This window comes from Klebsiella sp. CN_Kp088 (genome assembly GCF_040064335.1).
Taxonomy (GTDB): Bacteria; Pseudomonadota; Gammaproteobacteria; order Enterobacterales; family Enterobacteriaceae; genus Klebsiella; species Klebsiella aerogenes.
On sequence record NZ_JBEAIQ010000020.1, the window covers coordinates 1 to 98,711 of the forward strand.

The 98,711-nt window shown below is 55.8% G+C and carries 89 protein-coding genes, 3 tRNA genes and 1 pseudogene; 29 read left to right on the forward strand and 64 right to left on the reverse strand.

What is annotated here, in order from left to right; translation table 11 throughout:
- Nucleotides 1-85 precede the first annotated feature (85 nt).
- Genes betA through betI form a run of 3 tightly spaced genes read right to left on the reverse strand, consistent with a single transcriptional unit; the run spans nt 86 to nt 3,842 of the window.
- Nucleotides 86-1,750 (reverse strand): choline dehydrogenase, encoded by a 1,665-nt coding sequence (betA, locus tag ABLV08_RS10160; protein WP_015367798.1) that lies wholly within the window; start codon nt 1,748-1,750, stop codon nt 86-88.
- A 14-nt stretch (nt 1,751-1,764) separates the two neighbouring features.
- Entirely contained in the window at nt 1,765-3,237 is a 1,473-nt protein-coding gene (gene betB / locus ABLV08_RS10165; protein ID WP_348855808.1) for a betaine-aldehyde dehydrogenase, read from the reverse strand.
- Nucleotides 3,238-3,248: 11 nt separating this feature from the next.
- Nucleotides 3,249-3,842 (reverse strand): transcriptional regulator BetI, encoded by a 594-nt coding sequence (gene betI / locus ABLV08_RS10170; RefSeq protein WP_015367796.1) that lies wholly within the window; start codon nt 3,840-3,842, stop codon nt 3,249-3,251.
- 128 nt (nt 3,843-3,970) lie between these two features.
- Between betI and ABLV08_RS10175 the strand changes: the two genes are divergently transcribed.
- Both ABLV08_RS10175 and ABLV08_RS10180 read left to right on the forward strand, forming a co-directional pair.
- Nucleotides 3,971-6,004 carry a choline transporter gene (locus tag ABLV08_RS10175; RefSeq protein WP_348855809.1) on the forward strand — a complete coding sequence of 678 codons (2,034 nt, stop codon included), beginning with the start codon at nt 3,971-3,973 and terminating at the stop codon, nt 6,002-6,004.
- A 313-nt stretch (nt 6,005-6,317) separates the two neighbouring features.
- Nucleotides 6,318-6,683 carry a hypothetical protein gene (locus tag ABLV08_RS10180; RefSeq protein ID WP_348855810.1) on the forward strand — a complete coding sequence of 122 codons (366 nt, stop codon included), beginning with the start codon at nt 6,318-6,320 and terminating at the stop codon, nt 6,681-6,683.
- 79 nt (nt 6,684-6,762) lie between these two features.
- Here the strand turns inward: ABLV08_RS10180 and ABLV08_RS10185 are convergent, their stop codons facing one another.
- The 10 genes from ABLV08_RS10185 to ABLV08_RS10230 form a co-directional block, all read right to left on the reverse strand.
- Nucleotides 6,763-7,794 carry a methionine synthase gene (locus ABLV08_RS10185; protein ID WP_348855811.1) on the reverse strand — a complete coding sequence of 344 codons (1,032 nt, stop codon included), beginning with the start codon at nt 7,792-7,794 and terminating at the stop codon, nt 6,763-6,765.
- Nucleotides 7,795-7,820: 26 nt separating this feature from the next.
- The gene (locus ABLV08_RS10190; protein WP_348855812.1) at nt 7,821-8,801 is read right to left on the reverse strand and encodes a DUF1852 domain-containing protein; all 981 of its coding nucleotides are present in this window, start codon (nt 8,799-8,801) and stop codon (nt 7,821-7,823) included.
- A 307-nt stretch (nt 8,802-9,108) separates the two neighbouring features.
- A complete protein-coding gene (locus ABLV08_RS10195; RefSeq protein WP_015704697.1) occupies nt 9,109-9,894 on the reverse strand; it encodes an SDR family oxidoreductase in 786 nt (261 codons plus the stop codon).
- A gap of 88 nt (nt 9,895-9,982) precedes the next feature.
- A complete protein-coding gene (locus ABLV08_RS10200) occupies nt 9,983-10,780 on the reverse strand; it encodes an SDR family oxidoreductase (RefSeq protein WP_045361948.1) in 798 nt (265 codons plus the stop codon).
- A 62-nt stretch (nt 10,781-10,842) separates the two neighbouring features.
- The gene (locus tag ABLV08_RS10205) at nt 10,843-11,910 is read right to left on the reverse strand and encodes an ABC transporter permease (protein ID WP_015367789.1); all 1,068 of its coding nucleotides are present in this window, start codon (nt 11,908-11,910) and stop codon (nt 10,843-10,845) included.
- Between the two features lie 17 nt (nt 11,911-11,927).
- The gene (locus ABLV08_RS10210) at nt 11,928-13,472 is read right to left on the reverse strand and encodes a sugar ABC transporter ATP-binding protein (RefSeq protein WP_032714036.1); all 1,545 of its coding nucleotides are present in this window, start codon (nt 13,470-13,472) and stop codon (nt 11,928-11,930) included.
- Nucleotide 13,473: 1 nt separating this feature from the next.
- Nucleotides 13,474-14,094, reverse strand: coding sequence for a DUF2291 domain-containing protein (locus ABLV08_RS10215; protein WP_015367787.1), 621 nt, complete (start codon nt 14,092-14,094; stop codon nt 13,474-13,476).
- 43 nt (nt 14,095-14,137) lie between these two features.
- Nucleotides 14,138-15,073, reverse strand: a complete 936-nt coding sequence (locus ABLV08_RS10220; RefSeq protein ID WP_015367786.1) for a D-ribose ABC transporter substrate-binding protein — start codon at nt 15,071-15,073, stop codon at nt 14,138-14,140.
- A gap of 170 nt (nt 15,074-15,243) precedes the next feature.
- Nucleotides 15,244-16,764 (reverse strand): FGGY-family carbohydrate kinase, encoded by a 1,521-nt coding sequence (locus tag ABLV08_RS10225; RefSeq protein ID WP_348855813.1) that lies wholly within the window; start codon nt 16,762-16,764, stop codon nt 15,244-15,246.
- Between the two features lie 348 nt (nt 16,765-17,112).
- Nucleotides 17,113-18,063, reverse strand: coding sequence for a sugar-binding transcriptional regulator (locus ABLV08_RS10230; RefSeq protein ID WP_015367784.1), 951 nt, complete (start codon nt 18,061-18,063; stop codon nt 17,113-17,115).
- A 372-nt stretch (nt 18,064-18,435) separates the two neighbouring features.
- Between ABLV08_RS10230 and ABLV08_RS10235 the strand changes: the two genes are divergently transcribed.
- Nucleotides 18,436-19,266, forward strand: coding sequence for a transketolase (locus tag ABLV08_RS10235; RefSeq protein WP_015367782.1), 831 nt, complete (start codon nt 18,436-18,438; stop codon nt 19,264-19,266).
- On the forward strand, nt 19,259-20,200 hold the full coding sequence (locus tag ABLV08_RS10240) for a transketolase C-terminal domain-containing protein (RefSeq protein WP_047063586.1): 942 nt from the start codon (nt 19,259-19,261) through the stop codon (nt 20,198-20,200). The genes ABLV08_RS10235 and ABLV08_RS10240 overlap by 8 nt, the downstream gene beginning before the upstream one ends.
- 44 nt (nt 20,201-20,244) lie before the next feature.
- On the opposite strand, the gene fepA is transcribed toward ABLV08_RS10240, so the two are convergent.
- On the reverse strand, nt 20,245-22,473 hold the full coding sequence (fepA, locus tag ABLV08_RS10245; protein WP_020079377.1) for a siderophore enterobactin receptor FepA: 2,229 nt from the start codon (nt 22,471-22,473) through the stop codon (nt 20,245-20,247).
- 236 nt (nt 22,474-22,709) lie between these two features.
- Between fepA and fes the strand changes: the two genes are divergently transcribed.
- The 3 genes from fes to entF are packed head-to-tail and all read left to right on the forward strand — an operon-like array spanning nt 22,710 to nt 28,077.
- The gene (fes, locus tag ABLV08_RS10250) at nt 22,710-23,978 is read left to right on the forward strand and encodes an enterochelin esterase (RefSeq protein WP_348855830.1); all 1,269 of its coding nucleotides are present in this window, start codon (nt 22,710-22,712) and stop codon (nt 23,976-23,978) included.
- A 3-nt stretch (nt 23,979-23,981) separates the two neighbouring features.
- Nucleotides 23,982-24,185, forward strand: a complete 204-nt coding sequence (locus ABLV08_RS10255; RefSeq protein WP_015367778.1) for an MbtH family NRPS accessory protein — start codon at nt 23,982-23,984, stop codon at nt 24,183-24,185.
- Between the two features lie 10 nt (nt 24,186-24,195).
- Nucleotides 24,196-28,077: an enterobactin non-ribosomal peptide synthetase EntF gene (entF, locus tag ABLV08_RS10260; protein ID WP_348855814.1), complete on the forward strand. Its 3,882-nt coding sequence runs from the start codon at nt 24,196-24,198 to the stop codon at nt 28,075-28,077.
- An 87-nt stretch (nt 28,078-28,164) separates the two neighbouring features.
- Here entF and fepC read toward each other — a convergent pair whose 3' ends face one another.
- The 3 genes from fepC to fepD are packed head-to-tail and all read right to left on the reverse strand — an operon-like array spanning nt 28,165 to nt 30,952.
- Nucleotides 28,165-28,959, reverse strand: coding sequence for an iron-enterobactin ABC transporter ATP-binding protein (gene fepC, locus ABLV08_RS10265; protein ID WP_015367776.1), 795 nt, complete (start codon nt 28,957-28,959; stop codon nt 28,165-28,167).
- Complete coding sequence (fepG, locus tag ABLV08_RS10270; RefSeq protein ID WP_015367775.1) at nt 28,956-29,945, reverse strand: iron-enterobactin ABC transporter permease; 990 nt, start codon at nt 29,943-29,945, stop codon at nt 28,956-28,958. The genes fepC and fepG overlap by 4 nt, the downstream gene beginning before the upstream one ends.
- Entirely contained in the window at nt 29,945-30,952 is a 1,008-nt protein-coding gene (fepD, locus tag ABLV08_RS10275) for a Fe(3+)-siderophore ABC transporter permease (RefSeq protein WP_015367774.1), read from the reverse strand. The genes fepG and fepD overlap by 1 nt, the downstream gene beginning before the upstream one ends.
- Before the next feature lie 112 nt (nt 30,953-31,064).
- Between fepD and entS the strand changes: the two genes are divergently transcribed.
- Nucleotides 31,065-32,306, forward strand: coding sequence for an enterobactin transporter EntS (gene entS, locus ABLV08_RS10280; RefSeq protein ID WP_348855816.1), 1,242 nt, complete (start codon nt 31,065-31,067; stop codon nt 32,304-32,306).
- A gap of 58 nt (nt 32,307-32,364) precedes the next feature.
- Here the strand turns inward: entS and ABLV08_RS10285 are convergent, their stop codons facing one another.
- Both ABLV08_RS10285 and fepB read right to left on the reverse strand, forming a co-directional pair.
- Nucleotides 32,365-34,497, reverse strand: coding sequence for a glycosyl hydrolase family 18 protein (locus tag ABLV08_RS10285; protein ID WP_348855817.1), 2,133 nt, complete (start codon nt 34,495-34,497; stop codon nt 32,365-32,367).
- 228 nt (nt 34,498-34,725) lie between these two features.
- Nucleotides 34,726-35,685 carry a Fe2+-enterobactin ABC transporter substrate-binding protein gene (gene fepB / locus ABLV08_RS10290; protein ID WP_046884126.1) on the reverse strand — a complete coding sequence of 320 codons (960 nt, stop codon included), beginning with the start codon at nt 35,683-35,685 and terminating at the stop codon, nt 34,726-34,728.
- Nucleotides 35,686-35,872: 187 nt separating this feature from the next.
- Here fepB and entC point away from each other — a divergent pair, with 187 nt between their 5' ends.
- From entC to ABLV08_RS10325, 7 genes are all read left to right on the forward strand, one after another.
- Nucleotides 35,873-37,048, forward strand: coding sequence for an isochorismate synthase EntC (gene entC / locus ABLV08_RS10295; RefSeq protein ID WP_045361975.1), 1,176 nt, complete (start codon nt 35,873-35,875; stop codon nt 37,046-37,048).
- 9 nt (nt 37,049-37,057) lie between these two features.
- Nucleotides 37,058-38,665, forward strand: a complete 1,608-nt coding sequence (entE, locus tag ABLV08_RS10300; RefSeq protein WP_015704713.1) for a (2,3-dihydroxybenzoyl)adenylate synthase EntE — start codon at nt 37,058-37,060, stop codon at nt 38,663-38,665.
- A 13-nt stretch (nt 38,666-38,678) separates the two neighbouring features.
- Nucleotides 38,679-39,530 carry an enterobactin biosynthesis bifunctional isochorismatase/aryl carrier protein EntB gene (gene entB, locus ABLV08_RS10305; RefSeq protein ID WP_015367768.1) on the forward strand — a complete coding sequence of 284 codons (852 nt, stop codon included), beginning with the start codon at nt 38,679-38,681 and terminating at the stop codon, nt 39,528-39,530.
- Nucleotides 39,530-40,285 (forward strand): 2,3-dihydro-2,3-dihydroxybenzoate dehydrogenase EntA, encoded by a 756-nt coding sequence (entA, locus tag ABLV08_RS10310; RefSeq protein WP_015367767.1) that lies wholly within the window; start codon nt 39,530-39,532, stop codon nt 40,283-40,285. Before entB ends, entA begins: the two co-directional genes overlap by 1 nt.
- The gene (gene entH, locus ABLV08_RS10315; protein WP_015704714.1) at nt 40,286-40,699 is read left to right on the forward strand and encodes a proofreading thioesterase EntH; all 414 of its coding nucleotides are present in this window, start codon (nt 40,286-40,288) and stop codon (nt 40,697-40,699) included.
- A gap of 268 nt (nt 40,700-40,967) precedes the next feature.
- Nucleotides 40,968-43,073: a pyruvate/proton symporter CstA gene (cstA, locus tag ABLV08_RS10320; RefSeq protein WP_234275873.1), complete on the forward strand. Its 2,106-nt coding sequence runs from the start codon at nt 40,968-40,970 to the stop codon at nt 43,071-43,073.
- A gap of 79 nt (nt 43,074-43,152) precedes the next feature.
- Nucleotides 43,153-43,350 carry a YbdD/YjiX family protein gene (locus ABLV08_RS10325; RefSeq protein WP_002893903.1) on the forward strand — a complete coding sequence of 66 codons (198 nt, stop codon included), beginning with the start codon at nt 43,153-43,155 and terminating at the stop codon, nt 43,348-43,350.
- Here the strand turns inward: ABLV08_RS10325 and ABLV08_RS10330 are convergent.
- The 4 genes and pseudogenes from ABLV08_RS10330 to ABLV08_RS10345 form a co-directional block, all read right to left on the reverse strand.
- Nucleotides 43,347-43,751 (reverse strand): helix-turn-helix domain-containing protein, encoded by a 405-nt coding sequence (locus tag ABLV08_RS10330; RefSeq protein WP_015704715.1) that lies wholly within the window; start codon nt 43,749-43,751, stop codon nt 43,347-43,349. The two genes, ABLV08_RS10325 and ABLV08_RS10330, sit on opposite strands and share 4 nt — an antisense overlap.
- Nucleotides 43,726-44,028, reverse strand: a complete 303-nt coding sequence (locus tag ABLV08_RS10335) for a type II toxin-antitoxin system RelE/ParE family toxin (protein WP_015367763.1) — start codon at nt 44,026-44,028, stop codon at nt 43,726-43,728. The genes ABLV08_RS10330 and ABLV08_RS10335 overlap by 26 nt, the downstream gene beginning before the upstream one ends.
- A 183-nt stretch (nt 44,029-44,211) precedes the next feature.
- Nucleotides 44,212-44,955 carry a 3-oxoacyl-ACP reductase family protein gene (locus tag ABLV08_RS10340; RefSeq protein WP_213197628.1) on the reverse strand — a complete coding sequence of 248 codons (744 nt, stop codon included), beginning with the start codon at nt 44,953-44,955 and terminating at the stop codon, nt 44,212-44,214.
- A 57-nt stretch (nt 44,956-45,012) separates the two neighbouring features.
- Nucleotides 45,013-45,101, reverse strand: a pseudogene (locus ABLV08_RS10345) (hypothetical protein); the annotation flags it as partial.
- A 160-nt stretch (nt 45,102-45,261) separates the two neighbouring features.
- Here ABLV08_RS10345 and ABLV08_RS10350 point away from each other — a divergent pair.
- From ABLV08_RS10350 to ABLV08_RS10360, 3 genes are read left to right on the forward strand one after another with little or no spacing between them, the layout of a single operon-like run.
- Nucleotides 45,262-46,764, forward strand: coding sequence for a sugar ABC transporter ATP-binding protein (locus ABLV08_RS10350; RefSeq protein WP_348855818.1), 1,503 nt, complete (start codon nt 45,262-45,264; stop codon nt 46,762-46,764).
- On the forward strand, nt 46,761-47,759 hold the full coding sequence (locus ABLV08_RS10355; RefSeq protein ID WP_015367760.1) for an ABC transporter permease: 999 nt from the start codon (nt 46,761-46,763) through the stop codon (nt 47,757-47,759). Before ABLV08_RS10350 ends, ABLV08_RS10355 begins: the two co-directional genes overlap by 4 nt.
- A 20-nt stretch (nt 47,760-47,779) precedes the next feature.
- Nucleotides 47,780-48,844 (forward strand): sugar ABC transporter substrate-binding protein, encoded by a 1,065-nt coding sequence (locus ABLV08_RS10360; protein WP_149270597.1) that lies wholly within the window; start codon nt 47,780-47,782, stop codon nt 48,842-48,844.
- A gap of 8 nt (nt 48,845-48,852) precedes the next feature.
- On the opposite strand, the gene mtnK is transcribed toward ABLV08_RS10360, so the two are convergent.
- Nucleotides 48,853-50,052, reverse strand: coding sequence for an S-methyl-5-thioribose kinase (gene mtnK / locus ABLV08_RS10365; protein ID WP_348855820.1), 1,200 nt, complete (start codon nt 50,050-50,052; stop codon nt 48,853-48,855).
- A 104-nt stretch (nt 50,053-50,156) separates the two neighbouring features.
- Here mtnK and mtnA point away from each other — a divergent pair, with 104 nt between their 5' ends.
- A complete protein-coding gene (gene mtnA, locus ABLV08_RS10370; RefSeq protein ID WP_234275875.1) occupies nt 50,157-51,182 on the forward strand; it encodes an S-methyl-5-thioribose-1-phosphate isomerase in 1,026 nt (341 codons plus the stop codon).
- A gap of 25 nt (nt 51,183-51,207) precedes the next feature.
- Nucleotides 51,208-51,813, forward strand: a complete 606-nt coding sequence (locus ABLV08_RS10375) for a methylthioribulose 1-phosphate dehydratase (RefSeq protein ID WP_234275876.1) — start codon at nt 51,208-51,210, stop codon at nt 51,811-51,813.
- Between the two features lie 3 nt (nt 51,814-51,816).
- On the opposite strand, the gene ABLV08_RS10380 is transcribed toward ABLV08_RS10375, so the two are convergent.
- Together ABLV08_RS10380 and mtnC are read right to left on the reverse strand one after the other, a co-directional pair.
- Nucleotides 51,817-52,359 (reverse strand): acireductone dioxygenase, encoded by a 543-nt coding sequence (locus tag ABLV08_RS10380; protein WP_015367755.1) that lies wholly within the window; start codon nt 52,357-52,359, stop codon nt 51,817-51,819.
- Nucleotides 52,356-53,045, reverse strand: a complete 690-nt coding sequence (gene mtnC, locus ABLV08_RS10385; protein ID WP_047055660.1) for an acireductone synthase — start codon at nt 53,043-53,045, stop codon at nt 52,356-52,358. The genes ABLV08_RS10380 and mtnC overlap by 4 nt, the downstream gene beginning before the upstream one ends.
- Before the next feature lie 184 nt (nt 53,046-53,229).
- Here mtnC and ABLV08_RS10390 point away from each other — a divergent pair, with 184 nt between their 5' ends.
- A complete protein-coding gene (locus tag ABLV08_RS10390; protein ID WP_348855831.1) occupies nt 53,230-54,375 on the forward strand; it encodes a pyridoxal phosphate-dependent aminotransferase in 1,146 nt (381 codons plus the stop codon).
- On the opposite strand, the gene ABLV08_RS10395 is transcribed toward ABLV08_RS10390, so the two are convergent.
- The 4 genes from ABLV08_RS10395 to dsbG all read right to left on the reverse strand — a co-directional run bounded on the left by ABLV08_RS10395 (nt 54,376) and on the right by dsbG (nt 58,210).
- Nucleotides 54,376-55,002, reverse strand: coding sequence for a ParB/RepB/Spo0J family partition protein (locus tag ABLV08_RS10395; protein ID WP_045366436.1), 627 nt, complete (start codon nt 55,000-55,002; stop codon nt 54,376-54,378).
- Nucleotides 54,987-56,210, reverse strand: a complete 1,224-nt coding sequence (locus ABLV08_RS10400) for a DUF3440 domain-containing protein (protein WP_348855821.1) — start codon at nt 56,208-56,210, stop codon at nt 54,987-54,989. The genes ABLV08_RS10395 and ABLV08_RS10400 overlap by 16 nt, the downstream gene beginning before the upstream one ends.
- 151 nt (nt 56,211-56,361) lie before the next feature.
- On the reverse strand, nt 56,362-57,264 hold the full coding sequence (locus ABLV08_RS10405) for a LysR family transcriptional regulator (protein ID WP_045381440.1): 903 nt from the start codon (nt 57,262-57,264) through the stop codon (nt 56,362-56,364).
- 193 nt (nt 57,265-57,457) lie between these two features.
- Entirely contained in the window at nt 57,458-58,210 is a 753-nt protein-coding gene (gene dsbG, locus ABLV08_RS10410; protein ID WP_032712855.1) for a thiol:disulfide interchange protein DsbG, read from the reverse strand.
- 402 nt (nt 58,211-58,612) lie between these two features.
- Here dsbG and ahpC point away from each other — a divergent pair, with 402 nt between their 5' ends.
- Both ahpC and ahpF read left to right on the forward strand, forming a co-directional pair.
- Nucleotides 58,613-59,176 carry an alkyl hydroperoxide reductase subunit C gene (ahpC, locus tag ABLV08_RS10415; protein ID WP_004859485.1) on the forward strand — a complete coding sequence of 188 codons (564 nt, stop codon included), beginning with the start codon at nt 58,613-58,615 and terminating at the stop codon, nt 59,174-59,176.
- 128 nt (nt 59,177-59,304) lie between these two features.
- The gene (ahpF, locus tag ABLV08_RS10420; protein ID WP_015367747.1) at nt 59,305-60,870 is read left to right on the forward strand and encodes an alkyl hydroperoxide reductase subunit F; all 1,566 of its coding nucleotides are present in this window, start codon (nt 59,305-59,307) and stop codon (nt 60,868-60,870) included.
- 79 nt (nt 60,871-60,949) lie between these two features.
- On the opposite strand, the gene uspG is transcribed toward ahpF, so the two are convergent.
- From uspG to dcuC, 4 genes are all read right to left on the reverse strand, one after another.
- A complete protein-coding gene (uspG, locus tag ABLV08_RS10425) occupies nt 60,950-61,378 on the reverse strand; it encodes a universal stress protein UspG (RefSeq protein WP_348855822.1) in 429 nt (142 codons plus the stop codon).
- Nucleotides 61,379-61,566: 188 nt separating this feature from the next.
- Entirely contained in the window at nt 61,567-61,977 is a 411-nt protein-coding gene (gene rnk / locus ABLV08_RS10430; protein WP_015367745.1) for a nucleoside diphosphate kinase regulator, read from the reverse strand.
- Between the two features lie 172 nt (nt 61,978-62,149).
- A complete protein-coding gene (rna, locus tag ABLV08_RS10435) occupies nt 62,150-62,947 on the reverse strand; it encodes a ribonuclease I (protein ID WP_348855823.1) in 798 nt (265 codons plus the stop codon).
- A gap of 93 nt (nt 62,948-63,040) precedes the next feature.
- Nucleotides 63,041-64,414 carry an anaerobic C4-dicarboxylate transporter DcuC gene (gene dcuC, locus ABLV08_RS10440; protein ID WP_348855824.1) on the reverse strand — a complete coding sequence of 458 codons (1,374 nt, stop codon included), beginning with the start codon at nt 64,412-64,414 and terminating at the stop codon, nt 63,041-63,043.
- 291 nt (nt 64,415-64,705) lie between these two features.
- Between dcuC and pagP the strand changes: the two genes are divergently transcribed.
- Nucleotides 64,706-65,281 carry a lipid IV(A) palmitoyltransferase PagP gene (gene pagP, locus ABLV08_RS10445; RefSeq protein WP_162184293.1) on the forward strand — a complete coding sequence of 192 codons (576 nt, stop codon included), beginning with the start codon at nt 64,706-64,708 and terminating at the stop codon, nt 65,279-65,281.
- Between the two features lie 193 nt (nt 65,282-65,474).
- Entirely contained in the window at nt 65,475-65,684 is a 210-nt protein-coding gene (gene cspE / locus ABLV08_RS10450; RefSeq protein ID WP_012542460.1) for a transcription antiterminator/RNA stability regulator CspE, read from the forward strand.
- Between the two features lie 57 nt (nt 65,685-65,741).
- On the opposite strand, the gene crcB is transcribed toward cspE, so the two are convergent.
- A complete protein-coding gene (crcB, locus tag ABLV08_RS10455) occupies nt 65,742-66,125 on the reverse strand; it encodes a fluoride efflux transporter CrcB (RefSeq protein ID WP_015367741.1) in 384 nt (127 codons plus the stop codon).
- An 88-nt stretch (nt 66,126-66,213) separates the two neighbouring features.
- Between crcB and ABLV08_RS10460 the strand changes: the two genes are divergently transcribed.
- Together ABLV08_RS10460 and tatE are read left to right on the forward strand one after the other, a co-directional pair.
- Nucleotides 66,214-67,002, forward strand: a complete 789-nt coding sequence (locus tag ABLV08_RS10460; RefSeq protein ID WP_047039031.1) for a deaminated glutathione amidase — start codon at nt 66,214-66,216, stop codon at nt 67,000-67,002.
- Nucleotides 67,003-67,140: 138 nt separating this feature from the next.
- A complete protein-coding gene (tatE, locus tag ABLV08_RS10465; RefSeq protein WP_004859519.1) occupies nt 67,141-67,347 on the forward strand; it encodes a twin-arginine translocase subunit TatE in 207 nt (68 codons plus the stop codon).
- Nucleotides 67,348-67,551: 204 nt separating this feature from the next.
- Here tatE and lipA read toward each other — a convergent pair whose 3' ends face one another.
- The 15 genes from lipA to leuS all read right to left on the reverse strand — a co-directional run bounded on the left by lipA (nt 67,552) and on the right by leuS (nt 82,980).
- A complete protein-coding gene (gene lipA, locus ABLV08_RS10470) occupies nt 67,552-68,517 on the reverse strand; it encodes a lipoyl synthase (protein ID WP_015367739.1) in 966 nt (321 codons plus the stop codon).
- Nucleotides 68,518-68,698: 181 nt separating this feature from the next.
- Nucleotides 68,699-69,649 (reverse strand): YbeF family transcriptional regulator, encoded by a 951-nt coding sequence (locus ABLV08_RS10475; RefSeq protein ID WP_015367738.1) that lies wholly within the window; start codon nt 69,647-69,649, stop codon nt 68,699-68,701.
- 128 nt (nt 69,650-69,777) lie between these two features.
- Nucleotides 69,778-70,419 carry a lipoyl(octanoyl) transferase LipB gene (lipB, locus tag ABLV08_RS10480; RefSeq protein ID WP_015367737.1) on the reverse strand — a complete coding sequence of 214 codons (642 nt, stop codon included), beginning with the start codon at nt 70,417-70,419 and terminating at the stop codon, nt 69,778-69,780.
- Between the two features lie 100 nt (nt 70,420-70,519).
- Complete coding sequence (ybeD, locus tag ABLV08_RS10485) at nt 70,520-70,783, reverse strand: DUF493 family protein YbeD (protein WP_015367736.1); 264 nt, start codon at nt 70,781-70,783, stop codon at nt 70,520-70,522.
- Between the two features lie 113 nt (nt 70,784-70,896).
- Nucleotides 70,897-72,096, reverse strand: a complete 1,200-nt coding sequence (gene dacA, locus ABLV08_RS10490; protein WP_015367735.1) for a D-alanyl-D-alanine carboxypeptidase DacA — start codon at nt 72,094-72,096, stop codon at nt 70,897-70,899.
- Between the two features lie 142 nt (nt 72,097-72,238).
- Entirely contained in the window at nt 72,239-73,375 is a 1,137-nt protein-coding gene (rlpA, locus tag ABLV08_RS10495) for an endolytic peptidoglycan transglycosylase RlpA (RefSeq protein WP_015367734.1), read from the reverse strand.
- Nucleotides 73,376-73,385: 10 nt separating this feature from the next.
- A complete protein-coding gene (mrdB, locus tag ABLV08_RS10500; protein WP_008805635.1) occupies nt 73,386-74,498 on the reverse strand; it encodes a peptidoglycan glycosyltransferase MrdB in 1,113 nt (370 codons plus the stop codon).
- Nucleotides 74,498-76,399, reverse strand: coding sequence for a peptidoglycan DD-transpeptidase MrdA (gene mrdA, locus ABLV08_RS10505; protein ID WP_015367733.1), 1,902 nt, complete (start codon nt 76,397-76,399; stop codon nt 74,498-74,500). Before mrdA ends, mrdB begins: the two co-directional genes overlap by 1 nt.
- Before the next feature lie 27 nt (nt 76,400-76,426).
- Nucleotides 76,427-76,894, reverse strand: coding sequence for a 23S rRNA (pseudouridine(1915)-N(3))-methyltransferase RlmH (rlmH, locus tag ABLV08_RS10510; RefSeq protein ID WP_015367732.1), 468 nt, complete (start codon nt 76,892-76,894; stop codon nt 76,427-76,429).
- Between the two features lie 3 nt (nt 76,895-76,897).
- On the reverse strand, nt 76,898-77,215 hold the full coding sequence (gene rsfS / locus ABLV08_RS10515; protein ID WP_002894623.1) for a ribosome silencing factor: 318 nt from the start codon (nt 77,213-77,215) through the stop codon (nt 76,898-76,900).
- A gap of 243 nt (nt 77,216-77,458) precedes the next feature.
- Nucleotides 77,459-78,067 (reverse strand): adenosylcobalamin/alpha-ribazole phosphatase, encoded by a 609-nt coding sequence (locus ABLV08_RS10520; protein ID WP_046884132.1) that lies wholly within the window; start codon nt 78,065-78,067, stop codon nt 77,459-77,461.
- A 51-nt stretch (nt 78,068-78,118) separates the two neighbouring features.
- On the reverse strand, nt 78,119-78,769 hold the full coding sequence (gene nadD, locus ABLV08_RS10525) for a nicotinate-nucleotide adenylyltransferase (RefSeq protein WP_032707612.1): 651 nt from the start codon (nt 78,767-78,769) through the stop codon (nt 78,119-78,121).
- Nucleotides 78,762-79,793, reverse strand: a complete 1,032-nt coding sequence (gene holA / locus ABLV08_RS10530) for a DNA polymerase III subunit delta (RefSeq protein WP_015704737.1) — start codon at nt 79,791-79,793, stop codon at nt 78,762-78,764. The genes nadD and holA overlap by 8 nt, the downstream gene beginning before the upstream one ends.
- Nucleotides 79,793-80,383: an LPS assembly lipoprotein LptE gene (gene lptE, locus ABLV08_RS10535; RefSeq protein WP_015704738.1), complete on the reverse strand. Its 591-nt coding sequence runs from the start codon at nt 80,381-80,383 to the stop codon at nt 79,793-79,795. The genes holA and lptE overlap by 1 nt, the downstream gene beginning before the upstream one ends.
- Nucleotides 80,384-80,397: 14 nt before the next feature.
- Nucleotides 80,398-82,980 (reverse strand): leucine--tRNA ligase, encoded by a 2,583-nt coding sequence (gene leuS / locus ABLV08_RS10540; RefSeq protein ID WP_072207247.1) that lies wholly within the window; start codon nt 82,978-82,980, stop codon nt 80,398-80,400.
- Between the two features lie 226 nt (nt 82,981-83,206).
- Between leuS and ABLV08_RS10545 the strand changes: the two genes are divergently transcribed.
- On the forward strand, nt 83,207-83,689 hold the full coding sequence (locus ABLV08_RS10545) for a zinc ribbon-containing protein (RefSeq protein WP_015704740.1): 483 nt from the start codon (nt 83,207-83,209) through the stop codon (nt 83,687-83,689).
- 45 nt (nt 83,690-83,734) lie between these two features.
- Here ABLV08_RS10545 and ABLV08_RS10550 read toward each other — a convergent pair whose 3' ends face one another.
- The 11 genes from ABLV08_RS10550 to miaB form a co-directional block, all read right to left on the reverse strand.
- Entirely contained in the window at nt 83,735-85,528 is a 1,794-nt protein-coding gene (locus ABLV08_RS10550; protein WP_348855825.1) for a filamentous hemagglutinin N-terminal domain-containing protein, read from the reverse strand.
- 38 nt (nt 85,529-85,566) lie between these two features.
- Complete coding sequence (locus ABLV08_RS10555) at nt 85,567-87,240, reverse strand: ShlB/FhaC/HecB family hemolysin secretion/activation protein (RefSeq protein WP_348855826.1); 1,674 nt, start codon at nt 87,238-87,240, stop codon at nt 85,567-85,569.
- Between the two features lie 364 nt (nt 87,241-87,604).
- Nucleotides 87,605-88,330 carry an amino acid ABC transporter ATP-binding protein gene (locus ABLV08_RS10560; RefSeq protein ID WP_015367722.1) on the reverse strand — a complete coding sequence of 242 codons (726 nt, stop codon included), beginning with the start codon at nt 88,328-88,330 and terminating at the stop codon, nt 87,605-87,607.
- Complete coding sequence (gene gltK, locus ABLV08_RS10565; protein WP_015367721.1) at nt 88,330-89,004, reverse strand: glutamate/aspartate ABC transporter permease GltK; 675 nt, start codon at nt 89,002-89,004, stop codon at nt 88,330-88,332. The genes ABLV08_RS10560 and gltK overlap by 1 nt, the downstream gene beginning before the upstream one ends.
- The gene (locus ABLV08_RS10570) at nt 89,004-89,744 is read right to left on the reverse strand and encodes an amino acid ABC transporter permease (protein WP_348855827.1); all 741 of its coding nucleotides are present in this window, start codon (nt 89,742-89,744) and stop codon (nt 89,004-89,006) included. Before ABLV08_RS10570 ends, gltK begins: the two co-directional genes overlap by 1 nt.
- A 163-nt stretch (nt 89,745-89,907) precedes the next feature.
- A complete protein-coding gene (locus ABLV08_RS10575; RefSeq protein WP_015367719.1) occupies nt 89,908-90,819 on the reverse strand; it encodes an amino acid ABC transporter substrate-binding protein in 912 nt (303 codons plus the stop codon).
- Nucleotides 90,820-91,247: 428 nt separating this feature from the next.
- Nucleotides 91,248-92,786, reverse strand: a complete 1,539-nt coding sequence (gene lnt, locus ABLV08_RS10580; protein WP_348855828.1) for an apolipoprotein N-acyltransferase — start codon at nt 92,784-92,786, stop codon at nt 91,248-91,250.
- A gap of 22 nt (nt 92,787-92,808) precedes the next feature.
- Entirely contained in the window at nt 92,809-93,687 is an 879-nt protein-coding gene (corC, locus tag ABLV08_RS10585; protein WP_015704743.1) for a CNNM family magnesium/cobalt transport protein CorC, read from the reverse strand.
- Nucleotides 93,688-93,845: 158 nt separating this feature from the next.
- Nucleotides 93,846-94,319: an rRNA maturation RNase YbeY gene (ybeY, locus tag ABLV08_RS10590; protein WP_015367715.1), complete on the reverse strand. Its 474-nt coding sequence runs from the start codon at nt 94,317-94,319 to the stop codon at nt 93,846-93,848.
- A complete protein-coding gene (locus ABLV08_RS10595) occupies nt 94,316-95,362 on the reverse strand; it encodes a PhoH family protein (RefSeq protein ID WP_015367714.1) in 1,047 nt (348 codons plus the stop codon). Before ABLV08_RS10595 ends, ybeY begins: the two co-directional genes overlap by 4 nt.
- Before the next feature lie 156 nt (nt 95,363-95,518).
- On the reverse strand, nt 95,519-96,943 hold the full coding sequence (gene miaB / locus ABLV08_RS10600; protein WP_015367713.1) for a tRNA (N6-isopentenyl adenosine(37)-C2)-methylthiotransferase MiaB: 1,425 nt from the start codon (nt 96,941-96,943) through the stop codon (nt 95,519-95,521).
- A gap of 170 nt (nt 96,944-97,113) precedes the next feature.
- On the opposite strand from miaB, the gene ubiF reads away from it, so the two are divergent.
- Complete coding sequence (gene ubiF, locus ABLV08_RS10605; RefSeq protein ID WP_348855829.1) at nt 97,114-98,289, forward strand: 3-demethoxyubiquinol 3-hydroxylase; 1,176 nt, start codon at nt 97,114-97,116, stop codon at nt 98,287-98,289.
- A gap of 114 nt (nt 98,290-98,403) precedes the next feature.
- Here ubiF and ABLV08_RS10610 read toward each other — a convergent pair.
- From ABLV08_RS10610 to ABLV08_RS10620, 3 genes are all read right to left on the reverse strand, one after another.
- A tRNA-Gln gene (locus ABLV08_RS10610) sits at nt 98,404-98,478 on the reverse strand.
- Nucleotides 98,479-98,513: 35 nt separating this feature from the next.
- A tRNA-Gln gene (locus tag ABLV08_RS10615) sits at nt 98,514-98,588 on the reverse strand.
- Nucleotides 98,589-98,633: 45 nt separating this feature from the next.
- Nucleotides 98,634-98,710 (reverse strand) — tRNA-Met (locus tag ABLV08_RS10620).
- Between the last annotated feature and the right edge of the window lies 1 nt (nt 98,711).

Consider the following 98,711-nt stretch of genomic DNA (forward strand, 5'->3'; position numbering starts at 1 on the left):
CGGTGGCGCTGTCGCTTACCGGGGCTACAGAGTTGTGCTATTTGGTAGCCCGGATAAGCGTAGCGCAATCCGGGGATCTGCTCGTTTAGCGGCGAACCGGCGCGTCGCCGGCGACATAGTAGGCCGCGGTGCTGCGCGGTAACGGCTGACGCCCGCGAATGGCATCGGCCATCTTCTCGCCAATCATGATAGTGGTGGCGTTCAGGTTGCCGGTAATAATCTGCGGCATAATCGACGCGTCGACGACTCTCAACCCTTCCATGCCGTGGACGCGGCCTTCGCCGTCGACCACCGCCATGTCGTCGTACCCCATCTTACAGGTGCCGCACGGGTGGAACGCGGTCTCGGCGTGATTACGCACAAACTCATCTAACTCCGCATCGCTCTGGCACTCAACGCCAGGGCTGATTTCGCGCCCGCGATATTTATCCAGCGCCGGCTGGTTCATGATTTCGCGGGTAATACGGATGGCGTCGCGGAACTCCTGCCAGTCCTGGTCGCTCGACATATAGTTGAACAGGATTGCCGGATGGGCATGCGGGTCGCGCGATTTCAGACGCACGTGACCGCGGCTTGGTGAACGCATCGAGCCAACGTGGCACTGGAAACCATGCTCTTTAACCGCATTGGATCCATTGTAGTTAATCGCCACCGGCAGGAAGTGGTACTGAATATTCGGCCAGGCGAATTCCTCGCGGCTGCGAATAAATCCGCCCGCTTCAAACTGGTTGCTGGCGCCGATCCCGGTGCCGCCGAACAGCCATTCCGCGCCGATTTTCGGCTGATTCCACCATTGTAGCGCCGGGTACAGCGATACCGGCTCTTTGCACTCGTACTGCAGGTACATCTCAAGATGGTCCTGCAGATTTTCACCGACGCCGGGCAGGGCGTGGACCAGCGGAATATCAAACTGGCGCAGGAGTTCCGGATTGCCGACCCCGGAACGCTGCAGAATCTGCGGCGAGGCGATGGCGCCGGCGCAGAGCAGCACTTCTTTATTGGCCATTGCTTTCGACGGCGCGCTGCTGTCGCCTTCCAGCCACTCGACGCCAACGGCGCGTTTGCCGTCAAAAATAATGTGATCGGTCATGGCATGGGTACGGATGGTCAGGTTCGCGCGGCTGCGGGCCTGATCGAGATAGCCGCGGGCGGTGCTGGCACGGCGTCCCTGCGGCGTCACGGTGCGGTCCATCGGGCCAAACCCTTCCTGCTGATAACCGTTGAGATCGTCAGTACGCGGATAGCCCGCCTGCACGCCAGCTTCCACCATTGCATGAAACAGCGGGTTATTATTCTGTTTCGGCGTAGCGACGCTCACCGGGCCGTCGCCGCCGTGATAGTCGTTAGGGCCGATGTCGCGGGTTTCCGCTTTCCGGTAATAGGGCAGGCAGTCGAGGTAGCTCCAGTGTTCCAGCCCCGGCGCGGCGGCCCAGTTATCAAGGTCCATGGCGTTGCCGCGGATATAACACATGCCGTTAATCAGCGAGGAGCCGCCGAGCCCTTTACCGCGTCCGCACTCCATGCGGCGGTTGTTCATATAGGGTTCCGGTTCGGTCTCATAGGCCCAGTTATAGCGTTTGCCCTGTAGCGGGAAAGCAAGCGCGGCGGGCATCTGGGTACGGAAGTCAAAACGATAGTCCGGACCGCCCGCTTCCAGCAGCAGGACGGTGGTGTTGGGATCTTCCGTTAAACGCGTCGCGAGGACGTTGCCGGCGGAGCCGGCGCCAATAATGATGTAGTCAAACTGCAAAAATGACCTCCTGGTTAAAATATGGATTGAAACTGACCCATCTCAACCTGGATGGATTTTACCTGGGTGTAGCTTTGTAGCGTCATCACGCCGTTTTCGCGGCCAATGCCGGAGTGCTTATAGCCGCCGACCGGCATTTCCGCCGGCGATTCTCCCCAGCTGTTTATCCAGCAAATGCCGGCTTCCAACTGGTGGATGATGCGGTGAGCGCGGTTCAAATCCGGCGTGACGACGCCAGCGGCAAGGCCGTACTCGGTGGCGTTGGCGCGGCGAATCACTTCCGCTTCGTCGTCATAGCTGAGAATCGACATCACCGGTCCGAAGATCTCTTCGCGCACGATAGTCATGTCGTCGGTGCAGTCGGTGAAGACCGTCGGAGCGACCCATGCGCCATTATCGAAGCCTTCGCCTTTCATCACATCGCCGCCGCACAGCAGGCGAGCGCCTTCGCTTTTGCCGCTCTCGATATAGCGCAGGACATTCTGGCGATGCGGGAAGCTGACCAGCGGGCCGAAATTGGTATCGTCGGCAAACAGGTCTCCGGCGCGGATACGGCCCACGCGCTCCAGGATCTTGTGTTCAAATTCGGCTTTAAACTTCGCGGGCACAAACACGCGGGTGCCGTTGGTGCAGACCTGACCGGAGCTGTAGAAATTGGCCATCATGGCGATATCGGCGGCGAGGTCGAGGTTGGCATCTTCCGCGATAATCAGCGGTGATTTACCGCCCAGCTCCATGGTCACCTCTTTTAAAGAAGAGGCGGCGGAGTTGGCCATGACTTTTTTGCCGCTGGCGACACCGCCGGTGAAGGAGATTTTGGCGATATCCGGATGCTCGGTCAGGTACTGGCCGGTTTCGGCGCCGATTCCCGGCAGGACGTTGAAGACCCCTTCCGGTAGACCCGCTTCGCGGTAGATTTCCGCCAGCTTCAGCGCGGTGAGCGGAGTGACTTCGCTCGGTTTAAAGATCATCGCGTTACCGGCGGCCAGCGCCGGGGCCGATTTCCACAGCGCTATCTGGATCGGGTAGTTCCAGGCGCCAATACCGGCGACTACGCCAAGCGGCTCGCGGCGGGTGTAAACAAAAGAACTGTCGCGCAGCGGGATCTGGCTGCCTTCCAGCGCCGGGATCAATCCGGCGTAGTACTCCAGCACATCGGCGCCGGTTACGATATCGACGGCGGCGGTTTCGCTCAGCGGTTTGCCGGTATCAAGCGTCTCCAGACGCGCCAGCTCATCGTTACGTTCGCGCAGAATATCAACCGCTTTACGCAGGATCCGCGAGCGCGCCATCGCGCTCATCGCCGCCCACACTTTTTGCCCCTGTTGGGCGCTTTTTACCGCGCGGTCGACGTCTTCACGCCCGGCGGCCTGGACGGTTGCCAGCACTTCCCCAGTGGCAGGGTTGATGGTCTCGAAAGTTTTACCGCTGGTGGCGGCGACAAACTTGCCGTGAATATAAAGCTGCTGTTCGGCCATTCGGGACATGGTTTCCTCCATTATTGCGAAGTCGGTGGCAGATACTGACTGATGAAATGGTCGGCGAGGGTTTCGGCACGCGTTTTGTCGAGCGGTTTACCGCTTAACGCCGCCCGCAGCCACAGGCCGTCGATCAGCGCCGCCAGACCGTAACCTGCTTCCTGCGCCTGCTCGCGGGGTAGCTGACGCTGAAACTCATACACGATGTTCGACAACAAACGCTTACTGCTGACCTGCTGCAGGCGATAGAGCATCGGCTGATGCATACTGCTGGCCCAGAAGGCGAGCCACGCCTTCATCGCCGCGCCGCTTATCTGGCTGTCATCGAAATTGCCGGCGACGATGGCCCGCAGGCGCCGTTCAGCGCTGGCGCCGGGTAGCGCCCGCAGCCGCTGTAACACCGCATGGCGTAGCTGGCCGGTGATGTCGCGCATCGTCGCTTCCAGCAGTCCGTTTTTATCCTTGAAATAGTGGCTGATGATGCCCGTCGATACGCCCGCCCGGCGGGCGATCTGCGCGATGGTGGCGTCATGCATGCCGACCTCATTAATCGCCGCCAGCGTGGCGTCGATCAGCTGCCGCTGACGTATCGATTGCATCCCCAGTTTTGGCATTTCCCGGACTCCATTCATCAGATTTGTTTATCTATTAAAGCGGTTTTTGATTGGACGTTCAATATAAAATGTGTCTTAATTGTTGCCGATTTGCTTTTTAATAGTTGCAATAAATGTAAGGAGAATGGATGACAGACCTTTCGCCGAGCAGAGAAAAGGACAAAATCAATCCGGTGGTTTTTTACACTTCCGCAGGACTGATTTTGTTGTTTTCCCTGATGACTATCTTCTTCAGCGATTTTTCCGCGGCCTGGATTGGCCGTACCCTGAACTGGGTTTCTAAGACATTTGGCTGGTATTATTTACTCGCCGCCACGCTGTATATCGTGTTCGTCGTCTGTATTGCCTGTTCGCGCTTTGGCTCGGTGAAGCTGGGGCCGGAACACTCGAAGCCGGAGTTCAGCGTGCTGAGCTGGGCGGCGATGCTGTTTGCCGCCGGTATCGGCATCGACCTGATGTTCTTCTCGGTCGCCGAACCGGTCACGCAGTATATGCAGCCGCCGGAAGGGGCGGGGCAGACCATGGAAGCGGCGCGCCAGGCGATGGTGTGGACGCTATTCCACTACGGCCTCACCGGCTGGTCGATGTACGCCCTGATGGGAATGGCGCTGGGATACTTTAGCTATCGTTATAATTTGCCGCTCACCATCCGCTCCGCGCTCTATCCTATCTTCGGGAAAAAGATTAATGGCCCCATCGGCCACAGCGTCGATATCGCCGCGGTGATCGGTACGATTTTCGGCATCGCCACTACCCTCGGTATCGGCGTGGTGCAGCTCAATTACGGCCTGAGCGTGCTGTTCCATATTCCTGATTCCTTGGGCGCAAAGGCGGCGCTGATTGTAATGTCGGTGATTATCGCCACCATTTCGGTGACCTCCGGCGTGGATAAGGGCATTCGTATCCTTTCCGAGCTCAACGTGGTACTGGCGCTGGGGCTGATCTTATTCATTCTGTTTATGGGCGATACCGAGTTCCTGCTCAATGCGCTGGTATTGAACGTCGGGGATTACATCAATCGCTTTATGGGAATGACGCTAAACAGCTTCGCCTTCGACCGCCCGGTTGAATGGATGAATAACTGGACGTTATTCTTCTGGGCCTGGTGGGTGGCGTGGTCACCGTTCGTCGGCCTGTTCCTGGCGCGTATTTCGCGCGGGCGCACCATTCGCCAGTTTGTAGTGGGTACGCTGATTATTCCGTTCACCTTCACCCTGCTGTGGCTGTCGGTATTCGGCAATAGCGCGCTGTATGAAATTATTCACGGCAATGCAGATTTTGCCGCCGAAGCCATCGCTCACCCGGAGCGCGGTTTCTATAACCTGCTGGCGCAGTATCCGGCGTTTACCTTTAGCGCCTCGGTCGCCACCATTACCGGCCTGCTGTTTTACGTCACCTCAGCGGACTCCGGCGCGCTGGTGCTCGGCAACTTCACTTCGAAGCTGAAGGATATTAATAGCGATGCGCCGAACTGGCTGCGCATCTTCTGGTCGGTGGTGATTGGCCTGTTGACCCTCGGTATGCTGATGACTAACGGCATCTCCGCGCTACAGAACGCGACGGTGATCATGGGGCTACCGTTCAGCTTTGTGATTTTCTTCGTGATGGCGGGGTTATATAAGTCATTGAAGGTGGAAGATTATCGCCGCGAAAGCGCCAATCGCGACACTGCGCCGCGCCCGCTTGGCGTGCAGGATCGTCTGAGCTGGAAAAAGCGCTTGTCACGCTTAATGAACTATCCCGGCACGCGCTATACCCGCCAGATGATGGAGACGGTGTGCTTCCCGGCGATGGAAGAGGTGGCGCAGGAGCTGAAGCTGCGCGGCGCTTACGTTGAGCTGAAAAGCCTGCCGCCGGAAGAGGGCGATAACCTTGGTCACCTCGATCTGCTGGTGCATATGGGCGACGAACAAAACTTCGTCTACCAGATTTGGCCGCAGCAGTACTCGATTCCCGGTTTTACCTACCGGGCGCGCAGCGGCAAATCGACCTACTACCGTCTTGAGACTTTCCTGCTGGAGGGGAGCCAGGGCAATGACCTGATGGATTACAGCAAAGAGCAGGTGATCACCGATATTCTCGACCAGTACGAGCGACACCTGAACTTTATTCATCTACACAGGGAAGCGCCGGGGAATAGCGTCACCTTCCCTGGAATGTAAACCCGCTTTTACCAGGGCGTCATGTAATAAATGACGCCCTTTTTTTGCAATCTAATACATTGTCAATTTACAGCTTTAATTATTAAATAGCCATTTAATGTACTATTTGTGCTTAATTAAATTGTTTTATTTGTGTTATTACTGGTTGTCATATAGTCATGGGGGAGTATCTACGCTTAAATATCGTTATTTGCGAATTATGGAATGAAATAATGGGTCCTCCAGGATTGCTTCCAGGGGCGACAACGATATCACGTTTTAAATTCGTATAAACCGCACTATTAATAATAAAAATCATTACATGAGAAATATAATGGAGAAATATTCAGGGATCATCATTTGGGGGCCATTCTATGCGATGATGGCCGCGGTTATCTTCTGTTTTGCCAAAGGTTTTTTCCACTACTGGATGATCAAAAGGGATCCTGTAGCGACCCGCGCCAGTATCGTCTCTTATTATCCTAAAGCACCGAACGATCGTGGCGAGGTGAGTATTGTATTAACGTATAGCTTTAGTGCCGGAGGTAAAATTTATAGCAAAGCTAATCAGTTTATGACTATTAATACTGTGGATCTCGATAAGGTTTATGTGGGAAAAGAGGTGCCCGTGATCTACTATCGGGCTAATCCGAAGTTCAGTCAGTTAGATTATTATCATCAGGAGTTAAGACAGAGATGATAACCTTTGTGGAGGGAATAACAGCAGCCAGGTAGGCCCGGCTCCTGTTGTAGTATCAGAGACAATAAATAGCCGATAACTATTTCGCCGCCAGCTCCCGGCGAATAATATCCGCCCCGGCGCTTAGCGCATGTAGCTTACCGCTGGCGACCTGACGCGATAACGGCGCCATGCCGCAGTTGGTTGATGGATAGAGCTTGTCGGCGTCGACGAACTGCAGGGCTTTGCGTAGCGTGCTGGCCACCTCTTCTGGCGTCTCAACGGCGTTGGTCGCCACATCGATAGCTCCGACCATCACTTTCTTGCCGCGGATAAGCTCCAGTAGGTCCATCGGTACGCGCGAGTTGTGGCACTCCAGCGAAATAATATCGATAGAGGAGGTCTGGAGTTTCGGGAACGCCTCTTCATACTGGCGCCATTCGGAGCCGAGCGTTTTTTTCCAGTCGGTATTGGCCTTAATACCGTAGCCATAGCAGATATGCACGGCGGTTTCGCATTTCAGCCCTTCAACGGCTCTTTCCAGCGCGGCGATCCCCCAGTCATTGACTTCATCAAAGAAGACGTTAAACGCGGGTTCATCAAACTGAATAATATCTACCCCGGCGGCTTCTAATTCCCGGGCTTCCTGGTTGAGAATTTTGGCAAATTCCCACGCCAGCTTTTCACGGCTTTTATAGTGATTGTCATACAGCGTATCGATCATCGTCATTGGCCCAGGCAGGGCCCATTTAATCGGTTTGTTGGTGAGTTGACGCAGGTATTTTGCATCTTCCACAAACACCGGCTGCTGGCGCTCGACGGCGCTGACAACGGTCGGCACGCTGGCGTCATAGCGGTTGCGAATTCTCACCGTTTGCCGTTTCTCAAAATCGACGCCGCTGAGATGTTCAATAAAGGTGGTGACAAAGTGCTGACGCGTCTGCTCGCCATCGCTGACGATATCAATGCCTGCGCGCAGCTGATCGTCGAGCGATAAACGCAGCGCATCGCGCTTTCCTAATACCAAGTCTTCATTCTGTAATTTCCACGGTGACCACAGCGTCTCGGGCTGCGCCAGCCAGGTCGGTTTCGGTAAACTGCCTGCGGTGGATGTCGGGAGCAATGTTTTCATACAGGTGACCTTTATTTTTTTATGATTTAGAGAGCGTAATGAGCTGACCATTGCTCAAGAATATGCTGGTACGGCTTAATAAACTGTTGTTCGGTAAATTTGCCCTGTTCAATCGCCAGGCGGCTACGCTCTTCGCGGTCATAAACAATCCGGGTCAACGAATGATCCTGATTATTCAGGTTCGGCTGGTAGCACTGCCCGGCCGCGGAGTTAGCGTTATAAATTTCCGGGCGATAAATCTTCTGGAACGTCTCCATCGTGCTAATAGTGCTGGCAAGCTCAAGGTTGCTGTAATCGCTGAGCAGATCGCCCGCGCAGAAGAAGGCCAGCGGCGCTACGCTATTGGCCGGCATAAAGTAACGCACCTGCAGGCCCATCTTATTGAAATAGGCCTCGGTCAGCGCCACGCCATCCTGCTGGTACTCGACGCCGAGAATAGGGTGCTGATTGCCGGTCCGGCGGTAGGTATGCTTATTGGAAACGCTCAGGCAGATGACCGGCGACTTTTTAAAACATTCATGGTATTCGGCAGAGCGTATGAAATGTTTGAAAATATTGCCATGCAGAACGCCATAATTTTCCGGCACGCTGAATGTTGCTTTATCTTTATTATATTCCGGCAGTAATACGCTAAAATCATAATCGCGCACATAAGAGGAGAAGTTATTCCCAACAATACCTTCGATTCGCGCGTTGGTGGCTTTATCAATAATATTGGTTTGCAGAATCTCAATCACCGGGAATGCCGCATTCTGGCCGTTATCGCTAATATTCATTTCGACCGAGATGATATCGAGCTCGACGGAGTAGCGGTCGCCGTTCGGGTTGTCCCACTGCACCAGGTTATTAAAGCGATTATCAATCATTACCAGCGCATTGCGCAGGTTCTGTTGACGGTTTTCGCCCCGCGCCAGGTTGGCAAAATTGGTGGTAATACGCGTATTTTCCGCCGGGTTATAGTGTTCATCAAAACGACTACGTTTAATCGTAAAGGTAAAGTCTGTCATCGTCTCTTTCCACCCTGGGTTCTGATATAAAAATGCAGGTATTTCACATTCCCAGAATGACCTTGCGATTTATCTGGATTTATTATTCAGTAGCATTCATATTGTCTGCAGTTGCTGAAGACTATTTTTGCCAGAGTCATTGAGTGAGTGAAAGAGAGTTAATTTCAATACTGCATGAGCCATCTTCATGATCCATCATGTGCTCTGCATAGATGTGCAAGATGGCTTAAGAAAATTGCGCCGGGAGAGGTGCGTGCGGAAAGAAAACGCCCCGGCTTGTGCATCGTTAGCCGGGGCAAGACCGGTTTTACCAGCAGACAAACCCACCGTCGACCACCAGATCCACGCCGGTGCAGAATGAGGCGGCGTCGCTGGCGAGGAACAGCGCCGGGCCGGCCATCTCTTCTACCTTCGCCATGCGCTGCATCGGGGTCTGGCTTTCAAACTCGCGGGTCTGATGCACCATCTCCGGGCGGGTATTCATCGGCGTGGCGGTATAGCCGGGGCTGATGGCGTTGACGCGGATCCCTTTATCAACCCACTCCATGGCCAGGCTTTTCGACAGATGAATAACGCCGGCTTTCGAACAGTTGTAATGCGCCTGATCGAGGCCGCGGTTCACGATAATCCCCGACATCGAAGCAATATTGATAATCGACCCGCCGCCAGACTCCTGCATCAATTCCGCTTCTGCTTTGCAGGAGTTCCATACGCCGGTGAGGTTGATGTCGATAACCCGCTGCCACTGCTCGCTTTCCATCTCCAGGGCCGGATTGGCGTTGGCGATACCGGCGGCGTTAACGGCGATATCGAGGCGGCCATAGCGGCTTTTGGCTAGAGCAACGGCGGCGCGCAGGTCGGCAAGCTGGCGGACATCGCCGGTATAAGAACAGGCCTGGCCGCCGATGGATTCAATATGGCTGACCGTTTCCGCCAGCCCGCCGTCGTCGCGAAGATCAAAACAGACCACCCGCGCGCCGGCGCTGGCGAGCGCGCAGGCGATGGTTTGGCCGATGCCGCTGCCGGCGCCGGTCACGAAAGCGACGCGCTCCTGCAGGTTAAACAGCTGCTGTGCAAAGTCTTTGCCGATCATAGTGATTACTCTCTTCAATATAGTGTCGAACGTCGGGAGCCCGCTTTCCCGGATGGCGGCGCGTAGCGCCTTATCCGGGCTACCGCGTTCAGGACATAATCAAACCGCCATCGATATTGATGGTCTGCCCGGTGAGGTAACGTGCATCGTCGGAGGCGAGGAAGGCCACCAGCCCGGCTACGTCTTCCGGCTTACCGGCGCGCTTCATCGGGATCCCTTCGACCCATTCCGCCATCAGTTCGCCTTTGCCGTAACGCTTTTGCTCGGTGCTGAGAATTTCTCCCCACACGCGATCGTTGTAATCCCACATTTCGCTTTCAATAATGCCGGGGCAGAAGGCGTTGACGGTGATGTTCCACGGCGCCAGTTCGTGGGCCAGGCTTTGGGTAATACCGATCACGCCCATTTTGCTGGCGGCGTAGTGCGGCGTGTAGATAAAGCCCTGACGCCCTTGGCCGGAAGAGGTGTTAATCAGGCTGCCGTGGTTCTGTTTCACCATATATTTAGCGGCCTCGCGGCAGCACAGCCACACGCCGGTGGTGTTAACCGCGAGCACTTTTTCAAAATCGGCTTTTGGCATCCGATCGTAGTAATCGATGGTGATCACCCCGGCGTTCTGAATGGAGACGTCAATGGTGCCGAAGCGCGCGGCGGCCTGCTCATACAGCGACTGTACCTGGGCTTCGTCGGTCACATCGACCTGCAGCGATAAAATATCCGCCTGATAGCGCTGACGCAGGATTTCGGCGGTCTCGTGAACGCGCTCGGCGTTGGAGACCATCACCAGATTAGCGCCGTCGCGGGCAAAGCGCTCCGCAATACCTGCGCCGATGCCGCGGCAAGCGCCGGTGATAACCACCGTTTTATTATGGAAATCTCGTTGCATATTTTTTCCCTTTCGATAAGCCGGGCGCCAGGCCCGGCGGAATACGTGTATACGGTTGCCGATTAGCTGGAGGTGGCGCCGTTCGGCGGGATGGCGGCCAGCTTCTCTTCATGGCGGCGCATCAGGATGACTTTGTTCTGCAGCTTCTGCTGGAACTGGTCGACGACAACGGCGGTGACGATCACCAGGCCTTTAATGACCATCTGCCAGAAGTCGCTAACGCCCATCATCACCATGCCGTCGGCAAGGAAGACGATCACGAAGGCGCCGATAATCGAGCCGGTCACCCGGCCACGGCCTCCTGCCAGCGCGGTTCCGCCGAGCACGGTGGCGCCGATGGCGTCCATCTCAAACATGTTGCCGGTCATCGGGTGGGCGGTTTGTAGCTGGGAGGCGACGATCAAGCCGACGAAGGCGGCGCACAGGCCGGAGAAGGCGTAGACGAAAATTTTGGCTTTGACGATCGGTACGCCGGCGAGGCGAGCGGCGGATTCGTTGCCGCCAATAGCGTAGATGTAGCGACCGAGCGGCGTTTTGGTGGTCAGCCAGTAGCCCAATACCAGGAAGCCGATCATCAACCAGATCGGCAGATAAACGCCAAGCAGGGTACCGGAGCCCAGCGTGGCGAAACCGGTATTGCCCAGCGCTTCCATGCCGTTGAGGTTCGGGTAGGTGCTGCCGTTGTTAAACAGCAGGGCGGAGCCGCGGGCGACGTACATCATCCCTAAGGTGCAGATAAACGGCGCGACGCCGAAGCGGGTAATCACCGCGCCGTTAACCAGCCCTACCAGCACGCCGAAGACCGCGACGCAAAGGATGACCTCCGGGACGTTAAAGAAGATGATATCGCCGTTCCATAGCGGTAGCCCGTTGGTCAGCAGCGCGCCCGCGACCATCCCGCAGATACCCGCCACCGCGCCGACGGACAGGTCAATGCCGCCGGTGAGGATCACCAGCGTCATACCGATGGCCAACAGGCCGGTAATCGCCACGTGCTGGGTCATGATCAGCAGGTTAGAGGCGGTCAGGAAGTTCGGTACCATCACGCTGAAGAATGCGATCACCAGCAGCAGGGCGATGAAGGTTCTGGCCTTCAGCAGGTACATATAAATCATATATTTCTGGTTCATGATGGATTCCAGCCTGATTAATCTTGAGGTGTTGAAGCCGCGATTAACTTTTCGCGGGTCACCGCATGGCGCGGTAAATCGGCGGTAATGCGGCCATCGGCCATCACCAGGATGCGGTCGGCCAGCGCCATCACTTCATCCAGCTCCGAAGAGGAGAACATAACCGCCAGCCCCTGCTGGGCCATTTTGCCGATCAGGTGATAGACGTCGGTTTTTGCGCCGACGTCGATACCGCGCGTCGGTTCGTCGAGGAACACCACCTGCGGCTGGGTCATCAGCGCCTTACCCAGCACCACTTTTTGTTGATTGCCGCCGCTCAGCGAGGTGATGGGCAAATTGGCGTCGCTCACCTTGATAGCCAATTGCTGAATCATCTCTTTTACGCAGGACTCTTCTTTCTGCGGATTCAGCCACCGCCAGGCGCGGCGAAAACCCTGCAGGCTAAAATCAGAGAGCGTCATGTTGGATTGAATCGACATCATCTGCACCACGCCTTCGCCCTGACGGTCTTCCGGCACCAGCGCCAGCCCCTTTTTCAGGCGGTGTTGAAAGCGAGATTTGCCGATGCTTTCGCCGTTAAGATGTACCTCGCCGTTCTGGCAGGGCATCAAGCCAACCAGCCCTTTGAACAGCTCGGTGCGCCCGGCGCCCAGCAGGCCGTAAATGCCGATCACTTCGCCTTTGCTGAGGGTAAAGGTGACATCATTGAGTTTGTAGCCGCCGCTCGGATGCAACGCGGTCAGCCCCTTGACGTCAAGCACCGCGTTGCCTTTTGGCGCGGGCTGATAATCAAAGTGCTTTTTCTTATCGCCGACCATCTGTTCGATGATCCACGGAACGCTGGCGTCGCTGACGTTGCGTTCGCTGATGAAGCGACCGTCGCGGAAAATGGTGATGTTGTCGCCAATCTCCATCAGCTCTTCAAGGCGATGCGAAATATAGATAATGGTGACACCGCGGCGCTTAAGCTGCTCGATGACCTTAAACAGCACTTTGACCTCGGACTGGCTCAGCGCCGAGGTGGGTTCATCCATAATCAGCACGCGGGTGTCTTTTGATAGCGCACGGGCGATTTCAACCAACTGCTGATGGCCAATCCCCAGTTCGCCCAGCTGCGTGTAGGGATCGACGTCGAGCTCCAGCCGCTCCAGTAGCGATTTAGCTAACGCATATTGATATTTCTCGTTGATGCGTCCTTTCTGAAAGAATTCATTAGCCATGAATATGTTGTCCATCACATTCATATTGGGGAATAAATTCAGTTCCTGGAAAATAATGCTGATGCCGAATTTCTCTGCCTGATGGGTAGAGTTTAAAGTCACCGCCTCGCCATCGAGAATAATTTGACCGGAGGAGGGCGTTTCAACGCCGGCAAGCATTTTCATCATGGTGGATTTACCCGCACCATTTTCTCCGATCAGAACGTTAACCTTATTTCGATAGACCCGGTAATTCACGTTATCCAGCGCGGTCACGCCGGGATAAATGCGCGAAAGGCCGCGGGTTTCGATAATCACTTCAGATTCGACTGGTTGGGGAGCGACGATATCTTGCGGCATCATATTATTGACCTCCCGGATGAACGATTTTCGCCGGGGTGATTTCCGGAATAGTTTGTGGAATATCCCAGGCCGAGAAGACGCCATACACTTCTATGTTGTCGCCGGTTTTCAGGTTGGCCGCCTGAATCATTTTGACCGCCTGACTATTAATATTTTTGCTGTATTCGCCAAACAGCACCTGGTCGTTAAAGTCCTGGTAGCTGGCGTCGCGATAACCGTCACGCAGCAGGGTGCCGCGCAGGGTAGGGCCAATCTGCACCACCACATTACCGATGCTGCCATCGGCGAGGGTCATTTTGCCGCTGCGCGAGGCGCTATCCAGCTTGCTGACGGCACCCGCCACCTTAACGTAAAAGATGCACGGGTTTTCGTCCTGGGCACGGTAGCCCAGCGCTTTGCAGGCGCTATCGATATCTTTTTGCGCCTTCAGCGCGCTCATCAACTCCGCCGCCGGGCGGGCGTTGGCGACCACCTGCGGCACGATGCTCTGCTGCCAGGTTTTATCGATGTTCGCCATATGCGGATTGGGCGGGGATTTCAGGTCTGCCAGCTCCTGCTGCGAGACGATGCGGCAGCCGCCAAGCGCCAGAACGGCAAGCGCGAGACAGGTTTTCTTGTACATAATGCTCTCCTCTGCGCCCCCGCAGGGGCGCAACCACCCGAACTCAGGACTTGATGTTGAAGTCCTGAACTTTATCTGCGTTATCCTGGGTAATCAGAATGCCGCGGAACATCACGCGCTGCTTCGCCGGCTTCTCGCCTTTTTGCAGGTAGTTATCCAGATCGGTAACGCCCTGGGCGGCGATGGCCTGCGCCTGGAGCATCACGGTCGCCTGTAGCGTACCGGCCTTTACCGCATCGCGTTCGTCGTTGCTACCGTCGATACCGACGACGATCACATCGTTACGATTGGCCGCTTTTAGCGCCGCGATGGCGCCAAGGGCCACCGGGCCGTTACCGCAGATCACCCCTTTGACATCCGGGTGAGCCTGGAGAATGCTATCCATTATGCGTTTGCCGTCGATCAGGGTGCCTTTGGCATCCTGTTTTGCCACGCTGACCATATCCGGGTACTGGTCAATCACCTGGTGGAAGGATTTAGAACGGGTGACGCAGTTATTATCGGCGAGGTTGCAGGTCAGTTCGGCGTATTTGCCTTTTTCCGCCATTTTCTCAACAAATACGTTGGCGACTTCTGAACCTGCCTGGAAGTTATTATGGGTAATTTGTTCCAGCGCGACATCATCAACCGGAATTTCACGGTTAATTAATACCACCGGAATGCCCGCTTTTTTGGCTTTTTCAATGGCGGCGACGCTGGCGGTGGAGTCGGCGTTATCGAGAATAATCCCCTGCACCTTTTTACCAATGGCGGTATCAATCAGCTCATTTTGCTTTTTGACATCTTCGCCATGCGAGAGCACGGTCGTTTTATAGCCGAGGGCTTGCGCTTTTTCGCTGGCGCCTTTGGCTTCCGAGGCGTAATAAGGATTATCCAGCGAGTTAACCATTATCATAATGGTGCCTTTTTCGGCGCTATGCGCGGCAAAGGAAAAGGCAGTCAGGGTCGCAGCGGTTAAAAGAGTTAAACGTAATTTCATGACTCTGTTCCTATATTTTTATATTCGAACAAATGAGCCCCTGAGCGGGCAGGATTTTACGGTCTGAAATTTCCCCAGAATAAATTCGGGGGTGCGATACATCGTTATGGGCCGGGGGTCTCCTGTAGTGGGTTAATAAGGTTCGTCGCTCAATCTGACGCCGATGGGCATCAGGCTGGCGAATCCGGTTTCCATAATGTTCTGTTTACCGCATGGCGCCACTCCCGCCAGCGCTGCTGTAGTCGCTGGTGGCGGGCCATGTCGGGTTGAAAAGCGCTGTGTTCGGTTAAAAAGGCTTGCAGGTCGGCGGTCTCGCCCGGAGTGAGGGCTTTGCGGGCGAGTAGCGCCGCGCCGATGGCGGACAGCTCCGGGATATCGCTGCGCATTACCGGGCAGCCGAGCAGGTCGGCCTGATATTGCATCAGCCAGTCGTTGTTGGTTGGGCCGCCGTCGACCATTAACGCCGTCAGGGTGAATTCATTGTGGTGGCGCATCGCAGCCACCACGTCGGCGATTTGATAGGTAATGGATTCCAGCGCGGCGCGGATCAGGTGCGCGCGCTTGACGCCGCGGCTGAGGCCGCAGATCACCCCGCGGGCGCTGTCATCCCACCAGGGGGCGCCGAGCCCGGTCAGTGCCGGCACGAAGTAGACCCCTAAGGTCGAATCGACGGAGGCGGGCAGGGTATTCAGCTCGTGGGCCAAATCGGCTGCTGAGAGTTCGCTCAGCCCGGTGCTGTCAGCCATCCATGCTACCGCATCGCCGGTATGGGGAATGTTGCCTTCCAGCCCCCACACCAGTTGGTCGCCATCGTGCCAGGCGACGGTGGTCGCCAGGGCGGCAATATCGCACTGGGCCGATTTTACCGGCGCCATCACCGAGGAGCCTGTGCCGTAAGTGGCTTTCACACAGCCAGCTTCGCCAAGCGCGTGGCCGAAGAGCGCGGCGTGGGAGTCGCCAATCATCGCCATCACCGGAATACCGTCGGGGATCGCCGCCAGCCCTTTGGTGTAGCCGAAGAGTCCGCTCGACGGTTTAATCTCCGGCAGCGCCGCGCGCGGAATACCAAACAGCGTCAGCATTTCGTCATCCCACTCGCCGCGGTGCAGATTCAGCAATTGGGTGCGGGCGGCGTTGGAATAATCGCAGAAGAAGGATTGTCCGCCGGTTAAATTCCACAGCAGCCAGCTGTCGATAGTGCCGAGGCAAATCTCGCCGCGTGCGGCAAGCTGATAGCCATCGGGAGTGGCGTCCAGCAGCCAGCGCATTTTGGAGGCGGAAAACAGCGGCGCAATCGGCAGGCCCGTGGCGTGCTTAATGCGCTGCTCCTGACGATCGCGACGCAGCGTGTCGCAGAACGCGGCGCTGCGGGTGCACTGCCAGGTGATGGCGGCGTTAATGGGTTCGCCACTGGCGCGATACCAGCCGATGGCGGTTTCGCGTTGATTGCTGATAGCCAGCGCCGCAACGTTTTCCGCGCCGACGTGAGCCACCGCTTTGGCGATCACCGCCAGCGAGGCCGCCACCAGCGCCTCGCCGGATTGTTCCACCCAACCTCCGCGCGGGGTTTGGATCGCCAGCGGCTGCGAGAACTTGACGCTAACCTTGCCTTTGCCGTCCAGCACCACGGCTTTCGCGTTGGTGGTGCCTTCATCCAGCGCAATGATGAACTCTTTGGCTGTCGCCTGCATATGATGCTCTCCTCGGTCACCCATTGTCCTGGAACGGCGGAAACAGAGATGGTCTCCGGCCATTGCATGCGTCTATGCAGGCCATGATGTGACATATCGTTATCGCTTTTTAATCACTGAATATATATTCGATAGTGATTATTTATTTGATACCTTAAGCCACAACCCGGTGATGGGCTACCTGAAAAATCATCAATTGTGCTGGCAATCACATTTCGCAGATTGGGAATATGACACGAAGATGGAGAAGTGAATGGATTAACTTATTGAATTACAATGATTTATTTTGCAATCCCTGCTGCTAAAAAAACAGCGCCAGGGATTGACGAGGCGGGAAAATGCGGCGAGTTAGTCGCTAACCAATAGTCTGGCGGTGGGGTAATCGGTGATTAAAACATCGATATAGCCGCCGGTAAGCGCGCCTTTAATTGCCGCGACTTTGTCGGTGCCGCCGGCCAGCGCGACCACGTTCGGACATTTTTTGACTTTCTCCAGCGCCATGCCGATCACCGGATCTTCATCTTCGCGTAACACCGGCTGGCCGTATTTGTCGTAGTAGTGCAGGCAGATATCGCCAACCGCGCCGCGCGCCGCCAGCACCTGCAGCATATCTTCGTGATAATAGTTACCCGACGTTTTCAGCAATTGGGAAGGTTCGAGAATTCCAATGCCGACAATGGCGATATCGACCTCGTCAAAGCGTGAAACCACGTCGGCGACATCTTTGCTGGCCAGCAGGCGATTGCGCTCTTCCATGGAGCCTTCGATGCTCTGCGACGGCAGCAGCCAGGCATCGCAGTTAAGACGCTGGGCCAGCGTCTGGGTGAGGATCGTCGCCTGCACGTTGCCGTTGGGCCCGACGCCGCCAAGCAGTTGGATGACGCCGCTGGCCTTCAGGTTTTGCGCGTGAACCTCATCAACCATCGCGCGGATGGTCGAACTCCATGAAGAGACGCCAATCAGATCTTTTGGCCGCAGGCGGGTTTCCAGGTAGTGCGCGGCGGCGGAGCCAATCGCCCGCTTGATGGTATGGTCGCTGGCCTCTTCTTCGGTATCGACCACCACCGCCTGTTTAAGCCCGTAGCGATCCTCAAGCCCCTTTTCGAGATTGAGAAAGATATTCGATGGCTGCACGACGCTGATTTTGACGACGCCCTCTTTTTGGCAGCGGGTAATCGCACGAGAGACAAATGACTGAGACAGCGAGAGAAGTTGGGCGATATCAGACTGCTTTCGTCCTTCCAGATAGTAAAGCGTGGCAATCTTCACCAATAGCCGTTGTTCATCCTGCTTAGCCATATTTATCCTCGTAAATCATTTATCGCCTTTCTTCAGGCGTTTAGCTGCAGCCATTATCGTAGTGACTTCTATCATACGCGAAAAAAAATCACACTTAAGTGTGATGGTGGTCAAATTTTTACCACTCATCAAAATCGACTATGGACAAAAACAAAACAGCCAGGCCATAATCGAATAAAGAATCATCATTGAATATATATTCAAGGTGGCTTTGAGTCAACGAGTTTATCCGGGCTTGCCTGGAGCGGGAGGCAGAATGTTCCTGAGTACGGCGCAGTGGTGTAAGGCTAACCACCGACATGGGGATATCTGGTTTTTTTAGTTCCTGTTGGAATAAATATTCCACATTGAAAATAAATTCAGAGGTATTAAATGAATCCCTACAGATTTGATATCCAGACGCTTGAGCGCAAAGCGCGCGCCGTGCGCCGCCACATTGTCCGCTTAAACGCCAATAGTCCGGCTGGCGGTCACACCGGGGCTGACCTGTCGCAGGTCGAATTGTTAACCGCGCTCTATTTCCGCGTACTCAATGCGGCGCCCGATCGTCTTGACGACCCGCAGCGCGATATCTATATCCAGTCGAAAGGCCATGCGGTGGGCTGCTACTACTGCGTACTGGCGGAAGCCGGTTTCTTCCCGATCGATTGGCTGGAGACCTACCAGCACGCGAACTCGCACCTTCCCGGTCATCCGGTGCGGCAGAAAACGCCGGGCATTGAGCTTAACACCGGCGCGCTGGGCCACGGTTTGCCTGTAGCGGTGGGGCTGGCGCTGGCCGCAAAGAAAAGCAACAGCCCCCGCCGCATCTTTTTAATCACCGGCGACGGCGAACTGGCGGAAGGCAGTAACTGGGAGGCGGCGCTGGCGGCGGCCCATTATGGCCTCGATAACCTGGTCATTATTAATGATAAGAACAATCTTCAGCTGGCCGGGCCAACCCGTGAAATTATGAATACCGATCCGCTGGCCGATAAATGGCGCGCCTTCGGCATGGAAGTCAGCGAATGCGACGGCAACGATATGGCCTCGGTGGTCGCGGCTATCGAAGGGCTGCAGCAGAACGGTAAACCTAACGTCATTATTGCCAACACCACGAAGGGCGCGGGCATCTCCTTTATCCAGGGGCGCCCGGAGTGGCACCACCGGGTGCCGAAAGGCGAGGAAATCGCACTGGCGCTGGAGGAACTGAAAGATGAGTAATGCAGAACACCTGGCGAACGTGATGGTCGAGGCGTTTATCGCCGCGGTGGAAAAGGGCGTCGATCTGGTGCCGGTGGTCGCGGACTCCACCTCAACGGCCAAGATCGCTCCCTTTATTAAGCTGTTCCCCGGACGGCTGGTTAACGTCGGTATCGCCGAGCAGAGCATGGTCGGCACCGCCGCGGGGCTGGCGCTCGGCGGTAAAGTGGCGGTGACCTGTAACGCCGCGCCGTTCCTTGTCTCCCGTGCTAACGAGCAGATTAAAGTCGATGTCTGCTACAACAACACCAACGTCAAGCTCTTTGGCCTTAACGCCGGGGCCAGCTATGGCCCATTGGCCAGTACCCACCATGCTATTGACGACCTGGCGGTAATGCGCGGTTTCGGCAATATCCAGATTTTCGCCCCCTCCACGCCGCGCGAATGTCGGCAGATTATCGACTACGCCCTGGCGTATCAGGGGCCGGTTTATATCCGCCTTGACGGCAAGGCGCTGCCGGAGTTGCATGACGAAGCGTACCGTTTTGTGCCCGGCGCGGTGCTGACCCTGCGCGAAGGCGCAGCGGTGGCGCTGGTGGCGACCGGTTCAACCGTGCACGAAGTGGTGGAGGCGGCGCAGCAGCTTGCCGACCTCGGCATTGAGGCGAAAGTGGTCAGCGTGCCGTCGATTCGTCCCTGCGATACCGCGGCGCTGCTGGCGGCGCTGCAGTCATGCCGTTCAGTTATTACCGTCGAAGAACATAACGTCAATGGCGGGCTGGGGAGCCTGGTCGCCGAAGTGCTGGCGGAAGCGGGTACGGGGATTGCCTTGCAGCGTCTGGGGATCCCGGATGGCGAGTATGCAGCGGCCGCCGATCGCGGATGGCTGCGTCAACATCACGGTTTTGACGCGGCGTCGATTGTCGCGCGGGTACAGAAAATAGCGCAGTGTTGAAAAAAACGCCCTCCCGGCGGGGAGGGCGTCAGACATTAATATTATCAGAAGTGGGTGTTGACGCTCATATACCAGGTACGGCCGGATTCGTTATAGGTCTCCGCGCCAGCGCCGTACATATAACCTTTGTCGCCGCCGGTGGTTTGGGCGTTACCCGCGCGCCAGTGGCGCTTGTCGAAGACGTTATCCACGCCGCCGGTCAGGCTGACGTTTTTGGTCACGTCCCAGGTCGCGCTCAGGCCGAGGATGCTATACGGGCTGACCTCGTTCTTCTCGCTGCCGGTGACCGGCTGGCCTTTGTAGTTGTACTTCTTCGGTTCCTGCTTGCCGTACCAGGTGAAGGTCGATTGCACAGAAACGTCCTGATAAACCTGCCAGCTCAGCGTTGAGTTCAGCGTGTATTCCGGAATAATCGACAGGCGATCGCCGGTCTCTTTGTTCTTACTCTGCAGCATGTAGGTGATGTTGTTGGTCCAGTTCACCGTCTCGCTGACCGGCACGTTCAACGTGCCTTCCAGCCCTTCAACTACCGCTTTCGGCACGTTTTCCCATTTGTACAGATCGGTGCCTTTGCCGTTGGTATAGACCGGAGCATAGCCTGCTTCAATCTTGTTGCGGTAATCGTTACGGAACCAGGTGACGCCCGCCAGCCAGCCGTCGCGTTTGAACTCCAGGCCGATCTCTTTGTTGATGCTGGTCTCTGCTTTTAAGTCATCATTCCCTTGCAGATAGCAGCCGGATTTACTCGCATAGCAGCCCTGGCCTTTACTGTAGAGAATATAGTTGGGGTTGGTTTGATACAGGCTCGGCGCTTTATAGGCGCGAGCGATACCCATTTTCAGGGTAAAGTCGTCGCCCAGACCCTGCGACAGGTTCAGCGACGGGCTCCAGTTATTACCAACGATGCTGTGGTGATCGAAACGCAGCGCCGGCGTCAGCATGGTGGTATCGGTCACTTCCATGTTGTTCTCGGCGAACAGCGAGAAGATTTCCGCTTTTGAATACGGGCTGCGGCCGGTGCTGTCGTAGCCCGGGATTTCACCGCCGGAGAGTTCCTGGGTATTAGAGGCGTTGTCCTTCATGCGCTGCTGGTTCCATTCGGTACCCAGCGTCAGATTCTGGTTAACCCACAGATCGAACGGAATATTGACTTCGCTGTGCAGCATCACGTCGGAGAGATCGATATCCGAGAACTGGTTGCTGCTGAAGATCCCCTCGGTGCCGCCCGCCAGGCCTTCGCCTTTACGCGAGTTGCGGGTGTGTTCGTACTGCGCCCAGTTGCTGGTTGTCACGCCGTTATCCCAGCCGCCGTTCCAGGTCACGGAGTAAGTATTGCGATAGAGACGGTTGGTCTCTTTACCGTAGTTCTCTTTCACCAGATCGTTGCTGTTGGTGTTTTGCGTATCACCGGCGTACAGGTTGCCCTGGCGGCTATAGCCAGCTTCAAACTCCAGCGACTGCATCGGCGCGAAATCCCAGCGCACCACGCCGTTGATGTTTTTGTTTTCTACCCCTTCACGCCCGGCGGGCAGGGTATCGGCGTAAATGCCGGTACGTTCAGACTGGTGGCCCTGGTTGATATCCCAGGCGTCAGCCTGGGTTTTATCGAGGTTACCGTACATGCGGAAGCTGAAATCGCCGCCCAGCGGGCCGCTGAGGCTAAAGTCGGTACGCTTGGTCGCGCCTTCGTCTTTATGCTCCGGCATGTTCATGTAGGCGTTCCACGAACCATGCCACTGGTTGTCGAATTTTTTCGTAATGATGTTGACCACGCCGCCCGCCGCGCCGTTACCGTAACGCGCCGCCGCCGGGCCGCGGATAACGTCTATACGTTCGATCATTTCCGGCGGTACCCAGCTGGTATCGCCGCGGGTGTCGCGTTCGCCGCGCCAGCCGAGACGAACAGAGTTACGGCTGGTCACGGGCTTACCATCAATCAGGATTAAAGTGTTTTCCGGGCCCATACCGCGAATATCAATCTGGCGATTGTTGCCGCGCTGGCCGCTGGTGGAGTTGCCGGTCAGGTTGACGCCCGGCATGGTACGGATGATTTCAGAGACGTCGCGCGCCGGCGGACGTTTGCGAATTTCATCGGCGGTAATGGTGGAAACGCCCGGCGCCTGTAGGTTTTGCACCTCGGCGGTGACCACCATCGTTTCTTCACCGGCGGCTTGTTTACTGTCGGTGGTTTCTTCCGCCGCGCACAGCGGGAATGCCACCCCGTAGATACCCAGATTGACCATTAAGGCCAGGGACTTAATCCTGTTATTCATTGTAAGTCAGTTCCGCTTTTCTTTGCCGCTTTCCCCAGAAGCCCCTTCCCACCGGGAGAGGAGGCGGCATAAATGTAGCCAGTAGAAGGTGAACGCTTTCCGTAGCCGACCGAGCCAAACGCTCTGAAAAGACCCTCTCTGACCTTGATTTAATGTAATGAGAAGACGCGCTACCCATAGGCGCGTTAATACGCTATTGCAAATGCAAATAGTTATCAATAATATTATCAATAAATATTACCTTTGTTGATAAAAATCACGGTAAACATAGGGTTACTGACGGAATGCAAATAACGGGAAGTGACGACTGGTGGCGGGGGATCGCCGGCCCGCAGACAGAGGCGCTGGGCGACGCATATCGGGTGACCTTCTGGTGGCGCGATCCGGCAGGCAGCGAAACCACGTCGCCGATTCGGCGGGTGTGGATTTACATTACCGGCGTCACCGATCATCACCACAACGCGGCGCCGCAAACCCTGCAGCGCATCCCAGGTACCGATGCCTGGTGCTGGCAAACCACGCTCCCCGCCAGCTGGCGCGGCAGCTACTGTTTTATTCCCTCCGAACGCGACGACGATTTTTCCCCGCAGCTCTTTAACGGTGAAGCGCCGGACCGCGCGCTACTGCGCGAAGGCTGGCGCAAACTGCTGCCGCGGGCGGTTGCCGATCCCCGCAATCCGCAAAGCTGGAAGGGGGGGCGCGGCCACGCGGTCTCAGCGCTGGAACTGCCGCAGGCGCCGGAACAGCCGGGTTGGCATTATCGCGAGCCGGTTTCGCCAGCGCCGCGCTGTATTGAATGGCGCAGCCAGCGATTAGGAAACCAGCGACGAGTGTGGATTTACACCACCGGCAGTGGGGCGGATCGCCCGCTGGCGGTCCTGCTTGACGGCCAGTTCTGGGCCGAAAGCATGCCTGTCTTTGCGCCGCTGGCGGGGCTGACGCGGGAAGGCCGCCTGCCGCCGGCGGTCTATGTGCTGATCGACGTTATCGACAATCAACACCGCGGCGTGGAGCTGCCCTGCAATCGTGATTTCTGGCTGGCGGTACAGGAAGAACTGCTGCCGCTGGTGCAGGCCGTGGCGCCATTCAGCGATCGCGCCGACCGGACGGTAGTAGCGGGGCAGAGCTTCGGCGGTCTGGCGGCGATGTATGCCGGGCTCCACTGGCCGCAGCGTTTTGGCTGCGTTCTGAGCCAGTCGGGGTCGTACTGGTGGCCGCAGCGCGGCAGTAGCCAGCCGGGAGTGATACTTGAACAACTGCAGCGCGGCGAGCTTCGACCGCAGGGGCTGCGTATCTGGCTGGAAGCCGGCGTGCGCGAGCCGATTATTTTTCGCGCCAACCAGGCGCTTTTCGCGCAACTACGGCAGAGCACGCCGTCCGTTTTCTGGCGCCAGGTTGACGGCGGTCATGACGCGCTATGCTGGCGCGGCGGGCTGACGTCCGGGCTTATCCAGCTGTGGCAGCCTTTGCGCCGCGGGCAACAACACGCGCTTAATGAGGAGTGAGAGATGCAATTCAGCAACCCCTTCGACAATCCGCAAGGGCAGTTTTACATTCTGCGCAACGCACAGGGGCAATATAGTTTGTGGCCGCATCACTGCGCGCTGCCGACAGGCTGGACGGTGGAGTGTCCGCCGCAGTCATTAGAGGCCTGCAACGCCTGGCTTGCCGCCAACTGGTCAACCCTTATCCCAGCGCACTACGCCTCCTGAGGAGCTTTCGATGAGTACACGTTTACCGCTGGTTGCGGCGCAGCCGGGAATTTGGATGGCTGAACGCCTCTCCACGCTACCCGGCGCCTGGAGCGTTGCCCACTATGTTGAACTGCGCGGCAATCTTGATCCGGCGCTGCTGAGTAAGGCGATCGTCGCCGGGCTTAAGCAGGCCGATACCCTGAGCATGCGCTTTTGCGAAGATAATGGCGAAGCGTGGCAGTGGGTTGATGACGCGCGCGAGTTTGCCGAGCCGCAAAGCGTTGACCTGCGCCAGCAGGCCGATCCGCATATGTCCGCGCTGACGCTGATGCAAAGCGATCTCGGGCAGAATCTGCGCGTCGACAGCGGTAATCCGCTGGTCTGCCATCAGCTCATGCGTGTTGGCGACGACTGCTGGTACTGGTATCAGCGCTATCACCATTTACTGGTCGATGGTTTTAGTTTCCCGGCCATTACCCGCCAGATCGCCGCTATTTATCGCGCCTGGCAACGCGGCGAAGAGACGCCGGATTCACCGTTTACGCCGTTCGCCGAAGTGGTGGAAGAGTATCAGCGCTACTACGGCAGCGAGGCGTGGCAGCGCGATAAAGCCTTCTGGCAGGCGCAGCGTCAGGCGTTGCCGTCTCCGGCCTCGCTATCACACGCGCCGCTGGCCGGGCGGGCGACCAGCAGCGATATCTGGCGCCTGAAACTGGAGGCCGATCCGGCTGTCTTCAGCCAACTCGCGGCCAGCGCGCCGCAGTGCCAGCGCGCCGATCTGGCGTTGGCGCTGACGACGTTGTGGCTGGGGCGGCTGTGCGGCCGAATGGATTACGCGGCTGGCTTTATCTTTATGCGCCGCATGGGATCGGCGGCGCTGACCGCCACCGGCCCGGTACTCAACGTACTGCCGCTGGCGGTGAATATCGACGCGCAGGAGACGCTGGCGCAACTGGCGACGCGTCTCTCCGGACAACTGAAAAAAATGCGCCGCCATCAGCGCTACGATGCCGAGCAAATTGTCCGCGATAGCGGTAAAGCGGCGGGCGACGAACCGCTGTTTGGCCCGGTGCTGAACATCAAAGTCTTTGATTACCAGTTGGATATCGACGACGTGCAGGCGCAGACGCATACCCTCGCCACCGGCCCGGTGAATGACTTCGAGCTGGCACTGTTCCCGGACGAACACGGCGGCCTGTCGCTGGAGATCCTCGCCAATAAAGCGCGTTATGATGAGGCGACGCTGAACCGCCACGTGTCGCGTCTGACTGCGCTGTTGGCGCAGTTCGCCGCCAATCCGGCGCTACGCTGCGGCGAGGCGGAGATGCTGTCGGCGGAAGAAGGCGCGCAGCTGGCATTGATCAACAATACCGCGATGCCACTGCCGACCACTACCCTCAGCGCGCTGGTGGCGGAACAGGCGCGGAAAACGCCGGATGCCCCGGCGCTGGCGGATGCCAACTGGCGCTTTAGCTACCGCGAAATGCGCCAACAGGTGGTGGCGCTGGCCAACCTGCTGCGGCAACGCGGCGTGAAGCCGGGGGATAGCGTGGCGGTTGCCTTACCGCGTTCGGTGTTCCTGACGCTGGCGCTGCACGGCATTGTCGAAGCCGGCGCCGCCTGGCTGCCGCTGGACACCGGCTACCCGGATGATCGTCTGCGGATGATGCTGGAAGATGCGCGGCCTTCGCTGCTGATTACCTCTGACGATCAACTGGCCCGTTTTAGCGATATTCCGGGACTGACCAGCTTGTGTTATGAGCAGCCGCTGGCTGCTGAAGATGATACGCCGCTGGCGCTGTCAAAACCGGAACATACCGCGTATATCATCTTCACCTCCGGTTCCACCGGACGGCCGAAAGGGGTGATGGTCGGGCAGACCGCCATCGTGAACCGCCTGCTGTGGATGCAAAATCACTATCCGTTAACCGCCGCCGATGTGGTGGCGCAGAAGACGCCGTGCAGCTTTGATGTCTCGGTATGGGAGTTCTGGTGGCCGTTTATGACCGGCGCCCAGCTGGTGATGGCGGCGCCGGAGGCGCATCGCGATCCACAGGCGATGCAGCGGTTCTTCGCGCAGTACGGCGTGACCACTACCCACTTTGTTCCGTCGATGCTGGCGGCGTTTGTCGCCTCGCTGGATAGCGATAATGTGTCGTCCTGCCGGACGCTAAAACGCGTTTTCTGTAGCGGCGAAGCGCTGCCGACGGAACTGTGTCGCGAATGGGAGCGCTTAACCGGCGCGCCATTGCATAACCTGTACGGGCCGACGGAAGCCGCGGTGGATGTCAGCTGGTATCCCGCCTGCGGGCCAGAGCTGGCGGCGGTAACCGGCAACAGCGTGCCTATCGGCTGGCCGGTATGGAACACCGGATTACGTATTCTTGATGCCGCCATGCGCCCGGTGCCGCCGGGCGTGGCGGGTGATTTGTACTTAACGGGCATTCAGCTGGCACAGGGATATATGGGGCGACCTGATCTCACCGCCAGCCGCTTTATTGCCGACCCGTTTGCCCCCGGCGAGCGCATGTACCGCACCGGCGATGTGGCGCGCTGGCTGGATAACGGGGCGGTAGAGTATCTTGGCCGCAGCGACGATCAGTTGAAAATTCGCGGCCAGCGCATTGAGCTTGGCGAGATCGACCGGGTGATGGCGGCGTTGCCGGACGTCGCGCAGGCGGTGTGCCACGCCTGCGTCTTCAATCAGGCGGCGGCCACCGGCGGCGATGCCCGCCAGCTCGTCGGTTATCTGGTGAGCGAGTCCGGCCAGCCGCTGGACGTGGCGGCGCTGAAGGCCCGTCTTAGCGAACAGCTGCCGCCGCACATGGTGCCGGTGGTGTTAATCCAGCTGGAATCCTTCCCGCTCAGCGCCAACGGTAAGCTGGACCGTAAAGCGCTACCGCTCCCCTCCTTAAGCAGCGAGCGCAGCGGTCGCCCGCCGCAATCGGCTACCGAAATGGCCGTTGCCGCGGCGTTCAGTCAGCTGCTGGGCTGCGAGGTAAATGACATCGACGCCGATTTCTTCGCCCTCGGCGGCCATTCGCTGCTGGCGATGAGGCTGGCGGCGCAGCTTAGCCGCGAGCTGGCGCGGCAGGTGACGCCGGGGCAGGTGATGGTCGCTTCGACAGTCGGCAAGCTGAGCGCGCTGCTGGCTTCTGACCTGAGCGACGAGCAGGCGCAGCGCCTGGGCTTCGATGCGCTGTTGCCGCTGCGCGAGAGCGACGGTCCGACGCTGTTCTGCTTCCATCCGGCCTCCGGTTTTGCCTGGCAGTTCAGCGTGCTGGCGCGTTATCTTAACCCGCGCTGGTCAATTACCGGTATTCAGTCGCCGCGTCCGACGGGGCCGATGGCTTCCACCGCCAACCTCGACGAAGTCTGCGAGCACCATCTGCGCACGCTTTTAGCGCAGCAGCCGCATGGGCCTTACTATCTGTTTGGTTATTCGCTCGGCGGAACGCTGGCGCAGGGGATTGCCGCCCGTTTACGCCAGCGCGGCGAAGAGGTGGCGTTCCTCGGCCTGCTGGATACCTGGCCGCCGGAGACGCAAAACTGGGCGGAGAAAGAGGCGAACGGTCTGGATCCCGAAGTGCTGGCGGAAATCGCCCGCGAGCGCGAAGCGTTTCTCGCCGCTCAGCAGGGGCAGGCTTCCGGCGAGCTGTTCAGCGCGATCGAAGGTAACTACGCCGATGCGGTGCGCCTGTTGACGACCGCACACAGCGCGAAGTTTGACGGCAAGACAACGCTATTTGTGGCGGAGAAAACGCGCCAGAAAGGGATGGATCCGCAGGTCGCATGGGGGCCATGGGTTGGCGAGCTGGAGGTGTTCAGCCAGAACTGCGCCCACGTCGAGATTATCTCGCCGCAGGCCTTTGAAGCGATAGGCCCGGTAGTGCGGGAGATTCTGGGGTAACGGTAGAGCCCGGGCTACCCGTTTTGGGTAGCCCGGCTCAGCACAGCGCAAGCCGGGAATGCGATGGTTGAGATGGTATAGAAAAGATTATCGGCGACCCAGCGGCACTACCAGCGGCGTATGCGCCACCGGATCGTCGATGATCGTGCAGCGCAGACCGTAGATACGCTCAATCAGATCCGCCGTGACGATCTCTTTCGGCGCGCCTTCGGCCACGATCTTACCGTCGCGCAGGGCGATCAGATGGGTGGCGTAACGACAGGCCTGATTGAGATCGTGCAGTACCGCCGCCAGCGTATATCCCTTCTCGCGATTCAGCTCGCTTAACAGTTCCAGCAGGTCGATCTGATGGCTGATATCCAGCCAGGTCGTCGGCTCATCAAGCAGCATAATCGCCGTCTCCTGCGCCAGTACCATCGCAATCCACGCTCGCTGGCGCTGGCCGCCGGAGAGGGTATCCACGCTCTGCAGCGCGAGGTCGACAATACCCGTCGCCCGCATCGCGTTATTTACCGCTGCTTCGTCTTCTTTACGCCAACGGGTAAACATCGGCTGGTGCGGATAGCGCCCGCGCGCCACCAGCTCCTGTACGGTGATATCGCCGGGCGTGGTGGCATTCTGCGCCAGCAGGCCAATCCGCTTTGCCACCTCTTTGCTGGCGTAGTGCTGGATCTGCTCGCCATCGAGATAAACGTGGCCGCTGGACGGGGTCATCAGGCGGCTGAGGGTGCGCAGCAGGGTTGATTTACCACAGCCGTTGGGGCCGATAATCGCCGTGAAATGGCCGTCAGGAATCGTGACGTTCAGCGATTCGGCGATGGTCTTTTTGCCGTAGGCCAGGGTCAACTGGTCGCCGCGCAAACGGGAAGTTACAGCGGTCATTTTTTGCGGGACTCCTGAATTAATAACGCGATGAGGTAGATACCGCCAAGACTGACGGTGACCACCCCTACCGGTAACTGATAAGGCATGAACAGGCGCTGGGCACAGTAATCGGCCAGCGCCAGCAGCAGCGCGCCGCACAGCGCCGACTGGGTTAACCCCCAGCGTGCGGTGCCGCTTATCCGCCGGGCGATATGTGGGGCGACCAGCGCGACGAAAGAAATAGGCCCGGCCAGCGCGGTGGCGGAAGCGGTCAGCAGCACCGCCACCAGCATCAGCAGCAGGCGTGAACGTTCGACTTGAACCCCCAGCGCGCAGGCGGTATCGTCGCCCATCTCCAGCAGTCGCATCCGCCGCGCCAGCAGCGCGCCGCACGCTAACATCAGCAGGATCAGCGGCGCCGATGGCCAGGTTTTGCCCCACGTCAGGCCGTTGAGCGAACCGGCATTCCACAACCCGGCGGAAAGGGCGGTCTCAAGCGACGCGCGCAGCAGCAGCCAGGTATTGAATGCCACCAGCATGGCGCGCACGCCGATGCCGATAATGATCAGGCGGAAGGTTTCAATGCCGTTGCGCCACGCCAGCAGCCACACCACCAGCGAGGTCAGCACGCCGCCAAGCATCGCCGCCAGCGCGATGGCGGTCAGGTTCTGGCCGAACATCACCATCGCCACCAGCACGCCGCTCCAGGCGCCGGTGTTGAAGCCCATCACGTCCGGGCTACCCAGCGGGTTACGCATCAATGACTGAAAAATGGCGCCGCTGACGCCAAGCCCGGCGCCGATCAGCAGCGCCATCAGCACGCGCGGCAAGCGCCATTCGGTGACCACCATGCTGACGTTGCGCGGCGCGTCACCGAGCAGCGCAGAAACCACCTGTTCAATGCTGAGCGGCACCAGGCCATTACCCAGACCGAGCAGGGACACCAGCAGACTGGCGGCGATCAGCAGCAGGCAGCAGAACATCAGGCGGCGGGAGGGAGCCATCACAGCGCACCTCCTCGCGGCTGACGGCGAACCAGCCAGATCAACACCGGCGCGCCGATAAAGGCGCTGACCACCGAAACGCGCAATTCACCAGGCACCAACAGGCGGCCAAGCACGTCGGCAAACAGCAACAGGGCGGGGGTGGCGAGCAGCGTAACCGGCAATGACCAGCGGTGATCCGCCCCCACCAGCCAGCGCGCCATATGCGGCATCATCAGGCCGATAAAGGCGATAGGGCCGACCAGCGCCGTCGCGCTGCCGCACAGGACGGTTATCGCCAGCAGGCCGATTAACTGGGTGCGCGCGACCCGGCTGCCGAGCGCGGTGGCGGTGTCGGCGCCGAGACTCAGGCTGTTCAGCGCCCGGCTAAGAAACAGAGTTACCACGGCGGCAATCAGCACCGGCAGCAGGACGATTTTCAGCGTTTGCAGGGTGCGAATATCCAGCGAGCCGGCCTGCCAGAAGCGCAGCTGGTCATACACGTCCGGGTTGAGCAGGGCGATGCCGTTAGATAAGCCTTCCAGGACCGCCGCCAGCGCCACGCCCGCGAGGGTCAGGCGCACCGGGCTAAGCTGGCCGCCACCCTGGCTGCCGGTAAACGCGACCAGTAGCGACGCGACGAAGGCGCCGCAGAAGGCCATCAGCAACTGCTCCTGCGGCGAAGTGATGCCCAACAGCGCCGCACCGAGCACGATGGCGAAGCTGGCGCCGGAGTTGACGCCGAGCAGGCCCGGGTCGGCCAACGGGTTACGGGTGAGGGTTTGCATTAGCGCGCCGGCGAGGCCAAGCGCGCAGCCGGCCAGCAATCCGGCCAGCGTACGCGGCAGGCGGGCATCCAGTACGATAGTGCAGTCGGCGCTCTGACAGCTGCCGGAGAAGGCATCGACAATCACCGAAGGCGGCAGAGGTTTGGCGCCGATAAGCAGGCTGAGCGCAATCGCGAGAGCTAAAAGTAACAAGAGACCAGGCACGGCGACGGCGCGCACCGTGGTCGTAGAAAACGACATAGTTCAAATCCCTGATATGATAATGATATTAATTATCGTTATCGATTTTATTCAGGTATGTTACCATGAGAAACCATAAAAATGGTATGAAAAATAACGACAAGGCCCTTGCATGAACCGACCTTCCCGGCTGCTTGATGTCAGCCTCCTGCGCACCCATCCGGCGTTCCGCGCCGTCTTTATCGCTCGCTTTATCTCTATCCTGTCGCTTGGCCTGCTGGGCGTGGCGATCCCGGTACAAATCCAGATGATGACCCATTCGACCTGGCAGGTGGGGCTCTCGGTGATGCTGACCGGCTGTTCGATGTTCATTGGGCTGATGGTCGGCGGCGTGCTGGCCGACCGTTATGAACGCAAACGCCTGATCCTGCTGGCGCGTGGCACCTGCGGCGTGGGCTTCGTCGGCCTGTGCCTGAACGCTATGCTACCGGAACCCTCGCTGGCGGCAATTTACCTGCTGGGGATCTGGGATGGCTTCTTCGCCTCTTTGGGCGTGACCGCGCTTCTGGCGGCAACGCCGGCTTTAGTCGGCCGCAAAAACCTGATGCAGGCCGGAGCGATCACCATGCTGACCGTGCGTCTCGGTTCGGTGATATCGCCGATGATCGGCGGGCTATTGCTGGCGACCGGCGGCGTGGCCTGGAACTATGGCCTGGCGGCGGCGGGGACGTTCATTACCACCCTGACGCTGCTACGCCTGCCGCTGCTGCCGCCACCGCCGCAGCCGCGCGAGCATCCGCTGAAATCGTTGCTGGCGGGGCTGAAATTTCTCTTTAATAGCCCGCTTATTGGCGGCATTGCGCTGCTCGGCGGCCTGTTGACGATGGCCAGCGCGGTGCGGGTGCTTTATCCGGCGCTGGCGGAAGGCTGGCAGATGTCAAATTCGCAGATTGGCCTGTTGTATGCCGCCATTCCGCTTGGCGCGGCGCTGGGGGCGTTAACCAGCGGACAACTGGCGCATACCGCGAAGCCGGGGGCGTTGATGCTGATAACGACGGTAGGGTCGTTTGTGGCGATTGCGCTGTTCAGCGTGATGCCGTTCTGGGCGCTGGGCGCGCTCTGTCTGGCGCTGTTTGGTTGGCTGAGCGCGATAAGCTCGCTGCTACAGTACACGCTGATCCAAACGCAAACGCCGGAAAATATGCTGGGGCGCATTAATGGCCTGTGGACCGCGCAGAACGTGACCGGCGATGCTATTGGCGCGGCACTGTTGGGTGGATTAGGGGCGGTAATGACCCCGGTGGCTTCAGCCAGCGCCAGCGGCTGGGCGCTGGTGATTGTTGGCGTATTACTGATTGGCTTATTGCGCGAGCTACGCCGTTTTCAGCGTCCGGAGCAGGCCTGCGAAAGTTAAGCGCGACAACAGCAAAAAGGCCCCGGATTGCTCCGGGGCCTGGCTTCATTTATAACCCTTAGTACGCGCCGAGATCTTTCCAGACGTCGAACTGGCCGCAGTACAGGTCAGGCTGGTTGCCCTGAGACCACCATTTCACCTGATAGTTGTGGCCTTTCCAACTCACGGTTTCAAAGGTACCCCAGTTGCCGCCATAAACGGTTTTGGCATCCCACAGCGGGTAAGGCGTGGCGTCGTCAGATGGTACCACGTCATCATCCTGCGCAGGCGTGGTGTCATCAGTCTCTTTTTCTTCGTCAGCAGGTTCATCTGCCGGCTCATCGGCTGGCTTGTCATCACTCTGACCGTCCCCGGAAGCCACGACAACGGAGAGGATAAAGCGCTGCTGGGTTGACGGTTCGCCCCAGGTATCGCGAACGAACAGCGTGAAAGTGAACTCGGTATCCGCGGTGACTTCCGGTACATCGAACTCAATAACCGCGGCGGTTTTATCCGCAACATCAATGGCTGCCGGCACGCCCCAGCTGTAGTTCAGCTCGTCGCTATCTTCATCAGACGATTTTTCCCCGGACAGGCGTACGCGGGAGCCGCCTACGACCATCATTTCAATTGCCGCTTCCGGCGCATGGTTTACCGTCGGTTCAGTTGGCTCATCTTCTGACTTATCGTCTTCTTGTTCATCAGCTGGCACAACGTTAATGCCTTCGAAATAGAACGGCTCCATATCGATAACTTCAGAGGCGATTTCGTAGCCCAGACCTTCACGGGCGGCGTTAACCAGCACGCCGTTATCATGGTCGATAGTCCAGGTGAACAGGCCGCCTAAGCCCAGACTGGCAGCGTATTCCCCTTTGGCTTTGACGGTGCGCGGGGTATCCAGCGACATAAACAGTTTGGATTCCGGGTTGTAGAGGAAATCAGCGTCAGCAACCTGATCGGTATAGACGTTAAAGCCGTTACGCCCTTTCTGGTTTTCCAGATCCAGGTAGTTATAAATGACGTCATACCATTCGTTGGTACCGGATTCAAAGGTACCGACGGTGGTGCCGTTCCCCGGGTTATAGGTGCCTTTGAGTGGAGACAGGGATTCCAGCTCGGCGTTGCGGCCGTTACGGGTATAACCGGCGTAACCGATGTTGATGCGCTCAGCCGGGAAACCTTCCGCCAGCAGATGTTCAACGATGGTGTTAATCGCCCAGCCGCCTTGCTCAATGGCTTTCAGGTTGGTGTGGTGGGTGATGCTTTCCGCCCACGGGGTGCCGAAGAAGTCATAGGTCATGACGTTGATGCCGTACAGACCGGCATTCATCAGCGCTTTGACGTTGGAATAATCAAAGGTCTTCACCACGGCGGAGCTGGCGATAGAGATTTTGACATCGCTCAGGCCGGCAGAATCCAGCTGCTTACGCAGTTCGGCAATAAGTAACGCATAGTTTTCACCATCTTCCGGGCCGTAGGGGTTGCCGGCGCCTTCGGCGTTCGGGTATTCCCAGTCGATATCCACTTCGCTGAACATCGGGAACTGTTTGAACAGCTTCACCACGCCTTTAGCGAAGGTTTTACGCGAGGAATCAGATGCCGCGGTTTCATGGAAACCGTTACTCATGCTCCAGCCGCCGATGCTCATGGACAGCACCAGGTTGTGGCCCTGCTGTTTGGCTTTCGCCTGCAGGTCGCGCAGACCGCCGAGCAGGCCTTTGGTGTTTGTCTGGGTTACGGTTTTCGGATCGACATCCCAGCCGCTGACGCTGTGGCCAACGTTAACGTAAGACTGGAAGTCGCCCCACGGGTCGAGGAAAGTCGGTTCATATTTGACTTTGCCGCACTGTTCAGCCCCTTCGGCCACCACATCACGCCACAGGCCATCCACTTTATGGAAGCCGGTCACGCCGACGAAACCAACGATGATTTTATCGTAAGCGGTAGGGGAGACGTTGGTCAGGTCGTAGCCGCGTCCGCGGTTATCTTTCGCATCGCTGCCCTGCAGGCGGCCATCGTACTGAGACCAGTCGGTGTAGTAACCAAAGACCTTTGGTTTGGTGGTCGCGCTTTTGTATTTGTTATAGACCGGTTTAGCGACGCGGTCTGACGTATAGCTGTAGTTGCTGACTTCAGTTGCCGGGTTAAAACCATCTGCGGCGTTGCTGGTTTCGGTCAGGGTATCGCCCTTGATCAATTTGCTAGTGGTCACGGTAAGTTCCTTCTGAGTTGAATGTCCACCTCAAGTGGTGTGGGGCAGATATTCAGGGAAGGCGGCGACGATGGCTAATCACAAAACAACACCTGAAACGATGATGATTCGCGTGAGGCGCCGATGAGGTACCAAGAGAGGAAAGAAATAAAAAATTCTTTTATAACAACATGATGATGTGGGTGATGATGTGAAATGAGATCCCGGCGCAGGGCGCCGGGGAGAGAGTCAGGCAAAGAGCGCCGATAAACGCTGCAGCACCAGCATGGCGCTGTAGTAGTCCAGACGGAAGGTTTCGGTCCCCAGCGGATAAACGCGTTTAGCGGCAACCGACGGTAGGTGCGCCAGTAGCGGGTTGGCGTAAATGGCCTCGGCGTCTTTCTGGTCGCCGGCGAACAGGAACAGGCTTTCGCCGTTGATACCCGCCGCCAGATTCTCGCCGCCTAACTGTACGATGTCGTGACGCTTACCCTGGCTCTGGCTGGTGTGCAGGTTACCCGGCAGCGTCGCCAGCTTAAAGCCTAACTGTTCCAGCATCTGACCCTGCGCTGATTCCGGCGTCCAGATATTGGCGCTGTGCGCCGCGGCGGTATAAACCAGCGCGGTGACCGGCTGCGGCGGCAACTTTAGTTTCTCTTTTAACGAAACGAGCTGTTTATTGAACTCGGCAATGCGCGCGTCCGCCTGCTTTTCGTGACCGGTAATATGCCCTAATTGGGTAAGAAGCGTCTGCCAGCTTTTATCGTCGTAGTTGATGATAAGCGTCGGCGCGATAGTCGACAGCTGGTCGTACAGGGCCAGCGCGGAATCTCCCCCGGTGGCGCTTATCAGAATCAGATCCGGCATCTGCGCCGCCACCGCTTCGGCGCTGGGTTCGCCAATATACAGTCGCGCCAGGTTGCGCTTTTTAGCGACATCGCCCCACTGGCGCAGAAAGCCCTGCGCATCTGCCACGCGGTTATTCGGCGTGGTCGCGCCGCTGGCGACCACCGGCGCATCAATAGCCAGCAGCGAGCCGGTGAGGGTGACGCTGGTCGAGACGATGCGCTGCGGTTGGCTTTCCAGCGTATGAGTGCCGCGGCTATCGACGATCTGACGCGGCCAGTCTGCCGCCAGCGCTGAGTTAATTCCTAAAAGGCACAGCCCGCTGGCGAGTAAAGTACGACGGCAAAAAGTGGCAAAATTCACGAATTCGCATCCTGAGTCAGTTGTAGTAAATACGTCTCATTTTCAACATTGTATTGTCCGGATGCAAGTGTAAGTCGCATAACCTGCTGTTTGTGCGGTTGACAAGGAGAGCAATACCTTTTAGGTTAGCCAACAAAAATATAAATGATAATTATTCTTAATATCTTTATCGTTTTTGGAGGATGATATGGAAACGTCACTGGCTGAGGATGTACAGGAAAAAACGCAGACCCTGTCGCCGCAAAGCTTCTTCTTTATGTCGCCGTACCGCAGCTTCAGCACCACCGGCTGTTTTAGCCGTTTTTCCCAACCTGCCGTCGGCGGTGATTCACTGAACGGCGAGTTCCAGCAGAAAATGGCGGCCGCATTTGCCGAGGCCCGCGCGGCGGGGATCCGCAAGCCGGTCATGGTCGGGGCGATCCCGTTCGACACCAATCAGCCTTCCGAGCTCTATATTCCCGAACGCTGGGAAACCTTCTCCCGTACCGACAAACAGCAGTCCGCGCGTTATGCGGCGCCGCTCAAGGCGATGGATGTTGTCGATCGTCAGGAGATCCCGGAACAGGACGAGTTTTTGGCGATGGTGGAACGCGCCGCCGCGCTAACGGCGACTCCGGAAGTCGACAAAGTGGTGCTATCAAGGCTGATTGATATTACGACCCGCGACCGGGTTGATAGCGGCGCGCTGCTGGAACGGCTGATCGCCCAGAACCCGGCGAGCTTTAATTTCCATGTCCCGCTATCTGATGGCGGGGTATTGTTGGGCGCCAGCCCGGAACTGCTACTGCGTAAAGAAGGACTGCACTTCAGTTCGCTGCCGCTGGCCGGCTCCGCCCGCCGCCAGCCTGACGATGTGCTGGACCGGGAAGCGGGTAATAAGCTACTGGCGTCAGGCAAAGATCGCCATGAGCATGAGCTGGTGACGCAGGCGATGAAGAGCGTGCTGGGCCCGCGCAGTAGCCAATTGTCGCTACCGGAATCGCCGCAGCTGATTACCACCCCGACGCTCTGGCATCTGGCGACGCCGATCGAAGGTACGGCGCTGGCGGAAGAAAACGCCATGTCGTTGGCCTGCCTGCTGCACCCGACCCCGGCGCTGAGCGGCTTCCCGCACCAGGTGGCGAAGCGGCTGATTGCCGAGCTCGAACCCTTCGATCGCCAACTGTTTGGCGGCATTGTCGGCTGGTGCGATGACGAAGGCAACGGCGAATGGGTAGTGACCATCCGCTGCGCGCGCTTACATCAACGCTCGCTGCGCCTGTTTGCCGGCGCGGGTATCGTCCCGGCCTCTTCGCCGCTGGGCGAATGGCGTGAAACCGGCGTCAAACTCACCACCATGCTCAACGTATTTGGCTTGAATTAAGAGGCAAGGATGATTGCATTTACCCGTTGGCCGGAAGAGTTTGCGGCCCGCTATCGTCAAAAAGGCTACTGGCAGGATCTGCCGTTAACCAATCTGATTACTCGTCATGCGGACAATGACGCCGTGGCGATTATCGACGGCGAGCGGCAGATTAGCTACCGCCAGTTTAACCAACTGGTGGATAACCTCGCGTCCTCCCTGCAGCATCAGGGACTCAAGCGCGGAGAAACCGCGCTGGTGCAGCTTGGCAACGTCGCCGAGTTCTACATTACTTTCTTTGCGCTGCTGCGCATCGGCGTCGCACCGGTTAACGCTTTGTTTAGCCATCAGCGCAGCGAACTCAACGCCTATGCCGCGCAGATTAAACCGGTGCTGCTGATTGCCGATCGCGAGCACGCGCTGTTTGCTGACGATAGTTTCCTTAATGGTTTTATCGCTGAGCATCCTTCGCTGCGTGTCGCGCTGCTGCGTAACGATGGCGGCGAGCGCGACCTGGCAACGGAAATTAACCGCACGGCGGATAACTTTGTCGCCAATCCGACGCCGGCTGACGAAGTGGCTTTTTTCCAGCTCTCCGGCGGCAGCACCGGGACGCCGAAGCTTATTCCGCGAACCCATAACGATTACGACTACAGTATCCGCCGCAGCAACGAGATCTGCGGTATTAACGCCGACACGCGCTATCTCAACGCGCTGCCGGCGGCGCACAACTATGCGATGAGCTCGCCGGGATCGCTGGGCGTCTTTCTCGCCGGCGGCCGGGTGATCCTCGCCGCTGACCCGAGCGCCACGTTGTGTTTCCCGCTGATCGAAAAACATCAGATTAACGTCGCGTCGCTGGTGCCGCCGGCGGTCAGCCTGTGGCTGCAGGCTATTCATGAATGGGGCAGCAACGCGCAACTGCAATCGCTGCAGCTGCTGCAGGTTGGCGGAGCGCGCCTGTCCGCGACGCTCGCCGCGCGTATCCCGGCGGAAATCGGCTGCCAGCTGCAGCAGGTGTTCGGCATGGCGGAAGGGCTGGTTAACTACACCCGCCTCAACGATAGCCCGCAGCGAATTATCAACACCCAGGGTTGCCCGATGTGTCCTGACGACGAAGTGTGGGTGGCGGATGCCGACGGTAACCCGCTGCCGCGCGGCGAAGTGGGCCGTCTGATGACCCGCGGCCCTTATACCTTCCGCGGCTATTACAACAGTCCGCAACATAACGCTGAAGCCTTTGATGCCGATGGATTTTACTGCTCCGGCGATCTGATTTCGATCGATGAAGATGGCTATATCACCGTCCAGGGCCGGGAAAAAGATCAGATCAACCGCGGCGGCGAGAAGATCGCCGCTGAAGAGATAGAAAACCTGCTGCTGCGCCATGAGGCGGTGATCCACGCCGCGCTGGTTAGCATTGAAGACAATCTGCTGGGCGAGAAGAGCTGCGCTTATCTGGTGGTGACATCGCCGCTGCGCGCCGTCGCGGTGCGCCGTTTCCTGCGCGAGCAGGGCGTGGCGGAATTTAAATTGCCGGATCGCGTGGAGTGCGTTGCCGCGCTGCCGCTGACGCCGGTGGGCAAAGTCGATAAAAAACAATTACGTCAGTGGCTGGCCGAAGGCAAGCTGGGCTGAAGGAGAACAGAAAATGGCAATCCCTAAATTACAGGCTTACGCGCTGCCGGAAGCCAGCGATATTCCGGCCAACAAAGTTAACTGGGCCTTTGAGCCGTCGCGCGCCGCGCTGCTGATCCACGATATGCAGGAGTATTTCCTCAACTTCTGGGGCGAAAACAGCGCGATGATGGAAAAAGTGGTGGCCAATATCGCCGCCCTGCGCGACTTCTGCAAACAAAACGGCATTCCGGTGTACTACACCGCCCAGCCGAAAGAGCAGAGCGATGAAGACCGCGCCCTGCTGAATGATATGTGGGGACCGGGGTTGACCCGATCGCCGGAGCAGCAGCAGGTGATTGCCGCGCTGGCGCCGGATGAACAGGATACGGTGCTGGTGAAATGGCGCTACAGCGCGTTTCATCGCTCACCGCTTGAAGAGATGCTGAAAGAGACCGGCCGCGACCAGCTGATCATCACCGGCGTTTACGCCCATATCGGCTGCATGACCACCGCCACCGACGCTTTTATGCGCGATATCAAACCGTTCTTTGTCGCCGACGCGCTGGCAGATTTCAGCCGCGAAGAGCATTTGATGGCGCTTAAATACGTCGCCGGCCGTTCTGGACGCGTGGTGATGACCGAAGAATTGTTGCCGCTGCCGGCCTCCAAAGCGGCGCTGCGCGCGCTAATTCTGCCGCTGCTCGACGAATCCGACGAACCGCTGGATGATGAAAACCTGATCGACTACGGTCTGGATTCGGTGCGTATGATGGCGCTGGCCGCCCGTTGGCGCAAAGTACACGGCGATATCGACTTCGTGATGCTGGCGAAAAACCCGACCATCGACGCCTGGTGGGCGCTGCTCTCCCGCGAGGTGAAATAATGGCGGCGCTGGATTTTCACGGCCAGACCGTGTGGGTGACTGGCGCAGGTAAAGGCATTGGCTATGCCACCGCGTTGGCTTTCGTCGAGGCCGGGGCCAACGTCACCGGTTTCGACCTTGCCTTTGACGGCGAAGGTTATCCGTTTGCCACCGAAATGCTCGACGTCGCCGATGCCGACCAGGTACGCGACGTTTGCGCGCGTCTGCTCAACGATATCGAACGACTGGACGTGCTGGTGAATGCCGCCGGGATCCTGCGCATGGGGGCGACCGATCAATTGAGCGCGGAGGACTGGCAGCAGACTTTCGCGGTGAACGTCGGCGGCGCGTTTAATCTGTTTCAGCAGACGATGGCGCAGTTCCGCCGTCAGCGGGGCGGGGCGATCGTCACCGTCGCCTCCGATGCCGCGCATACGCCGCGTATCGGCATGAGCGCCTATGGCGCCTCGAAAGCGGCGCTGAAAAGCCTGGCGTTGACTGTCGGGCTTGAGCTGGCAGGCAGCGGCGTGCGCTGCAACCTGGTATCGCCGGGCTCCACCGACACCGATATGCAACGTACCCTGTGGGTTAATGAAGATGCTGAACAGCAGCGGATCCGCGGATTTGGCGAGCAGTTTAAGCTTGGCATCCCGCTGGGCAAAATCGCCCGACCGCAGGAGATCGCCAATACCATTTTGTTCCTCGCCTCTTCTCACGCCAGCCATATTACGCTGCAGGATATTGTGGTCGATGGCGGCTCGACGCTGGGGGCGTAGATGGCCTGGAAACGAGAGCTCACGCTTGCGGCGCTGAACGCCAGTAGCGAAAACACCATGGTGGCGCATCTGGGTATTGTCTACACCCGGCTGGAGGAGGCGCTGCTGGAGGCGGAGATGCCGGTGGATGCGCGCACGCATCAGCCGTTTGGTCTGCTGCACGGCGGCGCTTCCGCGGCGCTGGCGGAGACGCTGGGCTCGATGGCCGGTTGGCTGATGACCGAAGAAGGGCAATGTGTGGTGGGCACCGAGCTTAACGCTACCCACCATCGTCCGGTCTCCAGCGGTAAAGTGCGCGGCGAATGCCGACCGCTGCATCTTGGCCGCCAGAGTCAGAGCTGGGAAATTGTGGTGTATGACGAAAAAGGGCGGCGCTGCTGCACCTGTCGTCTGGGAACCGCGGTGCTTGGCTAAGACGCTGCTATTTCCCCGGCTTGCGCTGCGCTGAGCCGGGCTACGGATCTGTAGGTCGGGTAAGGCGTTAGCCGCCACCCGACAAAAAAACGGCACCGTTCACGGTAATCCTTTCATTTATTTTCCTGCCTTAAGTGATCTCGCTAGCAATGTGAGACAAATCTCCGCCGCGGCATGGCATCTGCGCTGTTTCGAAGTTGTTAAACTCTGCGTTGTGTTCTAGAAACAAACTGTAACATCCTGATTACCCTACCGGTGGACCACAACAATGAATAATTCAGGGAAATACCTTATCTGGACACTGCTCTCCGTGATCGGAGCCTTTGCCCTCGGCTATATCGCCTTAAACCGGGGTGAGCAGATAAATGCGCTGTGGATTGTCGTCGCGGCGGTCTGCGTTTATCTGATCGCGTATCGTTTCTACGGCCTGTATATCGCCAAAACCGTCCTCGGCGTTGACCCAACGCGGATGACGCCGGCGGTACGACATAACGACGGCCTCGATTATGTTCCGACTGACAAAAAAGTGCTGTTCGGTCACCATTTTGCGGCGATTGCCGGCGCAGGGCCGCTGGTTGGCCCGGTGCTTGCCGCGCAGATGGGCTACCTGCCGGGGATGATCTGGATCCTCGCCGGCGTGGTGCTGGCCGGCGCCGTGCAGGACTTTATGGTGCTGTTTGTTTCGACCCGTCGCGATGGCCGTTCGCTTGGCGAACTGGTTAAAGAGGAGATGGGGCCAACCGCTGGCGTACTGGCGCTGGTGGCCTGTTTTATGATCATGGTGATCATCCTCGCGGTACTGGCGATGATCGTGGTGAAAGCATTGACCCACAGTCCGTGGGGGACATACACCGTCGCCTTTACCATCCCGCTGGCGATTTTTATGGGCATCTATATTCGCTATCTGCGCCCGGGGCGCATCGGCGAGGTGTCGGTGATAGGCCTGGTGATGCTGGTGTTCGCGATCATTTCCGGCGGCTGGGTGGCGGAAAGCCCGACCTGGGCGCCGTGGTTTGATTACACCGGCGTACAGCTGACCTGGATTCTGGTGGGTTACGGCTTTGTGGCTGCGGTACTGCCAGTCTGGCTGCTGCTGGCGCCGCGCGACTATCTCTCTACGTTCCTGAAAATCGGCACCATCGTTGGGCTGGCGATTGGCATCCTGATTATGCGCCCGACGCTGACCATGCCGGCGCTGACGAAGTTCGTTGACGGCACCGGCCCGGTATGGACCGGCAACCTGTTCCCGTTCCTGTTTATCACCATCGCCTGCGGCGCGGTTTCCGGCTTCCACGCGCTGATCTCCTCCGGCACCACGCCGAAAATGTTGGCCAACGAAGGGCAGGCCTGCTTTATCGGCTACGGCGGCATGTTGATGGAATCCTTCGTCGCCATTATGGCGCTGGTGGCGGCTTGTATTATCGATCCGGGCGTCTACTTCGCGATGAACAGCCCGATGGCGGTGCTGGCGCCGGCGGGAACCACCGATGTTGTGGCCTCGGCGGCGCAGGTGGTGAGCGGCTGGGGCTTTAGCATAACCCCGGATACGCTGCGCCAGATTGCCAGCGAGGTCGGCGAGCAGTCGATTATTTCACGCGCCGGCGGCGCGCCGACGCTGGCGGTGGGGATGGCTTACATTCTGCACGGCTCGCTGGGCGGGCTGATGGATGTCTCTTTCTGGTACCACTTCGCCATTCTGTTTGAGGCGCTGTTTATCCTGACGGCGGTCGATGCCGGCACCCGCGCGGCGCGATTCATGCTGCAGGATCTGCTGGGCGTGATTAGCCCCGGGTTGAAAAAAACCAGCTCGCTGCCGGCTAACCTGCTGGCGACCGCGCTGTGCGTCCTGGCGTGGGGCTACTTCCTGCATCAAGGGGTGGTCGATCCGCTGGGCGGTATTAATACCCTGTGGCCGCTGTTCGGTATCGCCAACCAGATGCTGGCAGGGATGGCACTGATGCTGTGCGCGGTGGTACTGTTCAAGATGAAACGCCAGCGCTATGCGTGGGTGGCGCTGCTGCCGACAAGCTGGCTGCTGATTTGTACGTTGACCGCCGGCTGGCAGAAGTCGTTTAGCCCGGATACCAAAGTCGGTTTCCTGGCCATCGCCAATAAATTCCAGGCGATGATCGACAGCGGTGCCATTCCGCCGCAGTATACGGAATCGCAGCTGGCGCAGCTGGTGTTTAATAACCGTCTTGATGCCGGGCTGACTATCTTCTTTATGATTGTGGTGGTGGTTCTGGCGCTGTTCTCGATTAAAACCGCGCTGGCGGCGCTGAAAGAGGATAAACCGACGGCGAAAGAGACGCCGTATGAAGCGATGCCCGCGGATGCGCAGACCTTAACGGCGCAGGCGAAGCGTGCGCATTAACCTGTTTGGCCTACCTTTCTTCTCCTCCCTCTCCCTGTGGGAGAGGGCTGGGGTGAGGGAAATAAGCGAGAAACTCATTATGTTCGATACCCTTTCAAAAGCCGGAAAATATCTGGGTCAGGCGGCGAAGATGATGATCGGCGTGCCGGATTACGATAACTACGTCGAGCATATGCGAATAACCCACCCGGATCAGACGCCGATGACCTATGAAGAGTTCTTTCGCGAACGCCAGGACGCGCGCTATGGCGGTAAGGGCGGGGCGAAGTGCTGCTAGCCTTCTTTCGGTAAGTAGAGGCTGATTTGCTCCTGGGTACAGCCGTAAATCGCCGCCAGTTTTTCGCGGGTCCGCTTCTGCGGACGGGAGTCCAGCGCTTCCAGCTGTGACACCGCGGACTGGCTGATGCCGAGTTTAGCCGCGACCTCCCGCTGTGAGAGTCCGCGCAGGATACGCCACGCGGCCTGCAGGCTGACGTTTTCTTTATGCATCACGTCGCAGACATCCCCTGGCAGCATTACGTTATCATAGATATCTGATTCATAAGAAATATCTTCCCAATTGTTTTCATCCTCGTCGTCGTACTCCAGCAGAGCCAGGCGCATACGAAAGTAATCACTGTAAGGAATGACGACATACTGGTCTTTTCCTTCTTCATCCTTGATGTACTGAATAGTCATATTCGGTATGTTCCTCATGAAGGTAGGTGGTGGTGGTTCGGCGTTTAACCGCCACTACGTAGCAGGTATCGTCCGGCGGATCCCCAAAGGTGTAGATGACTCTGTAATCACCTAATCGCAGCCTGTAGTGGTTTTCGGGAAAGGACAATTTTTTGATATCCGAGATAGGTGAAGCTTTATCATTCATCTTCTCCAGCCTGGATTTAATGCGGTTCTTATACCGATTATCGATTTTAGAAAATTGCTTATTTGCCGTTTTTGACCAGACAATCTTCATCCGTACCTCCACTGTACGCCCACACAAAACATAAGGAAATAATAAGACTATTAGATAAATTCCGAATTTCTTATGGAGTACAGTAGAGCGGAGAAAAAACGCAGGTAAGAGGCAAAGCGTAACCCGTCGAGGCGGCGCGGGAAGGCCTCTGCCGGGCGACAGAGGCTTGCAGAAAAGATGCGATCAGGCGTTCAGGCCGCCATCCACGTCGAGCCCCGTACCGGAGATCTGCCCGGCGGCCGGGCTGGCCAGGAAGGTGACCGCCGCGGCGATGTCTTGCGGCTGGCCGTAGTGACCGACCGCAATCATCTGGCGCTGGGCTTCCGCCTGTTCCCCATCCTCCGGGTTCATATCGCTGTTGGTCGGCCCTGGATGGACAAGGTTAACGGTGATCCCGCGAGGGCCTAAATCACGCGCCAGGCCACGGGTCAGGGAGTTGAGGGCGGACTTGGTCATGGCGTAAACCGCGATGCCCGGCATGGCTACGCGGTTGGCCAGACAGCTGCCGATGTTGATGATCCGTCCGCCATCGGACATATGCACCAGCGCTTCCTGGATAGCGATGACCACCCCACGAATATTGATGTTGATAAGGTCGTCAATGTCCGCCAGCGTCATGGATTCCAGTGGACCGCCGCGGGCGATGCCAGCGTTGTTGACCAGAATGTCCAGCCCGCCGAGGGCCCGGGCTGCATGGGTGACGGCATCCTGAATGGCCTGCGCGCTGGCGCTGTCGGCCTGCACCGCTTCGCTGTACCGACCCAGCGCCTTAATTTCATCGGCGACTGCCTGGGCTTTATCGGCCGATTTTTCATACGTAATAACCACATCGGCGCCGGCGCGCGCCAGCGACAGCGCAATAGCGCGACCCAACCCACGGCTGGCGCCGGTAACCAGCGCCTTCTTACCTGTTAAATCGATCTGCATGATGACCTCGTTACAAGAGTGGTGAGAATCATCATTAGGTATAGATGGTCTGGGTGATTAACGGCTGAAGTATTCCACCTTCTCAAATGTCGCGCGCAAAGCGTCAGGGGTTAACGTCGCCGGCAGGCTAAAGCGCTGCCAGGGCGGGAAGCGCTCCTTATGGGTGTTGGGCTAACCTGATGTTATGTCTGGACATCCAGATGGCTAATATTATTTAGTTTTAGCTTATGCTTTTTACGCAGTTGTCAGGCATCGGCGGCTGTGAAAAATTCGTTAAATCAGAATATTAATTGCCTGGGGAGGGTGATGAGCGTGAATCGCCTTGAGATGCATAACATTAGCCTGGCCTTTTCCGGCTTTCAGGCGCTGAGCAAGGTGGCGTTTACCCTTAAGGGCGGAACGGTGCATGCGCTGACCGGCGCCAATGGCGCAGGCAAATCGACGCTGATGGCGGTGTTGTGCGGGACGCATGCCGATTACGAAGGTGAAGTGGTGATCAATAACCAGCCGGTTAGCATTCGTTCGCCGCGCGATGCAAAGCAACTGGGGATTCATCTGGTACAGCAGGAGGTGGATGTTGCGCTGGTTCCGGGGCTGAGCATTGCGGAAAACATCATGCTGGACAGGCTGGCTGAACCGGGTGCGGTTTTTCGCTGGTCGCGGGTGCGTCAGCAGGCGCGCGAAGCGCTGGCGCAGCTTGATATTGCGCTGGACGTTCGACGTTCAATCGATAGCTGTACCCTTGCCGAAAAGCAGCAAATTCTGCTGGCTCGCGCACTGTCGCACCACTGCCGTTTTTTGATTCTTGATGAACCCACCGCGCCCTTGGATCAGCACGAAAGCGAACGCTTATTTGCGGTGGTTCGTCGTCTGCAGCAGCAGGGGATCGGCGTGGTCTTTATTTCGCATCGTATTCATGAACTGAAAGCGATTTGCGACACCCTGACGGTGCTGCGCGATGGCCGTTTAATCGAAAGCGGGCCGATGGCCGAACTCAGCGGCGAACAGATCGTCGAAAAAATGCTCGGCCACGAGTTGAGCGATAGTTTCCCGCCTGCGCGTCCGCCGCATGGCGAAGAGGTGCTGTTGAAGGTTGACGGTTTGCATGACGAAGCGCTGTTGCAGGATATCTCGCTACGCCTGCATAAGGGGGAAATTCTCGGTATCGCCGGCTTGGCGGGCGCGGGGAAAACTGAACTCTGCAAAGCCTTATTCGGCGCCAGCAAAAGCCGACTGCGCTACGGCGAACTTAACGGCCAGCCGTGGCGGCCGCGCGATCCGGCCGATTCCGTCCTCCAGGGGCTGGCGCTGGTGCCGGAAGAGCGGCGCAAAGAGGGGATATTCATCGATGAGGCGATCGCCATGAATCTGGCGGTCAGCGCCGATAACAGCTTTTCGCGCTGGAACCTGTTCGGCCATCGGCAGGCGTGGCGGTGGGCGCAGGAGGTTATTGCTCGTATCGGCGTGCGCGCCACCGGGCCAGGGCAGACGTTGCGCCGTCTCTCCGGCGGTAATCAGCAAAAAGTGGCCATCGGCAAATGGCTGCGCGGCAGTGCAAACGTGCTGATTTTCGACGAGCCGACGAAAGGGGTGGACGTGAAAGCGAAAACCGATCTGTTTCAGTTGATTGATGGCCTGGCGCGGGAGGGCCGGGGCGTGATTTACGCCTCCGGCGAATTTTCCGAGCTGGTGGGCCTGTGCGATCGCATCTGCGTGTTGTGGGATGGGCGCATTGTGGCGGAAATTCCCGGCGCCGAAGCGCGGGAAGAGACGATTCTTTATTACTCCACCGGAGGAGCGGCAGCGTGAGTAAGGCCCTGGCAGTCAACGCGACGGTATCGGGCCGTCAGCGGTTTTTCGATTTTCTCTATAAATGGGGCATGTTGCTGACCGTGGTGCTGCTGGTTGGCGTCTTTGGTTTAGCCTCCGATAACTTTCTTGACCCTTTTAACATCATCAACATTCTGCGCTCCATCGCTATCGTGACGGTGATTGCCATCGGGGTGTCGATTTCGCTCACTATTGGCGGTTTTGATCTGTCGGTGGGGTCGACGGCGTCGCTGGCGAATGCGTTAGTGATTTCGTTGTTTGTCTGGCACGGCCTGAACACCACTGAAGCCATTCTGATCACCCTCGCGCTCTGTACGCTGGTGGGGTTATTCAACGCGTTTCTGATCGTGGTGCTGCGCATTCCTGACATGCTCGCCACGCTTGCCAGCCTGTTTGTGATTCAGGGGGTGGCGATGACCTACAGCTACGGCGGCTCGATCACCGAAAATATGGTGTTGCCGAGCGGCGATATGGCTGAAGGCACGATTCCGGCGGCGTTTGGCGCGCTGGGGCAGGTTCCGACCATCGTCATTATCATGCTGGTGGTAACGCTAATCGCGCAGCTGGCGCTGTCGTTCACCACCCACGGGCGGCGGATGTACGCCATCGGCGGCAACCCGGAGGCGGCGAGACTCTCCGGCCTGCGGATCACGCGCTATAAAGTGGCGGCCTACGTGATTGCCTCGCTGCTGGCCGGGCTGGGCGGCATTCTGCTGGCATCAAGGATTGGTTCTTCCCAGGTGAACGCCGGCGGCGGTTACCTGATGGACGCGGTCGCGGCGGCGTGGATCGGCTTTTCTCTGGCGGGCTCCGGCAAACCGAATGCGCTGGGGACGCTGGTAGGAGCGGTTATCCTTGGCGTGCTTTCCAATGGCCTGGTGATGCTGTCGGTGCCCTATTACGCGATGGACATTATTAAAGGACTGGTGCTGGCTGGCGCGCTGGCACTGACCTATTTTCAGCGCCGTACCTAACACTTTACAGGGTAAACAAAATGAAAAAGATAGCACTTTCTCTTATGGCGCTGGGCCTGCTGCAGTCGATGGCAGCGCTGGCGCAGACCCCGACGCCGGTTCCGGCGGCGATAGCTGAGCATAACGGCCCGATCCGCATCGCGGTGATTCGCAATCTCGGTTCTGACGATAACACTACCCAGTTTGTCGCCGGGGCGATTCAGGAAGGTAAAAAGCTCGGTTTTAAAGTCAGCGCTTTCCTGAGCAACGGTGATGACGCGAAGTTCCAGGATTTCGTCAATCAGGCCATTAGCCAGAAATACGACGGTATTATTCTTTCCCAGGGGCGCGATCCCTACTCGACCGCGCTGGTGAAAAAAGCGGTCGATGCCGGGATCAAAGTGGCGGTGTTCGATACCGCGGTGCAGGGAGCCGTCCCCGGCGTGACGGTTAGCCAGCAGGATGACGCCTCGTTGACCGAGCTCTCTTTTGGCCAACTGGTAAAAGACTTCAACGGCAAGGCCAACATTATCAAGCTATGGGTGGCAGGCTTCCCGCCAATGGAGCGCCGCCAGGCAGCCTACCAGACGCTGCTTAAACAAAATCCGGGGATTAAAGAGCTGGAGTCTATCGGCGCCGTTTCATCCGACGTGCAGGGTGACACCGCTAACAAGGTCGGCGCAATTTTGGCTAAGTATCCTAAAGGTAAAATTGACGCCATCTGGGGGACATGGGATGCCTTTAGCCAGGGAGCCTATAAGGCGCTGAAAGAAAACGGGCGCAGCGAAATCAAACTCTACAGCATCGATATTTCCAATCAGGATTTACAGTTGATGCGGGAGGCCGGTAGTCCGTGGAAGGTTAGCGTGGCGGTCGACCCGAAACTCATTGGCGCCACCAACGTACGCTTGATTGCCAATAAGATTGCCGGGGAAAGCACCCCGGCTACCTACGATTTCAAAGCGGCGGCCATTCCGCAGGCGCTGCTGGCGGCACAACCGGGGGCGGCCAACGTGGCGTCGCTGGGGAAAATCATCCCTGGCTGGGGGCAGACCGAAGACTTTATTGCCCCGTGGTTTGCCACCCTGGAAGCCCAACATAAATAATCACGCGGTTAGCTGTACTGACGTACGCGGGCGATAAGTTCGTCCACGCTATCGATACGCTCGGCGATGACGATCAGCGCTTTGCCGAGCGTAATTGCATGGCGCAGGCATTCGTGGCGCATGGCCGTGTCCTGAATCGAATCGATATCGGCGACGTGTGAAAGCCCGACGCTGCGGCGTATCAGTTCAGTTCCGCAGAATCCAATGGCATCGCACCATACTTTTTTGAGGAATACTGAGGCGTAACCGGGGCAGGCCAGCGCCGCATCGCGGGTTTTCTCCGTTGCTAACGTCTGGAAACGCTCGCTGAAGGTGTGCCACAAGGTCTGTATATCGTTGAGCCGCTGTTCGCGCGCGGCGGCGGCATCGCGAATGCCGAGATGGCCAGGTAGACCGCAATAGTTAAGCAACAAATTGCCAATGGCGGTGCCGACGTCAAAACCGATAGGGCCGAAATAGCCAAATTCCGCATCGATGGCTTTAAGGCTATTTTCAGCGACGAAGATGGAGCCGCTATGAATATCGCCGTGCAGCAGGGCTTCGGCCTGTGAGAAAAAGCGGTGCTTCAGCGCCGCGACCGCCAGTTTAAGCTGAGCGTCCTCACGCAGGGCGGCAACCTCTTCTTCCAGCTCCGCCGGGTAGTTATTGCGCTCGTGGATCTGATACGGATCGTTAAAAAACAGATCCTCGGTGATCTCGCACATTTCCGGATTGATAAATTGCGCCACCTGCGCTTTTTTCTCATGCGGATGGAGATAGAAATCGCTAGTGTGGAACAGTGCCTGCGCCAGATATTCGCCCAACTGGCGCGCCGCCTGCGGATAGTAGACGTTGCCGATAAGCTCGCCGCGCCAGATACGGTGGTCGGACAGGTCTTCCATTACCATGACCGCCAGAGCGGGATCGAAATGGAGAATTTGTACCGTATGTTGCGGGCTGTGTTGGTAGTGCGCGACCAGGGTCTGTGCTTCGAGGCGCGCGCGGTCGAGGGTCAGCGGCCAGGATTCGCCGACGCAGCGCACGTAGGGCAGCGCCTGCTTAACAATAATCCGGCTCACGCCCTGAGCATCGAAAATTTTGAACACCAGATTGAGATTGCCGTCGCCTACCTCCTGCGCCGACACCAGCTCAGACGGATCGTCGAGCCCGCCAAATTGTTGTGCGTAAGCCACCGCATCGCTGGCCGTGAAGGTATGGTATTGCGACATTGCCTCGATCCTCAAAAGTGCTGAATTAAGCCGTTCAGACGTCTATACATCTGGATTTCATCCTGACACAATGTGATACAACAACGCAACAGGGATTTAACGATATGCAGACACTACAGACCACCAGCCTGCGGGTAAGCGAAAATCAGCTTTTTATTCTCGATCAACAGGCATTGCCGCAGGAAAAACGCTGGCTGGCGGCGGATAACGTTGCGCTGCTGGTAGACCATATTCATGCTTTGCGGGTGCGCGGCGCGCCGTTGATTGGTCTCTCCGCCAGTCTGCTGCTGGCGCTGTTGGCGCAGCGCGGCTTATCCCGCGACGAGCTTGCTCAGGCGCTGGAAACCCTGCGCGCGGCGCGGCCGACGGCGGTCAATCTAATGAATAATCTCGATCGTATGAAGCAGGCGCTGGCGCAGGAAGACTATCCGCAGGCGCTGGAGAGCGAAGCTCTACGCCTGATTGCGGAAGATAAACAGCTGTGCGCCAGCATTGCCGAAGCTGGCAATGCGCTGGTAACGCCGGGTAGCCGTTTGTTGACCCACTGTAATACCGGTGGCCTGGCGACGGCGGGGGTCGGCACCGCGCTGGGGGTTATCGCTTTGGCCCATGAACAGGGCAAGGTGGCTAACGTCTGGGTCGATGAGACGCGGCCGCTGCTGCAGGGCGGGCGCCTGACCGCCTGGGAATTGGGGGAGCTGGGCGTGCCGTATCAGCTTATTACCGACTCAATGGCCGCCAGCCTGATGGCGCAGGGGCAGGTTGATGCGGTATGGGTCGGCGCGGATCGTATCGCCGCCAACGGCGACGTGGCGAATAAAATTGGGACCTATTCGCTGGCGGTGCTGGCTCACTATCATCGTATTCCTTTCTACGTGGCGGCGCCGCAAACCACTCTCGATCGCTACTGCCCGAACGGCGCGGCGATCCCGATTGAACAGCGTGCGGCGCAAGAGGTGACCGGCGTAAAAGGCAGCTTTGGCGCTGTGCAGTGGGCGCCAGAAAACGCGCCGGTTTATAACCCGGCCTTTGACGTGACGCCAGCTGCGTTAATCAGCGGTTGGGTGCTGGATAACGGCGTGGTCACGCCACAGCAGGTGGCGGACGGTATTTTTGCGCCGCTGGCGTAACGGTTAACAGTGATAAGGAACGATTATGTGGCAAGAGCGACTCGCACAACTGGTGACCACCTGTCACTGGATTGGCGCAAAAGGGTGGGCGCCGGCAACCGGCGGCAATATGTCAGTACGAGAGGATGCGCGCTGGTGTTGGTTAAGTGAATCGGGGCGCGATAAGGGCAGCCTGACCAGCGACGATTTTCTACAGGTAGATATCCTAAACAATAATGCGCCGTCGGGGCGGAAACCGTCGGCGGAAACCGGGTTGCATACGCTGGTTTATCGCCTGTTTCCTGAAGCGAACGTCGTGCTGCACGTGCATACCGTGCACGCTACGGTGCTCTCACGTCTTGAAACCAGCGATACCCTGCAGCTGCAGGGCTATGAAATGCAAAAAACGCTGAGCGGGCAGCATAGCCATCTCGATAGCGTACCGGTGGCGATTTTCGATAACGATCAGGATATTGAGGCGCTGGCGGAGCGGGTTGAAGCGTATGCCCGTAGCCATCCTTTGCGTTATGGATTTTTGATCCGCGGCCACGGTTTAACCTGCTGGGGCAGGGATGTTAGCGAGGCGCGGCGTCAGCTGGAAGGGCTCGAATTTCTCTTCGAATGCGAGCTGCTGCGCCGCCGCTATGCATAAAGGTTAGGGTAAGCGCGGATAGGCATCGGCGATAGCATCGCCGGTGAACTGCGCTATCCAACCTTCCGGATTGTCAAAAATACGAATGGCGGTGAAATTCGGCTCCGAACCCATATCGAACCAGTGCGGCGTATGCGCCGGGACGGAGATCAGATCGTTCTTTTCGCACAGCACCTGAAAGACTTCATCGCCGATATGCAGGCAAAACAGCCCGGCGCCTTCGACAAAGAAGCGCACTTCATCTTCGCCATGGGTATGCTCATTGAGGAATTTAGCCCGCAGCGCCTCTTTCTGCGGATTATCCGCCCGCAGGCTAATGACATCCCAGCTCTGGTAGCCCTTTTCAGCCACCAGTTTATCAATCGCGTGCTGATAGGCCGCAATAACGGTTTCAGCGGTTGGCGCCGGGCCCAGGTAGCGATCGGCCTGCCAGCGCTCGAAGCGCACCCCTTTTGCGCGCAATTGCTGCTGGATTTCATCGGCGTTGCTGCTGTGCCAGCGTGGATGGCTGGCGTCGTTAACGGAAAAAATAGTTAATTCGCTCATGCGGGAAGTTGCTCCGGGTCGATGTCGTCAAAACGCTGAACCTGTGGATGATGGCTGGCCGGGTCGCGGTCGCCGCGTACCAGCTGCAGGGTGCGTAAACCTGCCGCTTCGGCGGCGTCCAGTTCCTGATGGATATCAGAGAGGAACAGAATGCTCGCCGGGCTATGCCCCAGTTGTTCGGCGATAGTGCGATAGGATTGAACTTCGCGTTTGGCGCCGACCAGGGTATCGAAATAGCCGCTGAAGAGATGAGTAATATCACCTTCGTCGCTGTAGCCAAATAACAATTTCTGCGCGGCAACCGAGCCTGAGGAATATACATATAAATCAATGCCCATCGCCTTCCACTTCTCCAGCGCCGGGAGTACATCGGGATAAAGATGGCCGGTAAAGTCGCCGTTCAGATAGCCCTCGCGCCAGATAATGCCCTGCAGCGCTTTCAGCGCCGTGGATTTACGATCTTCGTCCATGAAGCGGAATAGCGTGTCGATAAGCGCTGCGGTGCTGGCTTCGGGAGCGGCGATTTCTGTACGCAGATTGTCGAGAATGGTACTGACCGGCTCGACATACTGCTGCGCGCTGACAAAAGCGGCCAGCCGCTCGCGGGCATAGGGGAATAAGACGTTATGGACGAAGCGAATGTCGCTGGTGGTGCCTTCAATATCGGTCACGATAGCGCGGATCATGGTATCTCCAGAGTGGATAGTGCGCCGTGCTGCCGGTGGCGTCGGTTTGCCGCCTGCCTGCGGCAAGCGAAATAACGTTAGTATTTAGACGTCTAAGCGTCTTGATTGCCAAATATTAACATCGTGTTATAGTGGCTTCAACAACAGCATTACAATCGGAACAAAGAGAATGAGCATTAAGCCACTGATTCCTGAGAGTAAACTCCCTGCATTAGGCACCACCATTTTTACCCAGATGAGCGCGCTGGCGCAGCAGCATCAGGCCATCAATCTATCACAAGGTTTTCCGGATTTTGATGGCCCGCGTTACCTACAGGAACGGTTGGCCTGGCACGTCGCCCAGGGGGCTAACCAGTACGCTCCGATGACCGGCGTACCGGCTCTGCGCGAAGCCATTGCCGATAAAACCGCTGAGCTGTATGGCTATCGCCCGGATGCGAATAGCGATGTCACCGTCACCGCGGGGGCGACCGAAGCGCTGTATGCGGCGATCACCGCGCTGGTCAGACCCGGCGATGAGGTGATCTGCTTTGACCCGAGCTATGACAGCTACGCGCCAGCGGTAGAACTTTCCGGCGGGGTGCTGAAACGTATTGCTCTGCAGCCGCCGCATTTCCGCGTTGACTGGCAGCAGTTTGCCGCCACGTTAAGCGACCGCACCCGTTTGGTCATTCTTAATACGCCGCATAATCCATCAGCCACGGTCTGGCAGCGGGAAGATTTTGCCGCGCTGTGGCAGGCGATCGCCGAACGGGAAATCTACGTTATCAGCGACGAAGTGTATGAACATATCTGTTTTGCAGAGCAGGGCCATACCAGCGTGCTGGCCCATCCGCAGCTGCGCGAGCGGGCAGTCGCGGTCTCTTCTTTCGGTAAAACCTTTCACATGACCGGCTGGAAAGTGGGTTACTGCGTGGCGCCTGCCGCCATCAGTGCCGAGCTGCGTAAGGTGCACCAGTATTTGACGTTTGCCGTCAATACGCCCGCTCAATTGGCGCTGGCGGATATGCTGCACGCGCAGCCGGAGCACTACCGCGAACTGCCTGCGTTTTATCGGCAGCGTCGGGATCTGTTTATCGATGCGCTACGTGATAGCCGGCTGGAGATTTTGCCTTGTGAAGGGACCTACTTCTTGCTGGCCGACTATAGCGCGATCTCTGACCTTGATGACGTCAGCTTCTGTCGCTGGCTGACCACTGAAGTCGGCGTGGCGGCGATCCCGCTGTCGGTATTCTGTGCCGATCCGTTCCCGCATAAGCTGATTCGCCTGTGCTTCGCCAAGCAGCCGGAGACCCTGCTGGCGGCAGCAGACCGGCTGCGTCGCCTGTAGCTATTTCACCGTCCATGCCTGAGAAAATTGACGGTCGGCGAACATCTCGGCCAGACCGTTAATTTGCTTCAGGCGCAGCACTTCATCGGCATCCATCCCCAGCTCTTTGCTGATTTTGCTATTACTCCAGCCGAGATTGGCCAGCTCGCGGACAATTTCCGACATCGCGTGGATCTGATGGCGCCCGCGCGCCCGGTTGTGGCGGATAGTCGCGGCCATCAGGGCATCGCGCGGGGGGCTGTTCGCCGACAGACAGGTTACCGGCAAATATCCCTTGAGCTGTTTTTTCAGCGACAGCTTGCTGCCCGCCAGTTCGTGGCGGTGAAAACCGTCAACGATGGTATAGCGTTTTGACTGTTGATTCTGCACCACGATCGGTTGCGTGAAACCATTGGCCTCCAGCGAAGTTAATAACAGCCGCTTTTCCGGCGGCGCAAGGTTATTAGGGTTGTAATCGTTGGGAACCACGTCTTCCTCTTTAACCCATAGCACGCAGTCAACCGGCTGGTTGTGAAAGGGGCTATGGCGGTGCAGAGCCTGGCGAAAGTGATTCAGCGCGTCGATTTTTTCCTCTTCCGGCAGCGCTGCCAGATACTCTTCTATTTGGGTAATTAGTCGTTGTTGCATAGCAGTCCCCATTGTTGGCGTTTTTTACTTATGCGCTTGCAGTAGCTTTTATAGCGGGTGGCTTTAGTTGGGCTAAATGAGAGCTGGCGACACCAGTAATCATTGTTTAATAACACTTTGCAGACGCGCCGCCATGAAGGGATATCCCGGGTGCCGATGTCGCTCTCCTGGCTATCGGGGATATCCTCCATTCCCTGTTTTTGATACCAATGCAGATAGACCGCGATTTTATTACGATAATGCTCGGCAGTTGGCCGCGGCATGCTATCCAGCAGGAACAGGGCGTAACTCTTCCAGCTGTGGTGCCCGGGTTTATCGAGTTTGCGGTGGCCATAAAATTTGTTGTCGTACCCTGCGTAAATACCACCGCTGTGCACGCCGTTTACGCGCTGGCAAATGGCTGCCCAACGTTCTGGCTCCAGCACGTGGTACAGCCAGAGCCCCTGGCGCTGCTCCGGGCCAAAGGGTTCGCAGATGCGCATATAGCGCAGCGGCACCCCGGCCTGATACATCAGATCGTAAAGGGGGTTATAGGTATGACCGCTTTTGCTAAACCACGTCCAGATATCGGCGGTTTTCCAGTCATAAATCGGGTAGATGTACCAGGTATGGCCGCCCGGTGCCGATGTCGTCCATGGCTTATCATCGGCAAAGCGCAGTTTGCGCTGAGATGAGATGGTCATAAACCGATTAAGCGATTCATCTGCCCGGATACCCACCATCATCGCCGCCGGACGGTTTTGTGAAAACCAGTCGGCGAAATCACGGACGAACTCTTCGAAGCTCATTCCGCTGCTATAAAACGGGAAATAGCCGGGATCGGTAATGGCGTCAGCGGGCGGCTGGCGTACCCAGTTGACACCCGGCTCCCAGCATTGCCACTCCGGCGAAAATTGGGTCAGCGAATTTTGCGTGGTCAGCGGTAGGGCAACCCAATAAAATTTTTCAATGACATCCTGGTATTCGGCACGGATATTTGCGCAATGCTGAATGGTGCAGGAAAATTGCGCCTCCCAGTCGATAAACAGCACGCTGAATTTTTTGCCCATTTTCCGTGCGCAAAGCGCCGCCAGGTGCAGCATGGTGGTGGAGTCTTTTCCGCCGGAGAAAGAGATACAGATGCGTGAAAAATTTTCTAATACCCACTGTATCCGCTGCTGGCTAGCCTGAAGAACGGACTCGGGTAATGGAATTTTTATCAATGACATTACCATTAATCCTTTAATGTGATGGATGCGCTTTCACGGGTAGTGTAGAACACATTAAGGGTAAGGTTAATATGAAATGGTAATGTTTTAAGTGGGAGAAATGTAATTCACATAAACATATTCACAGAGAGAATATGTTTATGATGACAAATCAATTAATAGCCGCGTTCTGAGATATAAAGTCAGCGAATTTGGGGTTATTCAAGGATGAACGATTATAAATCATATAGGCCATTACCGGAGGGACGGGGTCGGGTAATGTGATTTCACGAAATTTAAATGATGCGCCAAAATAATTCAAAGCATGCTTCGGGATAAAGCCAATAAGATCGCTTTGATTAATTGTCGTTAAAATAGCGATCAGAGAGTTGCTGCGAAACGCGACTCTCCGTTCTGGCATGAGTTCACTTTTGTGCTGCTGGAATGCTTTTACATTCGGATCGGTTGAGACGTAAAGCGTAAATCCCTCGCGGGAAATATTTTCGTATGAATTAAGCAATTCCGCCCGCGGATGGTTCTCCCGACAAACCAGCGCAATTTCTAGTTCCTGAAAAGGCTGACAAATCGTGCTGTGGTTTGATAGTGGCGTAATGCTATAGATCAGATCCGCTTTACGGTAGGCCATCAGGTCTTCGACGCTTTCTGGCGACAGGAGTAGATCGCGGTGATCGATTTGCAGATTAGGATCCATGTGTAATTTGTTAATTAAATCCATTGTCCCCGGTGATATAAGAAGCTGTGGACTATAAATAACAAATCGTTTACTCAACTCGGAATGATTGGCGATGTTAATTGTTTTTTCTAATTGGTTGAGATTTTTTTCCAGATGGTGATGTAAGTTCATGCCCACGGTTGTCGGGGTAATTCCTTTACCAGAACGCACAAATAGCGGGTCGTTTAATTGATTACGTAATCTCTGCAGCGACTGACTGACCGCAGAAGGGGTAATAAACAGCGTCTCTGCCGCTTTACTAATGCTAAGGTGCTGATAAATGCACTCGAAGATAACCAACAGGTTTAGATCGAATTTTTTTAAGTCATAAAGGTTGGCCATGCTTAACGTCCTGTTTATGTTGCATCGAGGCGAACGGATTATTATTTCTTACCGTTATACATTTGTGGCGATGCCATCAAATATCATTATTAAAGCTAAATATACAATTAATCCCTACTAAATGTATACCAACCAATCGTGTTCCGCCAGATCCTTTTTTGTCCTTAAGCACCTGGCGGAAATGGGTTATTTTTTACTGCTGGCTTTCCCCCATCATCACCTGCAGTTTTTCTTTATCGGGTAATCCTACTACCTGCTGCAGCATGTTGTCTTTATTCATATAGTAAATAGCCGGAGTGGCGTTAGCACCGAGGTCATCCATCAGCTGCTGATTGATATTCAGCGTCCTCATCAAGGCAGCAGGGATATCCGCCGGTACGTTCAGCTTCAGTTTGCCGTTGGATTGTTCGTAATCATGCCAGGTTTGCGCCGGGTTTTTGCTGGCCAGAATCGCTGCCGCGGTGGCCGGGCTCTCTGGTTTAATCACACCGACCAATAAGGTGCGTAGTTGCACCTTACCGGAATCAACCCACGGCCGCGCCTGTTGCCAGAACTGTTTACAGTAGGGGCAGAAAGGGTCGGCAAACACATAAAGGACGATGGGCGCCTCTTTTTTGCCTTCCAGAAGCCAGTCAGCGGACTCGAGTTTTTTCCACATCGCCTGTCCGGCCGGGGTATAGAGTTCTTTCTGGAAAAGCTGTTCGCTCAGATTGTTACCGTTTTCGTCGTACATATAGCCGGAAATGGCGTGCTTACCGTCGGGGGTGAGATAAATAGCAACGCCCATATCCTGATACTTCCCGAGCCAGCCTTTGACGCCGCCGGGGGCTTCAAAGGGCTTAATGATAGTAATACCCTGTTTTTCTATTGCTTTTACGGGGGCGGGGAGGTCTTCGGCGTAGCTACACAACGGCAGCAGGCTCAGGAAAAGCAGTCGTTTTAGCATGAGTATTCCTTTTAAATCAGAAGCTAACATGTTGTGGAGGTGAAACCTATCGCAGCCATAGATAACACCTGCCAGGGGCCAGGTTGCCCTTTGATTCGGTGAATGATGTAATCACCCATGCTGTTACATTAAGGTGTAGAGCGCAACATATTGCCAGCCATTCTGGCGCTGAAGCTACCTGCGGGTATTTCAGGTAACGGGGCCGCCTGAGAGGGCGGCCTTTTTACTTTCAGCGAAATGAGGCGAAACACGGGGAAAAACCGCGATCGCGACGGCAGGTTCACAAAGTTGTCTTGTTACGGTTGTTAGATAACGCTTATTGATTTGATAATGCAAACGCATTGGTCGAGTCAGGAAAAATTCGTTAACTTAGACCTCAACAAAAACACGGAGGAAGTATCGATGTCTTTAATTAATACCAAAATCAAACCTTTCAAAAACCAGGCATTCAAAAACGGTGAATTCATCGAAGTTACCGAAAAAGACACTGAAGGCCGCTGGAGCGTCTTCTTCTTCTACCCGGCCGACTTCACTTTCGTTTGCCCGACCGAACTGGGCGACGTGGCTGACCATTACGAAGAGCTGCAGAAACTGGGCGTAGACGTTTACTCTGTTTCTACCGACACCCACTTTACCCACAAAGCGTGGCACAGCAGCTCTGACACCATCGCTAAAATCAAATACGCGATGATCGGCGACCCGACTGGCGCCCTGACCCGTAACTTCGACAATATGCGTGAAGATGAAGGTCTGGCTGACCGCGCGACCTTCGTCGTTGACCCGCAGGGTATCATCCAGGCAATCGAAGTTACCGCTGAAGGTATCGGCCGTGATGCGTCTGACCTGCTGCGTAAAATCAAAGCCGCTCAGTACGTTGCTTCCCATCCAGGCGAAGTGTGCCCGGCTAAGTGGAAAGAAGGCGAAGCGACTCTGGCTCCTTCTTTAGATCTGGTTGGTAAGATCTAATTCGTTTTATTCCCGCTAATCAACGGGCGCACCAGCGCCCGTTTTATTCCAACACCATGATGCAAGCGCATTCAGGCTGCCTGACTAAGGCCGCTTGCATGATGATGTTTTAAGCCCAGGAGATAAAAATGCTCGACACCAACATGAAAACCCAGCTCAAGGCCTATCTTGAGAAGCTGACCAAACCTGTTGAGCTGATTGCCACGCTGGATGACAGCGCTAAATCGGCAGAGATCAAGGAACTGTTGGCTGAAATCGCTGAACTGTCAGACAAAGTTACCTTTAAAGAAGACAACACGCTGGCGGTACGTAAGCCATCGTTCCTGATTACTAACCCAGGTTCCAACCAGGGGCCGCGTTTTGCTGGTTCTCCCCTGGGACATGAGTTCACCTCATTAGTACTGGCGCTACTGTGGACCGGCGGTCATCCGTCGAAAGAAGCGCAGTCGCTGCTGGAGCAGATCCGCAACCTTGACGGTGATTTTGAATTCGAGACTTACTACTCGCTCTCTTGCCACAACTGCCCGGACGTGGTGCAGGCGCTGAACCTGATGGCGGTGCTGAACCCGCGCATCAAACACACGGCGATTGATGGTGGAACCTTCCAGAATGAAATCACCGATCGCAACGTGATGGGCGTACCGGCGGTGTTTGTGAATGGTCAGGAGTTTGGTCAAGGTCGTATGACGCTGACTGAAATCGTCGCCAAAGTGGATACCGGCGCGGAAAAACGCGCGGCGGAAGAGCTGAACAAACGCGATGCTTATGATGTTCTGATCGTCGGTTCCGGCCCGTCTGGCGCCGCGGCGGCGGTATACTCCGCGCGTAAAGGCATTCGTACCGGCCTGATGGGCGAACGTTTCGGCGGCCAGGTGCTGGATACTGTAGATATCGAAAACTATATTTCCGTACCGAAAACCGAAGGCCAAAAACTGGCCGGCGCCCTGAAAGCGCACGTCAGTGAATATGATGTTGATGTGATTGATTCACAAAGCGCGGCAAAACTGATCCCGGCAGCCGTCGAAGGTGGGCTGCATCAGATCGAAACCGCCTCCGGCGCGGTGCTGAAAGCGCGCAGCGTGATCATCGCAACCGGCGCCAAATGGCGTAATATGAACGTGCCTGGTGAAGACCAATACCGCACTAAGGGCGTAACCTACTGCCCGCACTGCGACGGCCCGTTGTTTAAAGGTAAACGAGTGGCGGTGATTGGCGGCGGTAACTCTGGCGTTGAAGCGGCAATTGATTTGGCGGGCGTCGTTGAACACGTGACGTTGCTGGAGTTCGCGCCAGAAATGAAAGCCGACCAGGTGCTGCAGGATAAAGTACGCAGCCTGAAAAATGTCGATATTATTCTCAACGCCCAGACCACCGAAGTGGTTGGCGACGGTAGTAAGGTGACGGGGCTGCAGTACCGCGACCGCGTCAGCGGCGATGAGCATCATGTCGCGTTAGCTGGTATTTTTGTCCAGATCGGTCTGTTGCCGAATACCAACTGGCTGGAAGGTACGGTTGAGCGTAACCGCATGGGTGAAATCATCATTGATGCCAAATGTGAAACCAACGTGAAGGGCGTATTTGCCGCCGGCGACTGCACTACTGTGCCGTACAAACAAATTATTATCGCCACTGGCGAAGGTGCGAAGGCTTCTTTGAGCTCATTCGATTATCTGATTCGTACCAAAAGCGCATAAAAAGTCGTAAGACAACACCTGCACACAGCAAAGAGGCGACCCTGGGGTCGCCTCTTTTTTTGCTTATTGCACCGTTCCGTTATCTCACGACCATTACCGGAATATGGGCATGACGAATCACGCTTGAGGCGTTTGAACCCAGTAAATGGGTGCTGATCGACGGATTACGTGAACCGATGACTACCACGTCAGCTTTGATTTCATTGGCCAGTTCATTAACCATATCGCGGACGTTGCCGAAACGCACATGGCTCTTAATACGTGAAGGGTCAATGCTAAAGTGGCCGACCATGGCCTGTAAGCGAGTTTCCGCTTCATGCTGTAAATGCTCTTCAAAGCGGCGCAGATCGGCGGTAAAACGGCTCATGGTGAAGCTGGATGAACCGGGTAAGACGTGAAGTAAATGAATAATACCGTCCTGTTGGGCGAGAAACTCTGCATGGCGGACAGCCTTGTCGCTCAGCTCCATTTCAAAGACATCAACCGGCATAATGATAGTTTTATACATATGCATTTCTCCTTGTTTGTCTGTTTCTATATCAACATATTATACAAGGATATTGTGGCATTCAGGTCGCAAAACTGTATACGCCGTCACGGGATGAGGTAAAAATTTGTCAGAGAGGAAGGGAAACAGAAAGAGGATGACGAGGCATCCTCTGAATAAAGCGTGAAACGCCTCAGGCAGCGGGGTATTTAGCGGTGGAATTCACCTGCGGCTTCCGGCTGGTACAGCAATTCCAGCACTTCCAGATGCGCCGATGCGCCGCCGGGTAACTCCCAATGAATGGAGGTCCCGACTTTCAGCCCGAGCAGCGCCGCGCCAACCGGCGCCAGAACCGAAAGCTGAGTGGCGCTATCGGTCGCCTGCGCCGGGAAAACCAGTGTCCGCACACGTTCTTCACCGCTGGTTAAGTCGCGGAAGCGGACTTTGCTGTTCATGCTGACGACGTCGTGCGGCATTGCTTCCGGCGCCAGCATTTGCGCGCGGTCCAGTTCGTCGTTCAGGGCATCGGCCACCGGTGAATTAGCATACGCCGGCTGTTCAAGCAGTCTGTCGATACGTTCAGCATCAAATTCATTAATAATGATTGCGGGTCTGGTCATTGCATACTCCATGTTATCCAGGAACCTTTTCCGTAAAAGAAAACCCTCGCCGAAAGGGGCAAGGGTTAATGTCCCTTCATCATACTGAGACTTGCCTGATGTTTGAAGTGATTAAGCGCACATTCAGCGCATCGTTAGCAAAAGCAGATGAAATGGGCGCATCGCTTTGTTATCAAGAACCGACTTTGTCCAGCACAAACTGCTTAGCGCAGTTGCCCGGATGCGGCTGCGGCAGGAACGAATCTGCGCCCAGCGGAGCATTGATCGCGCTAGCTTTGATGGAGATTTGCATTTCCGTTAAATAAGCGGGATTGCCGTCACAGGTTAATTTAAAGGCTTTCACGTTTTGCGCGCCATAGGCTTTGGTGACGGCGGCATCAAAATCGCTACGGCTAACGGTTTGTCCGTAATGTTTCGCCAGAAAATCGCCGATTGCGCTTTGCTTCACTTCGCCATTCAGGCGCACCATCGTGCCGAAGTAGCTATCCGGATCGAAGCCGAAACAGACGCCATGTTTGGCATACTCATAGCGTTCCAGGCAGGAGTTACCGCCGGACCCCGGCATCACGCTATTCAGCTTATTGGCCATTTCCAGCGATAGCCCGGTTTCCGCGGCCTGGCATTTACGCCCGGCTCTGACTTCCGGCATATTGGGGATAGGGCGCGTCGCGCAGCCGTAGCGCATCCAGCGGCGCTCATCGACGCCGCGCGAGGCGATCGACTTCGGCAGGCCCGGCCACAGGCCGTGTACCGTCAGAAAATCGGCTTTGTTGCGTTCTTCCTGCTGTAGCCGGCACTCCTCTGGTTCATTACGATTCCTATCCAGCATGCTCTGACAAAAACCGGTTTGCCAGGACAATGCCAGCACGTAACGATCGAAATCACCGTATTTCGTCGCGGTAAGCGGTTCTGCGCCAACCTTTGTTGCGCCGAGTAAAAGGGCAATGGCGACGACATCCTTCCTGAACATTTTTATTCCTGATAGTGGGAGATGATTAATTGCTGGGATTTATTAAAGCATAAAAAAGGCGCCTGCTGGCGCCTTTTCACTGCGGTTTGTGGTTTATTGAATCGCGGCGCCGGGGACCAGAATCTCGGTGGCGATGATCACCACTAACAGGCCGACGATAACGGGAACCGAGGTGCGTTTAACAACTTCGAACGGAGAAACCTTCGCCATTCCCGCCACCGCCACCACCACGCCGGAAACCGGTGAAATGGTGCGTCCCAGATTCGATGCCTGCAACATAGGGATCGACAGATAGGCCGGGTTGATGCCGGAAGAGTGGGCAAGCTTCGGGATCATCTCAACGAAGGCGTAAAACGGCGCGTTGCCGGAACCGGTGGTCATCGCCGCCAGCATGGTCAGGACGACTAATACCAACATCAGGATGATGCTGGCGGATCCGAACGAGGTCGCAATAGAGATAAGACCGTCGATAAAACCGATAGTGCTCAGACCCTGGGCAAATACGCCCGCCGCCACCAACAGCATGACGACGCTGGCGAAGGCGTCCGCCATGCCGCGATAGGCGGCTTCCAGCCCGGTGAAGACCTTTTTAGTGTCAAAACTGCGCAGGAATTCCAGGACTGAAGCCAGCACCATACAGATCACCAGAATCGTGATGATGTGTAACTCCGGCCCCCATTTGCCGTCAAAAATCAGCACGCCGATAATCGGTGTGAAAGGCAGAATGGCGTACAGCCCCGGGGCGGTGGTGGTTATCTCATTGACGTCGAGCATCTCGTGCAAGGCGTTCTCTTTTTTATCGAGGTAGCGCTGCCAGAAGAAGTGAGCGATGGCCATACAGACGATAGCGGCAATCGAGATAGGTAAAGTGGTTTTGAAAGCGAAATCAATCAACGGCATTTCGGCAGCTTTGGCCGCCAGCACTACGTCACCGGAGGTTGGTGACAGGATCAACGCGGCAGGGGAGGCGCAAATCGCCGCCGCGGCGCCGCGGCTGATGCCGACATTGACCATTACCGGAAACAGCGTCGCCATCAGCAGCACCCCAAGGCCAGTTGCCGAGGAGACCGCCAGCGACATCAGGCAGGCGAGGAAGTAGGCGGCAATCATCAACAGATAAGGCGAGTTAATATATTGCAGCGGCTTAGAGGCCAGTTTAACCACCATATCGTTGGCGCCGATATGGGTCATATAGGTGGCGAAACCGCAGAGCATCATAATCATCATGCCGAGGTCGCCGCCGCGGCTCATGAGCAGTATTTTAATATATTCAAAGATGTCGGTTGCGGTGTAACCCGTAGTGGCGGCGCTGGCCGGGAGAACTTTATGTCCCATAATGGCGCTGGCGATAAGCAAGATTAAACCGCCGACAAACAGCACCCCTGTCGCGGAATAACCTTTTATAATGTAGCGGGCGACGCCCACAATAACCACGACCCCGATAAGGATCTCAACAAGCGTAAGCATACTTTACCCCTAAGCCATTAACCCAAAGAATCTGCTGATATCTAAAGCACTACAAAAATTAAGTGATGGAATGTGCCCAAAAAACGGACAGAACTTGCTGACCCAAATCAATAAACTACTGAGAATTGACTAATCAGAACCCGTGGCACGGCTAACATCACAAAAGTTGTCTACCAGCATGAGCTTTTTGCTATGGCGCAATTCAGGATTTTGCCTTATTCCGTTAACAGTCTATTAAGATTACATTTGTTACTTTACTTCGTTTTTAAAATTGCAATCGGTAATAGAGAAGTGTTTAAACTACGTCAATTTACATTATTTATGCTTGCGCTGTCCGGCCTGCTGCTGTCGTCCGGCTATGCTAACGCCTCGTTCTCGTCAACGCTCCGCGATGGCTACAATACGCTGACGGACAATGTCGCGCAAACCTGGAACGAGCCTGAGCACTACGATCTCTACATCCCGGCGATCACCTGGCACGCGCGCTTTGCCTATGACAAAGAGAAAACCGATAAGTATAACGAACGCCCATGGGGCGCGGGATTTGGCATGTCGCGTTGGGACGAGAAAGGTAACTGGCACGGCCTTTATCTGATGGCGTTTAAAGATTCCTTTAATAAGTGGGAGCCGATTGGCGGCTATGGCTGGGAAAAAACCTGGCGCCCGCTGGCCGACGACAACTTCCATCTTGGCCTTGGTTACACCCTTGGCGTAACGGCGCGCGACAACTGGAACTATATCCCGATCCCGGTGGTGCTGCCGCTGGCATCGATTGGCTACGGCCCGGCGACGTTCCAGATGACCTACATCCCCGGCACTTATAACAACGGCAACGTTTATTTTGCCTGGGCACGCATTCAGTTTTAATCGTTATAACGTAGTGACAAAAGTGATAAGTTCTTTGTCTTGTTGAAAAACAATGACTAACGTAACTGTCGGCTATAAAGATAGAGACTTTTATCACTTTTTAAGAAAGTTACGCTGGACAAAAGGCATCACAATTGATGTACTGGTATCCGACACAGCATTAGTGTCGTTTTTTAATTTAAAGGTAATTTTGATGTCTAAGATTAAAGGTAACGTTAAGTGGTTTAATGAGTCCAAAGGATTCGGTTTCATTACTCCGGAAGATGGCAGCAAAGATGTATTCGTACACTTCTCTGCAATCCAGTCCAACGGTTTCAAAACTCTGGCTGAAGGTCAGCGCGTAGAGTTCGAAATCACTAACGGTGCCAAAGGCCCTTCTGCTGCAAACGTAATGGCTATCTAACCAACGCGTCAGTAGAATATAAAAACCCGCTTATAGCGGGTTTTTTTTTGCCTGTCGTTAGCGGGCGGCTGACTGTGAGAACAGCCAGAATGCCGTCGCGGTCATGGCGAAAGAACCCAGTAGATTGACCAGCACGTTTAACAATGCCCAACTGAAACGCCCCTGCTGGAGCAGGAAGACCACTTCTGCTGAAAAGGTGGAGAAAGTCGTCAGGCCGCCGCAGAAACCGGTAGTGATAAGCAGTTTCCACATCGGATCGACATGCGTTAGACGATTGAACCACGCCAGCCCGGCGCCGATAATAAATGCGCCCAGCAGGTTAGCGATTAGCGTGCCAATGGGAATCGCATGATGCATGGGATTAAATTTCATGCCCAGCCACCAGCGCAACACGCTGCCGGTTCCGCCGCCAACAAAAACGGCTAAAAGGAGTTGTAACACGGTCATTTCCTGCTATTTGGTTAGGTATAAGGCCGAGTGTAGCGCGCCAAAGGCGTTTTTGGCTATGGATTCGAAGTGGGAGAAAGAGATGCGGGTAGCAGCAGGGCAATTTGCCGTCACGGCGCAGTGGCAAACTAATGCGCAGATCTGCGTTGAACTGATGCGTCAGGCGGCAGAATGCGGGGTATCGTTACTGGTCTTACCCGAGGCGTTGCTGGCGCGGGCCGATAACGATCCTGATATGTCGGTAAAATCAGCGCAGGCGCTGGACGGCGGCTTCATGCAGCAACTGCTGGCCGAAAGTCGGAGTAATGACTTAACCACGATATTAACGCTGCACGTGCCCTCTGGCGAAGGGCGCGCGAGCAATACCCTGGTCGCAATACGACAGGGGATGATTAGCGCACAATACCAGAAACTCCATTTGTACGATGCGTTTAATATGCAGGAGTCGCGGCTGGTGGATGCCGGCGAACAAATTCCGCCGTTAATTGATGTAAATGGGATGCGAATCGGCTTAATGACCTGCTACGATTTACGCTTTCCCGAATTAGCGCTATCGTTAGCGTTAAAGGGTGCCGATGTGTTGGTGCTTCCTGCCGCGTGGGTTCGCGGGCCATTGAAAGAACATCACTGGGCGACGCTGCTGGCGGCAAGAGCGCTGGATACCACCTGCTACATTATTGCGGCAGGCGAATGTGGAACGCGTAATATCGGTCAGAGCCGGATTATCGATCCGCTCGGTACCACCATTGCTGGCGCCGCTGCCCAGCCGCAGCTGATTTTTGCTGAGATATCCGCAGATTATATTCGTCAGGTGCGTGAGAGTTTGCCGGTGCTGCGTAATCGCAGATTTGCGCCACCGCAATTATTGTGACGTTTTTTTAAACAAGGCTTGATTCACCTTGTTACAGATTGCTATTGTGTCGGCGCGTCAAATAGCCGTTAATTGTATGCGTATATGTGTATGATGGCGTATTCGCAGCTTGAGCTTGTATAGAGAAGAAGGTTAGCTATGGGTGAGATTAGTATTACCAAACTGCTGGTAGTCGCAGCGCTGATTATTTTAGTGTTTGGTACCAAAAAATTACGCACGCTGGGTGGAGACCTGGGTTCGGCTATCAAAGGCTTCAAGAAAGCCATGAATGATGACGATGACAGTGCCAAAAAGACCAGCGCTGAGGAAGACGCGCCGGCACAGAAGCTCTCTCATAAAGAGTAATTAATCACGGGCTCCCGACGAACGGGGGCGCGTCGCGGCCGGGTGTGAAGCTCAGGCGGCAAAGAGGCGGCAGCGTATTCGTTGTCGCCTTTTTTATGGTTAGCGTTTTGGATATGAAAAAAGATGCAACCAGGTATGACAATGGAAAGGGGGATTAGCCGGTAAATCAGGCCGCCGCGAACGACGGCCAGAGAAAGACAGGAGTTATTTTACTTCCATACCTTTTGCCTGCAGATCGGCATGATAGGAAGAGCGGACGAACGGGCCGCAGGCAGCATGGGTAAAGCCCATCGCCATGGCTTCAGCTTTCATCTCTTCAAACTCTTCCGGGCTAACATAACGCTGTACCGGAAGGTGGTGACGGCTCGGCTGCAGATACTGACCCAGCGTCAGCATGGTGACGCCATGACGGCGCAGATCGCGCATCACTTCGATGATCTCTTCATTGGTTTCGCCAAGACCGACCATCAGACCCGATTTGGTCGGGATTTCCGGATGCGCTTCTTTAAAGCGCTCCAGCAGTTTCAGCGACCAGTTGTAATCTGCGCCCGGACGCACCTGGCGATACAGACGCGGTACGTTTTCCAGGTTGTGGTTAAACACATCCGGCGGCGTCACTTTCAGAATATCCAGCGCGCGATCCATACGGCCACGGAAATCCGGCACCAGCGTTTCAATCTTGATATTCGGGCTCTTCTCGCGGATAGCGCTGATACAGTCAGCGAAGTGTTGCGCGCCGCCGTCACGAAGATCGTCGCGGTCAACGGAAGTCACCACCACGTAGCGCAGACCCATATCGGCGATGGTTTGTGCCAGTTTTTGCGGCTCATTGGCATCAGGCGTCACCGGACGACCGTGGGCAACGTCGCAGAACGGACAACGGCGAGTACAGATAGCGCCGAGGATCATAAAGGTCGCGGTACCGTGGTTGAAGCACTCGGCAAGGTTCGGGCAAGAGGCTTCTTCGCACACGGAGTGCAGGCCATTCTTACGCATCGCTGCCTTGATCCCCTGAATACGGGACGAGTCAGCCGGAAGTTTGATTTTCATCCATTCCGGTTTTCTGAGCAGAGCTTCACGCTCAGTTGCCACGTTTTTCACCGGGATAAGGGCCATTTTATCGGCGTCGCGGTACTTAACACCGCGTTCCATCACAATGGGTTTACTCATAGCGTGCGTGTTCCAGTTGCGAGTCACGAAGGAAAGCGAATTAATTCAATCAAATGTTGTATTTATCAACTATTTTTGAACTAAGGACAGGCAGTATATCATTGATACGGGGTTGAAAGCAGCCTGGTTACCCGGCAAATTGTAAAATAGTTGTTGTTTTATCCTTTTCCCTCGCGTGCGGTTAGCAGGCATAAGTTTGCACAATGGTGTCGATAATCGCTTTCAGTAACGGCTCCTGTGCGCTTTGCCGGTTGTAATGGAGCGAAATATCAATACGCTGGTCCTGCAGAGGTGGAAAAGAAATCGCTTGTAAAGGCCAGATTTTCGCCACCAGCGCGAACATACTCTCCGGCGTCAGCCCCAGCAAATCGCTATTATTCATCATTGCCGCCTGGGTCAACAGGTTATAGCTGCTAAAGCCGCAGCGGCGTTCGCCGACGTACTCTTCTAGCTGGCGATGCAGGGTAGGGTAGCGCTGCCCTTCCGGTAGCAATAGCGCGAACTCATACTGCTGCAGATTTTCCTTCGTCAGGGGAAGGTGCAAAATGGGGTGATTTTCGCGGCAAAAGATGACAACCGGTTCGGAGAACAGCACCTGGTGTGCAATAGCCAGCCCGCTATGGGGATAGCTGTCGATCAGTAAGTCAACCTGCCGCTGATTAAGCTGGCTGGCGGCATCGGTAATCGCCATATTGTGCAGTAATACCTGAGGAAAGCGCGATTTCAACGCATTGGCGATTTTCGGTATCACCAGAGCGCCGACGGTCGGCGCGGTGGCAATAGTGAGCACACGCTGCTGATGTGAGCCGCTGCCCAAATCCAGCGCATTGAGAAAGGCTTCCATCCCCTGGCTGATATATTGATGCAGGTGGGTCGCATAAGCCGTGGGCGTGACTCCCTGACCTTTACGAATAAAGAGCGGGTCGGGGAATAGAGCCCGTAGTTTATTGATGGACTGGCTAATCGCCGAAGGTGTGATATTTAATACCTTCGCCGCGTTGACGATGCCTTTGTGCACGTACACGGCTTCGAAGATAGTTAACAGGTTAAGATCGATATTACGCAGAATACGAAAGATCTGCCGATCTTCTGGCTGTTCGTTGCTTTCCAATGGAGGATGATTGTCGGCCACTCGCGGATCCGGTCGTTGGGTCATAGCCTCATTATAGCGGGCGATTATGTGGCGTAGAGTGACAATTGATTGCAAATTTGAAGTATTAATAATGAGTTGCGCTCTGAAGGTTCAGAGCGCGGTGCGCATCAAGCGGCGACATATTCATGCGGCGGGTTATTCAGCAGCGCCAGCAGGTTGGCGACCAGCCGCGGCGCGACGTTTTCCGTAGTGGCCTGCGGCTGCCAGTGGCGCATTTGCGTCATCTCCATGCCGGCATAGCCGCACGGATTAATACGCAGGAATGGCGTCAAATCCATTGCCACATTCAGCGCCAGTCCGTGGAACGAGCAGCCCTTGCGAATACGCAGCCCCAGTGAACAGATTTTCTGTTCACCAACGTAAACCCCCGGCGCATCGGCGCGTGGGTGGGATTCAATCTGATACTCTGCGAGAGTATTGACCACGGTCTGCTCCAGTAGCGTCACTAATTCACGTACGCCGAGTTTACGCCGTTTAAGATTCAGCAATACATACATCACCTGTTGGCCTGGCCCGTGATAGGTCACCTGACCGCCGCGATCGCTCTGAATAACCGGGATATCGCCTGGCACCAGCACGTGTTCGGCTTTACCGGCCTGACCCTGAGTAAAGACCGGGTGATGTTCTACCAGCCAGATTTCATCCAGCGTCGTGTCGTCACGACTGTCGGTAAATTCATGCATTGCCTGCGAGATGGGTTCGTAAGGTTGCAGGCCGAGTTGTCGAATAAGAATGGTATTGTGCTGCAAAACAACGTCTCCGCCGAGAGGGATGACTTAAGTGGGGGAGAGTATATCACAGCGAAAGAAAGAGGATTACCCGGCGCTTGAGGCCGGGTAAGGCGAGGGATTACAGCACCATCCGCACGATTTCGATATTGCCCAGCTCTTCGTACAGGGCTTCGACCTGCTCAATGTGGGTAGCGTTAATGGTGATGGAGACCGAGTGGTAGTTACCTTTGCTGCTCGGTTTTACTGACGGAGAGTAATCACCAGGCGCATGGCGCTGTACCACTTCCACCACCTGATCAACCAGCTCAGGCAACGCCTGCCCCATTACTTTGTAAGTAAATGGAGTAGGGAATTCAAGCAGTTCGTTAAGTTTGGTTTTCATGTCAGCTCCGGTGTGACGACTAAAATAATAACTCCCACGTGATGTGGGAGTTATCAGGTTTCTTTGATGAATAGTATATGGGGATAGAAATCACACTTTCAAGTGTTCAATTTTTAACCAAACCAGTGATGGAACATTAACTTAATGTAATCAATGATTTTGCCGAAGAAATTACCTTCCGGAATTTCCTGCAGCACCACTAACGGACGCTGATCGATAGTTTTGCCATCTAACTGGAAGTTGATGGTACCGACTACCTGGTTTTTCTGCAGCGGCGCGTGCAGCTCGGTGTTATTCAACACATAGCTGGCTTTCAGATCTTTCATGCGCCCGCGTGGGATAGTCAGATAGACATCCTTATCTACGCCCAGAGAGGCGCGATCGCTATCGCCGAACCAGGCCGGTTCAGAGGCGAACTCTTTACCTGCTTTAATGGGGTTTACGGTTTCGAAGAAGCGGAAGCCCCAGGTCAGCAGTTTCTTGCTCTCGGATTCACGACCCTTATAGGTACGTCCACCCATAACCGCGGAGATCAGGCGCATCTGGCCTTCGGTAGCAGAAGCGACCAGGTTGTAACCTGCTTTATCGGTATGGCCGGTTTTAATACCGTCGACGTTGAGGCTGTTATCCCACAGCAGGCCGTTACGGTTCAGCTGGCGAATACCGTTAAAGGTGAACTCTTTCTCACGGTAGATGGAGTACTCATTCGGTACGTCGCGGATCAGCGCCTGGCCGATCAGAGCCATGTCACGCGCGGAGCTGTACTGACCGTCGGCATCCAGGCCGTGAACGGTCTGGAAATGGGTGTTTTTCAGGCCCAACGCGTTAACGTAATTGTTCATCAGGCTGACAAATGCGTCCTGGCTGCCGGCGACGTAGTCGGCCATCGCCACGCAGGCATCGTTACCGGATTGCAGGTTGATGCCGCGGATCAGCTGAGAAACCGGCACCTGCATGCCCGGTTTCAGGAACATCAGGGAAGAACCTTTAAACACCGGATTACCGGTTGCCCACGCGTCGTTACCCACGGTGACCAGATCGGATTCTTTGAATTTCCCCGCCTTCATGGCCTGGCCAATGACGTAGCTGGTCATCATTTTGGTCAGGCTCGCCGGATCGCGACGGGCGTCGGCGTTGTTTTCCGCCAGTACTTTACCTGAGTTGTAATCGATAAGAACCCAGGATTCGGCATCGATCTGCGGAGCGCCTGGGATCATGGTTTTCATATTCAGGTCATCGGCGCGGGCAGCGGTAGACAGTGCCGCAACGGAGAGGGCCGTAACGAGTAAACGAGCGGTGAAAGAGGTCTTCATGGTTAGAACAACGGCATCCGTGATGAAATTAAAAAAAGTGCCTTACTATAACAAATGCATTTCGCAGCGGCACCCGACATTACATATGACTTTGTTAATGATTTTTACATATGCAGTAGCACGGGATGCCGCGGCGTTGCGTTTAGTTGGCGCGAGTAATAAATGATTGCAGCTGCGCTTCGTTTTGCAGGCGCTGTTGTACCGTCGACGCTTGCGACTTACTGGCAAATGGCCCCAGTTGGATCCGCCATACGGCGCCGTTTTGCATCACACGTCCGGGAACGGCGAACTGCTGGCTCAGGCGCTGCTGATATTGCTGGGCGCGAGCCTGGTCGCTAACGGCGCCCACCTGCACGACGAACTCGCCACTGGTGCTGGCGGCTGGTGCGGCAACAGTCGCGGCTGCTGCTGCGGTCGCGGCAGGCGCAACGCTTCCCTGAATCGAGCCCGGCGCGGTGACCGGAGCGCTGGGTGTTGCCGGCGTCGCGGCGACGGCGGCAGGCGCAGCAGCAGGTTCGCTGCTTTCCAGCACGCCATTATTCAGCGGTGTCGGTGCGCCAAGGAATCCACTGCCGTTAACCGGCGCGCCCACATTATCTTCAGGCTTAAGCGTTGAGTTGCTGATGGCGTGAACGTTTGACTGATCGGCCGGGGCGATGGCGGCAGAACCATCGCCATCAAGGTTGGGACGTGAAGGCAGGGCATAGGTCTGTTTGGCGACGGTGGTGCATGCCATACCTGGGCCGGACAAGGCGCCGTCCTGAGAGACGATGATAGGATCGATACGAACTTTAGTATTGTTCGAGGTATTCAGGCGGTCGGCGGAGGCGCGGGACAGGGAAATGACCCGGTCATTGCCGTACGGGCCGCGATCGTTAATGCGCACCACGATCATTCGGCCATTAGCCAGGTTCGTGATACGCGCATAGCTTGGGATGGGCAAGGTCGGATGCGCGGCGGTAAGCTGTGTTGGATCGAACGCTTCGCCAGAGGCGGTCAGGTTGCTGTTTGGCTCGGCGTCATAAATTGCCGCCAGACCGGTCTGGGTGAAGTTGGCCGGATCCTGGACGATTTTGTAGCTTTTGCCATCGCGTTCATAATCCTGATTGGCCGTGGCGTTCAGCGTTTCGAAACGCGGGTCGGCGCCGCTAATTTCTACCGTCGGACCATTACAGACAGCCGGCTGCGGGACGCTAACCGTCTTCTGCTGAACATCTTCACCCGAACATGCCGCCAGCAGCCCCGCTGCTATGCAGATCCCCAGCCATTGCTTACGCATTGCGAACCCCTTAAACGCTTTTCGACAACATTTTTCTGTGGGTATGGATCGACATTACGATACCAAACCCGGCCATCAATACGATTAGGGCTGAGCCCCCGTAGCTGACCAGCGGCAAAGGTACCCCCACCACCGGCAAAATACCACTTACCATACCAATATTTACGAAGACATAAACGAATAAAATCAACATTAAACCGCCTGCCATGACGCGGCCAAAGGTGGTTTGCGCCTGGGCGGCGATCCACAGTCCGCGCATGATAAGCAAAATGTACAATGCCAGCAGGATCAACACCCCGATAAGACCCAGCTCTTCCGCCAGCACGGCGAAGATAAAGTCAGTATGGCGCTCAGGCAGGAATTCGAGCTGCGACTGAGTACCATGCAACCAGCCTTTACCGCGTAAGCCGCCGGAACCAATAGCGATTTTCGACTGAATAATATGATAGCCCGCGCCCAGCGGATCGGTCTCTGGATCGAGGAGCATCATGACGCGTTGACGCTGGTAATCGTGCATCAGGAAGAACCATAAAATCGGAATAAAGGCGGCGACCAGCACTACCGCGATACCGATTAAACGCCAACTGAGGCCGGAGAGGAACAGGACAAACAGGCCGGAGAGGGCGATCAAAATCGAGGTGCCGAGGTCTGGCTGCGCCGCAACCAGCAGGGTCGGCAGGAAGATCAGGACCAGTGCGATGGCGGTATTCTTCAATGACGGCGGACAGACATCGCGGTTAATAAACCGCGCCACCATCAGCGGTACCGCTATTTTGGCAATCTCCGAGGGCTGAAAGCGTACAATACCGAGATCCAACCAGCGCTGTGCGCCTTTGGATATTGCGCCGAAGGCGTCTACGGCAACCAGCAAAATAATACAGAAAATATAGAGGTAGGGCGCCCAGCCCTCATATACCCGCGGCGGGATCTGCGCCATCACGATCATTATCACCACGCCCATGGCGATTTGGCCGATTTTACGCTCCATCATGCCCACGTCCTGGCCACTGGCGCTCCAGATAACCAGCGCGCTGTAGGTGAGCAGCGCCAGCAGGATGAGCAGCATCGTGGGGTCCAGATGGATTTTATCCCATAGTGATTTTTTGTTCGGATTATCGGTCATTATTGATCCTCCCCCGCCGTCACCGCCGGGCTTTCACTCGGCAGATTGGTGTTGTTATCACCCAGCATGATGTGATCGAGGATCTGGCGCATAATGGTACCGACCGCCGGGCCGGCGCCGCCATTCTCCAGGATCATCGCCACCGCGACCTGGGGGTTGTTGTAAGGCGCAAACGCCGTCATAAGTTTGTGGTCACGCAGACGTTCGGAAATTCGGTGCGCGTTATAGGTTTCGTTGGCTTTCAGGCCGAATACCTGCGCGGTACCGGACTTCGCCGCAATCTTATACGGCGCGCTGGCAAAGTATTTGTGCGCGGTACCATTGCCGCGGTTGGCAACGCCATACATCCCATCTTTAGCGATTTCCCAATAGCCGGAATGAATATCGCCGACCGGCGGTTCATGCGGCTGAACCCACGGTACCTGTTTCCCGTCTTCGAGGGTGCTTTGCAGAAGGTGAGGCACTTTAACCACGCCGTCGTTTATCAGGATCATCAGCGCTTTGTTCATCTGAATCGGCGTGGCGGTCCAGTAGCCCTGGCCGATACCGACCGGGATGGTATCCCCCTGATACCAGGGTTTCTTAAAGCGCTTAAGCTTCCATTCGCGAGTTGGCATGTTGCCGGAGCGTTCTTCCGCCAGGTCAACGCCAGTGTAATCGCCGTAGCCAAACTTACTCATCCATTCGGAAAGGCGATCGATGCCCATATCATAGGCAACCTGATAGAAATAGGTATCCGCGGACTCTTCCAGCGCCTTGGTGACGTTCAGATGACCATGACCCCACTTTTTCCAGTCGCGATAGCGTTTTTCCGAGCCAGGCAACTGCCACCAGCCGGGGTCGAACAGACTGGTGTTGCGGGTAATGACGCCGGCGCTCAAGGCTGAGACCGCGACGTAGGGTTTTACCGTCGAGGCGGGTGGATAGACCCCCTGCGTCGCGCGGTTGACCAGCGGGGTATTTGGATCGTTGAGTAGTCCGGAATAATCTTTACTGGAGATACCATCGACAAACAGGTTGGGATCGTAGCTCGGGGTTGAAACCAGCGCCAGAATCGCGCCGCTGCGCGGGTCGGTGACCACCACCGCCGCGCGGCTGCCCGCCAGCAGCGTTTCGATATACTGCTGCAGCTTCAAATCAAGGGTTAGGTAGATATCGCGCCCGGCCTGCGGCGGCACTTCTTTTAGCTGACGAATAACGCGGCCGCGGTTGTTGACTTCAACCTCTTCGTAGCCGGTTTGTCCGTGTAGCACGTCTTCATAATAGCGCTCGATTCCCAGCTTACCGATGTCGTGGGTCGACGCGTAGTTAGCCAGTTTGCCCTCTTTATCCAGGCGATCGACGTCTTTATCGTTAATTTTAGAGACGTAGCCGATAACGTGGGTCAGGGCGGAGTTATACGGATAGTAGCGGCGCTTGTAGCCTTTGACTTCAACGCCGGGAAAGCGGTACTGGTTTACGGCGAAACGCGCCACCTGGACTTCATTAAGATTGACCTTCACCGGAATCGAGGTGAAACGGTGAGAGCGCGCGCGCTCTTTTTTAAAGCCGGCGATGTCGTCGTCGGTCAGGTCGACGACGTCGCGCAGCGCATCCAGCGTCTGCTGCACGTTATCGACTTTTTCCGGCATCATCTCCAACTGATAGATGGTGCGGTTCAGCGCCAGCGGCGTGCCGTTACGATCGTAAATAATGCCGCGGCTGGGCGGAATAGGGACCAGCTTAATGCGGTTTTCGTTGGAACGCGTTTGGTAGTCGTTGAAACGGACAATCTGTACGTTGTAGAGGTTGGCAATCAGCACGCCGGTAAGCAACAAAATGCCCGTAAAAGCGACCAGCGCGCGGCGTACAAACAGCGAGGATTCAGCCGTATAGTCGCGGAAAGAATTCTGTAATTTCATTCGCTGCTTAGTCTACCCAGGTCATCATTACTCACGGTGGTAAGGGTGGTTAGTCGTTATGCTCCACGCACGATACAGGCTCTCAGCCACCAGCACGCGTACCAGCGGATGGGGCAACGTGAGCGTGGAAAGCGACCAACTCTGTTCCGCTGCCGCTTTGCAGGCCGGAGAGAGACCTTCCGGGCCGCCAATGAGTAAACTGACGTCCCGGCCATCCTGCTTCCAGCGTTCCAGTTCTCGCGCCAGCTGTGGCGTATCCCAGGGTTTGCCGGGGATGTCCAGGGTCACGATACGGTTCTTGCCTGCCGCTGCCAGCATCATTTCGCCCTCTTTTTCGAGGATACGTTTGATATCGGCATTCTTTCCGCGCTTACCGGCAGGGATCTCTACCAGTTCGAACGGCATATCTTTTGGAAAACGGCGCAGATATTCGCTAAAGCCGGTCTGAACCCAGTCCGGCATTTTGGTGCCAACGGCCACCAATTGCAGCTTCACGCATTAACTCCAGAGTTTTTCCAGCTCGTACAGACGACGGCTCTCTTCCTGCATGACGTGAACCATCACGTCTCCCAGATCGACTACGATCCAGTCGGCGGCGGCTTCACCTTCAACGCCCAGCGGCAGCATACCGGCGGCGCGGGATTCCTGCACCACATGGTCGGCGATGGACATTACGTGGCGCGTGGAGGTGCCGGTGCAAATAATCATGCAATCGGTGATGCTGGATTTGCCATGTACATCAATGGCGACGATGTCCTGACCTTTCAGGTCATCAATTTTGTCGATAACAAAATCCTGGAGTGCTTTACCCTGCAAGTGTTCCCCCTGGGTGCGTGAAGAGTGATAACAATAACGAGCCTGACAGTATACCCGAAGTCATGGCAATGTCGGGAGAAAAGTCAGCTTTCAGCCCTTGAAAGCGGGCTATCATCCCATCCCTTGCCGACGAATGCATCGCCATTTTTGTAAAACAATTTCTGCAAGATGCGTATAGCGGGTGTAGCCTGGCTGCGGAGAATAGCAGCCTGCTCGGGGCTGTCAATGGGCGGCCATGAATTCTTATTCCGCGCGCCACTGCGCCTGGCTATTTAATACGCGCAAGGTTGTGAAATCGTCGCGTCGTTCGATAAGGCTCCAGCTACCGTGGGCGAGGGGAAAATGCCACATTGCTGCTGCCGGCATCTGCAATAAGAGTGCGATTAACAGGCTTAAAGCGCCCTGATGGCCGACGATCAGCAGGTTAGCCCGCTGTTGATATTGCCCGAGGCTGGCGGCAAAGTCCGCGATACGCTGGGCAAAGGCCTGGAAGCTTTCGCCATTGGTCGGCGTGGCGTGTTGCCAGTCTTTGCACCAGGCAGCGTAGTTCCGCGGGTCTTCTTTTTGCAGATCGCGATGGTGACGCATTTCCCAATCGCCAAAGAACATCTCATTCAATGAAGGAATAATTTGCCGGGGGACAGGCCGGCCAGCGAGCAACAGGTCGGCGGTGTGCTGGGTTCTCGCCAGCTCGCTGCACAATACCCGGTCGAAAGGCACCGCCCGCAGACAGTCACCCAGCGATCGTGCCTGCTGGATACCGCGTTCGGTAAGGGGGGTGGGGGCATGTCCGCTATACAGTCCGTCGACGTTAGCCTGCGTTTCGCCGTGGCGAACCAGCCATAATTTCATGATGCACTCCGTGGAAATCGCGTAGCGTAACGATATCCTCGCAGCCGGTTCTCAGCAATAGAGCTTCTGCTGGTGAATATAGTCCAGAACGGCGGCCGGCAGCATATCGGCGCAGGAGACACCTTGCTGTAGACGCTGACGAATCAGCGTGGCGGAAATATCGAACCACGGGGTTTCCGCCAGATAGATAACCCCGGCGGGACGGGTATGTAACAACTCGACGTCGTGGGTGAGATGTTTATCGAGCCATTGCTGATCTTCTTCGCGCTTCATCGCCAGCGGATATCCCGGACGGCGGCAGACGATCAGATGCGCGTTATCGAGGATCGTGGCGTAGTTATGCCAGGTGGGGAAGGTCAGCAGCGAGTCCTGGCCGATGATAAACGCCAGGGGCTGTTCCGGGCCTTGTTCTTGCCGCCACTCCTGTAGCGTTTGCGCAGTCCAGGACGGCGTATCGCGCTGTAGCTCGCGTTCGTCGAGAACGAATAGGGGTTTATCGGCAATTGCCAGCTCCAGCATATGCACCCGCTGGGCGCTGGTGGCTTCCGGCTGCGGGCGATGCGGCGGCACGTTATTGGGCACGATAATGACCCGGCTAAGACCAATTTGGTTTGCCAGAATCTCTACCGGCTTAAGGTGACCATAATGCACCGGATCGAAGGTGCCGCCGTACATTGCCTGCAACTGAGTCATATCAACCATCAATAAAAACGTCCGCCAGCGCTTTATGGCAGAGCAGTAACGAAAGGCTTTCCAGCTCGGGCCATATTGACTGGCCGTAGTCCTGTTTGAAGGTGAGCTCGGCGCGGGTTAATAACGTAACGGCCTGGCGTAACTGTTCGGCGCTGAGGCGCGTGAGCGCGTCGCCGACCAGCTGACGTCGGTTCTGCCAGACCCGGTGTTTATCAAACAGCGTGCGCAGCGGCGTATGTGCCGACTGGCGCTTCAGAGTGACCAGCAGCAGCAGTTCGCGCTGCAACGTGCGCAGCAAAATAGCGGGTTCGCAACCTTCAAGGCGCAGTTGTTGCAGGACGTGCAGTACGCGTTTGCTTTTACCGGCCAGCAGGGCATCGACCCAGTGATACGGCGTAAAGTGGGCGGCGTCATTCACCGCCTGTTCAACGCGCGGCAGCGTCAGTTTGCCGTCAGGCCACAGCAAAGAGAGGCGCTCCAGCGCCTGCGCCAGCGCCAGCAGGTTGCCTTCATAGCAGTAGCACAGCAGTTGGCTGGCGGCCTCATCTAACTGCAACTGATTCTGTTTAGCGCGGGCGGCCAGCCAGCGAGGCAACTGCGCGTATTCCGGCGTCTGGCAGCTCACCTGCACGGCGCGGCTGGCAAGCGTTGTTATCCACGCCGCGTTTTCCTGCGCCTTGGTAAGCTTGTTGCCGCGGACAATCAGCAGCAGATCTTCATGCAGCATACCGACCAGCGTGGACAGCTGTTCGTTGATCGCCGCATTCGGGCCGTTTTCCGGCAGGATAAGCAGAAGCGTCTGGCGGCTGGAAAAGAGGCTCAGCGCCTGACTTAAGGAAAAAAGGGCGGGCCAGTCGGTGCTGGCATCGATGGTCGCGGTGTGATGTTCGGTAAAGCCCTGGGCGGCCGCGGCTTCGCGGATCGCATCCTGGCTTTCCTGTAACAGCAATGGGTCGCTACCAAGCAATAAATACGCCGCGCGCAGCCCTTCAGTGAGCTGCGCGCGGAGTTGTTCCGGGTACAACCGAATCATCAGTTACCCAGCGTAGTGGAGACGCGGTTGCCAGAGGTTGAGGTGGCCGGGGTACCAGATACCGGCTGCTCAGCCTCTTTAGTGGCTTCGACATCCGCAACATGTACGCTCGGCAATTTACGGATCAACTGTTCCGCAGCCTTATCGTACATTTCACGAACAATCATGTCCTGCTCGGCATCTTTCGCCAGCGCCGCCTGCGGGTTATCGAAGAACGAGCGATAAACCTTGGTATTGATTGGGTAAATGTCATGGCCCGGAATCAATACGGTGGCGTTAACGGTCAGCACCATTTGGTATTCAGCAGTACGACCATCCTGGAAAATGGATGCCGTATCTTTCTGAATGGATGAGTTACCCAGACGCAGGGACGGAATATCCTTACGCAGCGTATCGGCTTCGATCAGCTCTACGCCATTCAGACGTAGCTGGTTACGTACCGCACGGCTTAATGGACCATTCGGATCGCCTGACTGGAAAATCATAGTTTTCATTGTGGTTGGAACCTGCGTATTACTACGTAGATGCCAGCCGCAACCGGCGGTGATTAACACCGCCAGAGATAACAGCATTGTTGCCAGATATCGCACGCTTCCTCCCGCGCTTAGCCAACGACCAGATTGAGCAGTTTGCCCGGAACGTAAATCACTTTACGTACGGTCACGCCTTCAAGGTATTTTGCGACCAGATGTTCCTGGCCTGCACGTTCACGAACCTGCTCTTCGGTTGCGTCTACCGCAACGGTAATTTTACCACGAACTTTACCGTTTACCTGGACGACGACCAGAGTCGTGTTTTCAACCATTGCACTTTCGTCTGCTACCGGCCACGGCGCGTTGTCGATATCGCCTTCGCCGCCCAGTTCTCGCCACAGGGTGAAGCAGGCATGCGGGGTGAACGGGTTGAGCATACGCACCACTGCCAGCAGCGCTTCACGCATCAGCGCGCGATCCTGTTCGCCTTCCTGCGGCGCTTTCGCCAGTTTGTTCATCAGCTCCATTACCGCGGCAATGGCGGTATTGAAGGTCTGACGACGGCCGATATCATCGGTCACTTTGGCAATCGTTTTATGCACGTCGCGACGCAGCGCTTGCTGATCTTCGCTGAGGCTTGCCACATCCAGGGCGACAGCCGGGCCCTGAGAGGTATGCTCGTAAACCAGTTTCCAGACGCGTTTCAGGAAGCGGTTTGCCCCTTCTACGCCAGATTCCTGCCACTCAAGGGTCATTTCTGCTGGGGAGGCGAACATCATGAACAGACGTACGGTATCCGCGCCGTAGCGCTCAACCATAACCTGCGGGTCGATACCGTTGTTCTTCGACTTGGACATTTTGCTCATGCCGGTATACACCAGCTCGCGGCCCTGTGGGTCGAAGGCTTTAACGATACGGCCTTTTTCATCACGCTCAACGGTGGCGTCAATCGGTGATACCCAGTTACGCTCGCCGTTTTCGCCGACGTAGTAGAACGCATCGGCCAGTACCATACCCTGGCACAGCAGCTGTTTAGCTGGCTCATCGGAGTTCACCATACCGGCATCGCGCATCAGCTTGTGGAAGAAGCGGAAATAGAGCAGGTGCATGATGGCGTGTTCGATGCCGCCGATGTAGATATCCACCGGCAGCCAGTAGTTCGCGGCATTCGGGTCCAGCATACCTTTATCGTACTGCGGGCAGGTGTAGCGCGCGTAGTACCAGGAGGACTCCATAAAGGTGTCAAAGGTGTCGGTTTCACGCAGCGCCGGCATGCCGTTAACGGTGGTTTTCGCCCACTCAGGATCGGCTTTGATCGGGCTGGTGATGCCGTCCATGACGACGTCTTCCGGCAGGATAACCGGCAGTTGGTCTTCCGGCGTCGGCATCACGGTACCGTCTTCCAGGGTCACCATCGGAATTGGCGCGCCCCAGTAACGCTGGCGGGAAACCCCCCAATCGCGCAGGCGGTAGTTAACTTTGCGCTCGCCAACGCCCATCGCGGCCAGTTTATCGGCAATGGCGTTGAAGCCTGCTTCGTAATCCAGGCCGCTAAATTCGCCGGAGTTGAACAGCACGCCTTTCTCGGTCAGGGCCTGCTCGGAGAGATCCGGCTCGGAACCGTCAGCGGCGAGAATAACTGGCTTGATGTTCAGGCCGTATTTGCTGGCAAACTCGTAGTCGCGCTGGTCGTGACCCGGAACGGCCATCACCGCGCCGGTGCCGTACTCCATCAGTACGAAGTTAGCCGCCCATACCGGGATGGCTTCGCCGGTCAGTGGGTGAATAGCTTTAAAGCCGGTGTCGACGCCTTTTTTCTCCATCGTCGCCATATCGGCTTCGGCAACTTTGGTATTACGGCATTCGTCGATAAAGGCGGCCAGCGCCGGATTGTTAGCCGCAGCCTGTTGCGCCAGCGGGTGACCCGCTGCGACGGCAAGGTAGGTGCAGCCCATGAAGGTATCCGGGCGGGTGGTGTAGACGGTCAGCTTATCGGCGTAGTCGTTGACGTCAAAGGAGATTTCTACCCCTTCAGAGCGGCCGATCCAGTTGCGCTGCATGGTCTTAACGGTGTCAGGCCAGTGATCCAGGTTGTCCAGATCGTTGAGCAGTTCGTCGGCGTAGGCGGTGATTTTAATAAACCACTGCGGGATCTCTTTGCGCTCAACTTTGGTGTCGCAGCGCCAGCAGCAGCCGTCGATAACCTGTTCGTTAGCCAGCACGGTCTGATCGTTCGGACACCAGTTCACCGCTGAGGTTTTTTTGTACACCAGGCCTTTTTTATACAGCTCGGTGAAGAATTTTTGCTCCCAGCGGTAGTATTCCGGGGTGCAGGTCGCAATTTCACGGCTCCAGTCATAGCCGAAGCCCAGCTTTTTCAGCTGGTTTTTCATGTATGCGATGTTGTCATAGGTCCACGGGGCCGGGGCAGTATTGTTTTTCACCGCCGCGCCTTCCGCAGGCAGACCAAACGCATCCCAACCGATCGGCTGCAGGACGTTTTTGCCCAGCATGCGCTGATAGCGCGCGATGACGTCGCCGATGGTGTAGTTACGCACGTGACCCATGTGTAGTCGACCAGAAGGATAAGGAAGCATCGACAGGCAGTAATACTTCTCTTTGCTCTCGTCTTCAGTTACTTCAAATGTACGATTTTCGTCCCAGTGAAGCTGGACTTTCGATTCTATCTCTTCCGGGCGGTATTGCTCTTGCATGGCAGCCAGTGGTCCTGTTTTCAATACAGCTACAAAATGTAGCCAATGGATGTGTTATTTCAGATCGGCATAGCATAGCCCAAACGTCCACGTCAAAACAGCCTTTCGCACATTAACATCGGCAAAAGCGGCGCAGAATTTTTCGCGACTCTGTGGCGCGGATGGCAAAGCAAACCGCCGATAACGTCTATTATTAGAAGCAGTTAATCACACCGGAGGCGAAATGATGAACAAGGTTGCTCAATATTACCGGGAACTGGTCTCCTCGCTCAGTGAACGGCTGCGCAATGGAGAGCGTGACATTGACGCGCTGGTGAAGCAGGCGAGGGAGAAAATCACCCAGGCAGGCGATCTGACGCAGAGCGAGGTTGAGTCACTTATCGCGGCGGTGAAGCGCGATCTGGAAGAATTTGCCCGCAGCTATGAAGAGAGCCATGAAGACGATAGCGACAGCGTCTTTATGCGGGTGATCAAAGAGAGCCTGTGGCAGGAGCTTGCCGATATCACCGACAAAACCCAGCTTGAGTGGCGTGAGGTGTTTCAGGATCTGAACCACCACGGAGTCTATCACAGCGGGGAAGTGGTAGGTCTTGGCAACCTGGTATGCGAGAAGTGCCACTACCATCTGGCGGTATACACCCCGGATGTGCTGCCACTCTGCCCGAAATGCGGGCATGACCAGTTTCAGCGGCGGCCATTTGAGCCGTAAACGCTAAAAGCAGCGATGCGCATTGCGCTGCGCATCGCTGAGTCATTACAGTACGGTATTAATTTCTGCAACCTTGAAGTATTGATAACCACCCATCTCACTGGCGTATTTATGCGAGGAGTTGAGGACCATCTTGTTGGCGCTGATGGTGCCGACATCACAGGTATTAAATTTAAACCAACCGCAGCCGCGACCACTGTTAACAACCTTTTTCGCGGTCATGGTTAAGGTGCCGTTCGCCTGAATTAATGAGTAGTTATAGATATTGCCTTTCAACTGGGTGTCCAGCAGCAGATCGCCGGTGCTGTAAATCGTCCCTTCATTAGTAACATCATAATAAGTTGTCAGAGAGACATTGGCCGCGGTGATAGTACCTGTGTTACTAATCGTGCCATGATCGGTAGTAATATCAGCGGCTTTCATATAACCGTTGTTATTCAGCCAGTAGCTATGCGCGGTAATGGCGTTGGTGGCCTCCATGCGACCACTGGTGCTTTGCGCCAGCGTGCCGTTGGTTTGCATATCAATATTTTCACCGCTAATAGTGCCCAGGTTATAAATCTCACCGGTATTGGTGGTGCTATCCTGCTTCAGCGATTTCACGGCCACTTTACCCGTCGCGCTGATAGTGCCGGTATTTTTAAAATTGGTGCCAATAAAGTTTAACGCAGTGTTTTTACCTTTGATCGTCCCGTCATTGGTGAAATTACCTAACGACGTGGCGGTAATCTGCGCATCGGAAGTGATTTTGGCACCAGCGTTGTTGGTTATCGCTCCGTTGCTGGCGGCTACCAGACTGGACGTCGCGCTAATCGTTCCGCTGTTCTGGATATTGCCGCTGGCATTGAGCACCAGCTGCTTTGTTGAACTGATCGTGCCCTTGCTGCCGTTATTGAGAGCGCCATAGGTAGTAATCATGGTCATATTCTTGGTCGTCAGCGTACCGTTATTAGTGAAATTTCCAGAGGCGGCGATGCTGGTAAGGTAACCATTACTGGCGATGGAGCCATCGTTGGTCAGTAATCCATTGTTGGTGATAGAAAGCGTCGAGTTGGCGGTGATTGACCCTTTGTTACGCACGCCAAAGCCTAAATTGTTACCGACCATACTGATACTGTTGGCTTTGATGCCGCCCAGGCTACTGATATCAATGCTGTATACCGGGCTGATCATTTGCAGGACGGTAGCGCTTTTACCTGCGCTAGTCATGGCGCCAGTGCTGTTGTCGAAGGTGAAATTACCGCCGCCAACCGTAGCATTGCCAGCGTTGACCATGCCATTGATGGCGACGGCGTCAGCCAGCAATGCGGCATAGCTGGTGGAAGCATCCATGCCATTTTCACCGATGGTGATTTTGCCATTGGTGATGGTATAGCTGCCGATAGCGCCTTCATCGGTCAAATTCACCTGACCTGTCGTTAATATTGCCTTGTTGGTATTAACGAAACTACAGCCGGAGCAGGTAATACCATTAGGGTTAGCGATTACCACGTCGGCTTTCAGCCCGGCGACCTCAATGAAGCCATTTAATGAACTGGCTTTATTGGAGGTGACTTCATTCAGGATCACCGATGCGCCGCCATTAGTCAGATTGTTGTTTTTAGCAATATTGCCAAAAGTCGCATGATTAATATCGCTGTCGCTGTTATTGAGTATTAAACCGTTGCTGCCAACGTTAAATTCACGATACAGGTTGTGCGAAACGCCTGCAGCATTCGGCGCTTCAATATCAACCACCGTTGCGCCTGATAGATGGGTGTAAGTCGACGGATCGGCGTACACCACCGTCGAGCTTAACGCTGCTGCTAAAGCAACATAGGTTAATTTAAACTTAAACATGAATTTATTCCTTTTAATATAGTGAAAAATAGGTTGTGTTAATACTTCCACTTCAATGAGAAACCCATATTGAATGAGTCACTACTAAAGTTATCTGGTTTACTTAGCGGTGTGCCGATGAAAAAATCATATTGTGTTGAGAATATATCACCGCGCAATCCGCTAACGGTACCTGAAATAACTTTTCCTTGCCGATATTGTTCACTGCCGATAATACGACCAATATCTAATCCTAAATAGAATTGCTGTTCCGGGCCGGCAATATCCCAGATGAAATCATTGCTCCAGTACCATCCCTGATTGCCAGAGAGAGTATATTCGCCATCAAATCCGCGAACCGTCCAGCGGTTGCCAATATTAAATTGGTTATCCGAAGAGAGAATGTCCGGGCTATATTGCGCATTAAAATGCGGTGCATAGCTAAATCTATCTCCGGTTAAATCGAATTTCATTAAGGCCTGCAAATCGGCATGTACTACGCGTGAGCGCTTACTGAACTGGCCTGCTTTTTCTTCCGGAGTGGCGACGGAGTTTAGCCATGGGAGGCGGCGCTGTAACCCCAGGCTGGCGGCGACGACTTTTTTATCGAAATAGCGTTGCTGTCGTAGCGTCAGCTCCCATGTTGGGTTCTGTTTGCGCATCACCCTAAGTTCTTCACCGCCAAAATAGTAGTGTGATGTACTTTTTGAGATACGGAGATCCAGCGACGTTTTTTGCTGACGGGTGTGAGACAGCAGTCGTGACAGCGTCGCGCTATAGTAGCGATTTTTACTTTTATAATCCGTTTGCGACCAGTTGCCCTTGAACAACTGGCGATATTGGCTCTGTGAACCGTAAAGACCTAACGCCCAGTAACCGAAGGGAATCGAGTAATACAGACTGCCATTCTGGTTACCATCATTATGTTGATTAAACTCGATATCTCCTCCTCCTGAGACATAGAAAATGTCGTTGAGTGTGGTGATATCATAAAGATAGAGCGCACCTCCGGCCTGATAGCGACCGCTGGCGCGGCTGCCAGCGTCATCCATCCAGGCTGCCACCTGCCATTTTTTATTCAGCCGACGCGTTAGCTGCAGATTGCTTTCTGCCTCCCGTTGTCCCGGTAATATTTGCATATTCGCCGAACTTCCTGGCAGGCGGCGCAGGTTTTCCATTCCCTGTTCGAGATCGGTGAGACGCAGGATATCTCCCGTGCGGGTGGGGATATTGTTCCAGATGCTGGTGGTTTGCTCGCTTGTCGTTGACCAGAAAATATCACCGATTTTGCCATAAGCGAGTTCGAGCTTTAATGTGCCCTGCGCCAATGACTGTTCCGGGATGGTCATTAATGAAGTGATGTAACCACGGGCGATTAACTCATTTTGTAATGCCATGGTGAGGTGCTGAATACCGTTAATCCCCAGACAACGATGCAGAGCCTGATCTGTAAGGTTGTCAAGAAGCTGATGCGTGAGCTTCGGCTCGGCAGAATCGATATGAATATTATTGATGAATCTGCAGTTTTCTTCCTTTGGAAATGTGAGCGTTTGTCGGTCGGTATTAATTAATGAAGCCTGGGCGGCCTGCTGCTGTGGCGTCAGCGCCGCCTGACGGGCTTTATCCTGCTCGTTTTGGTTAGTCGTGGTGGAGACTATCGTACTGGCGAAAACATGCTGCTGACACAAAAACACAATCAGCAGGGTGTGAATCAGATTTTTTTTATTAAACATGAAGCAAGTTCCATTTGTTTCATTAAATTTGCATGCTGTATTGCTAAGCTTGCTTAAAACACGGCCTTATTCAGGGTATAGGGTCATCCATAAAAATATTATTTTTTATTATCAGAAAGTTTTGTGTTGGGAAATATTCCCAGGGCTTGTTCTTAAGGGGGGTATGTTAGCGGTGGCGGTAACGCTTAGCCATGCGAAGAAAACTGAATTTTGTATGAATTAAATTAATTTAGAATGTGATTTGTTAGGGGGGAGTGTTAAATTATTCACTGGTTTAATAAGAAAACAATTAAAATAAACCACTAATATATGGCACACATTATCGAGGGAGAAAAGGCGCGCACATGACGTGCGCGCTGGGATTTTAGTGCAGGATTTTGGCAAGGAAATCTTTCGCGCGTTCTGATTGCGGGTTGGCGAAGAAGGCTTCTTTATCGACATCTTCGACAATTTTACCTTCATCCATAAAGATGACCCGGTTAGCCACTTTACGGGCAAAGCCCATTTCGTGCGTCACCACCATCATGGTCATACCTTCGTTAGCCAGCTCGACCATCACGTCCAGTACTTCGTTGATCATCTCCGGGTCTAGCGCTGAAGTTGGCTCATCGAACAGCATCGCGATCGGATCCATGCACAGCGCGCGCGCGATCGCGACACGCTGCTGCTGGCCGCCGGAGAGCTGCGCCGGATATTTTTCCGCATGCGCCGCCAGACCCACGCGCTCCAGCAGCTTAAGCCCCTTTTTACGCGAAGATTCTTTATCGCGATTGAGAACCTTAATTTGCGCCAGCGTCAGGTTGTCGATGATCGACAGGTGCGGGAACAGTTCAAAGTGCTGGAATACCATACCGACGCGGGAACGCAGTTTAGCAAGATTGGTTTTCTTATCGTTAACCTGAGTGCCATCAACGATAATTTCGCCTTGCTGCACCGGCTCAAGGCCATTAACGGTTTTAATCAGCGTCGATTTACCGGAGCCTGACGGCCCGCAAACCACCACCACTTCGCCTTTTTTCACTTCGGTGGAGCAATCGGTCAGCACCTGAAAGTGACCATACCATTTTGAAATATTTTTCAGGGTAATCATTACACAGTCCTTTTCTTCAACCAGCTGACCAACAGCGATGCGCTGAGACTAAATACAAAATAAACGGCGCCTGCGAACAGGATCATTTCCACCTGGGTTCCGTCACGTTCGCCAATGGTGGAGGCGGTACGGAAGAAATCGGCCAGGCTCAGGACGTACACCAGCGAGGTATCCTGGAACAGGACGATACCCTGGGTTAACAGCAGCGGGACCATCGCGCGGAAGGCCTGCGGCAGAATCACCAACTTCATCGATTGCCAGTGGGTCATCCCCAGCGCCAGCGCGGCGCTCGACTGACCACGGGAAATACTCTGGATCCCGGCGCGAATAATTTCCGAATAGTAGGCCGCTTCAAACATCGAAAATGCCACCATCGCCGAAATCAGGCGAATATCGGTTTTCGGCGAAAGCCCCAGCACGTTTTGCAGGAATCCGGGAACGATCAGATAGAACCACAGCAGCACCATCACCAGCGGAATCGAGCGGAAAACGTTAACGTAGGTTTTGGCAAACCACGCCAACGGCAGGAAGCTTGACAGGCGCATCACCGCCAGAATGGTGCCCCAGACGATACCGATAATAATTGCCGTGACGGTGATTTTCAGCGTAATGACCAACCCTGCCAGCAGGTAGGGCATGGAAGGAACAATTGAACTCCAGTCAAAATCGTACATTATTTGCCTCCCATATTGCCCGGCAGGCGAACTTTACGTTCAACCACATACATCACCAGTATGATTACGGCGTTGATGAATACATAGGCGAGGGTGATCGCGGTAAACGATTCCCAGGCGTGGGCTGAGTAATCCAGCAGCTTGCCCGCCTGCGCCGCCATATCCGCCAGACCGATAGTGGAAGCGATAGCCGAGTTTTTTACCAGGTTCATCATTTCCGAGGTCATCGGCGGCACGATAACGCGATAAGCGTTCGGCAGCAGCACGTAGCGATAGGTTTGCGGCAGGGTCAGCCCCATCGCCAGGCCGGCATTTTTCTGCCCGCGAGGAAGGGACTGTATCGCGGCGCGGACCTGCTCGCAGACGCGGGCAGCGGTAAACAGCCCAAGGCACAGCATTGAGGAGACAAAGAACTGAATATTTGGATCCAGTTCCGACTTAAACCACATGCCGATGTTTTCCGGCAGAAACTCCGGAATAACAAGGTACCAGGTAAAGAACTGGACAATCAGTGGAACGTTACGAAACAGTTCGACGTAGCAGGTGCCGATCCCGGCTAACCAGCGGTTAGGGACGGTACGCAGAATACCGAACAGCGAGCCGATGAGGAAAGCGATAATCCAGGCGCTAATCGACAGCGCGACGGTAACCTGAAAGCCGCTCCATAACCAGCCTAGATAAGTGGTGTTGCCGAACGGGGCGGGTTGCAGGAATATTCCCCAGTTCCAGTCTATTGACATAAATAAACTCCAGAAAAAAAAGGGTAGCAGCGCTACCCTCGAAGATTGTTGCCCTGCTTGTTTCGGTATTCGCGGCGGCTGGGGAACGACCAGCCACCGTATAGTCTGTCCGTGCAAAGGCAACAATCGGGAGGGCTACTTTATCGAGCCCCTGTTTTTTTAATTAGTTAAGAGCCTTGTCATTGGGTGATTTGAACAGCGCCTTCATGTCGTCGGACAGTTCGAAGTTCAGGTTCAGATTTTTCGGCGGAATCGGGTTCTTAAACCAGGTATCGAACCATTTCGCCGCTTCGCCAGAGGTCTGCGCCTGGGCAACGGTGTCATCTACCAGTGTTTTGAACGATGCGTCATCTTTACGCAGCATGCAGCCATAGGCCTCTTTCGACTGCGGCGTACCGACGATTTCCCAGTTATCCGGTTTCTTCGCTTTTGCGCGCTCGCCGGCCAGCAGGGCATCATCCATCATAAAGGCCACCGCGCGGCCACTTTCCAGCGTACGGAAAGAGTCGCCGTGATCTTTCGCGCTGATGATGCGCATGTTCATTTTCTTCTCGTCGTTCAGCTTATGCAGCAGCACTTCCGAGGTGGTACCGGAAGTGACGACGACCGCTTTGTCTTTCAGATCCGGGAAGTCTTTAATCGGCCCACCTTTTTTCACCAGCAGACGAGTACCGACGACGAAAATGGTATCGGAGAAGGCGGCCTGCTTCTGACGCTCAAGGTTGTTGGTGGTGGAACCGCACTCGAAATCATAAGTGCCGTTCTGCAGTAACGGGATGCGGTTCTGCGAGGTGACCGGAATCAGTTTCACCTGCAGATCGGGTTTATTCAGCTTTTTCTTTATGGCTTCAACGATAGCGTTGGAGTAATCCTGAGAGTAACCCACCACTTTTTGTTGGTTATCGTAATAGGAGAATGGTACTGACGACTCGCGGTGGCCGACGACGATCACCCCGTTTTTGGCGATTTTATCCAGCGTGCTCTGACCTGCGGCCGGGGCGGCATCTTCAGCGTGTGCCAGACCAGCGGTCACTCCCATGACCAGCATTGCGGCGGCCAGTTTACGTAATTGCATATCCAACTCCTTATCCTTAACGCCAGGGACGCTAGTGATACCCATTGTGATTGTGTGTATGTGTTGTTATTCCTGTGGGCACTGCCGTAAGGCGGCGCTTTCGGGAATCGTCTGCAATCTTAAAGTGCAGTATTTGTATGAGCTTGTTAGCATTTAGTTTGGCTTAATGTAAAGATTTTGATGCGTTATTGTTTATTTTTGCGAAGCGCACCGCACCATTTGTGGGCAAAAATGGGTTGTTGCACCAACGTGGCGCGAAGTGCGAACGCTTTCGGTGCAACCCTGGTACAACCGCGGTCAAAATCGCCTACAGGGATGAAATTAAGCAATGGACGTGCCAGATTGGCGCTGGAGAGCGTAAAGCGGGGAAGACCCGCCGGCGACGAATGCCGCCGGGAGCAGGCCGGGCGGCTGCCCGGCGGAAAAGATTAGCGCCGACGCTGGCGCAGGCTCATCACCAGCGCGGCAAAGCCAAAGAGGGCGGTTAACGCCCACAGCGGCCAATTGCCGGTACGAGCATACGGCGTCAGGCCGGTGGTTGGCGTGACCTTAGTGGTCAACACCGCGCGGGTAAACTGTGGGATCATGTCCTGAATTTCACCACGCGGGCCAATAACGGCGGTGATACCGTTGTTGGTGCTGCGTAGCAGCGGGCGCGCCAGTTCCAGCGCGCGCATCCGCGCCATCTGGAAGTGCTGCCATGGGCCAATTGACTTACCAAACCACGCATCGTTGGAGATAGTCAGCAGATAATCGGTATCCGGGCGGAAATTATCGCGGACCTGCTCGCCGAGAATGATTTCGTAGCAAATTGCCGCCGTAAGCTTCAGGTTATGCGCTACCAGCTGCGGCTGCACGTAAGGGCCGCGGCTGAACGAGGACATCGGCAAATCGAAGAACGGCGCCAGAGGGCGTAAAATCGATTCCAGCGGTACGAATTCGCCGAACGGCACCAGATGGTTTTTGTTATAGCGATTGGTCGAGTCGTAGCTGTACGGGTTATCTTTACCCAGCGTGATGATGGTGTTGTAGGTATCGTAGCGGTTTTGTTTATTGAGGCGCGCATCGACGATACCGGTAATCAACGAGCTATTTTTTGCCCGCATCAGGTCATCAACCATGCTGAGGAAATGCTGCTGATTGATTTCCAGATCCGGAATCGCCGACTCCGGCCAGATAATCAGCTGCGATTTACCCATATGCGGCTGGGTGAGAGCGAGATAGGTTTTCAGGGTGTTTACCAGCTGGTTTTCATCCCATTTCATCGCCTGCGGGATATCGCCCTGCACCAAAGAGACTTCCGTCGCCCGCTCAGGCAGCAGTTGATACCACTGGATATAACGCAGCGGGAAGGGCAGGGCAAATAGCACTATCGCCACCAGCAGCGGTTTCCAGTGACGCTGCGCGATAGCCAGCGCCAGCAGGCCGCTGACCACCATCAATAGAAAGTTTATCGCCTCAACGCCCATCACCGGCGCCAGGCCCTTTAGCGGACCGTCAATCTGGCTATAGCCGAACTGCAGCCACGGGAAACCGGTCAGCACCCAGCCGCGGAGAAATTCGGTAATTTGCCAGATGACAGGCGCGGCGATGGCCAGACGGATCCAGTTAGTTTTCGGCCATAGTCTCGCGAGGATCCCGGCGAACAGACCGGTGTACAGCGATAAATAGGCCGCCAGCAAAGCAACAAGGAAAACGTTAACCGGGCCCGGCATGCCGCCGAACTGCGCGATGCTAACGTAAACCCAGTTAATACCGGTGCCGAATAGCCCAAGCCCCCAGAAGTAGCCAATCCAGGCGCTCTGTAGCGGGCGACGGTTGAGAGTGAGCGCCTGCAGACCAAACAGCGAGACAATCGCCGCTGGCCAGAAGTCGTAAGGTGAAAAAGCCAGCGTTCCGCTGGCTCCGAATAACAGCGCCAGCAGCAGACGTACGCGCTGGCGTTCAAGTAAAGAGGCAAATACCATTTAGGTTAATCGTCCCGTTAAATTAGTCTTCCAGCTTCGGCTGCGGCGCATCATCAGGAAGCTTTACATGGACCTGAATAATACGTCTGCTGTCAGCCATTGCGACCTTGAATTGGTAACCATCAATGTCAATCGACTCGCCGCGGGCCGGGAGATGACCAAAGGCCTGCATCACCAGTCCGCCGATGGTATCGACCTCTTCATCGCTGAAGTGGGTGCCGTAGGCTTTATTGAAATCTTCAATCGATGCCAGCGCGCGTACCGTCCAGGTATGACGGCTTAGCTGACGGAAATCGATATCTTCCTCTTCATCGTATTCGTCTTCGATTTCGCCGACGATAAGTTCGAGAATATCTTCGATAGTCACCAGGCCAGAGACGCCGCCGAACTCGTCGATGACGATCGCCATATGATAACGTTGCGAGCGGAACTCTTTCAGCATGCGGTCAACCCGCTTGCTTTCAGGCACGACAACCGCCGGGCGTAACACTTTTTCCATGCTGAAAGCTTCGGCGTCGCTGCGCATAAACGGCAGCAGATCCTTAGCCATCAGAATCCCTTCAATGTGATCTTTATCTTCGCTAATGACCGGGAAACGCGAGTGGGCGGATTCGATGATCACATCGAGGCACTCGTCCAGCGTCTGGTTGCGTTTCAGGGTAATCATTTGCGAACGCGGGATCATAATATCGCGGACGCGCTGGTCGGCGATATCCATTACCCCTTCGAGCATGTCGCGAGTATCTTCATCGATAAGCTCGTTCTGCCCGGAGTCACGGATCAGCGCCAATAATTCATCACGGTTTTTGGGTTCACCGTGGAAAAGTTGGCTGAGTAAGAGGGAGAAAAATCCCTTTTTGCTGTTTACTGTGTCACTACTGTGTGAATTGTCGTCGCTCATGGCGTCGTATGGGTTCTCGTGTTGATTTAATTGTCGCTCGTCGCGCGTAAACTCAGCGTCGTACGGCATGTTTTGCCTGATAGCGCTACGCTTATCAGGCCTGGGATACGCATGAATGTAGGCCGGATAAGGCGCTTGCGCCGTCATCCGGCAAGTTACTATTCAGCAATCTTCTCGGCAATGTACGGATCCTCATAGCCCAGAGCAAGCATTATCTCTGTTTCGAGTCCTTCCATTTCTTCCGCTTCTTCATCTTCGATATGATCGTAGCCCAGCAGGTGCAGGCTACCGTGCACGACCATGTGCGCCCAGTGGGCCTCCAGCGGTTTTTCCTGCTCTTTGGCTTCCTGTTCAACCACCTGGCGGCAGATAATCAGATCGCCGAGCAGCGGCATCTCAATGCCCGGCGGGGCTTCGAAGGGGAAGGAGAGGACGTTAGTCGGCTTATCCTTGCCGCGATAGGTCAGGTTCAGCTCGTGGCTTTCGGCGACATCAACCAGGCGAATCGTTAACTCTGACTCTTCCTGGAACTGCGGGATGACGGCATCCACCCAGCGTTGAAAGAGGGCTTCGTCCGGTAGACCGCTGGTGTCTTCGCAGGCCAGCTGTAAATCGAGAATCACCTGACTCATTTTTGCTCCTGTTCTTGGGCTTCGCGTTTGCGCTCGGCGGCCAGTTCTGCTTTACGTTTTTGTTCGGCTTCTTCCCATGCCTCATAGGCATTGACGATGCGGGCGACCACCGGGTGGCGCACCACGTCTTCGCTGTGGAAGAAGTTGAAGCTGATTTCATCGACTTCCGCCAGCACTTCAACGGCGTGACGCAGACCTGATTTGGTATTGCGCGGCAGGTCAATCTGGGTAACGTCGCCGGTGATAACCGCTTTCGAATTAAAGCCGATACGGGTCAGGAACATCTTCATCTGCTCGATGGTGGTGTTCTGGCTTTCATCGAGAATGATAAAGGCATCATTCAGCGTACGCCCGCGCATGTAGGCCAGCGGCGCGACTTCAATGACGTTACGCTCAATCAGCTTCTCGACTTTCTCAAAGCCGAGCATCTCGAACAGCGCGTCGTACAGCGGGCGCAAATACGGGTCAACCTTCTGGCTTAAGTCGCCCGGCAGGAAGCCGAGCTTCTCGCCTGCTTCGACCGCAGGACGAGTCAGCAGAATGCGGCGAATTTCCTGACGCTCCAGGGCATCGACCGCCGCGGCGACAGCAAGATAGGTTTTACCGGTACCCGCCGGGCCGACGCCAAAGGTAATGTCGTGGTCGAGGATATTGGCGATGTATTGCGCCTGGTTTGGCGTGCGCGGTTTGATGACTCCGCGTTTGGTTTTGATATTGATGGCCTTGCCGTATTCCGGCACGCTCTCGGCGCTCTGTTCGAGCACCCGGGCTTCTTTAATAGCCAGATGGATTTGTTCCGGTTCAATATCCTGAATCTGGCCGCGCATTGGCGCGGTATCGACATACAGGCTTGTCAGAATATCGGCCGCGGCGTGCACGCAGATGGCGCGGCCGGTCAGTTTAAAGTGATTGTCGCGGCGATTGATCTCAATACCCAACCGACGCTCCAGCTGTTTGATGTTGTCGTCAAACGGGCCGCACAGTGCTAACAGGCGGGCATTGTCCGCTGGCTCCAGGGTAATTTCACGGGTTTCTATGTTCAAACTGTTCCTCTTATTACGTGTGTTGCCGGAGGACAATCGTCATCCGGCCAATAAGGAAATTATTCACGTCACGGGAATATGGCGCAAGCATTGCTGTAGATATAGGGGCGAGGAGGGGAAATGCAAGGCCTGCCGGAACCGACAGGCCTGCCGGGATTACGGCTGGTAGATGCCGACGCCCAGATCGTTTTCTTTTCGCGTACGCGCAATGACCGATTCCGGCGATTCCACGACGCGCAGTCCCATCTCATCTTCTGTGCGGACAATTTTGCCGCGTAATGAGTTAGTGTAGACATCGACGATTTCTACGTCGACGAATTTACCGACCATATCCGGCGTGCCTTCGAAGTTCACCACGCGGTTGTTCTCGGTGCGCCCGGAGAGCTCCATCAGGCTCTTACGCGACGTGCCTTCTACCAGAATACGCTGTGTTGTGCCGAGCATGCGGCGGCTCCATGCCATCGCCTGCTGATTAATACGTTCCTGCAGAATGTACAGGCGCTGTTTTTTATCGGCTTCAGGAACATCGTCGACCATATCCGCCGCCGGGGTGCCCGGGCGGGCAGAGAAGATAAAGCTGTAGCTGACATCAAAGTTAACCTCGGCAATCAGCTTCATGGTTTTTTCGAAGTCTTCCGTCGTTTCGCCAGGGAAACCGACGATAAAGTCGGAGCTAATCTGAATATCCGGGCGCGCTTCGCGCAGCTTGCGGATAATCGCTTTATATTCCAGCACGGTGTGGGTACGGCCCATCAGGTTCAGTACGCGATCGGAACCGGCCTGCACCGGTAAATGCAGGAAGCTCACCAGCTCAGGGGTATCGCGATAGACCTCGATGATATCGTCAGTAAACTCAATCGGGTGGCTGGTGGTGAAGCGAATACGGTCGATGCCGTCGATGGCGGCGACCAGACGCAGCAGATCGGCAAAGTTGCCGGTCGTGCCATCGTAGTTTTCGCCGCGCCAGGCGTTAACGTTCTGCCCGAGCAGGTTGACTTCACGCACCCCTTGCGCCGCCAGTTGAGCGATTTCAAACAGAATATCGTCGCACGGACGGCTCACTTCTTCACCGCGGGTATAGGGCACCACGCAGTAAGTGCAGTATTTGTTGCAGCCTTCCATAATGGAAACGAAGGCGGTCGGCCCCTCGGCGCGCGGTTCCGGCAGGCGATCGAATTTTTCGATTTCCGGGAAGCTCACGTCGATAACCGGTTTATGGTTATTGCGCACCGCGTCGATCATCTCCGGCAGGCGATGCAGCGTCTGCGGGCCAAAAATAATGTCAACGTAATGGGCGCGCTGGCGAATCAGTTTGCCTTCCTGGGAGGCGACGCAGCCGCCGACGCCGATAATCACGCCGGGTTTTTTCTCTTTCAGTAGTTTCCAGCGGCCAAGCTGATGGAACACTTTTTCCTGCGCCTTCTCGCGAATTGAGCAGGTGTTGAGCAGCAGCACGTCCGCTTCTTCGGCCACTTCTGTGAGTTGATACCCATGGGTGGCATCCAGCAGATCGGCCATCTTGGATGAATCGTATTCGTTCATCTGACAGCCCCAGGTTTTAATATGGAGTTTTTTTGTCATCGACTTGCTCATGCTCAATTATAAAGACGGGTATAAGTTAAGAATTAGAATTCGTTTGCAGGGTACGCATTGTAATGCTTTGGTTGCCACCTGACCAGTGCGACCACGATCCCCCGCAAGGTGCAAAAAATCCGGTAAACTTAAGGAAATCAGCTTTAAGGATAATTGCCATGACAATTCATGCAACAGATATCGCCATCGTTGGCGGCGGAATGGTCGGCGGCGCGCTGGCGCTGGGGCTGGCGCAACACGGGTTTTCGGTGACGGTGATAGAAAAACACGCGCCTCCGGCCTTTGATGCCGCTGCGGCGCCGGATGTGCGTATTTCGGCGATCAGCGCGTCGTCGGTCGGCTTGCTCAAAAGCCTCGGCGTTTGGGAAGCGGTGCGCGGTATGCGCGCGCATGCTTATCGTCGTCTTGAAACCTGGGAGTGGGAAAGCGCGCATGTTGACTTTAATGCCGCCGAGCTGAAGCTGCCTGAGCTTGGCTATATGGTGGAAAATAGCGTGCTACAGCTGGCGCTGTGGCAGGCGCTTGAAGCCCATCCGCAGGTGAGCTTACGGGTTGGCGTGACGTTAAGCGAGCTTCATCGTGAGCCGCAGGGCGTTTCGCTGCGCCTGAGCGATGAGAGCGTTTGCACGGCGCAACTGGCGATCGGCGCAGACGGCGCGAATTCTCAGGTGCGCGAACTGGCCGGCATCGGCGTACAGGCGTGGCAATATCAGCAATCCTGTATGCTAATTAGCGTGCAATGCGCCGACGATCCCGGTGATAGCACCTGGCAACAGTTCGCCCCCAGCGGGCCGCGCGCCTTCCTGCCGCTATTCGATAACTGGGCGTCGCTGGTGTGGTACGACACCCCGGCGCGCATCCGCCAGCTGCAGGCGATGTCGATGGCCCAACTGCAGCAGGAAATCACCGCGCATTTCCCGAAACGTCTGGGCAGCGTAACGCCAATGAGCGCCGGCGCCTTCCCGTTAACCCGTCGACATGCGCTGCAGTACGTGCAACCGGGGCTGGCGCTGGTAGGGGATGCGGCGCATACCATTCATCCGCTGGCGGGGCAGGGGGTTAACCTTGGCTATCGCGACGTTGACGCGCTGCTGGATATTTTGGCGGAAGCCCGCGGGCGCGGGGAAGCCTGGTCCAGCTTGCCGGTGCTGAAGCGCTATCAGGCGCGGCGCCGGGCGGATAACTTTATTATGCAATCCGGCATGGATCTGTTCTATGCCGGCTTCAGCAACGATTTAGCGCCGGTGCGCGTGTTGCGTAATATTGGCCTGATGGCTGCCGAACGTGCCGGTGTATTAAAGCGCCAGGCATTGAAATATGCATTAGGGTTGTAAAGGGGCATTTGCCGATGGGGGCTGCAGACTAAAGTTTTGCAGTACCTGCATCGGCAAGATGACTATCCGCAGAAAGCAAAAAAGCTCACCGAAGTGAGCTTTTTTGTTAATAAGTGGCTGGGGTACGAGGATTCGAACCTCGGAATGCCGGAATCAGAATCCGGTGCCTTACCGCTTGGCGATACCCCAACAGGCTGCGTTCACAGAGGAACGTCTTTTGAATTTGGCTGGGGTACGAGGATTCGAACCTCGGAATGCCGGAATCAGAATCCGGTGCCTTACCGCTTGGCGATACCCCAACAAATTTTTACGGATTTACCGATGTTAACCGATAGTCCTGAATATGGTGGCTACGACGGGATTCGAACCTGTGACCCCATCATTATGAGTGATGTGCTCTAACCAGCTGAGCTACGTAGCCA

Coding starts and splice junctions, on each gene's coding strand:
- betB (WP_348855808.1), bottom strand. CDS start 3,237: ATGTCCCGAATGGCCGAACAGCAGCTTTATATTCACGGCAAGTTTGTC.
- betI (WP_015367796.1), bottom strand. CDS start 3,842: ATGCCAAAACTGGGGATGCAATCGATACGTCAGCGGCAGCTGATCGAC.
- ABLV08_RS10175 (WP_348855809.1), top strand. CDS start 3,971: ATGACAGACCTTTCGCCGAGCAGAGAAAAGGACAAAATCAATCCGGTG.
- ABLV08_RS10180 (WP_348855810.1), top strand. CDS start 6,318: ATGGAGAAATATTCAGGGATCATCATTTGGGGGCCATTCTATGCGATG.
- ABLV08_RS10185 (WP_348855811.1), bottom strand. CDS start 7,794: ATGAAAACATTGCTCCCGACATCCACCGCAGGCAGTTTACCGAAACCG.
- ABLV08_RS10190 (WP_348855812.1), bottom strand. CDS start 8,801: ATGACAGACTTTACCTTTACGATTAAACGTAGTCGTTTTGATGAACAC.
- ABLV08_RS10195 (WP_015704697.1), bottom strand. CDS start 9,894: ATGATCGGCAAAGACTTTGCACAGCAGCTGTTTAACCTGCAGGAGCGC.
- ABLV08_RS10200 (WP_045361948.1), bottom strand. CDS start 10,780: ATGCAACGAGATTTCCATAATAAAACGGTGGTTATCACCGGCGCTTGC.
- ABLV08_RS10205 (WP_015367789.1), bottom strand. CDS start 11,910: ATGAACCAGAAATATATGATTTATATGTACCTGCTGAAGGCCAGAACC.
- ABLV08_RS10210 (WP_032714036.1), bottom strand. CDS start 13,472: ATGATGCCGCAAGATATCGTCGCTCCCCAACCAGTCGAATCTGAAGTG.
- ABLV08_RS10215 (WP_015367787.1), bottom strand. CDS start 14,094: ATGTACAAGAAAACCTGTCTCGCGCTTGCCGTTCTGGCGCTTGGCGGC.
- ABLV08_RS10220 (WP_015367786.1), bottom strand. CDS start 15,073: ATGAAATTACGTTTAACTCTTTTAACCGCTGCGACCCTGACTGCCTTT.
- ABLV08_RS10225 (WP_348855813.1), bottom strand. CDS start 16,764: ATGCAGGCGACAGCCAAAGAGTTCATCATTGCGCTGGATGAAGGCACC.
- ABLV08_RS10230 (WP_015367784.1), bottom strand. CDS start 18,063: ATGGCTAAGCAGGATGAACAACGGCTATTGGTGAAGATTGCCACGCTT.
- ABLV08_RS10235 (WP_015367782.1), top strand. CDS start 18,436: ATGAATCCCTACAGATTTGATATCCAGACGCTTGAGCGCAAAGCGCGC.
- ABLV08_RS10240 (WP_047063586.1), top strand. CDS start 19,259: ATGAGTAATGCAGAACACCTGGCGAACGTGATGGTCGAGGCGTTTATC.
- fepA (WP_020079377.1), bottom strand. CDS start 22,473: ATGAATAACAGGATTAAGTCCCTGGCCTTAATGGTCAATCTGGGTATC.
- ABLV08_RS10255 (WP_015367778.1), top strand. CDS start 23,982: ATGCAATTCAGCAACCCCTTCGACAATCCGCAAGGGCAGTTTTACATT.
- entF (WP_348855814.1), top strand. CDS start 24,196: ATGAGTACACGTTTACCGCTGGTTGCGGCGCAGCCGGGAATTTGGATG.
- fepC (WP_015367776.1), bottom strand. CDS start 28,959: ATGACCGCTGTAACTTCCCGTTTGCGCGGCGACCAGTTGACCCTGGCC.
- fepG (WP_015367775.1), bottom strand. CDS start 29,945: ATGGCTCCCTCCCGCCGCCTGATGTTCTGCTGCCTGCTGCTGATCGCC.
- fepD (WP_015367774.1), bottom strand. CDS start 30,952: ATGTCGTTTTCTACGACCACGGTGCGCGCCGTCGCCGTGCCTGGTCTC.
- entS (WP_348855816.1), top strand. CDS start 31,065: ATGAACCGACCTTCCCGGCTGCTTGATGTCAGCCTCCTGCGCACCCAT.
- entC (WP_045361975.1), top strand. CDS start 35,873: ATGGAAACGTCACTGGCTGAGGATGTACAGGAAAAAACGCAGACCCTG.
- entE (WP_015704713.1), top strand. CDS start 37,058: ATGATTGCATTTACCCGTTGGCCGGAAGAGTTTGCGGCCCGCTATCGT.
- entB (WP_015367768.1), top strand. CDS start 38,679: ATGGCAATCCCTAAATTACAGGCTTACGCGCTGCCGGAAGCCAGCGAT.
- entA (WP_015367767.1), top strand. CDS start 39,530: ATGGCGGCGCTGGATTTTCACGGCCAGACCGTGTGGGTGACTGGCGCA.
- entH (WP_015704714.1), top strand. CDS start 40,286: ATGGCCTGGAAACGAGAGCTCACGCTTGCGGCGCTGAACGCCAGTAGC.
- cstA (WP_234275873.1), top strand. CDS start 40,968: ATGAATAATTCAGGGAAATACCTTATCTGGACACTGCTCTCCGTGATC.
- ABLV08_RS10325 (WP_002893903.1), top strand. CDS start 43,153: ATGTTCGATACCCTTTCAAAAGCCGGAAAATATCTGGGTCAGGCGGCG.
- ABLV08_RS10330 (WP_015704715.1), bottom strand. CDS start 43,751: ATGACTATTCAGTACATCAAGGATGAAGAAGGAAAAGACCAGTATGTC.
- ABLV08_RS10335 (WP_015367763.1), bottom strand. CDS start 44,028: ATGAAGATTGTCTGGTCAAAAACGGCAAATAAGCAATTTTCTAAAATC.
- ABLV08_RS10340 (WP_213197628.1), bottom strand. CDS start 44,955: ATGCAGATCGATTTAACAGGTAAGAAGGCGCTGGTTACCGGCGCCAGC.
- ABLV08_RS10350 (WP_348855818.1), top strand. CDS start 45,262: ATGAGCGTGAATCGCCTTGAGATGCATAACATTAGCCTGGCCTTTTCC.
- ABLV08_RS10360 (WP_149270597.1), top strand. CDS start 47,780: ATGAAAAAGATAGCACTTTCTCTTATGGCGCTGGGCCTGCTGCAGTCG.
- mtnK (WP_348855820.1), bottom strand. CDS start 50,052: ATGTCGCAATACCATACCTTCACGGCCAGCGATGCGGTGGCTTACGCA.
- mtnA (WP_234275875.1), top strand. CDS start 50,157: ATGCAGACACTACAGACCACCAGCCTGCGGGTAAGCGAAAATCAGCTT.
- ABLV08_RS10375 (WP_234275876.1), top strand. CDS start 51,208: ATGTGGCAAGAGCGACTCGCACAACTGGTGACCACCTGTCACTGGATT.
- ABLV08_RS10380 (WP_015367755.1), bottom strand. CDS start 52,359: ATGAGCGAATTAACTATTTTTTCCGTTAACGACGCCAGCCATCCACGC.
- mtnC (WP_047055660.1), bottom strand. CDS start 53,045: ATGATCCGCGCTATCGTGACCGATATTGAAGGCACCACCAGCGACATT.
- ABLV08_RS10395 (WP_045366436.1), bottom strand. CDS start 55,002: ATGCAACAACGACTAATTACCCAAATAGAAGAGTATCTGGCAGCGCTG.
- ABLV08_RS10400 (WP_348855821.1), bottom strand. CDS start 56,210: ATGTCATTGATAAAAATTCCATTACCCGAGTCCGTTCTTCAGGCTAGC.
- ABLV08_RS10405 (WP_045381440.1), bottom strand. CDS start 57,264: ATGGCCAACCTTTATGACTTAAAAAAATTCGATCTAAACCTGTTGGTT.
- dsbG (WP_032712855.1), bottom strand. CDS start 58,210: ATGCTAAAACGACTGCTTTTCCTGAGCCTGCTGCCGTTGTGTAGCTAC.
- ahpC (WP_004859485.1), top strand. CDS start 58,613: ATGTCTTTAATTAATACCAAAATCAAACCTTTCAAAAACCAGGCATTC.
- ahpF (WP_015367747.1), top strand. CDS start 59,305: ATGCTCGACACCAACATGAAAACCCAGCTCAAGGCCTATCTTGAGAAG.
- uspG (WP_348855822.1), bottom strand. CDS start 61,378: ATGTATAAAACTATCATTATGCCGGTTGATGTCTTTGAAATGGAGCTG.
- rnk (WP_015367745.1), bottom strand. CDS start 61,977: ATGACCAGACCCGCAATCATTATTAATGAATTTGATGCTGAACGTATC.
- rna (WP_348855823.1), bottom strand. CDS start 62,947: ATGTTCAGGAAGGATGTCGTCGCCATTGCCCTTTTACTCGGCGCAACA.
- dcuC (WP_348855824.1), bottom strand. CDS start 64,414: ATGCTTACGCTTGTTGAGATCCTTATCGGGGTCGTGGTTATTGTGGGC.
- cspE (WP_012542460.1), top strand. CDS start 65,475: ATGTCTAAGATTAAAGGTAACGTTAAGTGGTTTAATGAGTCCAAAGGA.
- ABLV08_RS10460 (WP_047039031.1), top strand. CDS start 66,214: ATGCGGGTAGCAGCAGGGCAATTTGCCGTCACGGCGCAGTGGCAAACT.
- tatE (WP_004859519.1), top strand. CDS start 67,141: ATGGGTGAGATTAGTATTACCAAACTGCTGGTAGTCGCAGCGCTGATT.
- lipA (WP_015367739.1), bottom strand. CDS start 68,517: ATGAGTAAACCCATTGTGATGGAACGCGGTGTTAAGTACCGCGACGCC.
- ybeD (WP_015367736.1), bottom strand. CDS start 70,783: ATGAAAACCAAACTTAACGAACTGCTTGAATTCCCTACTCCATTTACT.
- dacA (WP_015367735.1), bottom strand. CDS start 72,096: ATGAAGACCTCTTTCACCGCTCGTTTACTCGTTACGGCCCTCTCCGTT.
- rlpA (WP_015367734.1), bottom strand. CDS start 73,375: ATGCGTAAGCAATGGCTGGGGATCTGCATAGCAGCGGGGCTGCTGGCG.
- mrdB (WP_008805635.1), bottom strand. CDS start 74,498: ATGACCGATAATCCGAACAAAAAATCACTATGGGATAAAATCCATCTG.
- mrdA (WP_015367733.1), bottom strand. CDS start 76,399: ATGAAATTACAGAATTCTTTCCGCGACTATACGGCTGAATCCTCGCTG.
- ABLV08_RS10520 (WP_046884132.1), bottom strand. CDS start 78,067: ATGAAATTATGGCTGGTTCGCCACGGCGAAACGCAGGCTAACGTCGAC.
- nadD (WP_032707612.1), bottom strand. CDS start 78,769: ATGGTTGATATGACTCAGTTGCAGGCAATGTACGGCGGCACCTTCGAT.
- holA (WP_015704737.1), bottom strand. CDS start 79,793: ATGATTCGGTTGTACCCGGAACAACTCCGCGCGCAGCTCACTGAAGGG.
- leuS (WP_072207247.1), bottom strand. CDS start 82,980: ATGCAAGAGCAATACCGCCCGGAAGAGATAGAATCGAAAGTCCAGCTT.
- ABLV08_RS10545 (WP_015704740.1), top strand. CDS start 83,207: ATGAACAAGGTTGCTCAATATTACCGGGAACTGGTCTCCTCGCTCAGT.
- ABLV08_RS10550 (WP_348855825.1), bottom strand. CDS start 85,528: ATGTTTAAGTTTAAATTAACCTATGTTGCTTTAGCAGCAGCGTTAAGC.
- ABLV08_RS10555 (WP_348855826.1), bottom strand. CDS start 87,240: ATGTTTAATAAAAAAAATCTGATTCACACCCTGCTGATTGTGTTTTTG.
- ABLV08_RS10560 (WP_015367722.1), bottom strand. CDS start 88,330: ATGATTACCCTGAAAAATATTTCAAAATGGTATGGTCACTTTCAGGTG.
- gltK (WP_015367721.1), bottom strand. CDS start 89,004: ATGTACGATTTTGACTGGAGTTCAATTGTTCCTTCCATGCCCTACCTG.
- ABLV08_RS10570 (WP_348855827.1), bottom strand. CDS start 89,744: ATGTCAATAGACTGGAACTGGGGAATATTCCTGCAACCCGCCCCGTTC.
- ABLV08_RS10575 (WP_015367719.1), bottom strand. CDS start 90,819: ATGCAATTACGTAAACTGGCCGCCGCAATGCTGGTCATGGGAGTGACC.
- lnt (WP_348855828.1), bottom strand. CDS start 92,786: ATGGTATTTGCCTCTTTACTTGAACGCCAGCGCGTACGTCTGCTGCTG.
- corC (WP_015704743.1), bottom strand. CDS start 93,687: ATGAGCGACGACAATTCACACAGTAGTGACACAGTAAACAGCAAAAAG.
- ybeY (WP_015367715.1), bottom strand. CDS start 94,319: ATGAGTCAGGTGATTCTCGATTTACAGCTGGCCTGCGAAGACACCAGC.
- miaB (WP_015367713.1), bottom strand. CDS start 96,943: ATGACAAAAAAACTCCATATTAAAACCTGGGGCTGTCAGATGAACGAA.
- ubiF (WP_348855829.1), top strand. CDS start 97,114: ATGACAATTCATGCAACAGATATCGCCATCGTTGGCGGCGGAATGGTC.